110 protein-coding genes and 1 other RNA gene (2 of these 111 only partly in view) are annotated in these 112694 nt (G+C 61.6%); 35 read left to right on the top strand and 76 right to left on the bottom strand.

Features of this window, described 5'->3' with window-relative positions:
* Positions 1-778, bottom strand: partial view of a preprotein translocase subunit SecA gene (secA, locus tag ACQ4WM_RS18560; RefSeq protein ID WP_436548128.1) — the start only. 2003 nt of this gene lie to the left of the window's left edge; the window shows 778 of its 2781 coding nt (coding positions 1-778); the start codon lies at positions 776-778; the stop codon falls past the left edge of the window.
* Positions 779-1051: 273 nt separating this feature from the next.
* Here secA and ACQ4WM_RS18555 point away from each other — a divergent pair, with 273 nt between their 5' ends.
* On the top strand, positions 1052-1561 hold the full coding sequence (locus ACQ4WM_RS18555) for a DciA family protein (protein ID WP_436548127.1): 510 nt from the start codon (positions 1052-1054) through the stop codon (positions 1559-1561).
* 1 nt (position 1562) lies between these two features.
* Here the strand turns inward: ACQ4WM_RS18555 and lpxC are convergent, their stop codons facing one another.
* The 3 genes from lpxC to ACQ4WM_RS18540 form a co-directional block, all read right to left on the bottom strand.
* On the bottom strand, positions 1563-2498 hold the full coding sequence (lpxC, locus tag ACQ4WM_RS18550) for a UDP-3-O-acyl-N-acetylglucosamine deacetylase (protein ID WP_436548126.1): 936 nt from the start codon (positions 2496-2498) through the stop codon (positions 1563-1565).
* A 50-nt stretch (positions 2499-2548) separates the two neighbouring features.
* Positions 2549-3391 (bottom strand): DMT family transporter, encoded by an 843-nt coding sequence (locus tag ACQ4WM_RS18545; RefSeq protein ID WP_436548163.1) that lies wholly within the window; start codon positions 3389-3391, stop codon positions 2549-2551.
* Positions 3392-3541: 150 nt separating this feature from the next.
* Positions 3542-4321, bottom strand: a complete 780-nt coding sequence (locus ACQ4WM_RS18540) for a helix-turn-helix transcriptional regulator (protein ID WP_436548125.1) — start codon at positions 4319-4321, stop codon at positions 3542-3544.
* A 117-nt stretch (positions 4322-4438) separates the two neighbouring features.
* Here ACQ4WM_RS18540 and ACQ4WM_RS18535 point away from each other — a divergent pair, with 117 nt between their 5' ends.
* Entirely contained in the window at positions 4439-5206 is a 768-nt protein-coding gene (locus ACQ4WM_RS18535) for a class I SAM-dependent methyltransferase (RefSeq protein ID WP_436548124.1), read from the top strand.
* Positions 5207-5330: 124 nt separating this feature from the next.
* On the opposite strand, the gene ACQ4WM_RS18530 is transcribed toward ACQ4WM_RS18535, so the two are convergent.
* The 17 genes from ACQ4WM_RS18530 to rnpB all read right to left on the bottom strand — a co-directional run bounded on the left by ACQ4WM_RS18530 (position 5331) and on the right by rnpB (position 24269).
* Positions 5331-5837 (bottom strand): peroxiredoxin, encoded by a 507-nt coding sequence (locus ACQ4WM_RS18530; protein WP_436548123.1) that lies wholly within the window; start codon positions 5835-5837, stop codon positions 5331-5333.
* 166 nt (positions 5838-6003) lie between these two features.
* Positions 6004-7209 (bottom strand): cell division protein FtsZ, encoded by a 1206-nt coding sequence (ftsZ, locus tag ACQ4WM_RS18525; RefSeq protein ID WP_436548122.1) that lies wholly within the window; start codon positions 7207-7209, stop codon positions 6004-6006.
* A 150-nt stretch (positions 7210-7359) separates the two neighbouring features.
* Complete coding sequence (ftsA, locus tag ACQ4WM_RS18520) at positions 7360-8592, bottom strand: cell division protein FtsA (RefSeq protein ID WP_308923954.1); 1233 nt, start codon at positions 8590-8592, stop codon at positions 7360-7362.
* Positions 8593-8643: 51 nt separating this feature from the next.
* Positions 8644-9462, bottom strand: a complete 819-nt coding sequence (locus ACQ4WM_RS18515) for a cell division protein FtsQ/DivIB (RefSeq protein WP_436548121.1) — start codon at positions 9460-9462, stop codon at positions 8644-8646.
* 1 nt (position 9463) lies between these two features.
* Complete coding sequence (locus ACQ4WM_RS18510) at positions 9464-10432, bottom strand: D-alanine--D-alanine ligase (RefSeq protein WP_436548120.1); 969 nt, start codon at positions 10430-10432, stop codon at positions 9464-9466.
* Position 10433: 1 nt separating this feature from the next.
* Positions 10434-11837, bottom strand: coding sequence for a UDP-N-acetylmuramate--L-alanine ligase (murC, locus tag ACQ4WM_RS18505; protein WP_436548119.1), 1404 nt, complete (start codon positions 11835-11837; stop codon positions 10434-10436).
* 10 nt (positions 11838-11847) lie between these two features.
* Complete coding sequence (gene murG, locus ACQ4WM_RS18500; protein ID WP_436548118.1) at positions 11848-12939, bottom strand: undecaprenyldiphospho-muramoylpentapeptide beta-N-acetylglucosaminyltransferase; 1092 nt, start codon at positions 12937-12939, stop codon at positions 11848-11850.
* On the bottom strand, positions 12936-14147 hold the full coding sequence (ftsW, locus tag ACQ4WM_RS18495; RefSeq protein WP_436548117.1) for a putative lipid II flippase FtsW: 1212 nt from the start codon (positions 14145-14147) through the stop codon (positions 12936-12938). Before ftsW ends, murG begins: the two co-directional genes overlap by 4 nt.
* Positions 14147-15691 carry a UDP-N-acetylmuramoyl-L-alanine--D-glutamate ligase gene (murD, locus tag ACQ4WM_RS18490; RefSeq protein ID WP_436548116.1) on the bottom strand — a complete coding sequence of 515 codons (1545 nt, stop codon included), beginning with the start codon at positions 15689-15691 and terminating at the stop codon, positions 14147-14149. The genes ftsW and murD overlap by 1 nt, the downstream gene beginning before the upstream one ends.
* Entirely contained in the window at positions 15691-16866 is a 1176-nt protein-coding gene (gene mraY / locus ACQ4WM_RS18485; RefSeq protein WP_436548115.1) for a phospho-N-acetylmuramoyl-pentapeptide-transferase, read from the bottom strand. Before mraY ends, murD begins: the two co-directional genes overlap by 1 nt.
* Positions 16867-16868: 2 nt before the next feature.
* A complete protein-coding gene (locus ACQ4WM_RS18480; RefSeq protein ID WP_436548114.1) occupies positions 16869-18293 on the bottom strand; it encodes a UDP-N-acetylmuramoyl-tripeptide--D-alanyl-D-alanine ligase in 1425 nt (474 codons plus the stop codon).
* 11 nt (positions 18294-18304) lie between these two features.
* The gene (locus ACQ4WM_RS18475) at positions 18305-19828 is read right to left on the bottom strand and encodes a UDP-N-acetylmuramoyl-L-alanyl-D-glutamate--2,6-diaminopimelate ligase (protein WP_436548113.1); all 1524 of its coding nucleotides are present in this window, start codon (positions 19826-19828) and stop codon (positions 18305-18307) included.
* Positions 19829-19836: 8 nt separating this feature from the next.
* A complete protein-coding gene (locus ACQ4WM_RS18470) occupies positions 19837-21618 on the bottom strand; it encodes a peptidoglycan D,D-transpeptidase FtsI family protein (RefSeq protein WP_436548112.1) in 1782 nt (593 codons plus the stop codon).
* Complete coding sequence (gene ftsL, locus ACQ4WM_RS18465) at positions 21615-21887, bottom strand: cell division protein FtsL (RefSeq protein WP_312435731.1); 273 nt, start codon at positions 21885-21887, stop codon at positions 21615-21617. The genes ACQ4WM_RS18470 and ftsL overlap by 4 nt, the downstream gene beginning before the upstream one ends.
* Complete coding sequence (gene rsmH, locus ACQ4WM_RS18460; RefSeq protein ID WP_436548111.1) at positions 21884-22867, bottom strand: 16S rRNA (cytosine(1402)-N(4))-methyltransferase RsmH; 984 nt, start codon at positions 22865-22867, stop codon at positions 21884-21886. The genes ftsL and rsmH overlap by 4 nt, the downstream gene beginning before the upstream one ends.
* 9 nt (positions 22868-22876) lie before the next feature.
* Entirely contained in the window at positions 22877-23305 is a 429-nt protein-coding gene (gene mraZ, locus ACQ4WM_RS18455; RefSeq protein WP_436548110.1) for a division/cell wall cluster transcriptional repressor MraZ, read from the bottom strand.
* A 624-nt stretch (positions 23306-23929) separates the two neighbouring features.
* An RNA gene (rnpB, locus tag ACQ4WM_RS18450) (RNase P RNA component class A) lies at positions 23930-24269 on the bottom strand.
* Positions 24270-24443: 174 nt separating this feature from the next.
* Here rnpB and ACQ4WM_RS18445 point away from each other — a divergent pair.
* Positions 24444-26141, top strand: coding sequence for a thiamine pyrophosphate-binding protein (locus tag ACQ4WM_RS18445; protein WP_436548109.1), 1698 nt, complete (start codon positions 24444-24446; stop codon positions 26139-26141).
* A gap of 9 nt (positions 26142-26150) precedes the next feature.
* Here ACQ4WM_RS18445 and ACQ4WM_RS18440 read toward each other — a convergent pair whose 3' ends face one another.
* From ACQ4WM_RS18440 to ACQ4WM_RS18430, 3 genes are all read right to left on the bottom strand, one after another.
* Positions 26151-26711, bottom strand: a complete 561-nt coding sequence (locus ACQ4WM_RS18440) for a hypothetical protein (RefSeq protein ID WP_436548108.1) — start codon at positions 26709-26711, stop codon at positions 26151-26153.
* 155 nt (positions 26712-26866) lie between these two features.
* On the bottom strand, positions 26867-27955 hold the full coding sequence (locus ACQ4WM_RS18435) for a porin (RefSeq protein WP_436548107.1): 1089 nt from the start codon (positions 27953-27955) through the stop codon (positions 26867-26869).
* A gap of 1091 nt (positions 27956-29046) precedes the next feature.
* Positions 29047-29610, bottom strand: a complete 564-nt coding sequence (locus ACQ4WM_RS18430) for a chalcone isomerase family protein (RefSeq protein WP_436548106.1) — start codon at positions 29608-29610, stop codon at positions 29047-29049.
* Between the two features lie 311 nt (positions 29611-29921).
* Between ACQ4WM_RS18430 and ftsY the strand changes: the two genes are divergently transcribed.
* The 4 genes from ftsY to rpoH all read left to right on the top strand — a co-directional run bounded on the left by ftsY (position 29922) and on the right by rpoH (position 34037).
* Positions 29922-30980 (top strand): signal recognition particle-docking protein FtsY, encoded by a 1059-nt coding sequence (gene ftsY, locus ACQ4WM_RS18425; protein WP_436548105.1) that lies wholly within the window; start codon positions 29922-29924, stop codon positions 30978-30980.
* 13 nt (positions 30981-30993) lie between these two features.
* Positions 30994-31749 carry a cell division ATP-binding protein FtsE gene (locus ACQ4WM_RS18420; protein ID WP_436548104.1) on the top strand — a complete coding sequence of 252 codons (756 nt, stop codon included), beginning with the start codon at positions 30994-30996 and terminating at the stop codon, positions 31747-31749.
* Positions 31746-32666, top strand: coding sequence for a permease-like cell division protein FtsX (gene ftsX / locus ACQ4WM_RS18415; protein ID WP_436548103.1), 921 nt, complete (start codon positions 31746-31748; stop codon positions 32664-32666). The genes ACQ4WM_RS18420 and ftsX overlap by 4 nt, the downstream gene beginning before the upstream one ends.
* A 480-nt stretch (positions 32667-33146) precedes the next feature.
* Positions 33147-34037 (top strand): RNA polymerase sigma factor RpoH, encoded by an 891-nt coding sequence (gene rpoH / locus ACQ4WM_RS18410; RefSeq protein WP_436548102.1) that lies wholly within the window; start codon positions 33147-33149, stop codon positions 34035-34037.
* Positions 34038-34082: 45 nt separating this feature from the next.
* Here rpoH and ACQ4WM_RS18405 read toward each other — a convergent pair whose 3' ends face one another.
* Positions 34083-34346: a hypothetical protein gene (locus ACQ4WM_RS18405; RefSeq protein ID WP_436548101.1), complete on the bottom strand. Its 264-nt coding sequence runs from the start codon at positions 34344-34346 to the stop codon at positions 34083-34085.
* A gap of 138 nt (positions 34347-34484) precedes the next feature.
* Here ACQ4WM_RS18405 and ACQ4WM_RS18400 point away from each other — a divergent pair, with 138 nt between their 5' ends.
* Positions 34485-34931 carry a hypothetical protein gene (locus ACQ4WM_RS18400; RefSeq protein WP_436548100.1) on the top strand — a complete coding sequence of 149 codons (447 nt, stop codon included), beginning with the start codon at positions 34485-34487 and terminating at the stop codon, positions 34929-34931.
* Here the strand turns inward: ACQ4WM_RS18400 and ACQ4WM_RS18395 are convergent.
* Together ACQ4WM_RS18395 and ACQ4WM_RS18390 are read right to left on the bottom strand one after the other, a co-directional pair.
* Positions 34921-35274 carry an antibiotic biosynthesis monooxygenase family protein gene (locus ACQ4WM_RS18395; RefSeq protein ID WP_436548099.1) on the bottom strand — a complete coding sequence of 118 codons (354 nt, stop codon included), beginning with the start codon at positions 35272-35274 and terminating at the stop codon, positions 34921-34923. The two genes, ACQ4WM_RS18400 and ACQ4WM_RS18395, sit on opposite strands and share 11 nt — an antisense overlap.
* Entirely contained in the window at positions 35271-36242 is a 972-nt protein-coding gene (locus ACQ4WM_RS18390; RefSeq protein ID WP_436548098.1) for a cytochrome P450 family protein, read from the bottom strand. Before ACQ4WM_RS18390 ends, ACQ4WM_RS18395 begins: the two co-directional genes overlap by 4 nt.
* Before the next feature lie 76 nt (positions 36243-36318).
* On the opposite strand from ACQ4WM_RS18390, the gene ACQ4WM_RS18385 reads away from it, so the two are divergent.
* Genes ACQ4WM_RS18385 through ACQ4WM_RS18375 form a run of 3 tightly spaced genes read left to right on the top strand, consistent with a single transcriptional unit; the run spans position 36319 to position 40118 of the window.
* Entirely contained in the window at positions 36319-37011 is a 693-nt protein-coding gene (locus tag ACQ4WM_RS18385; protein WP_436548097.1) for an ArsR/SmtB family transcription factor, read from the top strand.
* Between the two features lie 45 nt (positions 37012-37056).
* Positions 37057-37800 carry an ABC transporter ATP-binding protein gene (locus ACQ4WM_RS18380; protein ID WP_436548096.1) on the top strand — a complete coding sequence of 248 codons (744 nt, stop codon included), beginning with the start codon at positions 37057-37059 and terminating at the stop codon, positions 37798-37800.
* On the top strand, positions 37797-40118 hold the full coding sequence (locus ACQ4WM_RS18375; protein WP_436548095.1) for a CPBP family glutamic-type intramembrane protease: 2322 nt from the start codon (positions 37797-37799) through the stop codon (positions 40116-40118). Before ACQ4WM_RS18380 ends, ACQ4WM_RS18375 begins: the two co-directional genes overlap by 4 nt.
* A 61-nt stretch (positions 40119-40179) precedes the next feature.
* On the opposite strand, the gene ACQ4WM_RS18370 is transcribed toward ACQ4WM_RS18375, so the two are convergent.
* From ACQ4WM_RS18370 to ACQ4WM_RS18355, 4 genes are all read right to left on the bottom strand, one after another.
* Positions 40180-40401, bottom strand: coding sequence for a YqaE/Pmp3 family membrane protein (locus ACQ4WM_RS18370; protein ID WP_436548094.1), 222 nt, complete (start codon positions 40399-40401; stop codon positions 40180-40182).
* A gap of 76 nt (positions 40402-40477) precedes the next feature.
* Positions 40478-41059: a TerD family protein gene (locus ACQ4WM_RS18365; protein WP_436548093.1), complete on the bottom strand. Its 582-nt coding sequence runs from the start codon at positions 41057-41059 to the stop codon at positions 40478-40480.
* Between the two features lie 84 nt (positions 41060-41143).
* Positions 41144-41719, bottom strand: coding sequence for a TerD family protein (locus tag ACQ4WM_RS18360; protein ID WP_308923926.1), 576 nt, complete (start codon positions 41717-41719; stop codon positions 41144-41146).
* Positions 41720-41875: 156 nt separating this feature from the next.
* Positions 41876-42946, bottom strand: a complete 1071-nt coding sequence (locus ACQ4WM_RS18355) for a DUF475 domain-containing protein (RefSeq protein WP_436548092.1) — start codon at positions 42944-42946, stop codon at positions 41876-41878.
* A gap of 111 nt (positions 42947-43057) precedes the next feature.
* Here ACQ4WM_RS18355 and nhaR point away from each other — a divergent pair, with 111 nt between their 5' ends.
* Entirely contained in the window at positions 43058-43963 is a 906-nt protein-coding gene (gene nhaR / locus ACQ4WM_RS18350) for a transcriptional activator NhaR (protein ID WP_436548091.1), read from the top strand.
* Positions 43964-43966: 3 nt separating this feature from the next.
* On the opposite strand, the gene ACQ4WM_RS18345 is transcribed toward nhaR, so the two are convergent.
* Positions 43967-44782 carry a serine hydrolase domain-containing protein gene (locus tag ACQ4WM_RS18345; protein WP_436548090.1) on the bottom strand — a complete coding sequence of 272 codons (816 nt, stop codon included), beginning with the start codon at positions 44780-44782 and terminating at the stop codon, positions 43967-43969.
* Positions 44783-44877: 95 nt separating this feature from the next.
* Between ACQ4WM_RS18345 and ACQ4WM_RS18340 the strand changes: the two genes are divergently transcribed.
* The 3 genes from ACQ4WM_RS18340 to ACQ4WM_RS18330 all read left to right on the top strand — a co-directional run bounded on the left by ACQ4WM_RS18340 (position 44878) and on the right by ACQ4WM_RS18330 (position 47938).
* Positions 44878-45036 carry a hypothetical protein gene (locus tag ACQ4WM_RS18340; RefSeq protein ID WP_436548089.1) on the top strand — a complete coding sequence of 53 codons (159 nt, stop codon included), beginning with the start codon at positions 44878-44880 and terminating at the stop codon, positions 45034-45036.
* A 124-nt stretch (positions 45037-45160) separates the two neighbouring features.
* Entirely contained in the window at positions 45161-46501 is a 1341-nt protein-coding gene (locus ACQ4WM_RS18335) for an MFS transporter (protein ID WP_436548088.1), read from the top strand.
* A gap of 96 nt (positions 46502-46597) precedes the next feature.
* A complete protein-coding gene (locus ACQ4WM_RS18330; protein ID WP_436548087.1) occupies positions 46598-47938 on the top strand; it encodes a hemolysin family protein in 1341 nt (446 codons plus the stop codon).
* On the opposite strand, the gene ACQ4WM_RS18325 is transcribed toward ACQ4WM_RS18330, so the two are convergent.
* From ACQ4WM_RS18325 to ACQ4WM_RS18300, 6 genes are read right to left on the bottom strand one after another with little or no spacing between them, the layout of a single operon-like run.
* Positions 47935-49014 carry an AI-2E family transporter gene (locus ACQ4WM_RS18325; protein ID WP_436548086.1) on the bottom strand — a complete coding sequence of 360 codons (1080 nt, stop codon included), beginning with the start codon at positions 49012-49014 and terminating at the stop codon, positions 47935-47937. The two genes, ACQ4WM_RS18330 and ACQ4WM_RS18325, sit on opposite strands and share 4 nt — an antisense overlap.
* 44 nt (positions 49015-49058) lie before the next feature.
* A complete protein-coding gene (locus ACQ4WM_RS18320; RefSeq protein WP_436548085.1) occupies positions 49059-49655 on the bottom strand; it encodes an SCO family protein in 597 nt (198 codons plus the stop codon).
* Entirely contained in the window at positions 49652-50551 is a 900-nt protein-coding gene (cyoE, locus tag ACQ4WM_RS18315; RefSeq protein ID WP_436548084.1) for a heme o synthase, read from the bottom strand. Before cyoE ends, ACQ4WM_RS18320 begins: the two co-directional genes overlap by 4 nt.
* Positions 50548-51726: a COX15/CtaA family protein gene (locus ACQ4WM_RS18310; RefSeq protein ID WP_436548162.1), complete on the bottom strand. Its 1179-nt coding sequence runs from the start codon at positions 51724-51726 to the stop codon at positions 50548-50550. The genes cyoE and ACQ4WM_RS18310 overlap by 4 nt, the downstream gene beginning before the upstream one ends.
* An 18-nt stretch (positions 51727-51744) precedes the next feature.
* Entirely contained in the window at positions 51745-52362 is a 618-nt protein-coding gene (locus tag ACQ4WM_RS18305) for an SCO family protein (protein ID WP_436548083.1), read from the bottom strand.
* Positions 52343-53032, bottom strand: coding sequence for an SURF1 family protein (locus ACQ4WM_RS18300; protein WP_436548082.1), 690 nt, complete (start codon positions 53030-53032; stop codon positions 52343-52345). Before ACQ4WM_RS18300 ends, ACQ4WM_RS18305 begins: the two co-directional genes overlap by 20 nt.
* A gap of 90 nt (positions 53033-53122) precedes the next feature.
* Here ACQ4WM_RS18300 and ACQ4WM_RS18295 point away from each other — a divergent pair, with 90 nt between their 5' ends.
* Complete coding sequence (locus tag ACQ4WM_RS18295) at positions 53123-53323, top strand: twin transmembrane helix small protein (protein WP_436548081.1); 201 nt, start codon at positions 53123-53125, stop codon at positions 53321-53323.
* A 208-nt stretch (positions 53324-53531) separates the two neighbouring features.
* Here the strand turns inward: ACQ4WM_RS18295 and ACQ4WM_RS18290 are convergent, their stop codons facing one another.
* The 7 genes from ACQ4WM_RS18290 to ACQ4WM_RS18260 all read right to left on the bottom strand — a co-directional run bounded on the left by ACQ4WM_RS18290 (position 53532) and on the right by ACQ4WM_RS18260 (position 59535).
* Positions 53532-54401: a cytochrome c oxidase subunit 3 gene (locus ACQ4WM_RS18290; protein WP_436548080.1), complete on the bottom strand. Its 870-nt coding sequence runs from the start codon at positions 54399-54401 to the stop codon at positions 53532-53534.
* A 22-nt stretch (positions 54402-54423) separates the two neighbouring features.
* A complete protein-coding gene (locus tag ACQ4WM_RS18285) occupies positions 54424-54627 on the bottom strand; it encodes a DUF2970 domain-containing protein (protein WP_436548079.1) in 204 nt (67 codons plus the stop codon).
* A 2-nt stretch (positions 54628-54629) separates the two neighbouring features.
* The gene (locus tag ACQ4WM_RS18280; protein ID WP_436548078.1) at positions 54630-55202 is read right to left on the bottom strand and encodes a cytochrome c oxidase assembly protein; all 573 of its coding nucleotides are present in this window, start codon (positions 55200-55202) and stop codon (positions 54630-54632) included.
* A 1-nt stretch (position 55203) separates the two neighbouring features.
* On the bottom strand, positions 55204-55320 hold the full coding sequence (locus tag ACQ4WM_RS18275; RefSeq protein WP_436548077.1) for a cytochrome oxidase small assembly protein: 117 nt from the start codon (positions 55318-55320) through the stop codon (positions 55204-55206).
* 6 nt (positions 55321-55326) lie between these two features.
* Entirely contained in the window at positions 55327-56940 is a 1614-nt protein-coding gene (ctaD, locus tag ACQ4WM_RS18270) for a cytochrome c oxidase subunit I (protein WP_436548161.1), read from the bottom strand.
* Between the two features lie 19 nt (positions 56941-56959).
* Positions 56960-58168: a cytochrome c oxidase subunit II gene (coxB, locus tag ACQ4WM_RS18265; RefSeq protein WP_436548076.1), complete on the bottom strand. Its 1209-nt coding sequence runs from the start codon at positions 58166-58168 to the stop codon at positions 56960-56962.
* 449 nt (positions 58169-58617) lie between these two features.
* Positions 58618-59535 carry a methyltransferase domain-containing protein gene (locus ACQ4WM_RS18260; protein WP_436548075.1) on the bottom strand — a complete coding sequence of 306 codons (918 nt, stop codon included), beginning with the start codon at positions 59533-59535 and terminating at the stop codon, positions 58618-58620.
* Between the two features lie 51 nt (positions 59536-59586).
* Between ACQ4WM_RS18260 and ACQ4WM_RS18255 the strand changes: the two genes are divergently transcribed.
* Positions 59587-60309 (top strand): ComF family protein, encoded by a 723-nt coding sequence (locus tag ACQ4WM_RS18255; protein WP_436548074.1) that lies wholly within the window; start codon positions 59587-59589, stop codon positions 60307-60309.
* Positions 60310-60334: 25 nt separating this feature from the next.
* A complete protein-coding gene (trmL, locus tag ACQ4WM_RS18250) occupies positions 60335-60805 on the top strand; it encodes a tRNA (uridine(34)/cytosine(34)/5-carboxymethylaminomethyluridine(34)-2'-O)-methyltransferase TrmL (RefSeq protein ID WP_436548073.1) in 471 nt (156 codons plus the stop codon).
* 78 nt (positions 60806-60883) lie between these two features.
* Here the strand turns inward: trmL and ACQ4WM_RS18245 are convergent, their stop codons facing one another.
* The 7 genes from ACQ4WM_RS18245 to rfaE2 all read right to left on the bottom strand — a co-directional run bounded on the left by ACQ4WM_RS18245 (position 60884) and on the right by rfaE2 (position 70832).
* On the bottom strand, positions 60884-61636 hold the full coding sequence (locus ACQ4WM_RS18245; RefSeq protein ID WP_436548072.1) for a hypothetical protein: 753 nt from the start codon (positions 61634-61636) through the stop codon (positions 60884-60886).
* 18 nt (positions 61637-61654) lie between these two features.
* A complete protein-coding gene (locus ACQ4WM_RS18240; RefSeq protein ID WP_436548071.1) occupies positions 61655-62881 on the bottom strand; it encodes a hypothetical protein in 1227 nt (408 codons plus the stop codon).
* 13 nt (positions 62882-62894) lie between these two features.
* Complete coding sequence (locus ACQ4WM_RS18235) at positions 62895-66596, bottom strand: tubulin-like doman-containing protein (RefSeq protein WP_436548070.1); 3702 nt, start codon at positions 66594-66596, stop codon at positions 62895-62897.
* Between the two features lie 39 nt (positions 66597-66635).
* A complete protein-coding gene (locus ACQ4WM_RS18230) occupies positions 66636-67076 on the bottom strand; it encodes a hypothetical protein (RefSeq protein WP_436548069.1) in 441 nt (146 codons plus the stop codon).
* 66 nt (positions 67077-67142) lie between these two features.
* Complete coding sequence (locus ACQ4WM_RS18225) at positions 67143-68615, bottom strand: hypothetical protein (RefSeq protein WP_436548068.1); 1473 nt, start codon at positions 68613-68615, stop codon at positions 67143-67145.
* Positions 68612-70102 (bottom strand): hypothetical protein, encoded by a 1491-nt coding sequence (locus ACQ4WM_RS18220; RefSeq protein ID WP_436548067.1) that lies wholly within the window; start codon positions 70100-70102, stop codon positions 68612-68614. The genes ACQ4WM_RS18225 and ACQ4WM_RS18220 overlap by 4 nt, the downstream gene beginning before the upstream one ends.
* Positions 70103-70355: 253 nt before the next feature.
* Positions 70356-70832, bottom strand: a complete 477-nt coding sequence (rfaE2, locus tag ACQ4WM_RS18215) for a D-glycero-beta-D-manno-heptose 1-phosphate adenylyltransferase (protein ID WP_436548066.1) — start codon at positions 70830-70832, stop codon at positions 70356-70358.
* Between the two features lie 149 nt (positions 70833-70981).
* Here rfaE2 and ACQ4WM_RS18210 point away from each other — a divergent pair, with 149 nt between their 5' ends.
* The 8 genes from ACQ4WM_RS18210 (at position 70982) to ACQ4WM_RS18175 (ending at position 76096) form a co-directional block, all read left to right on the top strand.
* Positions 70982-71932, top strand: a complete 951-nt coding sequence (locus tag ACQ4WM_RS18210; protein WP_436548065.1) for a hydrogen peroxide-inducible genes activator — start codon at positions 70982-70984, stop codon at positions 71930-71932.
* Between the two features lie 58 nt (positions 71933-71990).
* Positions 71991-72845, top strand: coding sequence for a 4-hydroxybenzoate octaprenyltransferase (gene ubiA, locus ACQ4WM_RS18205; protein ID WP_436548064.1), 855 nt, complete (start codon positions 71991-71993; stop codon positions 72843-72845).
* Positions 72846-72950: 105 nt separating this feature from the next.
* Positions 72951-73307 carry an ElaB/YgaM/YqjD family protein gene (locus ACQ4WM_RS18200; RefSeq protein WP_436548063.1) on the top strand — a complete coding sequence of 119 codons (357 nt, stop codon included), beginning with the start codon at positions 72951-72953 and terminating at the stop codon, positions 73305-73307.
* Positions 73308-73366: 59 nt separating this feature from the next.
* Complete coding sequence (locus tag ACQ4WM_RS18195; RefSeq protein WP_436548062.1) at positions 73367-73753, top strand: phage holin family protein; 387 nt, start codon at positions 73367-73369, stop codon at positions 73751-73753.
* Entirely contained in the window at positions 73750-74091 is a 342-nt protein-coding gene (locus ACQ4WM_RS18190) for a hypothetical protein (RefSeq protein WP_436548061.1), read from the top strand. The genes ACQ4WM_RS18195 and ACQ4WM_RS18190 overlap by 4 nt, the downstream gene beginning before the upstream one ends.
* 88 nt (positions 74092-74179) lie before the next feature.
* On the top strand, positions 74180-74731 hold the full coding sequence (locus tag ACQ4WM_RS18185; RefSeq protein WP_436548060.1) for a DUF3455 domain-containing protein: 552 nt from the start codon (positions 74180-74182) through the stop codon (positions 74729-74731).
* A gap of 85 nt (positions 74732-74816) precedes the next feature.
* On the top strand, positions 74817-75374 hold the full coding sequence (locus tag ACQ4WM_RS18180; protein ID WP_436548059.1) for a sigma-70 family RNA polymerase sigma factor: 558 nt from the start codon (positions 74817-74819) through the stop codon (positions 75372-75374).
* Positions 75371-76096, top strand: coding sequence for an anti-sigma factor (locus tag ACQ4WM_RS18175; RefSeq protein WP_436548058.1), 726 nt, complete (start codon positions 75371-75373; stop codon positions 76094-76096). The genes ACQ4WM_RS18180 and ACQ4WM_RS18175 overlap by 4 nt, the downstream gene beginning before the upstream one ends.
* A 72-nt stretch (positions 76097-76168) precedes the next feature.
* On the opposite strand, the gene ACQ4WM_RS18170 is transcribed toward ACQ4WM_RS18175, so the two are convergent.
* The 6 genes from ACQ4WM_RS18170 to ACQ4WM_RS18145 all read right to left on the bottom strand — a co-directional run bounded on the left by ACQ4WM_RS18170 (position 76169) and on the right by ACQ4WM_RS18145 (position 80043).
* On the bottom strand, positions 76169-76675 hold the full coding sequence (locus tag ACQ4WM_RS18170; protein WP_436548057.1) for a MafI2 family immunity protein: 507 nt from the start codon (positions 76673-76675) through the stop codon (positions 76169-76171).
* A gap of 459 nt (positions 76676-77134) precedes the next feature.
* Positions 77135-77398, bottom strand: coding sequence for a hypothetical protein (locus ACQ4WM_RS18165; RefSeq protein WP_099411750.1), 264 nt, complete (start codon positions 77396-77398; stop codon positions 77135-77137).
* 428 nt (positions 77399-77826) lie between these two features.
* Entirely contained in the window at positions 77827-78186 is a 360-nt protein-coding gene (locus ACQ4WM_RS18160) for a hypothetical protein (RefSeq protein WP_436548056.1), read from the bottom strand.
* A gap of 59 nt (positions 78187-78245) precedes the next feature.
* Positions 78246-78779 carry a hypothetical protein gene (locus ACQ4WM_RS18155; RefSeq protein WP_436548055.1) on the bottom strand — a complete coding sequence of 178 codons (534 nt, stop codon included), beginning with the start codon at positions 78777-78779 and terminating at the stop codon, positions 78246-78248.
* A 523-nt stretch (positions 78780-79302) separates the two neighbouring features.
* Positions 79303-79686: a hypothetical protein gene (locus ACQ4WM_RS18150; protein WP_436548054.1), complete on the bottom strand. Its 384-nt coding sequence runs from the start codon at positions 79684-79686 to the stop codon at positions 79303-79305.
* Between the two features lie 45 nt (positions 79687-79731).
* The gene (locus tag ACQ4WM_RS18145) at positions 79732-80043 is read right to left on the bottom strand and encodes a hypothetical protein (RefSeq protein ID WP_436548053.1); all 312 of its coding nucleotides are present in this window, start codon (positions 80041-80043) and stop codon (positions 79732-79734) included.
* A gap of 204 nt (positions 80044-80247) precedes the next feature.
* On the opposite strand from ACQ4WM_RS18145, the gene ACQ4WM_RS18140 reads away from it, so the two are divergent.
* Complete coding sequence (locus tag ACQ4WM_RS18140) at positions 80248-80700, top strand: VOC family protein (protein ID WP_436548052.1); 453 nt, start codon at positions 80248-80250, stop codon at positions 80698-80700.
* A gap of 260 nt (positions 80701-80960) precedes the next feature.
* Here the strand turns inward: ACQ4WM_RS18140 and proC are convergent, their stop codons facing one another.
* Both proC and ACQ4WM_RS18130 read right to left on the bottom strand, forming a co-directional pair.
* The gene (proC, locus tag ACQ4WM_RS18135) at positions 80961-81791 is read right to left on the bottom strand and encodes a pyrroline-5-carboxylate reductase (RefSeq protein WP_436548051.1); all 831 of its coding nucleotides are present in this window, start codon (positions 81789-81791) and stop codon (positions 80961-80963) included.
* Between the two features lie 21 nt (positions 81792-81812).
* A complete protein-coding gene (locus ACQ4WM_RS18130; RefSeq protein ID WP_436548050.1) occupies positions 81813-82514 on the bottom strand; it encodes a YggS family pyridoxal phosphate-dependent enzyme in 702 nt (233 codons plus the stop codon).
* 39 nt (positions 82515-82553) lie between these two features.
* On the opposite strand from ACQ4WM_RS18130, the gene ACQ4WM_RS18125 reads away from it, so the two are divergent.
* The 3 genes from ACQ4WM_RS18125 to ACQ4WM_RS18115 all read left to right on the top strand — a co-directional run bounded on the left by ACQ4WM_RS18125 (position 82554) and on the right by ACQ4WM_RS18115 (position 87025).
* Positions 82554-83597, top strand: a complete 1044-nt coding sequence (locus tag ACQ4WM_RS18125; RefSeq protein ID WP_436548049.1) for a type IV pilus twitching motility protein PilT — start codon at positions 82554-82556, stop codon at positions 83595-83597.
* Positions 83598-83600: 3 nt separating this feature from the next.
* Positions 83601-84737, top strand: coding sequence for a PilT/PilU family type 4a pilus ATPase (locus ACQ4WM_RS18120; RefSeq protein WP_436548048.1), 1137 nt, complete (start codon positions 83601-83603; stop codon positions 84735-84737).
* Between the two features lie 194 nt (positions 84738-84931).
* A complete protein-coding gene (locus ACQ4WM_RS18115) occupies positions 84932-87025 on the top strand; it encodes a putative bifunctional diguanylate cyclase/phosphodiesterase (protein ID WP_436548047.1) in 2094 nt (697 codons plus the stop codon).
* Here ACQ4WM_RS18115 and glcF read toward each other — a convergent pair.
* Genes glcF through ACQ4WM_RS18100 form a run of 3 tightly spaced genes read right to left on the bottom strand, consistent with a single transcriptional unit; the run spans position 87022 to position 90828 of the window.
* A complete protein-coding gene (gene glcF / locus ACQ4WM_RS18110; protein WP_436548046.1) occupies positions 87022-88242 on the bottom strand; it encodes a glycolate oxidase subunit GlcF in 1221 nt (406 codons plus the stop codon). The genes ACQ4WM_RS18115 and glcF overlap by 4 nt on opposite strands.
* 7 nt (positions 88243-88249) lie before the next feature.
* Entirely contained in the window at positions 88250-89320 is a 1071-nt protein-coding gene (gene glcE, locus ACQ4WM_RS18105) for a glycolate oxidase subunit GlcE (protein WP_436548045.1), read from the bottom strand.
* A 17-nt stretch (positions 89321-89337) separates the two neighbouring features.
* Positions 89338-90828 carry an FAD-linked oxidase C-terminal domain-containing protein gene (locus tag ACQ4WM_RS18100; RefSeq protein WP_436548044.1) on the bottom strand — a complete coding sequence of 497 codons (1491 nt, stop codon included), beginning with the start codon at positions 90826-90828 and terminating at the stop codon, positions 89338-89340.
* Positions 90829-90977: 149 nt separating this feature from the next.
* Here ACQ4WM_RS18100 and ACQ4WM_RS18095 point away from each other — a divergent pair, with 149 nt between their 5' ends.
* Entirely contained in the window at positions 90978-91532 is a 555-nt protein-coding gene (locus ACQ4WM_RS18095) for a cob(I)yrinic acid a,c-diamide adenosyltransferase (protein ID WP_436548043.1), read from the top strand.
* A 42-nt stretch (positions 91533-91574) separates the two neighbouring features.
* On the opposite strand, the gene ACQ4WM_RS18090 is transcribed toward ACQ4WM_RS18095, so the two are convergent.
* The 7 genes from ACQ4WM_RS18090 to ACQ4WM_RS18060 form a co-directional block, all read right to left on the bottom strand.
* The gene (locus ACQ4WM_RS18090) at positions 91575-92429 is read right to left on the bottom strand and encodes a pirin family protein (RefSeq protein ID WP_436548160.1); all 855 of its coding nucleotides are present in this window, start codon (positions 92427-92429) and stop codon (positions 91575-91577) included.
* 51 nt (positions 92430-92480) lie between these two features.
* Positions 92481-94589 (bottom strand): FUSC family protein, encoded by a 2109-nt coding sequence (locus ACQ4WM_RS18085; protein WP_436548042.1) that lies wholly within the window; start codon positions 94587-94589, stop codon positions 92481-92483.
* A gap of 87 nt (positions 94590-94676) precedes the next feature.
* Positions 94677-95528, bottom strand: coding sequence for a carbohydrate ABC transporter permease (locus tag ACQ4WM_RS18080; RefSeq protein ID WP_436548041.1), 852 nt, complete (start codon positions 95526-95528; stop codon positions 94677-94679).
* A gap of 9 nt (positions 95529-95537) precedes the next feature.
* Complete coding sequence (locus ACQ4WM_RS18075) at positions 95538-96470, bottom strand: carbohydrate ABC transporter permease (protein WP_436548040.1); 933 nt, start codon at positions 96468-96470, stop codon at positions 95538-95540.
* A gap of 21 nt (positions 96471-96491) precedes the next feature.
* Positions 96492-97736 (bottom strand): ABC transporter substrate-binding protein, encoded by a 1245-nt coding sequence (locus tag ACQ4WM_RS18070; RefSeq protein WP_436548039.1) that lies wholly within the window; start codon positions 97734-97736, stop codon positions 96492-96494.
* Positions 97737-97794: 58 nt separating this feature from the next.
* Positions 97795-99750: a beta-galactosidase gene (locus ACQ4WM_RS18065; RefSeq protein ID WP_436548038.1), complete on the bottom strand. Its 1956-nt coding sequence runs from the start codon at positions 99748-99750 to the stop codon at positions 97795-97797.
* A gap of 4 nt (positions 99751-99754) precedes the next feature.
* A complete protein-coding gene (locus ACQ4WM_RS18060) occupies positions 99755-100900 on the bottom strand; it encodes an ABC transporter ATP-binding protein (protein WP_436548037.1) in 1146 nt (381 codons plus the stop codon).
* A 255-nt stretch (positions 100901-101155) separates the two neighbouring features.
* Between ACQ4WM_RS18060 and ACQ4WM_RS18055 the strand changes: the two genes are divergently transcribed.
* A complete protein-coding gene (locus ACQ4WM_RS18055; protein WP_436548036.1) occupies positions 101156-102178 on the top strand; it encodes a LacI family DNA-binding transcriptional regulator in 1023 nt (340 codons plus the stop codon).
* On the opposite strand, the gene dxs is transcribed toward ACQ4WM_RS18055, so the two are convergent.
* From dxs to ACQ4WM_RS18040, 3 genes are read right to left on the bottom strand one after another with little or no spacing between them, the layout of a single operon-like run.
* Positions 102171-104039, bottom strand: a complete 1869-nt coding sequence (dxs, locus tag ACQ4WM_RS18050) for a 1-deoxy-D-xylulose-5-phosphate synthase (RefSeq protein ID WP_436548035.1) — start codon at positions 104037-104039, stop codon at positions 102171-102173. The two genes, ACQ4WM_RS18055 and dxs, sit on opposite strands and share 8 nt — an antisense overlap.
* The gene (locus tag ACQ4WM_RS18045) at positions 104040-104948 is read right to left on the bottom strand and encodes a polyprenyl synthetase family protein (RefSeq protein WP_436548034.1); all 909 of its coding nucleotides are present in this window, start codon (positions 104946-104948) and stop codon (positions 104040-104042) included.
* Complete coding sequence (locus ACQ4WM_RS18040) at positions 104945-105193, bottom strand: exodeoxyribonuclease VII small subunit (RefSeq protein ID WP_436548033.1); 249 nt, start codon at positions 105191-105193, stop codon at positions 104945-104947. The genes ACQ4WM_RS18045 and ACQ4WM_RS18040 overlap by 4 nt, the downstream gene beginning before the upstream one ends.
* A gap of 415 nt (positions 105194-105608) precedes the next feature.
* Between ACQ4WM_RS18040 and ACQ4WM_RS18035 the strand changes: the two genes are divergently transcribed.
* From ACQ4WM_RS18035 to ACQ4WM_RS18025, 3 genes are read left to right on the top strand one after another with little or no spacing between them, the layout of a single operon-like run.
* Positions 105609-106709 (top strand): aromatic ring-hydroxylating oxygenase subunit alpha, encoded by a 1101-nt coding sequence (locus ACQ4WM_RS18035; protein ID WP_436548032.1) that lies wholly within the window; start codon positions 105609-105611, stop codon positions 106707-106709.
* A 52-nt stretch (positions 106710-106761) separates the two neighbouring features.
* Entirely contained in the window at positions 106762-107685 is a 924-nt protein-coding gene (locus tag ACQ4WM_RS18030; RefSeq protein ID WP_436548031.1) for a DMT family transporter, read from the top strand.
* Positions 107686-107696: 11 nt separating this feature from the next.
* Positions 107697-108551, top strand: a complete 855-nt coding sequence (locus ACQ4WM_RS18025; protein ID WP_436548030.1) for a sulfurtransferase — start codon at positions 107697-107699, stop codon at positions 108549-108551.
* A gap of 10 nt (positions 108552-108561) precedes the next feature.
* On the opposite strand, the gene ACQ4WM_RS18020 is transcribed toward ACQ4WM_RS18025, so the two are convergent.
* The 3 genes from ACQ4WM_RS18020 to polA form a co-directional block, all read right to left on the bottom strand.
* The gene (locus ACQ4WM_RS18020; RefSeq protein WP_436548029.1) at positions 108562-109320 is read right to left on the bottom strand and encodes a ZIP family metal transporter; all 759 of its coding nucleotides are present in this window, start codon (positions 109318-109320) and stop codon (positions 108562-108564) included.
* 233 nt (positions 109321-109553) lie between these two features.
* Positions 109554-110438, bottom strand: coding sequence for a dienelactone hydrolase family protein (locus ACQ4WM_RS18015; RefSeq protein ID WP_436548028.1), 885 nt, complete (start codon positions 110436-110438; stop codon positions 109554-109556).
* Between the two features lie 43 nt (positions 110439-110481).
* Positions 110482-112694, bottom strand: the 3' portion of a protein-coding gene (polA, locus tag ACQ4WM_RS18010; protein ID WP_436548027.1) for a DNA polymerase I. The gene runs 544 nt beyond the window's last position; only the last 2213 of its 2757 coding nucleotides appear in the window; its start codon lies off the right edge, out of view; it ends in the stop codon at positions 110482-110484.

The following is a 112694-nucleotide window of genomic DNA, read 5'->3' as shown; positions in this document are numbered from 1 at the left end:
CCACTTTACCTTTGCCGTCCGGCGTTTCTTCGCCGATCTGCAAGGTCAGCAAGCCTGGCACTTCATTGATCTTGTGGTACAGGTCGGTATGGCTCTCGGCCTGGCCGGAAATGATCAAAGGGGTACGCGCTTCATCGATCAGGATCGAGTCGACTTCATCGACGATGCCGAAGTTCAGCGTGCGCTGCACGCGGTCGCGCGCTTCGTACACCATATTGTCGCGCAGGAAGTCAAAACCGAATTCGTTGTTGGTGCCGTAGGTGATGTCGGAGTTGTAGGCCTGCTGCTTGGCGCTGTGCTCCATCTGCGACATGTTCACACCGGTCGTCAAACCCAGCCACGCGTACAGGCGGCCCATGGTTTCGGCGTCGCGCTGTGCCAGGTAATCATTGACGGTGACGATATGCACGCCCTTGCCCGACAAGGCGTTCAGGTAGGCTGGCAGGGTTGCCATCAGGGTCTTGCCCTCGCCCGTGCCCATCTCGGCGATCTTGCCATAGTGCAGGACCATCCCGCCTATCATCTGCACGTCGAAGTGGCGCATGCGCAGCACGCGCTTGGACGCTTCGCGGCAGACAGCAAACGCTTCCGGCAACAAGGCGTCCAGCGATTCGCCACCGGCGATCCGTTCCTTGAAGGCAGGCGTCTTCGCTTGCAGCTCGGCATCCGACAGCTTTTCGATGACCGGCTCGAGCGCGTTGATCTCGCGTACCGTTTTTTGGTATTGCTTGAGCAGCCGCTGGTTGCGGCTACCGAAAATCTGGGTCAGTAATGACATGCTTGAATTCTTGAAAAAACGCCGTTAAAAAAAGCTCGGTAGCTGGCAGCGAGGTAACAATCGCATGACCGCACGGAGTTCGACTATGGCAAAAGACGATGATTTTATCATGCGTCCCCCGAAGGTTGGGATCATGCACTATATAACAATAGCTTTAAGGCAAACAATCACGGGAAATGATGGACATTTTGCACCCGGCATGGCGCCTGGATGACGCCATCTGCAGCCACTGCCGCCCTCGCCATGCGCGGGCGAGTGTGCTATGTTTCGGCCATGCGAAATCCCACATACTCGCCGGCACCGCGCCGCAGCTATGGCTTTGCCCGCTCGGGTCCGCCCGTCACGGGCGCCACTGACTTCTTGCGCGGCAACGCGACGATGGCGTCCCTGATGCCTACCGTCAAGCGCCTGGCCGCCCTGCAAAAAGATTGCGCCCAGGCCCTGCCGGCCATGTTCGAGCACTGCGATATCCTGCAATTCGAGGCCGGGGTGCTGGTGCTGGCTGTGCCGAACGCGGCGCTGGCAGCCAAGCTCAAGCAGCAACTGCCAAAACTGCAAGGGGAACTGGAAAGAAAAGGCTGGCAGATTGCCGGCATCAAGCTCAAGGTGCAAGTCATCAAGAGCATCGCACCCATCGTTCATACGCGCTCGCTGGTGCTACCGGAAAAAGCCATGTCGGCACTGGAAGAACTTAGCACCGCGCTGCCGGCCTCGAAACAGAACGATCAGCTGATCGCGGCGCTGCGCAATTTAGTCAGGCATCACCGCGAACCGAGGGACTGACTCAGGTAAGCGACCACTCGCGCTCCATCTGGCGCAGGTAGGATTGTGGCGCCGCTTCATTGGTGGCAAACGAGACGATCTCGTACGATTCAGGCTGCTCCAGCAGCGCCAGCAGCAGCTGGTTGTTCAGTGCATGGCCCGATTTGTGCGCCGTGTAATAGGCCAGCAGCGGATGACCGACCAAATACAAATCGCCAATCGCGTCGAGGATCTTGTGGCGCACGAATTCGTCTTCATAGCGCAGGCCGTCGGCGTTAAGGATACGGTATTCGTCCATCACGATGGCGTTTTCCAGCGAGCCGCCACGGGCCAGGCCCATGCCGCGCAGGCTTTCCACGTCCTGCATGAAGCCGAATGTGCGCGCGCGCGCCACATCGTGGATATACGACACGTCGCCAAAGTCGACCGAGGCGCGCTGCATGGTACCGTCGACGGCCGGGTGGTTAAATTCGATAAAAAAGTCGAGCTTGAAGCCGTCATAGGGCGACAAGCGCGCCCATTTTTCGGCTGCTCCCGTGCCGTGGCGCACTTCCACCGGCTTGATGACCTTGATGAATTTCTTGGCTGACGCCTGCTCTTCCACGCCAGCCTGTTGCAGCAGGAAGACAAACGACGAGGCCGAACCATCCATGATGGGAATTTCTTCCGCATTGACATCGATATACATATTGTCGATGCCAAGGCCGGCTGCAGCCGACATCAGGTGTTCCACGGTCGAGACGCGCGCGCCGTCCTTGATCAGCACGGACGCCATGCGCGTGTCGCCCACCGCCATGGCGCTGGCGGGAAACTCCACTACCGGTACCAGGTCGATGCGGCGAAACACGATGCCCGTGTCGATGGCGGCCGGGCTCAGGATCAGCTCGACCTTGGTGCCGGAGTGCAGGCCGACACCGATGGTGCGGACAGATTGTTTGATGGTGCGTTGTTTTAACATGGCACGATTATATCCAGTTGCGGCGTGGAATGCTGGGCAGCAAAGAAATGCTACGGGTGCTCGCTTTCCACATGTACCGCCTCCCTGCGCACCAGGTAAATGCCGCTGGCAATGATAATCGCTGCGCCTGTCATGGTGTACTCGTCGGGCAAGGTACGCCATAGCAGCCAGTCCAGGCCCATGCCCCAGGCCAGGGCCGAATATTCGAACGGCGCCACGCTGGAGGCCTTGCCGCTGCGAAACGCTTCCGTGATGGCCAACTGGCCCAGGAAACCACTGACCGACAAGCCCGCCAGCAGCAGCCAGTCTTCGCGCCGGATCGCTACCCATTCATGGTACGACAGCGCCACGCCGCCGGTCGCCATCATGACCATCAGCCAGAACACCATGCTTTCGCTGGCGTCGCTACGGCTGAGGATGCGGCCAGTGATGGCCGACACGGCATAGCAGGCGGCTGCGCCCAGCACGGCCAGGCCGGCCAGCGACAGGAATTGCCCGCCTTCCGGGCGCAGCACCACCAGCACGCCGCCCAGGCCGACGGCAATCGCGCACCAGCGTGCCAGGTCGACCCGCTCTTTCAGGATAAATACCGACAGCGCCGTAATCAATAGCGGCGCGATAAAGAACAGAGAATATGCCTCGGCCAGCGACAAGCGTTTCAGGCCATAAGCAAACAGGGTGATCATGGCAACGCCCAGCGCACCGCGCAAAAAGTGCAGCGGCCAGCGTACCTTCAGCAGGTTCCTGAAGGCGCCACGATACAGCAGATACAGGCACACCAGCGGCAAGGACGACAGGGCGCGCAAGGCCGTCACCTGCATCGCCGGATAGGTTTCGGACAGCAGCTTCATCGCTGTATCCATCAGCGAAAACAGACCGGCGGCGGCCAGCATCGCGTAGATGCTGCGCAAATTGGGATTAGGGGAAGGCAAGGCAACTCCTGGCAGGAGAGAAACCGTCATCATGGCGACGGCCGGAGCCAGGACCGGCACGTGGCGATCGGCGCGCGGTCGCCCGAATTATAGCAAGCGCGGCAGCTACTGTTACAACACCGGCAACAGCATCACCAGCTTCACCTCATGCTGGCGCGCCAGATGCAAGGTCACCTGGTTAAAGCTCAGCAGCCCTTGCACGGGATGCTGGAAGCGGCGCAATCCACCGTCGCGGCCCAGCACCTGCTGCGCGCTCCACCACTGGCGAAACTCCATGCTGGCGCCAGACAATTGCGCGATCAGGCCGGCCAGCGGCGCCTGGTCGGCATGGCGGCCCGCATCGGCGCGGAACTCGGCCACCAGGCGCTGCGCGCGCTCGGGCCAGCCGGCGATCAGCTGGCGTGCCTGCGGCGACAAAAACATGAAGCGTAGCTGGTTCGGAGCAACCTCATCGGGCAAGGCATCGAGCCAGCCGGCAAACAGACCTGCCGCCTGCGCATTCCAGGCCACCGCATTCCACTGCCGGTCCAGCATATAGGCCGGTGCATCGATGGCTGCCACAATCGCCGCCAGCTCGTTGGCCGCCGCGCCGCCACCCGTGGCCTCGCCATGCTCGGGGTCGGCCTTGTCGGCCACCTCGAACAGATAGCTGCGCTCGGCCGCGCTCAGTTGCAGCACCTGCGCCAGGCGCGCCAGCATCCTGCTTGATGCCGACACCGGCCGGCCCTGCTCCAGCCAGGTCAGCCAGGTAGGACTGACGTCAACCAGCTGCGCCAGCTCTTCACGGCGCAAGCCCGGCGTGCGGCGCCGTCCGCCACCGGGCAGGCCCGCCATGGCGGGGGTGAGCGCTTCGCGCCGGACACGGATGAATTCGGCAAGCTTGTGCGACATGGCGTTCTTTCGTGGTAGTAGCGCATGGTAGTAAATATACCAGTATAAGTTCTTGTCTTGTTACAGGATAAAACTCGCTCTATTCTGCCTGTACACCAACACTTACGGGAGCAAACCATGCAACAGCACGATGTCATTACCGAACAGTTCGGCAAGACCGCCAACGCATACCTCTGCAGCGCCATCCACGCCCAGGGCGCCGACCTGGTGCTGATGCAGGAAGCGGCGCGCCGCCATGGCCGCCCCGTAGTGCTGGACCTCGGTTGCGGCGCCGGCCACGCCAGCTTTGCCGTGGCGCCAGTGGCCGAGTCCGTTGTCGCCTATGACCTGGCGCACCCCATGCTGGACGTGGTCGAGCAGGCCAAAGTGCAGCGTGGCCTGGACAATATCAGCACGCGCCAGGGCGACGTGGCCAGGCTGCCGTTCGCCGACGCCAGTTTCGACATGGTCGTCACACGCTTTTCGGCCCACCACTGGAGCGACGTGGCCGGCGCGCTGGCCGAAGCCTGGCGCGTGCTGCGCCCGAACGGCAGCTTGCTGGTGGTCGATATCGTGGCGCCGAAAACTGCGTTGTACGACACCACCTTGCAGGCGGTGGAACTGCTGCGCGACGGCTCGCACGTGCGCGACTACCGCAGCTGCGAATGGGGAGCCAAGTTCGACAACGCCGGTTTCACGCACAGCCTGCGCAGCGTGTGGAAGCTGACCATGCAGTTTGACGAGTGGGTGGCGCGCATGCGCACGCCAGCCGGGCGCATCGCCGCCATCCGCAATCTGTTCGACGCCGCGCCCGACGAAGCGCGCCAGTATTTTGCGCTGCAGGGCGATTACTCGTTCGATATCGACGCGGCCATGTTCGAGGCGACGAAACCGGTGGTGCAATAAAAATGGGGTCAGACCCGACGGGTCTGACCCCAGCTTTTCAGCAGCATACCGGTAAAAGTCACTTTCAACCCAAAACCTTGACAGCTGGGGTCAGACCCAACGGGTCTGACCCCGATCAACCATATTATTTCAGCTGGCCCAGCAGGGTTTCGGCATTCGATACTTCAAACTTGCCGCCCTGCTCGATGTTCAGTTGCGTCACCACGCCGTTGTCGGCCAGCAGCGAGTAGCGCTGCGAGCGCGTGCCCATGCCGTGCTTGGAGAAATCGGCGTCCAGGCCCAGGGCACGGCTGTAGGCGGCATTGCCGTCGCCCATCATGCGCACGATGCCGGTGGCCTTCTGGTCACGGCCCCAGGCGCCCATCACAAAAGCGTCGTTGACGGAGATGCACCAGATTTCGTCGACACCAGCTGCTTTCAGCGCTTCGGCGTGCTGCACATAACCGGGCACGTGCTGTGCCGAGCAGGTTGGCGTGAACGCGCCTGGCAGGCCAAAAATGGCGATCTTCTTGCCCTTGACCAGGTCTTGCACATTGAACGTGTTCGGTCCCAGCGCGCAGCCTTCGGTTTCGGTTTCGATGAATTCAGCCAGGGTGCCTTCCGGCAGGGTATCGCCGATCTTGATCGTCATGGTGACTCCTTTTTACTATTTTGGGAAAAGCCGGCTTGCCGCCGACACCGCGCAACAGTATGCCTGACTTGGCATATTTGTGCAGAAATCCCCCCTGAAAGCCAGGGTTGAAATCAAAAACGGCGGCCCGAAGGCCGCCGCTTGCATCAGTACTTGAGCGTGCTGATTAATCGGCCTGCTTGCGCAAAAACGCCGGGATATCGTAGGTCTCCATGCCGTTCTTTTCCATCGCGCGCACCTGCTCGGAAGCCGATTCGCGGCGCCATACTGCTGGCGCCTTGCCGCTGTCAAAGCCGGCTGGCGTGGCCACGCCCACGGTGCTCGCCACGGTCTGCGCGCCGCCCATCGAAGCCGACGGGGTCAGCGGACCGTTGTGGGTGCCGGTGCGCAGCACTTGCTGCGGTACCAGCTGGATGTTTTTCTTGGCGCGGCCCAGGCCGGTAGCCACCACGGTGACACGGATATCGTCGCCCATCGAGTCGTCGTACGCGATACCTTGCGCAATCGAAGCGTCCGGTGCAGCAAAGGCGCGTACGGCTGCCATGACTTCCTTGATTTCTTTACCCTTCAGGCCACGGCTGGCCGTGACGTTGACCAGCACGCCGCGTGCGCCGGACAGGTCAATGCCGTCGAGCAGTGGCGAGGCAACCGCCTGCTCTGCCGCGATGCGTGCACGATCCACGCCGGAAGCGGTAGCGGTGCCCATCATCGCCTTGCCCTGCTCGCCCATGATGGTTTTCACGTCATTGAAGTCGACGTTGATATGGCCCGGCACGTTGATGATCTCGGCAATGCCGGCCACCGCGTTGTTGAGCACATCATCGGCGTGCTGCATCCATTCGAGCATGCTTTCGTCTTCGTAGATCTCTTCCAGTTTTTCGTTCAGGATGATGATCAGCGAGTCGACGTGCAAGGACAGCTGCTCCAGGCCTTCGTCGGCGATGTCCATGCACTTCTGGCCTTCGTACGAGAACGGCTTGGAAACCACGGCCACCGTCAGCGCGCCCAGTTCCTTGGCCACTTCGGCCACGATAGGCGCCGCACCCGTGCCGGTACCGCCGCCCATGCCGGCGGCGATGAACACCATGTGCGCGCCGCGCAGCGAATCGGCGATGCGCGCACGCGATTCCTCGGCCAGCTGGCGGCCGACGGCAGGCTTCATGCCGGCGCCCAGGCCGGTGTCGCCGATCTGGATGATGTTGTGCGCCTTGGATGTCGACAACGCTTGCGCGTCGGTGTTGGCGGCAATGAACTCCACGCCCGACATGCCTTTGTTGATCATGTGTTGAACTGCATTGCCACCCGCACCGCCGACGCCGACTACCTTGATGACGGTACCTATAGCTGTGTTATCGACCATATCGAACTCCATGATGTACTCCTATCAGAATGCGGTTTCCAAGCGCCAGTCCTCATATCGGTAGGAGAGCTGGAGATTGAAAACTGCAGTTAAATTTAAATGAATGTGTATGTAGCTGTGCTGCTGCCAAAAAAACTGTCATGCCGGGCAAACTGCAGGCCCTTAAAAATTCCCTAAAAACCATTCCTTCATGCGCTGCCAGACTGCCTTCACCGAACCATCCTGGCGCGTCACGATATGCCCGCGCAGGTATTGCTTTTTCGCTTCCAGCAGTAGTCCCAGCACAGTCGCGTAGCGCGGACTGCGCACCACGTCGGCCAGCTGGCCACGATACTCCGGCGTGCCGAGGCGCGCCGGTTTCAAAAAGATGTCTTCGGCCATCTCCACCATGCCGGGCATGATGGCCGTGCCGCCCGTCAGCACGATGCCGGACGACAGCACGCCTTCGTAGCCCGATTCGCGCACCACCTGGTGCACCATCGCGAACAGTTCTTCCACCCGTGGCTCGATGACGGCAGCGAGCGCCTGGCGCGACAGGTTGCGCGGGCCACGGTCGCCCAGGCCCGGCACTTCCAGCGACTCGCCCGGATCGGCCAGCACCTGCTTGGCCACGCCGTAGCGGATCTTGATCTCTTCCGCTTCTGCGGTCGGGGTGCGCAAGGCCATCGCGATATCGTTGGTAATCTGGTCGCCGGCGATTGGGATCACTGCCGTATGGCGGATCGCACCATCGGAAAACACCGCCACGTCGGTGGTGCCGCCGCCGATGTCGATCAGAACCACGCCCAGTTCTTTTTCATCCGGCGTCAGCACGGCGTCGGCCGAGGCCATCGGCTGCAAAATCAGGTCGGATACTTCCAGGCCGCAGCGGCGCACGCACTTGACGATGTTCTGCACGGCCGACACGGCGCCGGTGACGATATGCACCTTGACCTCCAGGCGGATGCCGCTCATGCCGATCGGCTCGCGCACATCTTCCTGGCTGTCGACGATGAATTCCTGCGGCACCGTATGCAGCAATTGCTGGTCGGTCGGAATGTTAACCGCTTTGGCTGTCTCGATGACGCGCGCCACATCGGTGGCCGTCACTTCCTTGTCCTTGATGGCCACCATACCGCTCGAATTGAAGCTGCGGATATGGCTGCCAGCAATGCCGGCGTACACATTGCGTATCTTGCAGTCGGCCATCAGCTCGGCTTCTTCGAGCGCGCGCTGGATCGACTCCACCGTGGCCTCGATATTGACCACCACGCCTTTTTTCAGGCCCTTCGATTCGTGCTGGCCCAGCCCGATCACTTCGTGGCGTCCATCGGACATCACTTCGGCTACCACCGCCACCACTTTCGAGGTGCCGATGTCGAGGCCGACGATCAGGTTCTTCGCGTCTTTTGTCATTTCTGTCGCCTAGTTTTTTGGGCTATTGGTTTAATTGCTTTGATTATTCGGTCAAGCCGGTTTTTTGGTCGCACTGCTGGTTTTTTTCTTGATGGCCGGCGCCGGCCTGCCATCCTTGCCCTCGGCCGGTATCACCAGGCCTGCCGAACTCAGGGCCAGGCCATTCTGGTAACGCATGTCGATGGTATCGATATTGTCCAGGCGGCTGGCCAGTTGCGGATAGATGCCAACCAGCCGGTCGACCCTGGCCTTCAAGGTCGTGTGATTCTGTTCGCGCCCCAGCGCCACGCTCATGCCGTTGTTCAGCTTGACGGTCCACGCATAGCGGCTCGACAAGGACAGCGATTCAGGCGCCATCTTCAGCGGCGCGAACCATTTGGCCAGGTTTACATAGGTCGCCAGCACATCCTTCTCGCTGCCGTCCGGCCCCGAAAACGCCGGCAATTCATGGTCATCCTCGGCTTCGGCCACGTTGGCGGTAAATACGTCGCCCTTGACCGACAGCAGGCGGCCATCCTCGCCCCAGGTACCGAGCGCTTCATGCTCTTCCAGCGCCACGATCAGCTGGTTCGGCCACTCGCGGCGCACGCTGGCGCGGCGTACCCAGGGTACCGATTCAAACACGCTGCGCACGCTTTCCAGGTTGCTGGTGAAAAAATTGCCCTTGATGCGGCCTTGCGTGCCGGCGCGCAGGGTCAGGTAATTCACGTGCCGCAGTCCCTTCGCATCGACGCTTTCCACCGTGATGGTGCGCAGGTCGAACATCGGACGTTGCGACACCCACCACACGCCGGCGGCCACGCACACGACCAGCACAAAGGCCATCAGGCCGTTGGCGGTCGTATTGAGGCTTTTAGCGTCGTGCCACATGTCAGTGCTGTCCCTTGCTGATCTTCAAACGTGCCGAGGCAACGATTTCCAGGCACAGGTCTTCATAGCTGATGCCCACCGCGCGCGCCGCCATCGGCACCAGCGAATGGCTGGTCATGCCGGGCGAGGTATTCACCTCCAGCAGGAACAGCGCGCTGTCGGCACTGCGCATCAGCACATCGACCCGTCCCCAGCCTTCGCAGCCCACGGCGCGGTAGGCGCCCAGCGCGATGCGCTCCATCTCGGCCAGGATCGCCGGGTCCAGCTGCGGCGGGCAGAAATACTGGGTCACGTCCGTGAAATACTTGTTCTGGTAATCGTAATTGCCTTGCGGGGCGACGATTTCGACCGGCGGCAGTGCGCGCGCGGTGGCGCCCTGGCCCAGGATCGCCACCGTGAATTCGCGGCCCTTGATGAACTGCTCGGCCAGCACCGTATCATCGAGAGCGGCGGCGGTGTCGTACGCAGCCTGGAAGGCCGACGCTTCATGCACGGTGGTGATGCCGATGGTGGAACCTTCATGCGGCGGCTTGACGATCAGCGGCAAGCCCAGTTCTGCGGCCACTTGCGCCAGGTTGGCGTCGTCTGCCAGCACCGCGTATTGCGGCGTCGGCAGCTTGTGCATCAGCCAGATCATCTTGGTATAGACCTTGTCCATGCCGACCGCGCAGGCCATCACGCCGCTGCCGGTGTACGGGATGCCCAATTGTTCCAGCGCGCCCTGCAAGCTGCCGTCTTCGCCGTAGCGGCCGTGCAGCGCGATAAAGACGCGGTCAAATTTTTCGGCCGCCAGCTCGGCCAGCGAACGCTCGCCCGTGTCGAAGCCATGCGCGTCGACGCCACGGCTTTGCAAGGCGGCCAGCACGCCGGCGCCGGACATCAGCGACACTTCGCGCTCGGCCGAACGGCCGCCGAACAGGACGCCGACCTTGCCCAATTGTTTCACATCGATAGCTGAAGCTGCGTTCACGTCAGGCCTTTGCAGTGTTGGTTGAATAGGTAGTCAGTTGTTGCGGGATGCCGCTGATCGAGCCCGCGCCCATGGTCAGCACGACGTCGCCGTCGTGCGCCACGCTCATGATGGTGTCGGCCATATCTTGCATGGACTCGACGAAGATCGGTTCGATCTTGCCGCGCGCGCGCAGCGCATGCGCCAGCGAACGGCCGTCGGCGGCGACGATAGGCGCTTCACCGGCCGCATATACTTCAGACAGCAGCAGCACGTCGGGCGCGCCCAGCACCTTCACAAAATCTTCGAACAGGTCGCGCGTGCGGCTGTAGCGGTGCGGCTGGAAAGCCAGCACCAGGCGGCGGCCAGGGTAGGCGGCGCGCGCGGCGGCCAGCGTAACTTCCGTCTCTACCGGGTGGTGGCCGAAATCGTCGACCAGGGCGAAGCTGCCACCGGCCGGCAGCGCCACCTCGCCATAGCGCGTGAAACGCCGGCCAACGCCGGAAAATTCGGCCAGGCCCTGCTGGGTGGCGCTGTCGGCGATGCCGATCTCGCGCGCAATCGCAATCGCCGAACAGGCATTCTGCACATTGTGCATGCCGGGCTGGTTCAGCACCACGTCCAGGGCCGGGTAGCCCTCCTGCAGCACCGTGAAATGCATTTCCAGGCCGACCGCGCGCGCGTTGACGGCGCGCACCTCGGCGTCCTCGGAAAAACCGTAGGTGGTCACCGGCTTGGTGACGAACGGGATGATGGCGCGCACGTGCGGATCGTCGACGCACAGCATGGCGCGGCCATAGAACGGCAGGCGGTGCGTGAACTGCACGAAGGCCTGCTTGAGTTTTTCAAAATCGTGCTCGTAGGTATCCATATGATCGGCATCGATATTCGTGATGACTTCGATCATCGGCGTCAGGTTCAGAAACGAGGCGTCCGATTCATCCGCTTCGGCCACCAGATAGTCGCCAGAGCCCAGCTTGGCATTGGCGCCGGCGCTCGTCAGCCGACCACCGATCACAAAAGTAGGATCGAGACCGCCCTGCGCCAGCACGGAGGCAACCAGGCTGGTGGTGGTGGTCTTGCCATGCGTGCCGGCGATCGCGATGCCGCGTTTCAGGCGCATCAATTCGCCGAGCATCACGGCGCGCGGCACCAGCGGGATCTTGCGCGCGCGCGCAGCTGCCACTTCGGGATTATCTTGCGGCACTGCGCCCGAGGTCACCACCGCATCGGCGTCGCCGATGTTTTCTGCCGCGTGGCCGAGCATGACGGTCGCGCCCAGGCTCGCCAGGCGCTGCGTTGCCGCATTGCTGCCCAGGTCCGAACCCGACACCTTGTAGCCGAGGTTGACCAGCACTTCGGCGATACCGCTCATGCCGCTGCCACCGATGCCGACAAAGTGGATATTGTTTACTTTATGCTTCACAGAGCTAACCTCATGCCAATTGTTCCAATACGTGTGCGATCGCCTGATTGGCGTCGCGCTTGCCTGCCGTCAGCGCCGCTTGCGCCATCTGCTGGCAACTGTCGCGCGTCAAAGACGCCAGCATCGCCGCCAGCGACGCTGGATTCATTTCCGTTTGCGGCAAATGAATTGCCGCGCCCTGCTGCGCCATCCACTGCGCGTTATTGCGCTGGTGGCTGGTGGTCGAAGCCACCAGCGGCACCAGTACGCTGGCCACGCCGGCCGCCGTCAGTTCCGACAGGGTGATGGCGCCGGCACGGCAGATCACCAGATCGGCCGCCGCATACGCCTCGGCCATATCGTCGATAAAGTCGACCACGTTGGCCGTCACGCCCGCTGCCGCATACGAGGCGCGCAAGGCGTCGATATTCTTCTTGCCGGACTGGTGCGTCACCAACGGCCGTTCGCCTTCCGGCATCAGCGCCAGTGCGGCAGGCAGGTTGTCGTTCAGCGCTTTCGCGCCCAGGCTACCGCCCACCACCAGGATGCGCAAGGGGCCGGTGCGCTGCTCGAAACGCGCCGCCGGTGGCGCCATCGCCAGGATCTCGGCCCGCACCGGGTTGCCGGTGACGACAGCCTTGCTGGCAGCGGCGCCAAATTCGGCAGGGAAACCGAAGCATACCTGCTGAGCCAGCGGAAGCAGTGTCTTGTTCGACAACAGTAATGCAGCATCGGCATTGACCAGCACCAGCGGCACGCCGCTCAAACGCGCCACCAGGCCGCCCGGCACCGTCACGTAGCCGCCCATGCCCATCACCACGTCGGGCTTGCGGCGCGACATGAAGCCACGAATCGCAAACAGGCTGGCGATCATCTTGAAGCCGCCCTTGACCGTGTGTGCCAGCCCTTTGCCGCGCATGCCGGAAAATGCGATGGCGTCCATGGGGATGCCGCTTTTCGGCACCAGTTCCTGCTCCATGCCGTGGGTGGTGCCAAGCCAGCTCACTTCCCAGCCGCGCGCGCGCATGGTCTGCGCGATCGCCAGGCCAGGGAAAATATGGCCGCCGGTACCGGCCGCCATGATCATCAGTTTTTTCGTTTTCAAGTTTTCTACAGTGCTCATAGCCGCCCCCCGCGCATCAGGATCCGGTTTTCATAATCGATGCGCAGCAGGATCGCCAGGCCGATGCAATTGATCAGCACGCCCGTGCCGCCATAGCTCATCAAGGGAAGCGTCAGCCCCTTGGTCGGCAGCAGACCCAGGTTCACGCCCATATTGATGAAGGTCTGCACGCCGATCCAGATGGCGATGCCCTTGGCCGTCAGGCCGGCAAAGGTCTGATCGATGGCGATCGCCTGGCGGCCGATATCGAAGGCGCGCTTGATAATCCAGTAGAACATGCCGATCACGATCAGCACGCCCACCAGGCCCAGTTCCTCGCCGATCACGGCCAGCAAAAAGTCGGTATGTGCTTCGGGCAGGTAATGCAGTTTTTCCACGCTGCCGCCCAGGCCCACGCCAAACAGTTCGCCACGGCCGAAAGCAATCAGCGAGTGCGTCAGCTGGTAGGCCTTGTTCAGCGAATTGTCTTCCTGCCATGGATCGAGATAGGCAAAGAAACGCTCGCGGCGGAATTTCGACAGCGCGATAATGGCGACGAAAATCGCTGTCAGCATGGCGCCGATGCCACCGAACCAGATGGCGTTGACGCCACCGAGGAACAGAATGCCCATGGCGATGCAGACGATCACGCCAAAGGCGCCCAGATCCGGCTCCATCAGCAGCAACAGGCCCACGAAACTGACTGCCAGCGCCATCGGCATGAAGCCCTTGGTCAGCTTGTGCATGTATTCCTGCTTGCGCACCGTATAGTCGGCCGCGTACAGCACCATCACCACCTTCATCAGCTCGGACGGCTGCGGGCGCAGGCCCGGCAGGTTCAGCCAGCGGCGACCGCCGTTCACCGACACGCCCAGGCCCGGTATCAGCACCATCACCAGCAGCACCAGGGTGCCGATAAACAGCCACGGTGCCATTTTTTGCCAGGTGGCAACGCGCACGCGAAACACCAGCGCGCCGGCGATCATCGAAATGCCGATGAACAGCGCCTGGCGCACCACGAAATAATTGTTGGTATAGGCGGCGAACTTGCGCGCGTCCGACAGCGAAATCGAGGCCGAATACACCATCACCATGCCCAGCAGCATCAACAGCAGCACCACCCAGATCAGTGGCTGGTCGTAGTCCATCATCTTCGACTGCCGCGCGCGGCCGTCCAGCGGCTTGGCAGCCGAGCCGGAACCGAAACCGAAAGGCAGCTGGAAGGCCATCAGAGATCCTGTCCGTTATCGAGGGCGATGTCGCGCACGGCGTCGACAAACACCTGCGCGCGGTGCGCATAGTTCTTGAACATGTCCAGGCTGGCGCAGGCCGGCGACAGCAGTACCGCGTCGCCCGGCAGCGCCAGGGTGGCCGCCTGTTTCACCGCTTCGGTCAAGGTGGCGCAGTCATGCAAGGCCACGCCCGATGGTTCCAGTGCCGCACGCAGCGCCGGCGCATCGCGGCCGATCAGCAGCACCGCGCGCACGTGGCGCGACGCCGGTTCGGCCAGCGGCGAAAAATCCTGGCCCTTGCCGTCGCCGCCGGCGATCAGCACCAGGCGCTGCTCAAGCCCGCCAAACGCCTTGCCCAGGCCATTAATGGCCGCCACCGTGGCACCCACATTGGTACCCTTGCTGTCGTCGTAGTATTCGACTTCATTGACGGCCGTGACCAGTTCCACCCGATGCGGCTCGCCCTGGTATTCGCGCAAGCCATGCAGCAGCGGCGCGAACGGCAGGCCGATGGCGCGGCACAGGGCCAGCGCCGCCAGTGCATTCGAGGCGTTGTGCTGTCCGCGAATTTTCAAGGCGTCGGCCGGCATCAGTTTTTTCGCCATGGTCGGCACGGGTTCGGGCGCCGGATCGTTCTTCCTGCGTTTTTTCTCGATCACTTCTTCGCTCGGCACGGCTTGCGCCAGCCAGAACACGCCGCGCTCGTTGACCAGGCCGAAGCTGTCGACGGCCAAAGGTTCGCCGGTGCCGAACGTCACGCTGTCGACCATCGCATCCTGCATGCGCATCACCGCCGCGTCGTCACGATTGAGCACGCGCACCGTGTGCTGGCCAAAGATGCGCGCCTTGTCGGCAGCATAAGCGGCCATGTCGCCATGCCAGTCCAGATGATCCTGCGACAAATTCAATACCGTGGCCGCATCGGCCTGCAGGCTGAAGGTGGTGTGCAGCTGGAAGCTCGACAATTCAAGTATCCATGCCTGCGGCAGCGTGCTGGCGACGGGCTCGGCACCCTCGGCTTCGACTGGCGCCGGCTCGGCATCGAGCACCTCGCGCAGCACGTCCAGCGCGGCCGGGCTGATATTGCCGGCCACGCGCGTGGCCAGGCCGGCCCGTTCGCACAACAAACCCACCAGGCTGGTGACGGTGGTCTTGCCGTTGGTGCCGGTAATCGCGATCACTTTCGGCGCATAGCCGCGCTGTGTTTTCAGTGCGGCCAGCGCCTGGGCGAACAGTTCGATCTCGCCCCATACGGGGATATTGCTTTCCGCTGCGGCCGGCGCGATGGCGGCCAGTTCGCGCTGCGGCGCCAGGCCCGGGCTGACGGCGACAAAATCGACGCCCTCCAGCAGCCCGGCCGCAAAAGGGCCGGCGATGAATTGCGCGCCAGGCACGCCAGCGTGCAAGGCGGCCAGGCGTTCCGGCGCTTCGCGCGTGTCGGCCACGCGCACCGATGCGCCACAGCGGGCCAGCCACAGGGCCATCGCCAGGCCGGACTCGCCGAGTCCCAGTACCAGTGCGGTTTGATTGGCGTACATCATCAGCGCAGCTTCAAGGTGGTCAAGCCGAGCAGCACCAGCATCATGGTGATGATCCAGAAACGCACGACAACCTGCGTCTCTTTCCAGCCTTTTTGTTCAAAATGGTGATGCAGCGGTGCCATCAGGAAGACGCGGCGGCCAACGCCATAGCGCTTCTTGGTGTATTTGAACCACCCTACCTGGATAATCACCGACAGGGTTTCGACGACAAAGATGCCGCCCATGATGAACAGCACGATTTCCTGTCGCACGATGACGGCGATGGTACCCAGGGCGCCACCCAGGGCCAGCGCACCGACGTCGCCCATGAACACTTTGGCGGGGTGGGTGTTATACCAGAGGAAGGCCAGGCCGGAGCCGGCCAGCGCGCCGCAAAAGATCACCAGCTCGCCGGCGCCCGGAATATGCGGGATAAACAGGTAGCGCGCATACGTGACGTTACCAGTCAGGTAGGCGAACAGGCCCAGGGCCGTGCCCACCATCACGGTCGGCATGATGGCCAGGCCATCGAGACCATCGGTGAAATTGACGGCATTGCTGGTGCCGACGATCACGCAATAAGTCAGCGCGATAAAGCCCCACACACCGAGCGGATAGCTGATGGTCTTGAAGAACGGCACGATCAAGTCTGCCTTGGGTGGCAAGTCCATCGCAAAGCCGGACTGCACCCAGGCGTAGATCAGATTCCATACCTGGCCGGCGTTCGGTTCAGAGATCGATACAGAGAAGGCCAGGTAAAACGCGGCCAGCAGGCCGATCAGCGACTGCCAGAAGTATTTTTCACGCGAGCGCATGCCTTCCGGGTCCTGGTACACCACCTTGCGGTAGTCGTCGGCCCAGCCGATGGCGCCAAAGCCCAGGGTGACGATCAGTACCGGCCAGATGAAGCGGTTCGACAGGTCGCACCACAGCAGGGTGGAAATGCCGATGGCGATCAGGATCAGCACGCCGCCCATGGTTGGCGTGCCGTGTTTTTTCAGATGCGTTTGCGGGCCGTCGGTACGCACGGCCTGGCCAACCTTCAGGCGCGTCAGCATGCGGATCACAGCAGGGCCGGCGAACAAGCCAATCAGGATGGCGGTCAGGGTGGCGAAAACGGCGCGAAAGGTGATGAAGTTAAAGACCCGCAGTGGGCCAATGTCGTCCTGGAAATAATGAGCGAGCCAGAGCAGCATGATTAGTGAGCTTCCTTGTTATTGTTTGAACCAATCAAATGCTGCACGGCCCGTTCCATTTTCATGAAGCGGGAGCCCTTGATCAATACTGTTGCATCCGATTGGGTCGCCAGCAGCGCATCGAGCGCCGCCAGCAAACCGTCGAACTGTTCGAAATACTCCACCACCGTGCCTGTCCCCTCGGCCGAGGCGACCATGTGGCGCGCCAGGCCACCCGTCGCCAGCACGTGTTCGATGCCTTTGGCGGCGGCATAAGCGCCGATCTCTTCGTGGAACTGCTGCCCTTGCGTACCCACTTCGCCCATCTCGCCCAGCACCAGGATGCGCGGCGCACCGGCTTGCGCCAGCACGTCGATGGCGGCGCGCGCCGAGTCGGGATTGGCGTTATAGGTATCGTCGATGACGGTCGCGCCGTTCAACGCGCGCTTTTGCTGCAATCGCCCGGCCACCGGCGCGAACGCTTCCAGGCCCTGCCGGATGGCGTCAAGCCGGATGCCGGCGCCGACTGCGCAGGCGACGGCGGCCAGCGCATTTTTCACGTTGTGTTCGCCGGCCGCCTGCAGGGCGACAAAGAACTGCTGCACGCTGCCATCAAGCTCGCGCACGGTGACGAACAGCTCGCTGCCAAAGCCCTCGGCCGCGCGGTGGGTGCAGCTCACTTCGGCGTCTTTCGACAGGCCGAAGCGGATCACGCGGCGGCTGCCAGCCAGTTCCTGCCACAGCGGCGTGAACTCGTCGCCATGCGGGAACACGGCCACGCCGTCTTGCGGCAAAGCGGACAGCACGGCGCCGTTTTCGCGCGCCACCGCTTCCACGGTATGCATGAATTCCTGGTGTTCGCGCTGGGCGTTGTTGACCATCGCCACGGTCGGCTCGGCGATTGCCGCCAGGCGCGCAATCTCGCCCGGATGGTTCATGCCCATCTCGATCACGGCCGCATCGTGGTGGGCGGCCAGGCGAAACAGCGTCAGCGGCACGCCGATTTCATTATTCAGGTTGCCTCGCGTGGCCAGCCGGTCCTGCTCGCCGAAGGCGGCGGCCAGGATGGACGACAGCATTTCCTTGACGGTGGTCTTGCCGTTGCTGCCGGTCACGCCGATCACGGGCAGGTCGAACTGGCGGCGCCAGAAGTTGGCGATGCAGCCCAGCGCCACCAGGGTATCGGGCACCACGATGGCGGCAACCTGCTTGTCATCCCAGCCTTCGGGCAGGGCTTCGACGATCACCGCCGCCACGCCCTGGCGCGCCACGTCAGGCAGGAAATCGTGGGCATCAAAACGTTCGCCGCGCAGGGCGACGAACAGCGCACCGACGCCGGCCTGGCGGCTGTCGGTGGTCACGCCCACGAACGGCGTATCGAGACGGCCTGCCAGGCGCGCGCCGGCCGGTGCCAGGACAGGCAGCACTTGTGCGAGTGTGGCGTGCACGGTCTGCTCCATCAGTTGGTCCTCATCATGGTCAGGCGCGCCGACAACGCCAGCTGCGCGTGTTCGGCGTCGGAAAACGGCAGTTTCTTGCCCTTGATTTCCTGGTACGGTTCATGGCCCTTGCCGGCCAGCAGGATCACGTCCGGCTTGGCGGCCTGCTTGATGGCCAGCAAAATGGCAGCGGCGCGGTCTTCGATCGCCTGCGGCTGCGGGCCGTCGGCGCGCATGCCGGCCACGATCTGTTCGATGATGGCGTGCGGAACTTCGCTGCGCGGATTGTCGCTGGTGACCAGCACATGGTCGGCCTGCTGGGCGATGGCACCCATTTGCGGACGCTTGCCCGGATCGCGGTCGCCGCCGCAGCCGAACACGCACCACAGCTGGCCGCCGCGATCCTGCGCCACCTGACGCAGGGCGAGCAGGGTTTTCTCCAGGGCGTCAGGCGTATGCGCGTAATCGATGACGATCATCGGCGCATCCTGGCCGCCCACCTGCTGCATGCGGCCCGGCGCCGGCTGCAAGGTTTCGATGGCGTCGAGCGCCGCGCGCAAAGCGACGCCATGCGCCAGCAAGGCGCCCAGCACGGCCAGCGCATTGCTGATATTGAAGTGGCCCACCAGCCGGGTTTTTACCGGCGCGGTGCCCAGGCTGCATTCAAGCTGGAAGTCGGTGCCGGCGTTACGGCTGCGGAACTGGCTGGCGCGCAGCATCAATACCCCGGGCAGGTCCGGCACGCTGGAGGCATCCTGCAAGGTGTAGCCGATAACGGGAATATCACCTTGTGGCTTGCCTGCCACGTGCGCAGCCAGGCGCAGGCCCATCGCGTCGTCGAGGTTGATGACGGCGGTTTTCAGGCCGGGCCAGTCGAACAGTTTCACTTTCGCCGCCTCGTAGGCCGCCATGTCGCCATGGTAGTCGAGGTGGTCGCGCGTCAGGTTGGTGAACATGGCGACGTCAAAATGCATGCCGGCCGCGCGGTCCTGGTCCAGGCCGATCGACGACACTTCGATCGCCACCGCTTGCGCGCCAGCGTCGCGCAGTGCGGCCAGCTTGCGCGCCAGCAGCACGGCATCGGGCGTGGTGTAGCCGGTGACGTCGAAATCGATCTCGCCACGCGCCTTGCACAAGCCCACGCCCAAAGTCCCTATCACCGACGAGGTCTCGCCCAGGCGCGCCAGTGCTTGCGCCAGCCACAATGCGCACGAGGTCTTGCCATTTGTGCCGGTCACGCCGGCGCTGAACATGGCGCTGTCGGGCATGCCGTAATAGGCGTGCGCGATCGGGCCGGCCTGGCGTTTCAGATCGGGCACGGCCAGCAAAGGCACGGCCAGGTGCGGTACATCGAGGGCCAACTCGCCTTCGGCGTCGTCATGCACAATGGCAGCGGCACCGAGTTCAATGGCGGCGTCGATAAAGCGGCGCGCGCCGGCATAGGCAAAAAATACATCGCCACGCTGCACGCGGCGGGAATCGGATGTCAGCTGCGCGCCCGGGGCGGCAGTCTTGATCCACGAAATAATGTCTTGTATGGTCATGAGCAGCTTCACATGGCCTCCGGGCCGGCATTGGCCGGGACCACGATTTCGGTAACGGAGGAATCGGGCGGTACGTTCATCGCGCGCAGCGCGTTGGTGGCAATCGCCGCGAAAGCGGGAGCGGCGACCTGGCCACCGTAGTGATACAGGCCGGTCGGTTCATCGATCATCACGGCAATGATGAAGCGCGGCGCCGACATCGGCACCATGCCGACGAAAGAGCCGATATATTTGCGCGGCATGGCATAGCGTCCGTTTTCCACCTTGTAGGCGGTACCGGTTTTGCCACCTACGCGATAACCGGCGACCTGGGCCCGCTTGGCCGAGCCGTGCGGACCCGACACCACCAGTTCGAGCATGGCGCGCATCTCGGCCGCCGTCTTCGGCTTGATCACCTGCTGGCCGACTGGCAGCTCGGTGACCTTCTGGAACGACAGCGGTATCGTGTCGCCGTCGCGTGCGAACATCATGTAGGCGCGCGCCAGCTGGATCAGCGAGACGGAAATGCCGTTACCGTAGCTCATGGTCGCCTGTTCCACCGGACGCCATGATTTGTACGGACGCACGCGGCCGGCGACTGCGCCGGGAAAACCCCATTTCGGCTGCTGGCCGAAGCCCACCTTGGTAAACATCTCCCACATTTCCTGCGCCGGCATGCCCAGCGCGATTTTTGAAGAGCCGATATTGGACGACATTTCGATCACTTGCGCCACGCTGATCACGCCATGCGCGCTGGTGTCGGTGATGGTGCGGTCGGCAATCGTGTAACGGCCAGCGCCCGTGTCGATCAGGGTGGTCGGCTTGACCCGGCCGGTGTCGAGCGCCAGCGAAACCGTGATCGGTTTGAGCGTGGAACCTGGCTCGAAGGTATCGGTCATGACGCGGTTGCGCAGCTGCTGGCCGGTCAGCTTGCGACGGTCGTTCGGGTCGTAGCTCGGGTAGTTGGCCAGGGCCAGCACTTCGCCCGTATGCACGTCGAGCACCACCGCGCCGCCGGCCTTGGCATTGTATTTTTCGACCGCTTCCTTCAACTGGGTAAACGCAATGTACTGGATCTTGCTGTCGACCGACAGCGTCAGGTCCTTGCCGTCGTGCGGTTCATGGATGAAGCCGATATCTTCGACGATATGGCCCAGGCGGTCCTTGATCACGCGGCGGCTGCCGGTGGTGCCGACCAGCGTTTTTTGCTGCGCCAGCTCCATGCTTTCCTGGCCCACGTCTTCAACGTTGGTAAAGCCGACCACGTGCGTCACCACCTCGCCCTGCGGGTAGAAGCGTTTGTATTCCTTGCGCTCGTCGATGCCGTCGATTCCCAGCTTGTTGATCTTGTCGGCCACGTCCATCTCGACCTGGCGTTTCAGGTAGACAAAGCTGCGGTCCGAGTCGAGCTTCTTGCGCAGTTCGGTGACATTCATTTCAAGCAGGTTGGCCAGCGCATTGATTTTTTCAGGCGGCGCCTGCAGCACGTCGTCGGGAATCGCCCAGATGGCTTTCACCGGCACGGACGAGGCCAGCACCTGGCCGTTGCGGTCGGTGATCTTGCCGCGCGTGGCCGGCAGTTCCAGCGTGCGCTCATAGCGCGCCTTGCCCTGCTTTTGCAAAAACTGTGTTGATACGCCCTGCAGCCACATGGCGCGCACGCCCAGGCCGGCAAAGGCGAAAAACAGCACGAACAGCACCACGCGCGAGCGCCAAACGGGCAGGCGCACGGCCAGTACCGGGTTTTTCGAGAACGGTACGCCTTTCGAGGCCGCCACGCGAGCGCCGCTGCCGTTGCTGCCCAGCTTCATGGCCCGCCCTCCGTCAGGTATTGCGTACGCGCTGCCGTCAGCGGCGTCATGCTCAGGTCGCGCCGCGCAATCGATTCAATCCGTTCATGCTTGCCCAGGGTCGACTGGTCCAGCTGCAGCTGCGCCCAGTCGATGTCGAGCTGGCGCGACAGGGCCTGCGCCCGCTCGAGGTCGATCAGCAGATGGCGCGCCTGGTACTGCGCGTTGACCAGCGACAGGCCGCAGGCGACCAGCAGCGCCGACAGCACGATACTGAGCTTGCCGGTCATCGCACGCCACCCGTGGCAGAAGCAGAGACAGGCAGCGGCAAGCGCTGCGCCACGCGCATCACGGCCGAACGCGAGCGCGGATTGCCTTCGATCTCGGCGTCCGATGGCTTCATTTTCAAAATCAGCTTCATTTCCGGCTGCGGCAGGTCGACCGCGCGGATCGGCAGGCGGCGGTCTGGTTGTTCAACATTCGCCTTCGAAGCGAAGAAGCGCTTGACCATGCGGTCTTCCAGCGAATGAAAGCTGATCACGGCCATGCGCGCGCCGGGCGCCAGGCAGGCATAAGCCTGGTTCAGGCCAGTCTCGAGATCTTCGAGTTCCTTGTTAATGAAAATACGGATTGCCTGAAAGGTGCGGGTAGCGGGGTCCTTACCCTTCTCGCGGGTCTTGACTGCCCCTGCCACGATGCCGGCAAGCTGTCGTGTGCTTGAAATTGGCTGGACTGCCCGGCCAGCAACAATCGCCTTTGCAATCTGAAAAGCAAACCGTTCTTCCCCATAATCGCGTATCACTTTCTCTAAATTCTGCTCGGTTTCCACCGCCAGCCAGTCGGCTGCGGAGATGCCGCGCGTGGTATCCATGCGCATGTCCAGCGGTCCGTCATTGCGGAAGCTGAAACCGCGCGCCGCATCGTCAACCTGGGGCGACGAAATACCTAGGTCGAGCAGGATGCCGTCTACCTGATGCACGCCACGCGCGGCCAGGCTGGCCGTCATGGTGGCAAAGCTGTCATGGACGATGTCAAAACGGGGGTCGTCTATCTGTTCGGCGGTGGCAATCGCCTGCAGATCCTTGTCGAAGCCGATCAGGCGCGCATCCGGTGCCAGGCGCGACAGGATCAGGCGGCTGTGACCGCCACGGCCAAACGTGCCGTCGACGTAAATGCCGTGCGCACGCGCGCCCGTGAGGTCAAGCGCATCGACCGCCTCATCAAGCAGCACCGTGCGATGCTGAAATTCCGGCACCGTGAGTAGTGTCATTACGGAGCCTTAGAAAGAAAAATTGGAGAGTACATCGGGAGTGCCGCCAGCAATGGCTTGCTGCTCCTGTTCGGCCAGGGTAGCGGCGTTCCATATTTCAAAGTGGCTGCCCATCCCCATCAGCATCACTTCACGCGACAGGCCGGCGGCGCTGCGCAATTCGGGCGAGATCAGTACGCGACCAGCCGAATCGAGTTCGACGTCGACGGCGTTGCCGAGAAAGATGCGCTGCCAGGCACGCGCCGACATGGGCCAGCTGGCGATTTGCTGGCGGTGGCTTTCCCACACCGAGCGCGGGAAAAACAGCAGGCAGCCATCGGGGTGGCGGGTCAGGGTCATGCGGCCTTCGCATTGGATGGCGAGCGCGTCACGGTGCTTGGCAGGGATAGACATCCTGCCCTTGGCATCGAGACTGATAGCGGACGCGCCTTGGAACACGTAAGACCTTTTTGAGCTTGAGCTGTGACGCCTTGGACGTCACCCTGATCGGGGGAAATTTCCCACAAAAACACACTTTTTCACACAGTTGACCACTTTAGAGTAAGCACCGAGGGTGGTCAAGCAGTTTCCGATTGCGAAAACTTGAATTTTATTAATGAAATTAAGGACTTAGCGCAGTTCGTTGAAGCAGTCTCAAAATAAAATATATCGATAAATTAGATACTTATGACAGATAGTGAATGTGCTACCTCATCTATAACAAGCGTTTTGCTACCGTAAACACAGGAAATGTCGAAAGTGGAAAATTGGAATGTTTGCAGGTAGTTGACATACAACAATAGTTTCGCGGAAAAAGCACCGCCAGCAGCGCCGATGGCGATTCTCTTGTTTCAGAGCAAAATTTATTCTCTTTTCGTCTGGAAGCAAGGCTTTTCAAGGCCGAATTTCAGCTGGCGTCCGATGTTTTTCATTGCAGCAACTTATTGATAATCAGAAATTTTAAATAAAAACACCTTTACTTGCATATACAACTTTATTGTATCGCTTGTCTGCAGAGCACAAAAAAAGCCCCCTTGCGGGGGCTTTCAGGGCGCTTCCTGGCAGGCCAGGAAGCGGAAATTCAAGTGAAGCAGGCCGATAGGCCGGATTTTGTTACGGCGCCTTGCCTTGCGGGTCGGCGCTATGACAGTCATTCCTCTAGGCGCCGGATTACTCCGGCGCTCAAGCTTTCTACCCGCACGCTCCGCGAGCAGCATCATCGCGTGCCTATTTGAAATTGCACCAGGTGGAGGTTACCGCGTTTCACCGTAACTTAATACGCTCGTCTCTGTGGCCCTGTTCCTCGCCTTATGCTTTGCAGCTTTCAGCGGACGGCCGTTAACCGTCACCCCGCTCTATGGAGTCCGGACCTTCCTCCCGCCGGTACATTGCTGCACCAGCCAGCGACTGTCTGGCCTGCTTCACCCGCCATTGTACCGCGCCGCTGCATGATTGCGCAAAAAGCCGTGGGCAACGTCGGGCGATTGTGAAATTCGGTGTCGCCATTTCAAAAGCCTGCTGAAAACGGCTCACCTAAAATGGCGCAAGCTGCACGCTTGCCCGCTTTTTTCACCCTACTTGCCATAAAGAGCCGAACATGACGCAATCCTCCCGTACCGGCGGCCAGATCCTGGTCGACGCCCTGCATATCCACGGTGTCGACACCGCCTTTGGCGTGCCTGGCGAAAGCTATCTCGATGTGCTCGACGCACTGCACGAGTCCAGCATCCGCTTCATCATCAACCGCCAGGAAGGCGGCGCCGCCTTTATGGCCGAAGCCTACGGCAAGCTGACCGGCAAGCCCGGCATCTGCTTCGTCACGCGCGGCCCGGGCGCCACCAATGCATCGATCGGCGTGCATACGGCCTACCAGGATTCGACCCCGCTGATTTTGTTCATCGGCCAGGTCGGCAATGATTTCGTCGACCGCGAAGCGTTCCAGGAAATCGACTACCGCCGCATGTACGGCCAGATGGCCAAGTGGGTGGCGCAGATCGACCGCGCCGAGCGCATTCCCGAATACCTGGCGCGCGCCTTCCAGGTCGCCACCAGCGGCCGCCCCGGTCCGGTGGTGCTGGCGTTGCCGGAAGACATGCTGGTCTCGCTGGCAAGCGTGGCCGACACGCGCGCCTACCAGCCGGTGCAGGCAGCGCCCTCTGCCAGCCAGCTGGCGCAGCTGCGCAGCATGCTGTCCGAGGCAAAACGTCCGCTGCTGCTGCTCGGTGGCGGCACCTGGACGCCGCAAGCCTGCGCCGATCTGCAGCGCTTTGCCGAGGCCAATCACCTGCCCGTTGCCTGCGCCTTCCGCTTCCAGGACCTGCTCGACAATGCCCATCCCAACTATATAGGTGACGTCGGCATCGGCATCAACCCGAAGCTGGCCGCGCGCGTGAAGCAAGCCGACCTGGTGCTTGCGCTGGGGCCGCGCCTGGGCGAGATGACCACCGGCGGCTACACCCTGTTCGCCTCCCCGGTGCCGCGCCAGCGCCTGGTGCATGTGCATGCTGACGCCGAAGAGCTGGGCAGCGTCTACCAGGCCGAGCTGATGATCAACAGCGGCATGGCGCAAGCCTGCGCGATGCTGGCCGCGATGGAGCCAGTCGACGCCTCGGCCTGGCGGCACACACCGGCCGAAGCGAAGGCCGAGCTGGCCGCTTACCAGCAGCGTCCGCCAATTTTCCAGGATGGCCAGGCGCCGCTGGACCTGTGGCAAGTCACGCAAGACATCATGGCGCAAGCGCCGCGCGACACCATCATCACGAATGGCGCCGGCAACTATGCTTCATGGGCGCACCGTTTCTACCGCTACGGCGGCATGCGCACCCAGCTGGCGCCGACCAATGGCGCCATGGGCTATGGCGTGCCGGCCGGGATTGCCGCCAAGATCGTGCACCCTGAACGCACCGTGATCACCTTTGCCGGCGACGGCGAATACCTGATGAATGGCCAGGAACTGGCGACCGCCGTGCAATACGGGGCCGGCGTGGTGATCATCGTCTTCAACAACCAGATGTTCGGCACCATACGCATGCACCAGGAACGCGACTATCCGGGCCGCGTTTCGGGCACCACCTTGCACAACCCCGATTTTGCGGCGCTGGCGCAAGCGTATGGCGCGCATGGCGAAGTGGTCAATGCCACGGAGGAATTCGCCGCTGCCCTGCGCCGCGCCCTGGCGCATGCAAGCGAGAAACGGCTGCCGGCCCTGATCGAGCTGCGCTATGACGGCAACCTGATCACGCCGAACGCCACCCTGGACACCATCCGCGCCCAGGCTGAACAAGCGAAGCAGTAAAGATCGGGGTCAGGCCACCGGCATTTCCGCGCTGGCCTTGGGTGCAGGTGGCTCAGCGGGCGGCGCCGGCTCTTCCGGCGCCGGTTTCACTGCAGGGCACGGCGTGCAATACTTCAGCGGACGACCAAAGTCGGTAATGCGCGACAGCTTCATCGGCATGCGCACATTGCCGCCGCAGTAATCACCTTCCAGGGTCAAGGTCTTGCCGTCCCTGGAAAACTTGCCGGAGATGGTACGTTCTTCATTATCGGCGCTGGCGATGGTGAAATCAAACGCACCCGTGGCGGCGTCGAGGTTGACATCACTGGCGACGATAGGCCAGCTCAGCGAGCCGGCAGTGAATTCATAGATGACCGTGTCGGCCTCGGCAAAGCGGTGCAGGGTAACGCGCTGTCCGCCGATTTCGCCGCTGTCTTTTTGCAGGCACAGATCGGAATACACGGCCACGCCGTAGCGGGCCAGCCCGGCAGCCTGCTTGCCCTTGGCGGCAGCAAGCGCGGCGCCGGCGGCACTCATCGTCAGCAAGGCCAGCAGCAAGGCGCCCAGGCGCGGCGAATTTCTTTGATACATGACTGTTCCCCTACTTTATTAACTGCAATATTGTAACTGATGTCGCCAATGCAAAAACGCGCCGCCAGACCAAAGTCTGACAGCGCGTTTTTTCACATCAGGCCATCCGCTGGCGGCGGCCTGGTGTCATGAACTACGCTTGCGCGTAGCTCTGCTTAGAACGAGTGACGAACACCAACGTTGACGGCTTTATCACCCGAACCGACGTTGCTGTTGTTGCCAACGGTGTAGCCAGCATCGTTTTTGTTCGAGATCTTGGCGATCGAAGCGTAGGTGCTGGTACGTTTCGACAGAGCGTACGAGTAGCCCAGTGCGAACTGGTTGGCATCGGCGTTGGCAACGCCTTTGTCGTTCACGTGGATGTACGAAGCCATGAAGGTACCGGCTTCGCCCAAAGGTACGGTGGTGCCGATCAGCGCGGTGGTGCTGTCGGTGCTGAAACCAGCCGAAGGGTTGCTGTAAGCGCTGACGGTGCCGTTGTTACGAACTGCACTGTTGAGGCCTTTGTTCACGCCGTAAGCGACGTAAGCTTTAGCAACTGCGAAGTCGTAGTTGGCTGCAGCCAGCCAGTTGCGGCCGCTGCCTTGTTCTGCAACAACATTACCGTTACGAACATCGTTCGAGGTGGTGTTGTAAGCAACACGTGCATTCAAAGGACCGTTCGAGTAACCAGCCGACGCGCCGATTTTGCGGCCGATTTTGCTCGACAGTGCATCTTCGGTGCCATTGGCAGCGGCGCTGTAGGCGATATCGCCGTCAAAGCCGTTGTAGCTAGGCGATGCGTACATCACGGTGTTGCTGGTGCGGGTGTTCGCCGGGAACAGGTTTTTTGCGGAACCAGCGTAGCCAACTGCGAATGGATCAGCAACTTTCGACAAGGTGTTGTACCAAGGCGTGTATTGACGACCCAGGGTCAGGGTACCGGTGGTTTTGCTGCTCAGGCCAACGTAGGCTTGACGATTGAACAGGGTACCTGATACGTCTTGCTGACCGTTGTCAACGCTGAAGCCCGATTCCAACAGGAAAATAGCCGACAGGCCATTGCCCAGATCTTCGGTGCCTTTGAAGCCCAGACGCGAGGCCGAACCCATGCCGCTGTCCACTTTGTTCACGGTGCCGTCTTTGCCACCGTGCTCGCTGACGAAACCAGCGTCAACAGTACCGTAGATAACAACGCTCGATTGAGCTTGGGCTACGCCGGTGGCTGCTGCCAGGACTGCCAGGGTGATCAGAGTTTTTTTCATTGCGTGTTTCCTTTAATTTTTTGAAGCAAAAAGTAATACAGCCTATGCATCTCGAGCTGCGCTCTAGCAGAGCGCTTTTTATGAGTGAGGGCAAGGTCTCCACCTGCCACTGCTGTCCCAGTCGGGGAACAGTCATATTGGTCTCGGCACGCTATTGCACCGATTAGCTTGAAGGATGCATAAGACCGCAATTCGTGCACCAGTTCGGGTGCTCAAACGGCACCGGAAGCGGCACTATAACGATCGTTGCGCATTCCATCAAGTTCCAACATGTTACTTCCGGTACCAAGTCTGGGGCGTTTTGCGACCCCCAACACCATCGCCAACCGTACTACGCGACAGAGTCACTGCCCCTTGCCAATCAATGCATTGGCCTGATTGACCATTTCATCATAGCGTATGCCTTTCACGAAGCCGTTGTATTAGCGCAACAGTATCAGACGCATGATTAAAAAATCAACATACTCCAGCCATCATTTACGCTTACCTATTTACGCGACAATGCGCACAATTTGTAAGCTGATAATGGATGAACGGGACGAAGCATACACCCCCTCGCCAAACTTTGCAGGCGAGGCCCCAAAAACGCACCAAAAGGCACGCCAATTTGGTGCAACGACGCATGTTTGAGGGGCGTAGCAAGAAATGGCAGGCTCGCCTGGCCAGGACGCAAAGAAGACCGGATGAACAAAAAATTACTGACTCTTCGGTAATTTAAATGAACTGACCAGCAACATTTTCGCCCTCCATTTCCGGCCGGAGCAACCGAACATGACAGCGACTTTTGCTTGCAACGTTGAACACTTTTGAAACAATTTCTTACAATGATAATTATTGAAAATTTTGTCGTTTTTGTTGCTCAAAAACGACAATTTGATGTAGCTCAACTGATTTATTGTTCCGGTCAGTAATATTTTCTTTTTCTTTTTTGAAATTTGTCGAAAGATTACGCCCCGTTCTCGCGTTCAGCAGCGTCTACCGCGCTCGAGCAGGCGCATGAAACCGACTGGCTACCGGAAGTTTTTCATACCGTTCCCATGCCGCGTGTTGCAGCAGTACGAGGCTGGCCGCTCTCAGCCGTTCAGCCCTGGTCATGGCAGTGGCGCAGCATCTCGCAGCAAGGCGCTGCGCAGCTTGGGCGCGGTGGACGACGGCGACAGCCAGATGGCAAAAAAGGCGCGCGCAAAATCGCCGTCCGGCACATCGGCCAGCACCTTGCCATCGAGATAAAAACGCACGCCGGGCGCGATACCGGCGCGCCAGGCCGCCGCGAGGCGCTGGCCTTCCTTGACGTCCGGGAAGACGCGCCGCATGGTGGCCAGCCAGGCCTGGCGCTGCTGCGGTGTGCCGGCGCCTATCTTCTGCATCTGTTCCACGCTGGCATCAGCGATCTTGCCGCCATCGAGGGCACGCGCATAGCGCAGTTCCAGCACGAAGGGAGCCGTTTCCGGCATTGCGTCCTGGTAGCCGAGCGGCCCCACCCACAGCTGGGCCTGGTAGATGCGCATGCCGAACCAGGTAAATTCACCTTCGCCGGCCAGGCGCGCGTCGGGCACGTCGACGCTGACAAAGGCGGGCGGGGTGGCGGGTGCGGCAGTGGCAGCCATGGCGGTCAGGCTGAGCGAGAACATCAACAGGGCAAACAGGCGGCGCATGGACTATCCTTTTTCACGGCAACTACAAAGGCTGCCTGGCTGTCGACAGCCCTGGCAGAACTTCCAGATCAGCAGGACTGCTGCTGAGTTCGCAATTTTATACGCAAGCAATATCCAATGGGATACAGGCATGGTGCCGGCATCAGCATCAGCGATGTCGGGCGCGATAGCGGGCACACTGAATCGGGCTGCGCCAAAGGCACGCGCAATGTTGCCTATACGTGAACTGGTGGGCACGCTCTGGTAGAATAGGCCGATCCATAGCGTCCGGCGCCGCCGGGCCAAGCGCAAGCACCCGCCACCACATACCCATGTTTAGTTTCTTCAAGAAAAAAACCACTGCTCCCGAGGCCGCGCCTGTCACCGTCGAACCTGTCATTGCCGCCACTCCGGTGGCGCCGCCGCCCCAGCCTGGCTTTCTTTCCGGCGCACCGGCCGAACTGGTGCCCGTGATCATGGCTGCCGAGCCGGAAAAGAAATCATGGATGACGCGCCTGAAGGCCGGCCTGTCGAAAACCTCGAATACCCTGTCGGTACTGTTCATCGGCGCCAAGATTGACGACGCCCTGTATGAAGAGCTGGAAGCGGCGCTGCTGATGTCCGACGCCGGCATCGACGCCACCGATTACCTGCTGACGGCCCTGAAGAAAAAGGTCAAGGAAGACAAGCTGCTCGACGCTGCCGCCGTCAAGGCCGCCTTGAAAGAGTTGCTGATCGATCTGTTGAGCCCGTTGGAAAAACGTTTCGAACTGGGCCGTCACAAGCCGCTGGTGATGATGATCTCGGGCGTCAACGGTGCCGGCAAGACCACCACCATCGGCAAGCTGGCCAAGCACATGCAGTCGAACCAGCAGTCCGTACTGCTGGCCGCCGGCGACACCTTCCGAGCCGCCGCGCGCGAGCAGTTGATGGTATGGGGTGAGCGCAACAACGTTACCGTGATCTCGCAGGAGTCGGGCGACCCGGCCGCCGTGGCGTACGACTCGGTGCAGTCGGCCAAGGCGCGTGGCATCGATGTGGTGATGGTCGACACGGCTGGCCGCCTGCCGACCCAGTTGCACCTGATGGAAGAGCTGAAAAAGATCAAGCGCGTGATCGGCAAGGGCATGGAAGGCGCGCCGCATGAAACCTTGCTGGTGATTGACGGCAATACGGGCCAGAATGCGCTGATGCAAGTGAAAGCGTTCGACGACGCCCTGCAACTGAGCGGCCTGGTGATCACCAAGCTCGACGGTACTGCCAAGGGCGGCGTGCTGGCGGCGATCGCCCGCGTGCGCCCGGTGCCCGTGTATTTCATCGGCATCGGTGAAAAAATTGAAGACTTGCAGCCTTTCGTGGCTGCCGAATTTGTCGAAGCCCTGCTCGGATAAACCTGCCCATCACATGATTGAATTTCAGCACGTCTCCAAACAATATACTTCCGATGCGGTTGCCCTCAGCGACATTTCACTGAGCATTGCCAAGGGCGAACTGGTGTTCCTGGCGGGACCGTCCGGCGCCGGCAAGTCCACCCTGCTGAAAATGATCGCCGCCATGGAGCGCCCCACCTCGGGCAAGCTGATCGTCAACGGCCAGGACATGGCCAAGCTGAAACCGGCCGGCGTACCGTTCCTGCGCCGCAATATGGGCCTGATCTTCCAGCAGCAAAAACTGTTGAACGACCGCTCGATCCTGGCCAATGTCATGCTGCCGCTGCTGGTAGTGGGCGCGCACAAGGCGGCCGCCGAGCAACGCGCACGCCGCGCGCTCGACAAGGTCGGCCTGCTCGACCGCGCGCTGGCGCGACCGCTGTCGCTGTCCGGTGGCGAGCAGCAGCGCGTGTCGATTGCGCGCGCCATCGTCAACCGCCCGCAAATCATCCTGGCCGACGAGCCGACCGCCAACCTGGACCGCGACAGCGCCAACAAGGTGCTCGAAGCCCTGAAAGCGTTTCACTCGGTCGGCGTGACCTGCCTTATTTCCAGCCACGATGAACAGATGCTCGACGCCGCCGCCCGCGTGATCCACCTGAAAAACGGCCAGCTGGTGGCCATCGACAAGGCCACCGAAGCGCCCGTGTTCGCAGCGCCCGACCCCGATTTTGCACCCAAGTCCGAGGCCGATACCGGCATGGACGATGCCCACGGAGAAGACGCATGAGAGGCTGGTTCCGCCAACACCGCTTTGCGCTCGGCTCGGCGCTGATTCATTTGCGCAAGTCGCCGAGCGGCTTTCTGCTCAACGTGCTGGTGGTGGCGATCGCCCTGTCGCTGCCGTTTGCCGGCCTGACCATGCTCGACAATGTGCGCCCGATGTCGGAACAGATGTCGGTCGACCCGGAAATCAGTGTGTTCATGAAAATCGATACGCCACGCGAGCAGGCCAGCGGCCTGGCCGGCGAGATGCGCAAGATCGTGCACGACCCGAAAGCGAAAATCGTCTTTATTCCGCGCGAAGACGCGCTCGATTCGCTGAAAAGCAAGAGCGGCCTGGCTGACGTGCTCAATACCTTGGGCGACAACCCGCTGCCCGACAGTTATGTGCTGAAACTGAACGCCTTCAATACCGCCACCGAAGCGCAGGATGTCGATGCGGTGGCCGAACTGCTGCGCCAGTTGCCCGGCGTGGAATCGGCGCAAGTCGATTCGGCCTGGGTCAAGCGCCTGGCCGCGCTGCTGGGCGTGCTGCGCCTGGTGCTGCTGCTGCTGGCCATTACCCTCGGCGTGGCCGTGATCGCAGTGGTCTTCAACACCATCCGCCTGCAGGTAATGACGCAGCGCGACGAGATCAGCATCTCGAAACTGATCGGCGCCACCGACACCTTTATCCACCGCCCCTTCTATTACACGGGCGCCCTGCTGGGCCTGTGCGCCGGCGCGCTGGCCCTGGGCGCCGTGGCGCTGGCGCTGCGGCCGCTCAATACCGCGATTGCCGAATTTGCGCGCCTGTACTCGTCCGAATTCCAGATGGCGCCGCTGGCGCCGCTGCCGATGGCAGGCCTGCTGGCCGTCAGCGCCGGCCTGGGCCTGGTCGGCGCCTTCCTGTGCGTGCAGCGCCACCTGGCACGAGTCAACTGAAGCCATACGGGACGACGCCACCGGCGCCGTCCCGTGCTCCCTCCCGCCGCAATACCCTTGATTTTTGACAAGTATTCTTAAGGCTCACTTCAGTTAGCCTGCGTAATATCACGACATTGGCATAGAGAATAATGTTCAGTTCAGCCATGGTTGCCATGGGCTACTGTGCGGCGCTTTCAAGTGAGCCAGAATCGGCGCACACTGGTGCTATTCCCCATGCAAGAGAGCATTACACAGTCGCCATCGTCCTTTCGAACGTCATAGTATTTTGGCTATCGGAGTGATTGGATGAGCTGATTGGCACTCTCCGACAGAGAGTGCTAATATATGTCATACCCGTGAGCAGCGATGCCAGTACCGCCAGATAAAGATAGCGTCGCGCGCTGCAAACCGCAAGACCGGATACAGTAAAAAAAAATGAAACTGGTCCCTGCCGCGTGGCAGGGCCGTATGGAACAAGCAAGACTACGAGGAGTAAACATGACTACGATGTCCGCATTGGTTCCTGCCAAAAATAATGCGCTGAACCTTGGATTCACCGGCAACCTGGGCAATATCGACGCCTATATTTCGGCCGTGAACCGTCTGCCCATGTTGACCCACGATGAAGAAATCTCGCTGGCGACGCGCTTGCGCGAAAAAAATGACCTCGCTGCCGCACAGGAGCTGGTGCTGTCGCACTTGCGCCTGGTGGTGTCGATCGCCCGTGGCTATCTGGGCTATGGCCTGCCGCATGCCGACCTGATCCAGGAAGGCAATATCGGCCTGATGAAAGCCGTCAAACGTTTCGATCCGAACCAGGGCGTGCGCCTGGTGTCGTACGCCATGCACTGGGTGAAAGCCGAGATGCATGAGTACATCCTGAAAAACTGGCGCCTGGTCAAAGTGGCGACGACGAAGGCACAGCGCAAGCTGTTCTTCAATCTGCGCAGCCACAAGACCGGCCTGGACGCGATGACGCCGAAACAGATCGATGCACTGGCCAAGCTGCTGGACGTGAAACGCGAAGAAGTGATCGAAATGGAAACGCGCCTGAGCGGCCGCGACATCGCGCTGGAGTCGCCGACCGACGATGAAGATGACAAGTTTTCGCCGATCGCCTACCTGTCGTCAGATCTCAGCGAGCCGACCAAGGTACTGGAAGCGGAACAAGTGACACGCTTGCAATCGGAAGGCCTGGAAACGGCGCTGGGCAAGCTTGACGCCCGTTCGCGCCGCATCGTCGAAGCGCGCTGGCTGGCCAACGATGACGGCTCCGGCGCCACGCTGCATGCGCTGGCTGAAGAGTTCGGCGTATCGGCCGAACGCATCCGCCAGATCGAAGTGGCGGCGTTGAAAAAAATGAAGGGCGCGCTGGCCGCCTACGTATAAAACGGTCAACACGCAGTGAAAAGGCGCCTTGCGGCGCCTTTTGCATTATGCTGCCAGGCCCTTGGCCAGCAGTTCGGCCACGACTTCGTTCAAGTCCGCGTCACGCTCCTTGGCCAGGGTTTGCAACTGCAACACCAGGTCGCTGTTGAGTTTGACGGCGAACGGCACCAGGCCCAGGGCATGGTCGCGCTTGCGCTGCTCGCGGCGGTCAACGACCACCGCTTCCTTGCCGAAGGCACCGGCGCCGGGAACATTCATCTTCCCCATCAACTTCTTGGCATCGCTTTTCGCCAGGGCGGTTTTTTTCATGGTTGTTTCCTGATTTTCAAAACAGCCATTTTACGCCATTGCCGCACGCCAGACGTGCGCCGCAATAATATCATTTTGTTATGATCCACAATCTCATCCGCGAATATCCCGCATAGGACGCTATCTGGAAGGAACAGCATGCATTACCCGAGTCATTTTTTACGAACTTTATTCTGGCCTTTATTGCTGTGTCTGGCGTTGGCTGGCTGCGGCGCCGCCACCAGCACCGGCGACGCGCGCAATACGCCGCGCAGCGTGACCCATGTGCTGTCGCCTGGCGAGCAGGTCGCCATCACCGCCACCGACACCTTGAAACTCGACCGCGTCAACGACAGCCGCTGCCGCGCCGGCGCCGTGTGCGTCTGGAAGGGTTACGTCAGCTACAGCTTTACCCTGCTGCACAGCGCCGGCGCCACCGACCTGGTATTGTCCGATTCGATGCCCAACGGCGCCAGTTCCATCACCATCAATCACCTGACCTTTACCCTGCTCGACGTCGACCCGGCCTCGCCGCCGCCCATCGATGCGCCCCTGCCGGTCTACCGCGTCAAGGTCAAGATCACCCAAGGCACGCTCAAGCACTAGGATGGTGGCGGCAACGGCTGTCGGCCGGCGCCTGCGCCCGCTCGTGCATGCCATAGTCGCGCACCACGCCGGCGATGCGCAGCCGGTAATCATCGAACACGCCCTGCCGGCCTTCGGCCTGCGCCGCGCGGTGCGCTTCGAGCCGCCGCCACTGCGCCAGCGCCGCCTCATCGCGGAAAAAAGACAGCGACAGCAATTTGCCAGGATCGCTGAGACTGCTGAAGCGCTCGATGGAAATAAAACCGTCGACCTGGTCCAGCAGCGGCCGCAGCGCCGCCGCCAGTTCCAGGTAATGCGCGCGCCCTTCCACGCTGGGCCAGACTTCGAAGATCACGGCGATCATGCGGCACCAGCATCGGTAAATACCGGGATGCGGGCATTCGGCGAAGGCCGATAATGCCAGTCCAGCGCCAGTGACCGCAACGCTTCGGACCAGGCCGACAAGATGGCCGCGACCATGGTCTGCGCCACCGCCTGCCCCGGGCACAGGTGGGCGCCATGACCAAAGGCCAGCCCCTCGCCGGCCAGCAGCACCAGCACCATTTGGCCCTGGCGTATCGTCACGTTTTCAAGCCGCACGTCGCAGGCGGCAAAGCGGCGCGTATTGTGGATCGCCAGCGTGGGCGCTTGGGTACGCAGCGCCAGCACGCTGTTGCCCAGTAACCCCGCCGTCGCTTCGCAGGTCTGCGTCAGCAAACCAATCAGGTTGGCCCTGGCATTGTCGTCAGCATCGGGCCGCAACGAGGCGAAGGCGGCCTGCAAACCGCTGGCCGCCAGCTCGGCGCGCGCGATCGTGGCGCGGTCGGCCGTCACCGGCAAGGCGGCGACAAAATCCTGCGTCCATTGGGCAATCCGTGGCCCATCGGCAGGCGCAATGCCCAGCAACAGGGCCACGGCCAGCAGGGGGACGTCAAAGACCAGGGCATTCAATTGCTGCGCGCTGCCCGGCAGATAATCGCGCGCCAGGCGAGCGGTATCGGTATACAAACCGGCCAGGTCTACGCCTGCCAATTGTTCCATCAACTTGCGCTTCGCTCCGGCATGGCGCGCGCCGTCATTCATGCGCGCCAGTTCGGCAAAGATCGCGCCGCACGCCGTAGCGATGAGGTGCAAGGGCACCGGTTGCCCGGCTGGCCGCACGCGCAAGTCAGGGTGGTCCAGCACAGCCGGTACGCCGCTGCCGGTTGCCAGCCAGCAGTCCAGCGCGGCGGCGAAGCGCAAGGGCGGCCCTTCGGCCAGGCGGCGGTAGTAATCAAAGGGCGCGGCGTGCGTGGCGGCGGCCAGCAGATGGTCAGGGTCGTGCGGGAACATGGTAACTCCATTGCGGTGATGAATGAAGGTAAGTATGCTGGCCCTTTCACTTCAACACTTCGCCCTGGGACGAATCATGGATGTCAATATCAACACTGCCGACGCCGGCCTGGCGCAACTTGCCGGCGCGATTGCCGAACCGGCCCGTGCGCGCATGCTGTGCAGCCTGCTTGACGGCCATGCGCGCACGGCCACGGAACTATCCGTGCTGGCCGAGGTCGTCGCCTCGACCGCCAGCGCTCACCTGACGCGCTTGTGCAAGGACGGCTTGCTGTCGGTGGTGGCGCAGGGCAAGCACCGTTATTACCGCCTGGCCAGCTTTGAGGTGGCGCAGGCACTCGAAGCGCTGCTGGTCGTGGCGGGCATTTCTCGTCCCGTGTTTACGCCTTCCACGCCGGAGCGCCTGCGCCATGCGCGCACCTGCTACGACCATATGGCCGGCACAGTGGCCGTTGCACTGCACGACCAGTTGCTGGCGCAGGACTGGCTGCGCGGCGACGACGGCAACTATCGCCTGAGCGAAACGGGTGCGAGCGGCATGGCGGCGCTCGGCATCGCCGTGGCCCCGCTGGCTGGCCAGCGGCGGCGCTTTGCCTGCGCCTGCCTGGACTGGAGCGAGCGGCGTTTTCATCTCGGTGGCGCACTCGGTGCGGCCGTGCTGCAACTGGCGTTGCGCCAGGGCTGGGCTGAACGCCAACTCGACAGCCGCGCGCTGAAGGTCGGCGCCGCCGGCCAGCAGCGTTTGCTGGCCGCATTTGGCGCCAGCTGACTGCGGCGTTATTATCGTGCATTGATTTGATTGGCAAGGAGCAACATGATCGAGTTCCAGGCACTCTCCAAACGTTATGGCAGTTTCGAGGCCGTCAAGCCATTGACCCTGCCAGTCGGGCGTGGCGAAGTCTTCGGTTTCCTGGGGCCGAATGGCGCCGGCAAGACCACCACCATCCGCATGCTGATGGGCATTCTGGTGCCGAGCGGCGGGCGTGTGCTGATCGACGGCCTCGATTGCCACCGCGATGGCGCCGCCGTCAAGCGCAAGGTGGGGTATTTGCCCGACAACCCGATCTTCTACGACTACTTGCGCGGACGAGAAATATTGCAATTCGTCGCCGAAATGCATGGCTTTTCGCGTGCGGAAGCTGCAGCGCGCGCTGCACGATTACTGACGGAATTCGGCCTCGACGAAGCGAGCGAAGACTTTGCCGTCAACTATTCGCTGGGCATGAAGAAAAAACTGGGCCTGGCCTGTGCGCTGATCCATGAACCAGCAGTGCTGGTGCTGGACGAACCGATCAACGGTCTCGATCCGCGCGCCTCGCGCGACGTGCAGGAGCGCTTGCTGCGCATTGCCGCCGCCGGCACCACCATCTTTGTTTCCACTCACTTGCTCGATATGGCGCAAAAGCTGTGCAACCGCGTGGCCATTATCCACCGTGGCGCGCTGGCGGCCACCGGCAGCCTGGACGATATCCGCCAGCAACTGGCCAGCGCGGGCAGCCTGGAAGATATTTTCCTGCAACTGACCGATGAAGCGGGCGCTACGGGTAGCGCAGCATGATGGCCCCGCCGTCAAGCCAGCAGGCGATCTGGCTGCTGATACGCCTGCGCCTGCAGCGCCTGCGCAACCTCAGCGGTTCGGCCCTGCTGTTCAAGCGGGGCCAAAACGGCAAAAGTCGCGCGGCCACGCCGGGCAAACGGCGCGGCCGCTGGCTGATTGGTGTGTTGCTGATGGCGCCGATGTTGTTTTCGTTCGGGCACATGGCCCAAAAGAGCGTGCTCAACCTGCATTGCCAGCTCGACGCCGTGGCCGCTTGCGGCCTGCAGCAAGCCATGCCGGCGGTGATCGCACACCTGACCACCACACCGTTCAGCGCGGCGCTGCTGGCCGGCCTGAGCTTCCAGTTGACCTTGCTGTGGCTGGTCAGCGTACTGGTGCCGCTGGGTACTGGCGAACTGGCGCGTCCCGACTGGGACCTGGAATGGCTGGTCACCTTGCCGACCCCGATGACTACCCTGCTGTGGGCGCGCGTGTTCGAACGCAGCGTGGTCAATCCGGCCGGCATGCTGGCCGTGCTGCCCACCACCACCATGGTCGCCTGGTACTCCGGCCATGGCTGGCTCTCGCCGGTGCTGGCGCTGGCCGTCAGCCTGGTGTTGTTATTGCTCGCTGCCATGTTGCGTACCCTGGTCGATACGGGACTGCGCCTGTCGCTGGCGCCATCAAAACTGGGCAATTTGCAGGCGATGATTTCCATTCTATCGCTGCTTCCCATGTATGCAGGCATGTCCTTCGGCATGGGACAGAGCGGGTTCATGTTTGGCTGGGTTGCCACACTGCCGGCCTGGATCAGCTGGACCCCGCCCGGCCAGATCGTGGCGATGCTCAATGCGCGGGAAGCCAGCACCGCCCTGCTGGCCGCTGGCGCCTTGCTGGCGCAATCGATGGCCTTGCTGGCGCTGGGCATGGCGATCCTGCGCCGCCAGTTGCGCCACGGCGTGGTCGGTTCAGGCCAGCGCGCCAACGTGCGCAAGGCGGCAATCTCTGCGCCGGTCGCGCCCGGCCGCTGGCAGATCGGCAGCGTGATCCAGCGGCGCGAGCTGACCTTGCTCAAACGCGACCGCAATTTCCTCGTGCAAACCATGTTCCTGCCCCTGCTGATACTGGGCAGCCAGGTGGTCTTCACGGGCCGTCTGCACGATGTGCACGAACTGCTCGACAGCCCGGCCCTTGTGGCGTCGACCGGCTTCTTCCTCGGCACCTATACCTTGATGATGTCGGCGTTCCAGAACCTGAACAAGGAAGGCGGCGCGCTGTGGCTGCTGTACACCTTCCCCGTCGGCGTGGAACAGGCGCTGCGCGAAAAAGCCCAGCTGTGGGCCATGCTGGCAATGATCTACCCCGTGATCATGTTCGGCGCGGCGCTGGCATGGATGCCGGCCTGGCGCTGGGACATGGCGGGCCTGATGCTGCTGGCGCTGGCCGGCATCCCCCTGTATGCGGTGATCGGCGTGGCGCTGGGTGTGTTTGCCAGCGATCCGCAGGCCACCGAAGCAGCAGCGAAAATGCGCCCGAGCTATATGTACCTGTATCTGTTGCTGACCAGCTTGTATATCGCAGCGCTGGCGGCCGGCAGCGTGGTGCAGCAACTGGTGTTCGTGGTGCTGACAGCCGCACTGGCCGTGGCCTTGTGGCAAAAAGCGCGCGACGAAGTGCCTTACCTGCTGGACCCGGCCGCTTCGCCGCCGGCGCGCGTATCGTTCGCCGACGGCCTGATGGCGGCCATGCTGTTTTTCGTGCTGCAAGTGCTGGCCATGCTGCTGCTCAAAGGCAAAGGTGAGACGAACTTGCAGCAGATCGCGCTGGCGTTCGGCATCGCCGGCGCCACGACCTATGCTGCGATGCGCCTGCTCTATTGGCGCAGCAAGGCCACTGGCGTGCCGCGCATCCAACAAGGCCGCCCGGCCTGGCCGCTGGTGCTGGCAGGCACCGCGCTGACCGCCTTGTTCGGCGTCGGCTACACCATGCTGCTGCATGCATACGGCCTGGCGCCACCGGCCTCGCTCCTGCTCGCCGGCCAGTGGAGCTGGCTGTGGCTGGGCGCACTGGCGGTGCTGGCTGCCCCCCTGTGCGAGGAATTCATTTTCCGTGGCCTGCTGCAAGGTGGTTTGCGCCGCTCGCTGCCGGCCTGGCAGGCCATTATCATCGGCGCGGCGATTTTTGCCATTGTCCATCCGCCGGCATCCATGCTGCCTGTGTTCGTGCTGGGCCTGTGTACGGGCTGGGCTTACGAGAAGAGTGGCGCGCTGCTGGCGCCGATGCTGGTGCATGGAAGTTATAACGCAGTGGTGCTGGCCTGCCAGTTTGTCCTGCTCTAAAAGAAAATGGCCCGCACGATTGCTCGTGGGGCCATAGTCCAGGATGACGGCACTTCCGGGATCAGATTACCCGGCTGCGCCTGCGTAAGTAGCTGCGGCTTAATGCGCCTTCCAGTTCGCGCTCGGTTTTATGCTGGTTGACCGTGTACAGGGCCCACAGGGCCGCTGGCACCCAGCCGATCACAGTGCACTGCATGATCAGGGTGACGGTACCGGCCAGTGGCCGGCGCAACATGAAAAACGTGAGACACGGAACCAGCAAGGCTATCAGCAGTCGCGTCACGACATACTCTCCTCAATCAAGAGCAGCGGGCAGGACCCGGTATCCGGTCCGTCCCCCACCCGCTGCGTACTGCTCCTTATAAATGCACGGTGATCTGCGGCATGAGGTCGTCAAAGGTACGGCCATTGCCGTTTTCGCCGATCGCGTGCATTTTCCATTCGCCGTTATGGCGGTACAGCTTGGCCATGATCTGCGCCGTATGGGCGCCCTGGACCGACAGGTTGAAACGCGCGATTTCCTGGTTATTGCTGGCATTCAAAATGCGGCAATAGGCGTTTTCCACCTGCGAGAAGTTCTGGCCCGTAAAGCTGTTGACGGTAAACACCAGGCTTTTCACGCCGGCCGGCACATTGGCCAGGTCGACATTGATCTGCTCGTCGTCGCCGTCGCCAGCACCGGTGCGGTTATCCCCGGTGTGAACGATGCTGCCGTCCTTGCTTTTCAGCTGGCGGAACCAGACGATATCGGACACCTTGTTGCTGTCATCAAACAGCACGCACGAGGCGTCCAGGTCAACCGCTTCCGTTTTCGAACCGAAACCCATAAAACCCTTGGTCTTGACCGAATCCCAGCCCAGGCCCATGGTGATGCGGGACAGGCTGGTGCCAGCTTCCTTGTCCAGAGAAATCTTCTGGCCCTTGCTCAAATTGACAGACATACGCATTGCTCCTGTTTGTTTGCTTGCTTATTTACTTTACCGTCAGGCAGGCTTGTTCTGGTTCCGGACAAGACGGGATCAAACTTAAACGCCAACGCCGAACGATGCTGCCAGAGGACCCAGGCCGCCCTTGTAGCCCTGGCCGATGGCCTTGAATTTCCAATCGGCGCCATTGCGGTAGATTTCACCGAACACCATCGCTGTTTCGGCCGAGCCGTCTTCGGACAGGTCGAAGCGGGCGATTTCCGTGTTGCCATTGGCGTTGATGCAGCGCACATAGGCTTTCGAGACCATGCCAAAGTTCTGCTTGCGCGCTTCGGCATCGTGGATCGTCACGCAGACGGCAATCTTGTCGATCTCGGCAGGTACTGTCGACAGGTCGACGGTGACGGTTTCGTCATCGCCATCGCCGGCGCCGGTGGTGTTGTCGCCCGAGTGGGTGACGGAGCCATCGCTCGACTTCAGGTTGTTGTAGAAAATCATGTCGACGTCGGCGCGTACCTTGCCGTCCGCTTTCAGCAGGAAAACCGAACCGTCGATATCGAACGCGGCGCCATCGGTGGCGCGCGCATCCCAGCCCAGGCCGATGGTCATCTTGGTGATGCCGGGAGCTTCTTTGCTCAGGTTGACGTTGCCGCCTTTTTGCAGACTGATTGCCATGATGTATTTCTCCTATGTTGAAATAAAGGTACAGCTTATCCATTTAACAAAACACCTGGCGCCCTCCACCGGCCTGACTCCCCAGGCCGGCGGCGACGCTTGCTGCTGCTGGCGGGCAAACCGGTGTAGTCGTATGCCCTGCATTCTTCAGGCTTGCTATGCCTGGGCTGATTCCAGCGCTTCGGTCTTGCCTTCTTCCAGCGCCATCCTGCGTTTGTAGCGGATGGACGACCACAGCGAAGCAAGAATAAAGGCCACGCCGATCAGGCCGGTAAATATCTCGGGCACATGGAACTTCATGCTGACCAGCATGATTACCGCCAGGATGCCGATCGCGTAGTGCGCACCGTGCTCCAGGTAGACGAACTCATCCAATGTACCCTTGCGTACCAGGAACACCGTCATCGAACGCACGAACATCGCACCGATTGCCAGGCCCAGCATGATGATGACCACATCCTTGGTGATGGCAAACGCGCCTATCACGCCGTCAAAGCTGAACGATGCATCAAGCACTTCCAGGTACAGGAAACCGCCGATACCGCCGCGCTTGACGATGTCGCCCATATTGCCGTCACCGTTGTCGCCTTCGAGCAGGCCGCTGATCACGTCGACGCCGACGTAGGTCAAAATACCCCACAGGCCCGCTGTCAGCACCACCAGTTTTTGTCCATCTTCGATCATGCCGAGGCTGGCCATCAGGGTACCTAGCGCGATCATCACGGAAATCGAGGAAACCTTGCCCAGCGCGCCGATTTTTTCTTCGAAGCGGCCCAGCCAGTGGGTTTCTTTTTCATGGTCCAGCAGGAAGTTCAGGAATACCAGCAGCAGGAAAATTCCGCCGAACGCCGCCACTTCCGCATGGTGATTCGTCAGGTGCATCGAATACTGTTCCGGATCGCTGAGGGCCAGGTTCCACACTTCCAGCAAACCGAGGTCAGCTGCTTGTGCCACGATCACCAGCGGGAACAGCAAGCGCATGCCGAACACGGCGATGATGATGCCGACGCCCAGGAACAGGCCTTGCCAGAATTTGTCCCAGTTTTTCAAAACAGAAGCATTGACCACCGCATTGTCGAATGACAGCGACACTTCCATGATGCCCAGGATCACGGCAATACCCAGGGCCGACAGCATGGCGGACACACCGCCGTGCGTATAGCCCCACCAGGCCGAGATGCCCAGGCAGATAAATGTCACTAAAAATGACACTCTGAAATGCTTCATCAATTCTCCTATCAGTTTGCAAACACTGACGGAGTATAGGTGCGCACGATTGATTTAAAAATGGAAGATAATGGAAGCATTACTTCGTAAAAACAGAAGATAGGACTGTGCATGAAAACTACCGGCTTCAATTACCGCCATTTGTACTTTTTCTGGGTCGTCGCCAAGGAAGGCGGCGTAACGCGCGCGGCCGAGCGCCTGGGCCTGGCCGTGCAGACCATCAGCACCCAGCTGGCGCTGCTGGAAAAGGAACTGGGCAAGTCGCTGCTGCAGCCGCAGGGCCGGCGCCTGGTGCCGACCGAAGCGGGCCGCCTGGCGCTGGGCTACGCCGACCAGATATTCCTGTTGGGCGAACAGATGCAGGAGGCATTGGCCGACACCGATGCGGAAAAAATGCGGCTGACGGTGGGCATTTCGGATTCATTGCCGAAACTGATGGCGTATCGCATGTTGGAGGCCGCGCGCAGCCTGGGCCAGCCGGTCAAGCTGGTATGCCTGGAAGACGAGTTCGAGTCGCTGCTGGCCGACCTGGCGCTGCACAAGCTGGATCTGGTGCTGACCGATCGCGCGGTGCCGGCCGGCGCCAGCCTGCGCGTGGCGAGCCACCTGTGGGGGGAGAGCGCCATGAAGCTGTTCGGCGTGCCGGCGCTGGCCGAAAGCTACCGCAGCAACTTTCCGCACAGCCTGAATGGCGCGCCGTTTTTGCTACCGACACGCAATAACGCCCTGCGCGGGCGCATCGACGAATGGATGGTGCAGCAAGGCGTGCGGCCCGACGTGGTGGGCGAATTCGAAGACAACGCCATGCTCAATGCGTTTGGCCGCAAAGGCCTGGGCCTGTTTTTCGCACCCGCCTCGCTGGCCGATGAAATCGCCGCCCAGTTCGGCGCCGTACTGGTGGGCGAGGCCTCGTCGTTGCGCGAACAGTTCTATGTGATCTCGAACGAACGCAAGATCATGCACCCGGCACTGGGCGTGATTCTGGCGGCCGTGCAAAAGCCGCCGGCCACCCACTGAGCATCAGCCGTCCAGGTCAGCCGTGATCGCCACCAGCAGGGCCGCCTGATCCGGCGCGGCCGTATCGACATTGGCCAGATGCACCACCGACAAGCCGGCCTGCGGCAGGCGCAGCATCAAGGTATGAAACCCCCACAAGCCGCCGCCGTGGAACACCACCTCGCGCCCCGCGTGTTCGACCACTTCCAGGCCGAAGCGGTAGGGCCAGTGGTGGCCGTCTGGCGCACTCGACGGTTGCAGCATGGAACGCAGCAGGCTTGCCGGGTCAACGTACTGGCGGTGCCATGCGCGCTCCCACAGGGCCAGGTCATGCAGCGAGGCATACACGCCGCCATCGCCGACGGTATTCGCGTTTCCCAGGTGCTGGCGATAGCCGCCCGGCAACGCCGCGTCTGGCGTGTAGCTGCGTACGCGCTGCGGCATCACCGCTTGGCGCTCGACGTCAAACAGGGTGGCGTGCATGCCGAGCGGCGCGAACACGGTGCTGCGCGCATGTTGCGCCAACGACTGTCCAGCCAGCACTTCAACCAGTTTGGCCAGCAAGATGTAATTGCAATTGCTGTAAGCATGAGCGCTGCCGGGGGCAAACACCAGTTCATCCATTTTCTCGATAATACGCAGCAAATACGCATTATTGAAATAATCGCTCTCGTGCCGGCCCAACTGGCACTGTAGAAAAGCAAAATAATCGGGAATGCCGCTGGTGTGGTTAAGCAACTGGCGCACGCTGATTGCCTGACCGAACTGCCGCACTTCCGGCAGGTGGGGCGACACATCGTCATCAAGGCCGATCAGTCCCTGACGCACAAGGTCCAGCATGCAGGCAGCCGTAAACTGTTTCGATTCGGACGCCAGGTAAGGTAATAACGTGACCGCCCCGTCAGCGGTACGCCAAGTTCAAGGCAGGCCATGCCATGGTGCAGTTCGAACACCTGCTGGCCGTGACGCAGTACCAGAGCGCTGAAGCCGGGGCCGTCGCCAGGCAAGCGAGCCATCAGCGACTCGAAGTGGAGAGCAAGATTTTTCATGGCGATAAGATTAACATGAGGACATATATTCAGTGGAAAAACTGATAAATCCATTCGAAAATAACGTTTGAATAATCAATCAAAAGCGATTGTAATCAAGGCTCAGAAAGGCGCCTGCTGCAATCACACGGACAGGCGCCACCGATAAAAAATCCCAGGAGCGGCAAGCATGTCCACGGCAGGCACAACGATCGATATTCCCGATCTCATCAACCACAACAAGATAGGTTCCTTCCAGATCGGCATGCTGATCCTGTGCGGACTGTGCGTCATCATGGATGGCTTCGACGTGCAGGCGATGGGGTATGTGGCGCCCGCCATCATTGCCGACTGGCATGTGAGCAAGGCCAACCTGGGTCCGGTGTTCGGCGCGGGACTGCTGGGCATGCTGGTCGGCTCGCTGGTGTTCAGCATTACGGCCGACAAATTCGGCCGCCGCCCCGTGTTGATCGGCTCGACCATCTTTTTTTCCCTGTGCATGCTGGTCACGCCGCTGGCGACCACCATCGAGCAATTGCAGCTGATCCGCTTTATCACCGGCCTGGGCCTGGGCGCGGTGATGCCGAACGCCATGGCGCTGGCCGGCGAATACAGTCCGCTGCGCAAGAAAGTCACCTTGATGATGCTGGTGTCCTGCGGTTTTACCCTGGGCGCCGTGCTTGGTGGCTTGCTGTCGGCCGCCCTGATTCCCGCATTTGGCTGGCAATCGGTGTTTTATGTAGGCGGCGTGGTACCGCTGGCGATCGGCGTACTGATGTTTTTCCTGTTGCCTGAATCGATGCAGTTCCTGGTGCTGAAGAACAAGAATTTGCACAAGGTGGCGCAGTGGCTCACGCGCATCGACCCGAGCGTCAAGATCACGGCCGACACCAGGTATGTAGTGCATGAGAAAGAAACCGGCGGCGCACCGGTGCTGGCGCTGTTTCGTGAAGGCCGCGCCAAAATGACGGTGTTGCTGTGGGTGATCAACTTCATGAACTTGCTGAACCTGTATTTCCTGTCGAACTGGCTGCCAACGATAGCGAAAGAAGCGGGCCTGTCGACCGCCAACGCAGTGCTGGCCGGCACGGCCCTGCAAGTGGGCGGCACCATCGGCACCCTGGTCATGGGCCAGCTGATCGACCGCTCCAGTTTCCGCCGCATTCTGCTGCCCTGCTTCCTGGTGGCGGCGGTGGCGATTGCCCTGATCGGCCGCCCGGATGTGTCGCTGGCGTTCCTGTTCATCACGATTTTCATCGCCGGTTTCTGCATCGTCGGCGGCCAGCCGGCCGTCAATGCACTGGCGGCCAGCTACTACCCCACCACCCTGCGTTCGACCGGCATCGGCTGGAGCCTGGGCGTGGGCCGCATCGGCTCGATTATCGGCCCCGTGCTGGGCGGCGAGCTGATCCGTTTGAACTGGCCCAACAGCACGATTTTCCTGGTGGTGGCGATTCCGGCCATCGTATCGGCCGTGATGGTGTTTTCCATGCGTGCTGGCAGCACCGGCACCAGCACTGCCAAGGCCTGAAACGGACTGAAACTGCGGCGCGCACGGCTTATATTAGGCTATGGTGGCCTTCGTCGTTTAAGATGACGTTTTAACAGCCCATCTTTTTGCGTCCCCATGCACAATGTTTTTCTAGTCCTGCTCGCCTTTTTCCTGGTCGCGCTCAATGGATTTTTTGTTGCCGCCGAATTTGGCATCGTCACCTTGCGGCGCACGCGCATCCGCGCCATTGCCAAGACGCAGGGACTGAGGGGCCGCATCCTGGCCAAGGTACATGGCCAGCTGGACGCTTACCTGTCCGCCTGCCAGCTGGGCATCACGCTGGCCTCGCTGGGCCTGGGCTGGGTTGGCGAGCCGGCCTTTTCCGGTCTGCTCGAGCCGCTGTTCGGCGCCATCGGCGTCAGCTCGCAGGAACTGATCCACGGTATTTCGTTCGTGCTGGCCTTCAGCGTGATTTCGTTTTTGCATATCGTGGTCGGCGAACTGGCGCCCAAGTCGATGGCGATCCGCAACCCGGAAGCAGTTGGCCTGTGGAGCGCGATTCCGCTATACGGCTTTTACTGGGCCATGTACCCGGCCATCTTCCTGCTCAACGCCAGCGCCAACTGGGTGCTGCGCATGGCGGGCCTGTCCGGCAAGGGCGGCCACGATGCGCACTACTCTTCCGAAGAACTGAAGCTGATCCTGCGCACCAGCCAGCCCGGCGAAAAATTCACGCGCGACGAACGCAATATCCTGGCCCAGTCGCTCGATTTCGAACAGATGACGGTGTCCGACCTGATGCGCCCGCTCAATGAAGTGGTGGCCCTGTATGCCTCGGAAAACCTGGAGCAGAACCTGGAAACGGTACTGCGCAACCGTTTCAGCCGCTACCCGTATTTCGATACCAATGAAGACGACGTACTGGGCGTGATTCATTTGAAAGACCTGTTTTTCGCCCAGCAGGCCGGCAAGACCATCAGCTCGCTGATTCCCTTCCTGCGGCCCGTCGACATTATTTCGGCACGCACCCCGGCGCTGGAACTGTTCCGCCGCTTTCGCGACGGCGCACCGCACTTCGCGCTGATCGGCGAAAAGGGCAAGCGCCCGGTCGGCTTCATTACTCTGGATAACTTGCTGGGCGCCATGGTGGGGGAAATCCGCGACGAATTCCGCCTCAATGAAAACGACTGGCTCAAGCAGAACGACGGCACCCTGATCGGCAAAGCCAGCCTGCCGATCTTCTCGCTCGAGCGCATCCTGGGCATTGATATCGAGAACGAAGAACTGGGCCTGGACGATGTGGAATCGGTGGGCGGCCTGATCATGGTCAAGCTGGGCGATATCCCGAAACAGGGCCAGCGCATTTCTTTTGTCGACTTCGATATCGTCGTGAAGAAAATGAACGGCCCGCGCATCGTGCTGATCAAGGTGATCCCGAAACTGGAACGCGACCTCGACGCCGACCTGCGCGACTAAGTTTTCTCTTCGGTCAGTCTGTCCTTGCCCTGCGGCACGGTGGTCACGCCCAGGGTCCAGGTTTGCAGCAGGCTGTACAGCACCGCCAGCAGGGTCGGGCCGATAAAGATGCCGACAAAGCCGAAGGCCAGCACGCCCCCAAGCACGCCAAGCAGTACCAGCAAAAATGGCAGGCTGCTGCCGCGGCTGATCAGGAAAGGCTTGACCACATTGTCGACACCGCTGATCAGCAGGCCACCCCACACCAGCATGAAGATGGCCCAGCCCGTCTGGCCGCTGTTGAACAGCCAGATGGCCGCGCCGCCCCACACCAGCGGCGGGCCGACCGGCACCAGCGACAAGATAAACGTGGCAATGCCCAGCAAGGCCACGGCCGGCACGCCGGCAATCAGGAAGCCCACCACCGCCACCAGCGCCTGCGCCAGGGCAGTGCCGAGCAGGCCGTACATCACGCCGCGTATGGTGCGGCTGATGGTCAGGGCCACACCGGGCGCGCTGTCGCCGATAATCCTCGCGCTGCCATTGAGCAAGGCCGTGCGCAGCAATTGCCCATCGCGGTACAGGAAAAAACTGACAAACACGGCCAGGCTGGTCTGCGCCACGCCGCTGCCCAGCACGATGCCGCCCGAGGTCAGGAAATGGCGGGCCGGCTCCAGCATGTTCTTGCCCAGGCTCAGCAGCTCTTCGCGGTCGCCGATAATGCGGCGGATATAGCCGTCGATGGTGTCGCCGATCAGCGGAATATTGGCCAGCCAGGCCGGTGGATGCAGCCCGCCTTCGTCCAGCGCCAGGCGCAGCTGCTCATAGATGCGCGCCACATTGTCAGCCAGGTTGTAGGTGACCAGCACCAGCGGCAGCACGATCACCAGCACCAGCGAAACCGTCATGATGGCAGCGGCCAGGTTGCGCCGTCCTTTGACCTTGCTCAGCAGCAGCAGATAAAGGGGCCAGCTGGAAATGCTCACGCAAATGGCGAACAGCACCGCCGGCAAAAAGGGGCGCAAGACGAAAAAACAGCCGATCAACAGAAAGATGACGGCTGCCAGGCGGGCGTGAGGCTCGAAACGTTTGTCCATGTACTGCGTGCATCCTGAAATGGCGCCCCGGTGGCGCCGCTGCCTCAGGATAGCAGAAGTTTAAGATCATGCGCGATGGCGGCAGGCTTCTCGCCGTGGCGCACGAACAGACGTATCTTGCCCTGGCGATCAAACACATAGGTGCCGGCCGTATGGTCGACCGTGTAGCTGCTGTCGGTTTCGCCTTCGACCTTGGCGTAATACACCTTGAATTCCTTGGCCACTTTGGCGGTGGCGGCAGCATCGCCATACAGGCCGACAAAGCGCTTGTCAAAGGCAGGCACGTATTCGGCCAGCAGCGCCTGCGTGTCGCGTTCGGGGTCGACCGTGACGAACAGCACCTGCACCTGGTCGGCCTGCGGCCCCATGTCCTTCATCACCTGCGCCATGTCGGCCATGGTGGTCGGGCATACATCCGGGCATTGCGTATAGCCGAAGAACATCAGCACGACCTTGCCCTTGTAGTCGGCCAGGGTGCGCGGCTTGCCGGTATGGTCTGTCAATGCAAATTCGCGCGCATAACCGAGGCCCGTCACGTCGGTGTTCTGGAACGCGGGCTTGGGCGCCTCCGGTTTGCCGCAGCCGGCCAGCAGCAGAGTGGACAATAAAGTCGTCAACAACAGGCAGAAGAGTTTTTTCATAAGCCGAGAGGAAGGTAATGGTCGACCAGCAGCGCCACGAACAGCAGCGACAGGTAGATGATGGAATAAGTAAAGGCCTTGCGCGCGATCAGGTCCGTGTAATTGCGGTACATCTGCCACGAGTAATACAGGAAGCCCGCATTGAGCACCACGGCCGAGGCCAGGTAGATCAGCCCGCTCATGCGCACGGCATACGGCATCAGGGTGGTGGCGGCCAGCGCGATCGAATACAGCCACACATGAAACTGCGTGAATGCCAGGCCATGCGTGACGGGCAGCATCGGCAGGCCGGAACGGGCATAGTCATCGCGGCGGTACATCGCCAGCGCCCAGAAATGCGGCGGCGTCCAGACAAAAATGATCAGCACCAGCAGCCAGGCCTGCATCGGCACGTCGTTGGCCACCGCCGCCCAGCCCAGCGCCGGCGGCATGGCACCCGACAGGCCACCGATCACGATGTTCTGCGGCGTGGCAGGTTTGAGCACCATGGTGTAGATCAGCGCATAGCCGACAAAGGTAACAAAGGTCAGCCACATGGTCAGCGGATTGACCAGGTAATACAGGATGCCCATGCCCAGGCCGCCGATCACCAGCGCGAACACCACCGTCTGCCTGACGGTGATATCGCCCATCGCCATCGGGCGCCGTGCCGTGCGGGCCATGCGCGCATCGATCTCGCGTTCGGCCAGGCAGTTGACGGCGAACGCCGCGCCGGCCAGCAGCCAGATGCCGATGGTGCCGAACACCACCGGCTGCCAGTCGGGCAAGGTCTCGCTGGCCAGAAACATGCCGATCACGGCGCAAAATACGGCCAGCTGCGTCACGCGCGGCTTGGTCAGCGCCCAATACTGGGCGATGCGGGGGGACGGTTTACGGCTGATGGTCTGAGTAGTCATTTCTGGGAGAGTGCGGAAGGTGCTGCCGCGCGCTGGTCGCGGTGGATGCAGTGTTGAATATTCCGATTCTGTGCGGCATCGAGCTGGAATTTAGCCTTGTAGTTTAACATGGTCAGCAACAACACGAGCAGCGCCGCCCCGCCGTTATGCATGACGGCAATCGCCAGCGGCCAGTTCAGGTAGATGGTCGCCAGGCCGGTAGCCGCCTGCAAAACCAGCACCAGCGCAATCAGGCGCGCCGTGCCGCGCAGCGACGGCAGCTTCCACGCGCGAAACACGGTATAGCCGATGCCGGCCAGCACGACAAAGGCGAAATTGCGGTGCACCCAGTGGATCGCCGTCAGGGCCGAGAACGGCAGATAGTGGCCGGCGGCCGTCTTGCCCAGTTCGCGCCACAAGTGAAAGCCGTGCTGGAAATCCATGTCCGGGATCACCTTGCCACCGCAAAGCGGAAAATCGGTACAGGCCAGCGTTGCATAATTGGTGCTGACCCAGCCGCCCAGGGCGATCTGCAGCGCCAGCAACACGGCCGAAAAAATCGCCAACGCACGCACCTTGCGCAGCACGGCCGCATCGGCATCGGCGCGCAGCACCGGCGACACCGCATGATCCTGGCGCCCGCCGAGCCACACCAGCAAGGACAACAGCCCCATGCCCAGCAGCAGATGGATGGTGACGATTACCGGCTGCAGTTTCAGGGTGACGGTCCAGGCGCCAAACGCGCCTTGCAGGCAGACAAAGAAAAACAGCGCCGTCGGCAAGGCCGGCGCGAATTCCTGGCGGCGGTTCTTGCGCCACTGGCGCCAGGCCTGCACCATCATCGCCACGATCAAGACGCCAATGGCCATCGCCAGGTAGCGGTGTATCATTTCGATCCACGCCTTGACGACCGTCACGGGACCGGTCGGCATCAGGGTTTCGGCAGCAACAATATGCTCGTGCGCCAGGAAAGGATTGGCCGAGCCATAGCAGCCTGGCCAGTCCGGGCAGCCGAGGCCCGAGTCGGACAAGCGCGTAAAGCCGCCAAACATGATCAGGTCGACCGTCAGGAACACGGCGATCCATACCAGCTTGCGGTATTTGTTGGCGTCGGATGACACCCATACCATCGTCAACGGCAGCAGCGCCACCAGCAGGCCGGTCAGTCCCAGCTGGGCCAGTGCGGAAAGATGCATTTCAGGCATAAGGACTCCTTAACCGATCGCCGAAGCTTTGAGCAGCCTGGCGATATCTTTTTTTACTTTGGTCGGGTCCGCATCTTTCGGGAAGCGCATCATCAGGTTGCCCAGCGGATCGATCAGATACAGATGATCCTCCAGCTTGCCGCCCGGCTCCACCGGCAGCCAGGCCTTGAGCGCAGCATCATTGACGCGCAGCATATTGGTGCCGTCGTATTCGCGCATGACGATGGTGTCGATCGGCTGCGGGTCGGTAATCAGCCAGACCCGTTCGATGCGTTCCCTTTCCTTGCCCTGCGTCAGGCGCAACTGCTGCATCGCAAACAGCTGTTTCTTGCATGCTTCCTGGCAGTCGGACGGGCCGGCCTGCAGCATCACCCACTTGCCCTTGAATTGTGCGAGCGGCGACGGCTTGCCATCGAGTTCCGTCACCTGCAATTTCGCTTCCGGTATCGGATACTGGCGCGGGTCGATCAGCGCGCCATAGTTGTTGCGCCCGCTGGGTTTGATAATGTAATACGTCACATACGAGGCGATGATGGGAAAGGCGCACACGGCCACCACGGCCAGCAGCTTCCAGCGGCCGGTGGCTTGCGATTTTTTATCAAGCGCGTCAGGGAGATTTGTTTGCACGTCGAAATCCTGTAAAGACAAAAAATAAGAAGGCCATCAGTGCCAGTGCAGTCCACTGGAAGGCGTAGCCGCGATGCTTGTCGGCGCCCAGGTCCGGCGCCGGCCAGTCACGCACCGGCAACTTTGCGGACTGCGGCGCAGTCTGCTCGATCAGCAGTGGCTGGAACGCCAGGCCGCTGGCCTGCGCCAGTTGCGCGATATCAGCATTTTGCACGATGGCTTGCGGCAGCAAAGGAGCGGCCGTGCCCAGCTGCATCACATGGCCGGCATTCAGGCGCACCACGCCCTGCACGGTCACGGTGCCGGTGGGCGTGCTGTAATCGGCAATGCGCGTGCGATCGGCATTATTGCGCGGCAGCCAGCCCTGCGCCACCAGCACATGCATGGCCGAGCCGTTGATCTGAAACGGCGTCAGTACATGAAAACCGGCCTGGCCGCGATACGGCCGGTTGTCCAGGTAGATCGTCCAGGCGGGCACGAAGTGGCCGCTCACCTTCACGCGACGGTATTCGATGGCTTGCGCGTCCTGCGGCAACATGGGCGCGGCGCTCAAGGCCAGCGGCGCGGCCAGGTTGCCTGCCTTTAGCCTCGCGGCGCGCACGATTTTCTCGTCCGCGCGGCGTTGCTGCCACTGCGCCAGCGACAGGCCCAGCGCAACGAGCAGCAGCATCACGACAAATGGTATCCATCGGAATTGAAAGCGGAATGTGAAGCTTGTTGGCATTACAATGGAACCTCCTCAAAGCCGGCCTTGTCATCCATGAAAATCGTCGTCGCCATCGCTTTTATCCTGATCCTGGGCAGCCTGGGCTCGGCCCTGTTTTTCCTGATGCGCGACAGGGGCAAGAGCAACCGCACCGTGCAGGCACTGGCCGTGCGCGTGGGGTTTTCAATTGCCCTGTTCCTGTTGATACTGCTGGCGCACAAGCTGGGCTATATACAGCCGACGGGGATTCATTAAACCCAACGGCAAATGCTGGGGTCAGCCCCCCCCCCGGATGCGTTGGCAATGACCTTTGCGTTGGCGGTGTTGAGGGTCTGACCCCGGTACTGCCGACGTTGCTTAAACAATAAATTTTCAAAACCAAGAAAAAAGCCGTACACGGAGCGTCCGGTACGGCTTTTTTCCTGCTGCTGCACACGGCTTGCGCCATGCACAGTGCTGCACATTATAACCAATACACGACCACGTACAGGCCCAGCCAGACGACGTCGACGAAGTGCCAGTACCAGGCCGCGCCTTCGAAGCCGAAGTGATGATCGGGCGTGAAGTGTCCCTTCAATACGCGGTAAAGGATGACCGACAGCATAATGGCGCCCAGGGTCACATGGAAGCCGTGGAAACCAGTCAGCATAAAGAAGGTGGCGCCGTAGATGCCGGACGTCATCTTCAGGTTCAGCTCGCTGTAGGCATGCATGTACTCATACACCTGGAAGCCCATGAAGACGGCGCCCAGCAAGATGGTGGCAGCCAGGAACACGGCCGTCACGCCACGGTGGCCGGCGCGCAGTGCATGGTGCGAAATCGTCAGGGTCACGCCCGAGGTCAGCAGCAAGGCCGTGTTGATCGTCGGAATCCAGAACGGCGTCATGGTGGTAAATTCCTGCACCGTGCCGGCCGGCCCTACCGAGCCCCAGTGAGCAGCGAAATCGGGCCAGATCAGCTTGTTGTCGAGGTCGCCCAGCCACGGCATGGAAATGCTGCGCGCATAAAACAGGGCGCCAAAGAAGGCGGCAAAGAACATCACTTCCGAGAAGATGAACCAGCCCATGCTCCAGCGGAAAGAGTAATCGATGCGCTCGCTGTACAGGCCTTTTTCCGATTCGCTGATGGCGTCGCCGAACCAGAAGAACAGCACCAGCAAAATGCTGGCCAGGCCCAGGTAGTTCACATACGGCCCCCACGCCACGTCATTGACCCAGGCCGAGGCGCCTATCATGGTCAGCAGCAGGCTGGCGCCGCCGAGCATCGGCCACTTCGATGGCCCGGGTACGAAATAATAGGGTGCAGAGGACGCGGTTGCGTGGTTGGAACTCATTCTCATCTCCTCGTTCATATTGTTATGGGACGACCAGGCTCACGATGCCAATCAGGATGCCAACCAGGCAGGCCACCGCCAGCAGGCCGGCAATCACGATATGTACCGGGTTCAGCCTGGCAGAATCGGTATCGAAATCGCTCTTTCGCCGCAAGCCGGTAAACGACCAGATCACGGCCTTCAATGAATACAGGAACGACGCTTGGGGCTTGCGCGGTTCGTTCATGGTTATTGCACCACCGGCGTCTGAGCCTGGCTCAGTCCGGCAATTTCAAAAAACGTGTACGACAGGGTGATGGTTTTCACTTCTTTCGGCAGTGCCGGATCGAGGAAGAACACCACCGGCATCTGCCGCGCTTCATGCGCTTTCAAGGTCTGCTGCTGGAAGCAGAAGCACTCGACCTTCTTGAAATGCGGCGTGGCGCTTTGCGGCGCGTAGCTGGGAATTGCCTGCGCATTGACAGTGCGCCCCTGCGTGTTGACCACTTCATACAGCACCGTCACCAGTTCGCCCGGATGCACCTGCATGCTCGACACGACAGGACGAAACCGCCATGGCCCCTGGGCGTTGCCGTCGAACTCCACCGTGATGCTGCGGGTGGTATCGACCTGGGTGTTCTTGTCCCAAGCGACCGTGCCATCCTTTTGCGTCAGCACATTGATGCCCATCACTTCGCAAATCTGCTTGTACACGGGAATCAGGGCATAGCCGAAACCGAACATCACGCAGGCAATCACCACCAGCTTGCCCAGCATCTGGCGGTTCAGGCCGCGTGTTTCAGGCGTTACCGGCGTTGTCATGTCACAGCCACAGCCGCTTGGCAAACACGGAGAGGAAGAAAAAGGCCGCCAGCGCAGCGAGGATCAGTCCGGTGCGCAGGTTATTCGGCTTCTTGCGTTCACTATTACGCTCGCTCATGGCAGCTTACTTCACGGTCGGTGGCGTTTCAAAGGTATGGAACGGCGCCGGGCTAGGCACGGTCCATTCCAGCCCCTCGGCGCCTTCCCATGGTTTCGCCGGCGCTGCCTTGCCGCCACGAATCGTCGGGATGACGACGAAGACCAGGAAATACACCTGCATCAGGCCGAAGCCGAAGCCACCGATCGAGGCGATCATGTTGAAGTCGGTGAACTGCGCCGGATAATCGGCGTAGCGGCGCGGCATGCCGGCCAAGCCCAGGAAGTGCATCGGGAAGAAGGTGATGTTGAAGGTGATCAAAGAGAGCCAGAAGTGGATCTTGCCGCGCGTCTCGTTGTACATATGGCCAGTCCATTTCGGCGACCAGTAATAGAAGCCGGCGAACAGGGCGAACAGCGAGCCGGCCACCAGCACGTAATGGAAGTGGGCCACCACGTAATAGGTGTCCTGCAGCTGGATGTCGATCGGCGTGACAGCCAGGATCAGCCCGGTAAAGCCGCCCATGGTGAACACGAAAATAAAGCCGACCGAGAACAGCATCGGCGTCTCGAACGTCATCGAGCCCTTCCACATGGTGGCGATCCAGTTGAACACTTTGACGCCGGTCGGCACGGCGATCAGCATGGTGGCGTACATGAAGAACAGCTGGCTGGTGACCGGCATGCCGGTGGTAAACATGTGGTGGGCCCAGACGATAAACGACAGAATCGCGATCGAGGCCGTGGCGTACACCATCGAAGCGTAGCCGAACAAGGGTTTACGGGCAAACGCCGGCAGGATCTGCGAGACGATGCCGAAGGCCGGCAAGATCATGATGTAGACCTCGGGGTGGCCGAAGAACCAGAAGATATGCTGGTACATGACGGGGTCGCCGCCGCCGGCCGCATTGAAGAACGAGGTGCCGAAATGGCGGTCGGTCAGGGTCATGGTGATCGCCCCGGCCAGCACCGGCATCACGGCGATCAGCAGGTAGGCCGTGATCAGCCAGGTCCAGCAGAACATCGGCATTTTCATCAAGGTCATGCCAGGCGCGCGCATGTTCAGGATGGTGACGATGATATTGATCGAGCCCATGATGGACGAAGCGCCCATCAGGTGCATGGCGAAAATCGCCATGTCCATGCCGGGGCCCATCTGCGTCGACAGCGGCGCGTACAGGGTCCAGCCGGCAGCGGTGGCGCCACCGGGCACCAAAAAGGAGGTGGCCAGCAGAAGCGCCGCTGGTGGCAGCAGCCAGAACGAAAAGTTGTTCATGCGCGCAAACGCCATGTCGGAAGCGCCTACCTGCAGCGGGATCATCCAGTTGGCGTAGCCGACAAAGGCCGGCATGATGGCGCCGAACACCATTACAAGGCCATGCATGGTGGTGAGCTGGTTGAAAAATTCCGGGTGGAAGAACTGCAGACCAGGATGGAACAGCTCGGTGCGTATCATCAGGGCCAGCACGCCGCCCGACAGCAGCATGACGAACGAGAACCACAGGTAGAGGGTACCGATATCCTTGTGGTTGGTGGCAAACAGCCAGCGGCGGTAGCCGGTGGGATGGTCGTGGGCGTGATCGTGATCGTGGCCGGGTGCGTGAAGCTCGTGACCGGCGCGGTCCAGGGTGCTGGTACTCATACTCATCTGCGGCTCCTGATTACTTGCGTGCAGCCACGACTTCGGCTGGTTGAACGATATTTTCTTCGGCCTTGTTGGACCAGCTATTGCGCGTGTAAGTGATCACTGCCGCGATATCGGTGTCGGATAGTTGTTTCCAGGCTGGCATTTCCGCCGGATACTTGCCGCTCTTTTGCCCGTTCAGCAAGACATGGATCTGCGCCGCCTTTGGACCATTCACCACAGGCGAGCCATCCAATGGTGCAAACGCACCCGGTACGCCCTTGCCGGTTGCCTGATGGCAGACCACGCAGTTGGCCGCATAGACTTTTTCGCCCTTGACCTTCAGCTCGTCGATGGTCCAGGTCTTGTTCGGATCATCGGCCAGCGCCGCCATTTCTTTCTGTTTGACGTCGACCCAGGCCTTGTAGTCGTCGCTGGACACGACTTTGACGACGATCGGCATAAAGGCGTGTTCCTTGCCGCACAGTTCGGCGCAATTGCCGCGGAAGGTGCCGATATGGTCGGCCTTGAACCAGGTGTCGCGCACGAAGCCGGGAATCGCATCCTGCTTCACGCCAAACGCGGGCACCGACCAGGCATGGATCACATCGTTCGCCGTCAGCACCATGCGGATCTTTTTATTGACCGGCACCACCACTTCATTGTCGACTTCGATCAGATAGTTTTCGCCGCGTTTTTCCGTCGGCGGCGTGCCCGGCGCACCCACTTGGGCGCGCGGCGTGGACAGGTTGGACAGGAAGGAAATGCCTTCGCCCTCGCCTTTCAGGTAGTCATAGCCCCATTTCCACTGCATGCCGGTGGCCTTGATGGTGATGTCGGCATTCGACGTGTCTTTCATGCCGACCACGGTGCGCGTGGCGGGCAGCGCCATGCCGATCACGATCAGGAAAGGCACGACGGTCCAGGCGATCTCGACGGTGGTGCTTTCGTGGAAGGTGGCCGGTTTGTGGCCCAGCGACTTGCGGTGCTTGAAGATGGAGTAAAACATGACGCCGAACACGGCCACGAAGATCACCAGGCAGATGACCATCATCCAGGTGTGCAAATCGTAGATTTCATGAGCGATCTGGGTCGCCGGCGGTTGCAGATTCATCTCGAGCGGTACCGGACCGCCCGTGCCTGGATAGGTGGAGGCGGCAGGCGCCGCCATGGCCCACTGTCCGCTGCCAGCCGCCAGCAGCAAGAGTCCCGGCATCGACGATAGCAGTCGCTTTGCATAAGTCATGTTTTCCCCAACCACCTAAAAAATAACGATATTTTAAACGGCTGCGGTAACCTCTGTACTCCCCCGCTGCCGCTCCTCCATGAAAGCACAACGGCCCGACTGCCGCCGCAGGCCTGTCGCACCAACAGATTCCATGCTGGCGATCCGTACAAAAACGTTGTCGGACCATCATGCTGCAACCCTTTTTTCCCATCCATCCGCACCTCACCCTGCATGCAAGATGGTTACTATACTAATGCAGTAACTTCGAGTGTGGCTTGCTTTGCATTTTTATTTTTTGCAACGCCCTTGTTTTTTAGCTTAACAAGCTGACAAAACAGTCAACGATTATAAGCAAGAAAAGTTCAATCCATCAAGAAATATGCGATGTGTGCAGACCGGCGCCAGCAATGGCGGCGCGGTTTGCAACGGTTATGGAAGATACGCTTGAAATGGCCACCAAGTCTCGCTTATTTTCTGGGCAAATCAAAACGAATAATCGCTTCGCCGTTACGTGTAACTCTGGGTGCTGGGCGGAAAGCATGGCCATACAGCACTTCAAAAGTAAGCCCCAGCTTGCCATCTGGCCGGCGCATTTTGTCCAGCGCAGCGAGCATGCGCTGCCAGGCCGCCTTGCCCATCAGGCCACGTCGGCGCGTGGTCAGGGGATTGCCGCCAAAAGCACGCACGTCGGCCAGCAGTTTTTCAGGCGTATCATAGGTGACGGTAATGATTTCCATATCCAGCACCGGCGTGGAAAAACCCGCTTCAACCAGCATGTCGCCAAAATCGTGCATGTCGACAAAAGGCAGGGCGTGCGGCGCCAGGTCGGCTTCGGCAAAAGCGTCGCGCAGTTCGCGGAAGGTGTCGGGGCCGAAACAGGAAAACATCAGCAAGCCGTCCAGGCGCAGCACGCGGCGCCATTCGGCAAACACGCGGTCGGGCTGGGCATGCCAGTGCAGCGCCAGGTTGGACCAGACCAGGTCGACACTGTTCGGCGCCAGCGGCAGGTCGCCCAGGTCGCCACACAGCAAGTCCACGCCAGTCTTCGCAGGCAGCAGCTTGCTGAGAAACTGGTTCAGGCCAGACAGTTTGCTCGCTGGCGCGCGCGCCGCCTGCACCATCGCTTGCGCGGCGTCCAGGCCGAGTATCTGCGCGGCCGGATAATCCTTGTGCAGCTGCGCCAGGTCTGCGCCAGGGCCGCAGCCCGCGTCCAGCACGCGCAAGGGGGCGATCTTCACCAGCTCGAGGCGCTCGTGCATGCGACTTGATACTTCACGGCGCAAGAAATCGGACGGCGCCACGCGCGCCGGGCGAGAAAAGAAATCACGGACGTGCACCGCATCGATGGGCGCACTCATTTTGGGCGGAGTAGTGGGAACTGACATGTCGAATCGGGTGAGATGAGATAATGTCGGCAGTGTACATGGAAGCCGGCCATGGCGATCAACAGCCTCTTTTGCCTCGATGTGCTCGGCAGCTTGCTGCCGGCCCAGTGCGCGCTGTGCGCCGGCAGTTGCCATGGCGTCGTGTGCTCGCCTTGCCGGCAACAATACCTGGAACAAACGCGGCGCCGTTGCCGCCAGTGCGCCAATCCGCTGGCCGACGTGGCCGTCTTGTGCGGACGCTGCTTGCGCCGCCCACCCGCCTATGACGCCACCTGGACGGTGGCGGACTACGCGGCGCCGGTCGACCAGCTGTTGCTGCAATTGAAATTTGGCGCACGCCTGGCGCTGGCGCCGCTGTTTGCGCAGCTGCTGGCGGCAGCTGCGCAGCGCGACAGTGGCTGGGATGCGCCGCAAGTGCTGTGCCCGGTACCGCTGGGCCCTGCCCGCCTGGTCGAGCGTGGCTACAACCAGGCGCTGGAAATTGCGCGCCCGCTGGCGCGCAGCCTCGATATTGCTTTGCTGGCGCAGCTGGCGATCCGCGTGCGCGAAACCAGGGCGCAAAGCGGCGTGGCGCCACGCGAACGGCGGGCCAACCTGGCGCATGCCTTTATGGTGGCGCCGCAATATGCCGGGGAAATGGCCAATTGCCATGTCGGCATCGTCGACGACGTGATGAGCAGCGGCCATACCGTCCATGCGCTGGCGGCCGCATTGAAACGCGCAGGCGCGCGCAAGGTGACCGTGCTGGTGGCGGCGCGCACGCCGCCGCGCTGATTGAATTTTATCCAAGGAGAGTATTTTGTTTCATGTAGTGCTGGTCAATCCTGAAATTCCGCCCAATACGGGCAATATCATTCGCCTGTGCGCCAATACAGGCGTGCAGCTGCACCTGATCGAACCGCTGGGCTTTCCGCTCGACGATACAAAAATGAAACGTGCCGGCCTCGATTACCACGACTACGCCAGCATGAAGGTGCACAAGAACTGGGACGCCTTTATCGCCGACACGCAGCCGGACCCGGCGCGCATGTTCGCCATGACCACGCACGGCTCGCGCCCGTTCGCCGAGCTGGCCTTTTTGCCCGGCGACGTGTTCGTGTTCGGCTCGGAAACCCGTGGCCTGGACCCCGAGCTGCGCAACAGTTTTCCCGGCGAACAGCGCATCCGCCTACCGATGCGCCCCGATAACCGCAGCCTGAATTTATCGAATACGGTGGCGGTCGTGGTGTATGAAGCGTGGCGCCAGCATGGCTACGCCGGCGGCGCGTAGGTCGGATTAGGCCCCAAAAGGGCCGTAATCCGACAACATTGTTGGCGTCAGTGGTGCTGTCGGATTACGCATACGCAATCAGCGCAACGCCAACTGCGCGTTGGCGCCCGTGTCCACGTCCATAATCACCAACTGCGTGCGCAAATCGCGCGTGGCAGCCAGCTTGCCGTTGACGTACAGATTGGTCTTGACGCCATACACGCCTTGCGACACGCCGGGCGGCAAGGTCAGCTCGAACGAGTTTTCAAAGCGCCCGCCGGTCTTGTTGTTGCTGGCCAGCGACTTCGAGCCGGACTTGAAGGGCTGGCCCTGCGGGTCGAGCACCACCAGTTCTTCGCGCACGTCGTTGACGTTCTGCGCGCTGCCATTGACCAGCTCCACCACCGAATTGACCTTGAACGGCTGGCCGCGCTTGACGGTGGGCGAGCTGACCTGTGGCGTGTACGACACCACTTGCGGGTCGCGTGGCAGCGCGCCACGTGCGCGGATATAGTCGCGGTCGGCCTGCGCCGCCGTCTTCGTCTGGCGCGAGTTCACATTGATCGCCAGGCAACCGGCTGCAGCCAGACCGCCGCCGATGGCAGCACCCTTCAGCAAGCCTTTTTTACCGCTGATCAGCCCACCCAGCAGCGCACCGACGGCCGCGCCGGCGGCGGCGGTCGCGCCCACGCTGCATGGATCATCGTCGGTGGCCGCCTGCGGATTCTGGCTGCCTTGCGGATATTGCGTGTCCTGGCGTATGCCGTTCGGATTGCCGGGCGCCGTGGCGCAGCCGGCCAGCATGGCGGTCAGGGTCAGGGCGGCGGCGGCGCGCAAGGTGGTGTTGTTCATGAGAGGCTCCAAAGTAACTTATTTGATCGTGGTTTCTGTCTGCAGCACCTGGCGTTCGCGCTCGCGGATGCGGCGCGACAGGCTGTCGATGCGCGGGTTGTTCGGGTCGACGCGGCGCGCACTGTCCAGATAGGTCTTGGCGGCATCGAAACGGTCATCGGCCATGGCCCGTTCGGCATCGCGCAGGAACGATTGCGCCATCTCGTTGCGCATTGCCGCGCCATTGTCGACGGCAGGTGCAGCACGTTCGACCACGCGCGGCGCAGCAGGTTCGGTCTGGATCGGGCGCGTTGGCGCTGGATCAACGGGCGCGGGCGTTGGCACTGGCGCCGGTGCAGGTGTCGGCGCCGGTGCAGGTGTATTCAATGCCTGCAGCTCGGCTTTCAGCTGCTTGAGTTCCGGATATTCGCGGTCAATCGCTTCGAGCTTGGCGATGCCGTTTTGCGCCGCCGATGCATCCTTGTTGTCGAGTGCCTGGCGCACGCCCACCTGTACCGAGGCGGCGGCCGCCTGCTGGCGCGCCAGCTGCTTGCGCAACGAGTCCACGGTGGCAGCGCCGGCGCAATCGGCATCGAGCTTGGCGATGGCCTCGCCGGCACTTTGCAGGCGCTTGCCGTCGAGCGCATTTTCTATCGCCTTGACGCTGCGCTGGCAGCCGCCAGTGGCGGCACCGGCCTTGGCGATGGCCGCCTGCAAGTCTTCGGCCTTGGCGCTGGACTTGCCCGTGCAGACGTTTTTCGCCGTCGCCAGCTTCTGGCGCGCGCCGTCCAGGCTGCCATCGGCGACCAGCTTCAGGCCGCTGTCGATGGCGTTATTGCACGCCGACTCGCTTTTGCCGCCGGGCTTGCCGTTCATATACACGATCACCAGCGCCAGCACGCCGATGCCGGCCAGCCAGCGCGGCCATTTTTTGGGTGCTGCGGGCGGCATGGCCGGGGTATCGACTTTGGGAGCAGGCTTGGGCGCCGGTGCGGGCTGCTGAATCGGCTGTACCACAGGCTTCTGCACGGGCTGCGGCGCCGGCTTGGGTTCCACCCTGGGCTCAACATTGGTCTCGATCTTGGGTTCGACCCTGGGTTCCGGCTTCGGCTCAACCTTGACCGACACAGGTGCCGGCGGCACCACAACGGCCACCGGTTTCGGCAACGGCGGCGGCGCGGCAGCACCGGCCACGCCCTGGCCGCAAAACGGACAGAACGGCACGCCGCCAACCAGCACCGCTTGACACTTGACACACTTGTTCACAACACGTCCTTCATTAAAGCTGCGGCATCGACGGCGGTGGCGTCAGGGATGGCATCGAGCTGAACAGTGCCGAGGCCAGCTCGGGCAATTGCGTCAGTTCGACCCAGGCCGGCATGCCTTCGCGCCAGACTTTGGTGGCGGCCGGCACAATCTGGCCGGCGCGCACGAATTGCGCAATCTGCTGCGCCGTGTACGGCCCTTGTGGCTTGTTGTCGATGCCCAGCATATATTGGTGCTCGACTGGCGCCATCGGCGGCATCGACGATGGTGGCAGTGCCGCCGTGGCAAACGCCGTGGCCACCGGCGCTGCTGCCGGGACCGGCGCAAACAGCGCCTGCAGCGCGCCCGCTTCCAGCATTTCCGGCTTGATGGAAAACTTGAGCCGTGGCATGCCACTTTCTCCCGGTGGCTGCACCTCCCACTCGTGCGCATCGGCGTCCGACTCCGGTATCACATTGGCCCAGCGTTTCAGGTTGTCATACAGCTTTTGCTCCAGCTTGTTGACCTCTGCCTCGGTCATGCCCTTGCGGCGCGCGCTCTCGCGCAGGTCGGCGGCAATTTCCTTGGCGATGGCATTGCCGAAACCCTTGTTGTCGAGCTCCACGCCACCGTTGATCGATACCACGCGCGGCGTATAGACGTCGGTGGCGTAGTAGCTGGCCAGCGCGGCCAGCGCTACCGTCTGTACCGCATCGAATTCGGCCAGGCGCTCGGCCACGCGCGACTCAATCAGGCCATGGAATACATTATGCAAGCCATTCTGGCGGATCAGGCGCTCGTTGCCGATGCGGCGCAAGTCGCCACGTCCCATGGCAAACAGATACTGCCCCAGTGGCACCACTCTTCCGCTGTGGCGCGTCAGAATACCCAGCATGACGGCTTTCAGGAACAGGCCGAAGTGTTCGGCCATCATGCGGATCTCGTCGGTACTCGGCGCGATCGGATGGTTGAACTGGGTGGTGTCGATATGGGTATGGATAGGCGCTTTTTCCTCGTCGCTCTCCTTGCGATAGCTGGTACGCCAGCCTTCCAGCCCGCGCAGCACCGTCAGCGGCACGCCGGCCAGCTCGCAATAGCAAACGGCGCGTCCGACGATGCCCGTTTCCACGATCTCGACCTGGCTGCTGGTAATGCCGGCCTGGGTCTGCACGCAGGCATTGATTTCCGCGCCAAACTTGGCCTTGAAGGCCACCGCGCCGGCCACGCCGATCACGCATTTGTACTGGTCGGCCTTGACCGTGAACTCGCCCACCATGTTGGCGTCTATCCATGGCATGGCACAGGCCAGCAGCTTGCGGAAATAATCCTGGCGCCGCGCCGGGTCCATCTGGTCGAGCGCCACGTACAGCGGATCAGCCTTGGCTTCCTGCTGGTCGTTGACACCCATGCTGGCCAGGCGGTTTTCCGCCATGCGCTTGACCTTGTTCAGTATCTCGCCGCGCTGGGCCACGTCGCCCAGCATCGGGAACAGGGTCTTCGAGCCGCCGATGTCCTTGAAAGCCTCATCGGCCCAGTCGCGCAAGGTAGCTGCGCTCGGCATGGCGATATCGGCCAGCGTGACGGGCACGACAATGGCGGTCGCATGGTCTTTCTGCAGGTCTTTCTGCACGATGACATTGGCCGTCTGCAATTGGTTCAGCATGTCGAGCACGGCAGCGCGGCCAAGCTGAAGCTCGCCGACCAGGCCATTCCACACGGCCCGGCCTTCGGCGTCGACGCCGGTGCGGTTGCCCAGCCAGCGAGAAATGTCACGCAGCAGCAATACCGCCTCGTCGGCGGCGCGTGCGCGCAGGTGGAACTTGAGCGCATTCGCGATCTCGGTGCGCAGATGGTCCATCACCACACCGGCCTGTTTTTCACCGCTGCCGAAGAAGCCGCCACGGGTCTGTTCCAGGTTGTTCAGCAGGCGCTCGTATTCGCGCGTGCGCACGGCTTCCTTGATTTCGCGATAGCGCTCGGCATTCGCGTCGATCTGCGCGATCAGGCCGCTGCCGGGCGCTTCGATGCGGTCTTTCATCTGTTCAACCAGCGACAGCACATACTCCAGCCCGCCGAACTGCTTGTTGTCCAGGTAGCCATACAACTGGTCGCGCACCACCTGCTTGATCTGGCCGAACAATTCCGCGCGCCGCTTGGCGATGCGGTCTTCGGTGGTATCGGCGGTGGAGTCCTGGTCGCGCACGGCGTCGCGTTCAAGCTGGCGCACGGCGTCGCGCAACTGGGCCGGCCATTCCTTGCGGTCATAGCCGGTGCGGATCTCGTCGACACGGCGGTTGACGCGCTCTTCCACGCCGCTGAGCAAATTGCCCTGGCGCTCGGCCAGCAGGTCGTCGACCACCTGGAAATCCTCGAACGCGCCATTTGAACGCTTGAGCTCGATGCTCTTGTCGGAAAATACGGGGAAATCGTCGAACGGCACGGCGCGCAGGCCCATGTGCGCGGCCAGGAATTCGTTGCGCTGGCTGTCATTGGCGCGGTTGGCGCCGGCATCGACGCCGCCCACGCCAAAAAACGCTTTCAGCATGGCGCCGGCCCAGCGATGGGCGCGTTCATCGCGCGCCGCTTCCTGGCGCGTATCGAGCACCGCCATGCCGAACGAGGAATAGCGCTGCGAAAAATACAAACGCATGTCGCCAAAACGGTTTTGCGGCACCGGTGCCTTGTACATCGAATTCTTGTGCTGCGCCTGGTTGACGGCGATCGAGCGCTTGGCGCGCGCAAAATCGGCCGAGGCGAAATCCTCGAACAGGGAATCGGCCACCATATGGTAGATGTCGTCGACGCTGTCGGTATGCTGCTGGGCCAGGTTGCCCGAGTCGACCAGGAACACTTCGCTGTACGGCGCACGCGCCAGCTTGGGACGGTCATAACTGTCCCAGCGGCTCAGATAGCCCTGGTTGCCCATCATCGCCGATTCCAGTTCCATCAGCGCCGCATAGCCATTGCCCTCGGTGCGGTCCTTGTTGTTCTTCGTAAAGCCGCTGGGCAGGAACAGCATCAGTTCCACGTCCGCATGCTCGACCTCGGTCTCGGCGATCCAGCGCGCCAGGTAGCCCATGTCGAGGAAGGAACCGGAACCGGTGCCGCCGGCTACCGAGCCGACCACCACGATACGGAAACGGCCCGGCTCCATGCGCAGGCCCAGCTCGCTCAACTGGCGCTCGTGCGACAGGCCCGCCTTCAAATTCTTCAGCTTCAGGCGGATCTTGTCGCGCACCTTGCTGTACTTGTCGAAGAAATACAGGCGCGACACGGCGCGCACCTGGCCGGCGCCAGCCTGCATGTCGAAGTTCAGGTCGCGGATTTTTTGCGGCGTCAGCGGCAGCCATTCCTTGATATGCGGATAGCGTTCCAGCGAATCGTCGTCGCGGCCGTACTTGTCGGCGTCAAACGAGCCGACGATCTTTTCATCATCGGTAAATTTCAGCAGGTCGAATTGCAGGTCCTGCGCCTGCGATTCGCCGCTTTCCACCACTGCACCACTGTCCAGATCGAAATGAATGAACTGCGCCACCGGGAACTCATCGAGCTTGTCGACCCGCTGCCGCTGGCCGGGATTGCCCCACAAGGTATTGAGAATGCGCCGGCGCACGCGCATCAGCACCTGCATGCCGGTGCCGCCCACGCCGATGAACAAGGTGGGGCGCAAATCGATGATCTTGTCCTGCTTGCGCTCGCCCGGCGCGGCGGTGGTCTGGTTCAGTGTGTCTGACATGGTGTTTCCTTAACGGGAGTTCGGTGCCGGTGCGGCCAATCAGTTTTTGCTGGAAGTAAATGTCAGCACCAGCGCCACCAGGCCGACCAGCAGCAGCGGCCCCATGAACAGGGGCGCCAGGAATTTATGCGAGTTCACGGCCGCCAGCACCACGGCGGTGGCCAGGCTGGAGAGGAAAATGAACAACCACCAGCCCGAGGCATTGGCCTTGTTCGGCGACACGCGCTTGCCCACCAGGCCGTTGGCGTAGGCATTCTTGGCAAAGAAAAAAGCCACGAACAGTACCAGCAGCACGGCGCCGCCGATCAGGGTGTCGCGCGACGAAGTGTCGGTGGCGCCAGCCTGGTCCAGCGTTGGCGCAGTCTCGACGCTGGCGCTGGTGGCCGGTGCGGCGGTGGCGGGCGTAGCCGCAGTTGCCGGCTCGGCCGCCGGTGGCGGCAAGGTAAAGCCTGCATTGTCTTTGGGAGTATCTTGTGCCATCGTCTGCCTCGAAAAAGTAAGGAAAAATACAAAAAAAGAGCGTTCTGGCCCGGTGTCAGCCCAAGATCAGCTCAATACCAGCGTATGGCCGTCGGCCACGCGCACGATGGACGGCTTGCCCAGGCCACGCTTGAGTTCACCGATATCGCGCCCGCCGTCATCCTTGATGATCACGCTTTTGAACGGTTTGAGCATGACTTGGCGCGCCACGCCGTCGACCACCACGCGGTAGCGCTTGCTGCGCGTACCCAGCAGGCCAAACAGCACAAACCCCAGTACCAGCAGCAGGATGGCGCCGATAATCAGCAGCACCGGCAGCAGCGGATACTGGATGCGCACCAGCAGCGGCACCGTGGCCTGCGAGGCGCGCACGCTGTCGGGCGGCGTAAATACTTCCGAAATCGGGTCGCCGGGAAACAGTTCCTGCAGTTCGGTGGCAAAGCCTGGTGACAGCGCCAGGCGCTGGCCAGCCAGACCGACCGTCGCCGTCATCGGCAGCAGCACCTGCTTGCCCATCGCCGACAGGGCCTGCGCCGACCACGGCGAAGGAATCTGTGCCATCGGCAAATCAAACTGCACTTCGACCGACTGGCTGGCGCCCGGCTGCAAGCCCTTGATGGTATCGGGCGTCACCTGCAGCGGCGCCGACTGGCCGGCCAGCGCTGCCTGCACCGTGGCGTTTTCGATCACATACGGGAAAAACATGTTTTGCAGCGAGGCCTGCAGCACCACCTTCGGCACCAGGCTGGCCGCCTCCACGTCGAGCACGATGGTGCGGCCATCGCGGCCCAGGCTGGCGTGCACATTGGGGCTGTTCTTGACCGACTGCGGCACGATGCGCACGGCATCCTGGTCGACCGGTTTCAAGCGTGCCGGCGCGCGCGTCAGCACTTTGGACAGCCGCCCTTCGGCCTGGATGCGGCTCAAGGCGTCGGCGGCCGGCTGGCCATACGCCAGCGCATACACCATCAGGCCCTTGGCGCTGTACAGCTTGCCCTGCACCGGCATGCGCAAAGGAAACACCAGCGTCTTGGTGATTGACGGCTCCAGATGCAAGAGGCGGTAGAAATCGCGGTTGCGCTCGGCCGTCTGGCTGTCGTTGTTCGGGCTGTTCTTGTTATTGGTAAAAATCCACACGATGCCGGAGGCCGAACGGAACGGTCCGGTAATCGTCTTCGTCACGGCTTCCTGGAAATCCGTATCGGCCAGGGCACCGCCATTGCCCTTGCGTGCCAGCCCCAGCGGCGCCAGCTGGGCCTTGATGGCAGCCGCGCCACGCCCTTGCCCGAGCAGCGCGGGCGAGACATTGCTGCCGCTGCTCTGGCTGAAGGCCAGCAAAAACAGCTGGTCTTCGGGAGTGCTGGCGGCCTGCGCCACGGCGCCGACCAGCGCTTTCAGCTGCGATTGCTGGTCGGTATAAAACGGCTCCATCCAGCCCGAGTTCTGTACCAGGAAAGCTTGCTGGATGCCGGCCGCCTGCAGCGGCAGGCTGGCGGCCAGAAAGGCAACTGCGGCGACGATGCGCGGAATCAGTTTCATGCCTGCAGCTTCCAGCCATCGATACGGGTCAGCAGCGGGTGATACGCCCACAGCGTGCCCTGGTGGGTGAACAGGCGCATGCGCCACGGTTCGGCCACCGAAAATGCGTGGAACGGCATTTCACGCACGCCGTCATCCTGCAGCAGTTGCGCATACATGCGCTCTTCCGAGCGCAGCACGCTGTCGAGGCTGCTGCGGGTTTCAAAGCGCACACCCAATACCGTCTCGCCCGCTTCCAGCAGCGGCATCACCGACTTGCTGCTGCCGCCGTCATTGCCGCGCTCGAGCTCCAGCCACGGCGCGGTTTTCAGCTTGGTCGAAAAACGGTAATTGAAACTGCCCGAGCAAAGGCGCGGCTCCATCGCCTCTACCGTTTCGCTTTGCGTGCCCAGTTTCAGGTACAGGTAGCGGTCGGCGGCTACGTCAAAGCACAGCTGCCACAAGTCGCCGTCGCGCGACAAATAAGGGCAGCCGAAATCAAATTGCGGCTGCAGGCCGGCCGGCCACGGCGTCCAGCTGGCCGCCATGCCACCGTCCTGGCGCTGCTGCAGGCGCAGCTGGCCCTGTTCGCACGGCCAGATCACGCTGCGGCCATACGCCACCGGTGCGCTGACACGACCCAACGACACCGCGCCGTCGAGCAGCACCTCGGTGCCCAGTGCATGCTGGCCATCGAGATTCAGGAAGCGGATCACGCCGTCAGCCCCTTGCAGCGGCGCCCACAGGCGGCCCTGGAACCAGACGGGCGCGCCGGCCGACGGTGCATCGCCGAAATGCTCGACCTGGTAAGTGAGCGAAGGAAGATCGGGCGTGATGCAGGCCATGCCATGGCCGCTGGGCACGTACAGGCGGCTGTTCCAGCCGGTGGCCAGTTCGGCGCGCCAGGCCGTCTCGCCCAGCAGGCATTCGGACAGCAGGCCGCCTTGCGAGGACTCGAGCGCCAGCCAGTGCTGCGAACCGGGCAGCCAGCCGTACAGGGAACCCTTGCGCGCATCGAGCGCCAGCAGGGCCGCGCCGGTGGTACCAAAGCGGGCCGAGAAAAATGCGTGCTCGCCGGGGGGCGGCGTGGGCATGGTGGCGTCAGGGTCGGCATTGGCCAGTGCGTCGGCGGGCTCGTCGCGCGCCGGGCTGCGCGCCAGCTTCACCGGCACGGCCGTCTGGCGCAGGCCGGTGGCGCCGGGCATGGCGCTGCTATTGAGCGGGCGCGTACCAAACGGCGGCACCCAGGCGCTGGCCTGGCCGGCGGTCGGCGGCGCCTGCAGGGTGGCGCCCGTAAATGGGCTGAAATGGAATTCGGGCGGAAACTGCACCGTGGCGTCGCCGGGCAGGCGCGGCGTGCGCATCAGTTGGCCGATATCGTCGCTGCTCAGGCGCGACGACACAGTCTTGCCTGCAGCACTACGTTCAAATTGCATTCCCGACTGGGCTGCATCGGCAATCCAGACGCCGGACTGCAGCAGCCATTCTCCCGTGGTTTTATGATCCATTGATTTCTTCTGTCGCAAACGATGACCGCCATGGGATGTGGCGTAACAGGAAAGGCGGCACTACGCGCTGCGGCTGATTGATGGGCAGCCTTGGCATGTTGATCATATTACCGCTTTTTTATCCATGAGGAAACATTGGCAATTGCCAAGTTCACGCGCGGCGCTACATCATGCGCCAGCACGATAGTATAAACGCAACAAGCGTTCGTACAAGTGGCTGTGTGCGCAATCTGGCGCGGCAATTGCTTGATACTTATTGCTGGCGCACCTTGCTGAGCAGTTTGGTGGTCGAGCGGTCGTGTTCGAAGTCGATTGCCACGGCCTGGCCGCCATAGGCCAGCACGGCCTTGCCTTCGGGTATTGCCGTCATGTCGTAGTCGCCACCCTTGACATAGATGCCGGGCTGGATTTCCTGCACTACTTCAAGAGCGCTGTCTTCCGAAAACGGCACCACCAGGCTCACCGATTCAAGCGCGGCCAGTACGGCCATGCGGTCTTCGCAGCTGTTGAGCGGGCGGTCGTCGCCCTTGCCCAGGCGCTTGACGGAGGCGTCGGTGTTGATCGCCACCACTAACGAAGCGCCCAGGGCGCGCGCCTGCGCCAGATAGGTCACGTGACCGCGGTGCAGGATATCGAATACGCCATTGGTAACGACTACCGGTGTCGGCAAGGCCGCGGCGCGCGCCTGCAGGTCCTCGCGGCTGCATAGTTTGGTTTCAAAGTCAGGCATGGGGTTCCGTTGTTCAGTACAGTAGGGTAAGGAGCTGCTGCCTCTATTATAGGGGGCGATCCGCTACAATACGCGATCGCCGCGCCAGTTTGCCGCGCGCGTCTCTTTCATTCATTGCAAGCTGGCACTTCCTGTGTTTCAATCACTTTATGACACTGACTGAACTGAAATATATCGTGGCGGTCGCGCGCGCCAGGCACTTCGGCCATGCGGCGGAAGCCTGCTTTGTTGCCCAGCCGACCCTGTCAGTGGCCATCAAGAAGCTCGAAGACGAGCTGGGTGTGGTGCTGTTCGAACGCGGTGGCGCCGAAATCTCGGTCACGCCGCTCGGTGCGCAAATCATCGCCCAGGCCGAGCGCGTGCTGGAACAGACGGCCGCCATCAAGGAGCTGGCCAAGCAGAACAAGGACCCGCTGGCCGGGCCCCTTCGTCTGGGCGTGATCTATACCATCGGCCCTTACCTGCTGCCGCCGCTGGTAAAAGCGATGATAGACCAGGTGCCGCAGATGCCCCTGATTCTGCAGGAAAATTTCACCGTGCGCCTGCTTGAACTGCTGCGCCAGGGCGAACTGGACGTGGCCATCATGGCGCTACCCCTGCCCGAACATGGCATGGCCATGCAGGAACTGTACGACGAACCGTTCGTGGTCGCCATGCCACGCCACCATGCGTGGACGGCACGCAGCAGCATTGCAGCGCAAGACCTGAAATCGGAAACCATGCTGTTGCTGGGCAACGGCCATTGCTTCCGCGACCAGGTGCTGGAAGTGTGTCCGGAAATGGCGCGCTTTTCCTCGCCGGGCAACGGCATGCAGCGTACCTTTGAAGGCTCGTCGCTGGAAACCATCCGCCATATGGTGGCCAGCGGCATCGGCCTGACCGTGCTGCCGCGCGCTTCGGTGCCGGACATGCACGCCGCCGACGGCATGCTGGCCTACCGCGAATTCGACGAGCCGGCGCCCTCGCGCCGGGTGGTAATGCTGTGGCGCAAAAGTTTTACGCGCAAAGCCGCCATCGACGCCCTGTGCGCGGCGATTGCCGGCTGTAAGTTGCCCGGCGTCGAGATGCTGCTGACGCAAGAAGCCCCTGCACAACAATAGTACATTCCGATACTATTTGCGATAATCGGCGTTTCTCTTCAACAAGATCGAGATTTCCATGAACAAGCTGGCGCTGTATTTCCGCCTGATCCGGCTCGACAAGCCGATCGGTACCGTATTGCTGCTATGGCCTACCCTGTGCGCCTTGTGGCTGGCGCAGCAAGGCGTACCCAGCTGGCGGCTGCTGCTGATCTTCATCGTCGGTACCTTTCTGATGCGCTCGGCCGGCTGCGCCATCAACGACTACGCCGACCAGGATATCGACAAATTCGTCAAGCGCACGGCCGAGCGGCCGATTACCAGCGGGCGCATCAACGGCAAGGAAGCCTTGGGCGTGGCCGGCGTGCTGACAGTGGCCGCCTTCTGCCTGATCCTGCCGCTGAACGCGCTGACCAAACAATTGTCGGTGGCGGCCGTGATCATCGCTGCCACTTATCCCTACTTCAAGCGCTTCTTCGCGATTCCGCAAGCCTACCTGGGCATTGCGTTCGGCTTCGGCATTCCGATGGGCTTTGCCGCCATCACCGACGCAGTGCCGGCCGTCGCCTGGCTGCTGCTGCTGGGAAATGTATTCTGGGCCGTGGCCTACGATACGGAATACGCCATGGTCGACCGCGACGACGACCTCAAAATCGGCATCAAGACCTCGGCCATCACCTTCGGACGTTACGACGTCGCCATCATCATGCTGTGCTATGCGCTTTTCCTGCTGCTGTGGCTTGCCTGTGGCTGGTACCTGGGCCTGCGCTACTGGTACGTGGCGGGCCTGCTGGTGGCGGCCGGCTGCGCCGTTTATCACTACACCCTGATACGCGCACGCGAGCGTATGCCGTGTTTTGCCGCATTCCGGCATAATAACTGGCTAGGAGCAGCGGTATTTGCGGGAGTCGTGCTCGATTTTGCGTTCCGATAGGCACAACAATGCGCCTCGGACCTTGTTGATGCTTCAAAATACCGCCTTGCCGCTGCTGTCTACACTGGTATTTCACTGTGCTTTCACCCACCCAAGAGGTAATACATGAGCTCGATACAAACAGGCAAATCCAGCAGCGACAAGATCATCGACGAGGCCGGCCAGGCACGCGATAAAGTCATCGGCGACATCAAGGGTGTCATCAACGAAGCCGAAGGCTGGCTCGACAACGCAGGTGGCCAGACCGGCGAAAACATCCGCGCTGTCAAAGAGAAATTCCTTGCCACGCTCGATACGGCAAAGAAAGATCTGATCCGTCTGGAAGAAGACGTGGTCGACCGCACCAAGAAAGCCGCCAGGGTCACCGACGAATACGTGCAGGACAATCCATGGAAGGCGGTCGGTGCCGGTGCCGTCGTCGGCGTGCTGTTCGGCCTGCTGCTGGCCTCGTCGCGCCGCTAGTTTCTTCCCGCATCACCCGGGCGGCATGGCCGCCTGCATTTCGACACGAAAGACAGTTCATGGCTATCGTTCAACATGCTGCCCGCGTCGCGGCGACCCTGGCCGCCATTATCCAGACCCGCCTGAAACTGGCGGCGGTGGAGATGGAAGAAGAGTCGCTGCGCTACCTGACCTACCTGGGCCTGGCCATGCTGGCCCTGCTGCTGCTGTTTGTCGGCCTGGTGCTGCTGGTGTTCCTCGTCATCGTCATCTTCTGGGACACGCATCGCATCGGCGCCATCGCCATTTCCTCGACCGTCTTTATCGTTGCCGCCATCGCCACCCTGGTCGGCGTGCGTGTGAGCTTTCGCAACAAGCCCAAGCTGCTGTCGTTCACCATGGATGAGCTGAGCAAGGACCTCGACGCCTTGCAGCATCTGGCGCACCGCGAATCGGAGCAGCCATGAGCCAGTCTCCTTTGAAGAACAAGCCGAGTGTCAGGCAGCGGCGCGACGCGCTGCTGGCCGAATGCACACTGCAACGCGCGGCGCTGGGCGTGCAGACGCAGTTGCTGCTGCAACCTCTGACCGGCGGCAATCTGCGCCAGACTATCATGGCGCGCGTGAAAAAACCGCTGCTGGTGGGCGCCGCCGTGCTGGGCCTGATGTTGCTGCGCCCGCGCCGCAGCTTGCCAATGCTGCTCAGGGCATCGAAGCTGCTGCGGCACGCAACAGTGGCCCTGCCCGTGATCCGCAGCGTGTTGCAGCGGATGGACCGGCAGCGCGAGCACCACACTGCAAAATAATTTTTCCCTGACTGCATCCAAACGGCATTGCCGTGGGTAGTACTGGTATCAGCCAACCGGTTGAACCTCTACTTTCCAGGAGCCTGCCATGCATATCACCACCATTTCACGTACCCTTTCGCTGTCTCTGCCCCTGTCGGCCCTGCTGCTGACGGCCTGCGCCCCGATGGCCGCACGCTACTCGCAAGACGCCCTGCCTGCCACCGTGCAAGTACCGGCCGGCCACCAGGTGGCCATGCAAACCGTCGGCGTCGGCAAGATTGCCTATGAATGCAAGGCAAAAAAAGACATGAGCGGCCACGAATGGGTATTCGGCGGGCCGGACGCGGTCCTGAATGACCGCGGCGGCATGCAGGTCGGCACCTATGTCGGCCCGCCGGCAACCTGGGCCAGCCGCGATGGTTCGGCCGTGACGGCAACCCAGGTGGCGGTAGCGCCTGCCGGCGCCGGCAATATTCCGTATCAACTGGTAAAGGCCAATCCGGCCACCGGCAGCGGCGCCATGCAGGGTGTCAGCTATATCCAGCGGGTGGCCACCAAGGGTGGCGTCGCGCCGACGTCCGCTTGCAGCGCCAGCAATCTCGGCGCAAAGCAATGGGTGCCTTACCAGGCCGATTATATTTTCTGGAAAGCCGTCTGAAGTCCGCTTCAAACATGACGGTTGGCAAGCTATTTTCTGGCCTATAATCGATTGAAAACTTGCCAACCCACCGATTGCCGCCACCTTGCCTACGCCAGCCGCTACCTACGACTACGATGCCGCCCTGCGCGCCTGCGCGCGCGGCGAGCAGCAAGCCCTGCAGGCCTTGTACCAGCAGGAAAGCCGTTATCTGCTGGGCGTGGCGCTGCGCATCGTGCGCCAGAAGGCGCTGGCCGAAGACGTGCTGCACGACGCCTTCCTGAACATCTGGCGCCGCGCCGGCAGCTTCGACGCCACGCGCGGCAGCGGCAAGGGCTGGATCTATGTAGTGGTGCGGCACCAGGCTTTGAGCGTGGCGCGTGCGCGCGCCCATGAAATATCGGCCGACGAGGATACCGTGGAACACCTGCTGCATGAACGCCAGGGCGAGGACACCGGCGATGCCTACGCCCTGCAAGCGAATATGGGCAAGCTGCACGATTGCCTGGGCCACCTTGACGAGGCCAAGCGCAACTGCATCCTGTACGCCTATGTCGACGGCTGCTCGCACAGCGAAATCGCCAAGCGGGTAGCGTCGCCGCTGGGCACCGTGAAAGCGTGGGTCAAGCGCGGCCTGGCCAGCTTGCGGGAGTGCATGGGATGAATACGCCGAATTTGCCGATAGATGATGACGAACTGCAGCGCCTGGCCAGCGAATATGTGCTGGGCACGTTGGAAGCGCCTGAACGCAGCGCGGTAGAACAGCGCTTGCCACGCGACGCCGCCCTGCGCGACGCCGTCGACGCATGGGAGCAGCGCTTGCTGCCTTTGACTGCCCTGGTACCGCCTGAAGACCCGTCGCCACAGTTATGGCCGCGTATCGCGTCAACCCTGTTTACGCCCGAGGCCATCAAGCAGGCTGGTGGCTGGCAAGCCTGGTGGAACAGCCTGGCTTTCTGGAGAATACTGGCCGGTGGCGGCATGGCGGCAGCCGCCGCGCTGGCCGTGACGGTGAGCATGCAGCAGCAGGCGCCAGCCGGCCCCGGCTATCTGGTGGTGCTGGTCGCGCCGCAGGACAAGGCACCGGGCTGGATCGTTCAAGCCAGCAATAAAAATAGCAGCGACCTCAGTTTGATACCGCTGGGACCGACCACCGTGCCGCAGCAAAAGTCCTTGCAGTTCTGGACCAAGGGCAAGAACTGGGGCGCCCCCGTTTCACTGGGTCTGGTACAACCTGGCCAGACGCTCAAGCTGAAACTCGACAAGCTGCCGCCGATGCAGGCCGAGCAGCTGTTTGAAATCACGCTGGAGCCGCAAGCGGGCTCGCCGACGGGACGGCCGACCGGGCCGATACTCTACATCGGGCGTGCTGTGAAGGTGATGTAGAAAACAGCTGAACAAACCTACAGTCTCTCGGGCTATGCGAGTGGCGGCTTTCGCCCCATAGCGGTCGTTCGGCTATTTGCTTCCATAGCTGGAGGTCCAGCTATTCCATGCATCTTCGTTTCGCGCGTAGACAGGAATGGGCAGGAAATTGCGTCGTTGCGGGAAAGGATTAGACACGAAATCTTCCGAGAACGAAACAGTGGGGCTGAGCGCCGCAAGGATATTTGTCATAACAACGCTCGCACATTCCCGTTCCTCTTCCGTCGGATCGCCATCGAACTCGAACCGCCCGCGCAGCTGCCCACCGTCATCGATATCGAACGACACGGATCTCAGGCGTGGCGGAATTTCATCCAGCAAGGCACGCTGCGCCGCGAGACGAACTTCAGATTCCGCTGAAAAAGCTGTTGTTTGCATGACTGATGGCTCGAATAGGTGGTGATGTCCGCTTCTGGCCGAACCCGGCCGTTCGGACAAGCATAGCAGGTTGTCAGATGGGAAATCCAGCGCGACCCACGACAGGCCGGATACGCCACGAGCGATATCGCAGCAAGCAGCAAGAAAGCACTGTACATTCATTTCTCCAAATTTCCAAAGAACACATTATTGCTCAAAGTTTGCCGTGTTCAGAGGCGGCTCATAGCCGAAGCCAGTTAATGCACCAATTACGTTGCCCCCACTCACTTACAGCGAAGAGCCTCAGCCGTAACCGCTGCCCCGTCAAGTCCGCTGGTTCCTGTCGATAGAACAAAAACCGCGTTGCCACCGCGATGAGCCACCTCATTTACCACTTTATTCATAGCATTGGATGCCTTGTTTAGCCCTAGTTGCTGGTCATTGCTAATGATACCTAGCGATTCACAAGACTCCTTTTGAGCCGCCGTAACAAGGCGCACCTTCTCCGCACCAATATCGAGTTGTGTCGCGCATCCAGAGACAAGAAATGTTAAGACCAAGGAAGGGAAAAATAGAATATTCTGCATTTTAGTTATTGGAAATTGCGTTAGAAAAAGGTCCGCTCGTGGCCGAACTCGGACGTTATTCCTCACATTCGTCGAGCAAAAGCAAGCGCTGCACTTCTTCATCACTCGGCTGCCAGTCAGCACCACGTTCCTCGTAAATCTTTACAAGCCCTAGTAGAGTCAATGGGTCATCAGCGACAAAAATACAAGTGTCATCTTCCGCTTGATATTGTTGTTCAGCCGTCTTGTCTCGAGTTACCGCATAGCCAAGTTTGTGCAAGACTCCCAACGCAGGAGCAAGCGTGTTTCCAGCGGCTGCAATTCGAATTTTATGTTGCATTTCAATGATTCCATCATCAGTACAGATGCATTTCGTGCCAAGGGCCGTCCGCTCTTGGCCGATAGAAGTCTTGAAGGTGGCCACCTACTCAGAAATAACTTTTCCTGTGCCGACAACCTGCGCGCCCTCCAATACTTCAAATACTACCCCACAGATGAGGGGTGAATAGTCTACATTGGACTGAAACATCAAGACCGCGTCAGCGCACGCAGAAGCGCCAGGCATAACAAAGTCTCGGGGACCATTGAACATCGCGACTCCCAAATATTCGCCCTGCCCGACACGAAGATGCGGACGATAAATGCCTGAACAAAGGTCAGTCGCAGTTGCACGGCCGCCCTCTCGATGAGCCTTGAAATCAATTTGGACTCGAACGCTGTGCTTTTCCATTGTGTTATTCCCGATTGAGCACCGTCTGCTTCTGGCCGCTAGCTGAAGTCCAAGGGATGCAAATCCGACATTGCTTTACGCAGCAAAGGACGAGTATATACATCTTCATTGCTACCGATTGCTTGCCCTGGATGCAAATACTCTCCTTCATCAAAGGCTTGGAATACCGCCCAAGAGTAGGAAGGAAAATCTTCAAGTGGCGTCCAAGCGGACAGTGCATTCATCGCACAATCAGCAATGTCGAAGTCAATCGAACCCGCCAGATATCTCTCCGCAATTTCTTTCGAAAAACTGTCAGAGAATTCACTTCTTGACGCGCCATGAACAGTGAATGCGGCATTAAGCTCTGCGATGACCTGGGAGTGTCCCTCGTGAATGCGGCGAAGAATATTTTCCATGTTTTTCTCGATTAATTTAACGGCCGCTTTTGGCCGTATCCGGCAATAGCTGTACGTTACTACTTCCCCAGGATTGGGCTAAAACGAATCTCTCGAATTGATTGCTCAAGAAAAGACAGGTCTAAATCTGTACGCTCTGATTGTTCTTGGGAACTCAAGATCGAGTAACTGAAACTTGCGATACGCACATGCTCAGGTTCCATAGCATTGGCCACGGACCACCAATAGATCGTGATGGGGTTGCCACGATCAACTTCTCGCGAGACACGTTTAGCTATCGCTGCCCCAGCTGGCAATGTCTCTACATGCGAATTGCCAATTTTCAAAAGCACCGAGCGGCTATCAGCGGAGGTCACGGGATTCGGAGATTTTGCAGTGATAACATCAAGCCGTAGCGTACCTGTATCGGCACCGGGAGCATAAAACAATCCGCCCCCCTCCGGCTCATACTCCTCAATCCAGGTGCCCGGCAAGGCGAACACTACCAGTCCTCCACGGTAATTAATCTGCTTTGGCAGTGGCTGCAATTCCTGACCCGCCATCGTGCTCTTAATGCTTAACAATGTCGCAATGCCAACTATGAGCTTCCGCATGAAGTACCCTATATACTTATTTTGAGAGATCGCTTGTGGCCGAACCCGGCCGTTTTTCTCAGCATATCACCGTGTCAGGTTGGAAAAATAACAGACGATCGCGACAGACCGGAATCGCCCCAAAGCGGACGGTCGCGCCTCAGGTCCGCTACCAAAGCTGAACGGCTAAAAGTCAGACCTTCACTTGTCGTGGCGAAGCAGAGACCATATAGTTGCGCCAAGTAAGATGAGAAGAAATGGAAGACGGAAAACGCAGAACATGAGTAATTGAAACTGCCATTCTGTCTCATAGCCGACTAAGTCAGGAATATCGAGACGGCTCTTCACGTAATAGTACGCGTAGCCCCCCGACACAGCCATCCAGACTAGCAATGCAAATGCTAGCGATTTTTTGAGTGATATTCGCGTGGTCATTTATGGTCATTACTACTCGATATACAGGACACTACTCTGCAGCGTCTCACCAAATTCTGGCGCTCAGCGAAGGACGGGTTTTGGCCGATATGAGACAACTGAAAATCTGCTATTTTGACTTAATAGGCCAAAGGATAGCAATTGCCCCCAAGACAAACCCAAGGAATAGCGATTGGGCCTGAAGCGGTGCGAAGCTTTGAAAAACTTTCAAAACATAGCCTGCATAAGAGTTGATAACCACGTCTGCAAACATAATTGCCACTGTGAGTTGCAATCCAGCCTTTCGGCTCTTCCAAAGAAGAAAGACAGCGACGAAATCAAGTAGCGCCAATGACGTCCAGAAAGCATTCAGCGGAAGGGGAACTCCACGGTAAGGAAGGAACCCTTCTAAGACGATATCGATAACATGCGTGCTGCCGCCCACCGCAAGGCAAATTGACAGCACGGCAAGAATGATGCGTTCAGAAGACGTCATGGTTTTTAGTTTTCCCATTTTTCCAAGGTCCGGATTTGGCCGTATTCACCCGCTCGGTCACAATCACATCTGCCAACCTAACAAAACAAAACCAACAAAAAAATAAACCGACCACGCAGAGGTGGGAGCAAGAACGGCAACTGCAATCGTTTGCGAATGTACCTTCAGCTTCGCTGTGGATGCTCGGCCAGTCAGCGATAGATAGACCATTGCCGAGAGTAAGCAAGGAAGCCAAACACTCATGACATGGCCCAATGCCTGCGGTGCGTGGAGCAGTCCCAACAACGGAAATATCAAGCAAATGTAGCCTAATGCTACCAGCGCCGCCAGCAAAAACGCAGGCAACGGTTTAGTTTTTATCGATTGGTACTTCATACTGTCCTTGCAACTCCGTCTGCTCTTGGCCGAACCCGGCCGTTCGGACAAGCATAACAGGTTGTCAGATGGAAAATCCAACGCGACCCACGACAGGCTGGATTCGCCCCATAACGGTCATCTGTTAAAGTAATGGGGGAAATCCAGACTGGATTCTTAACTCTCGCATAAATCTGCGGCCTCGACTGTTAACAGGATGCACCTATGAACGACCAAACCTCTACCGTATTGCGCACCGAGCACACTGGGCTGACTGTCGCGTCGATCAATGGCGTACTTGATTTCTGGACTGAGGTCCTCGGCTTTCAACTCGTGTACCGCAAAGAGCTTGGCGGTGGGCACGCGATGGAACAAGTGGTCGGGGTGTCGGGGGCTTATTTAAGAAACGCTCTCCTAGAGGGTCCCGATGGATATAGAGTTGAGCTGATTGAGTACGATTCGCCGGACGACCGCGTGGTTTTGAAACAACGTCCATGCGACGTCGGTTCGGCTCATTTGACGTTTGCCGTGACCGATCTTCGCGCAATGCTAAATCGCATGGCCCCTTATGGATGGACGGCAACCGGCGAACCGCAAACTGCGCCTAGCGGAACAATCATGGTCTACACCCGAGGACCTGACGGCCACACCATAGAACTTATGCAACATCCGGAGTGAACTGCCTGTCAGTGAATACTTTATCTTGGTTGCTATCTGGTAGACGTAAGACGGAGAATAACTTCGGCATCAGCTGGGCGGTGCATCATCGGTGTGAGGTTTTAATGGGTGATTACTTGAGCGACCGGTTGAATCCAAGGCCGATAGCGGCCATTCCAAATAGCATCGCCACCAGCCCCCGTCCTTTTATCAGACTTGACTAGCTTGTATCCAGCTTTATCGTTTTATGCTGCCGCTGGCTACGTTTTTGTCAGGCGTTCTTATTTCCCCAACTCTTCGCCAAGTTCGCGTCCGCGCGCGGCAGCAGCCTTGATGCCCTTGATAATGGCTGCCTTGACGCCACTGTCTTGCATGCTGGTAAGAGCCGCGTAAGTGGTGCCGCCTTTCGAGGTCACGCGCTCGCGCAGCAGCGACACCGGTTCGCTCGAATTGGCCGCCAGCTGGGCTGCGCCCGTAAAGGTGGCGATCGCCAGTTGCGCGCCCTGTTCGGCCGTCAGGCCAAGCTCGCGCGCCGCTTCCTGCATCGCTTCGATAAAGTAGAACACATAGGCCGGGCCGCTGCCGGAAATCGCTGTAACGGGGTCGATCTGCGCCTCGTCGGCCAGCCAGACGGTGGTGCCGACAGCGCCGAGGATGGCGTCGGCCTGTGCACGCTGTTGGGCATTGACACCGCTGCTGGCCACCAGGCCGGTAATGCCCATGCCGATCAGTGCCGGCGTGTTCGGCATGGCGCGCACGATGGCCGGATAGTCGCCGAGCCAGCGTGACAGGTCGACTGCGCGGATGCCAGCCGCAATCGATAGCACCAGTGGCGCGCGGGCTGCATCGAGGAAGGGCAGCAACTGCGCCGCCACTTCACGCATGCTTTGCGGCTTGACGGCCAGTACGATCACGTCAGCATGACGCAACTGTTCATCAGCAGCAGAAGCCGTGCTGACACCGAACTGCGCCTGCAGTTTTTCCAGCGCTGGCGCATGCGGGTCGATCACATGGATATTGCTGCCTGCCGTGATTTTCCCGGCCAGCCCGGCGATCAGGGCCGCTGCCATATTGCCGCCGCCGACAAATGCTATCTTCAGTTCTGCCATCATGGATGCTCTTTAAAAGGTGATTCAGGAATAATCGCGGGCGCCAAAGATCGCGCTGCCTACGCGCACGATGGTCGCGCCTTCCAGCACGGCCGCCTGCATGTCGGCCGACATGCCCATCGACAGGGTGTCGAGCGGCAGGCCGTCGGCGCGCAACTGTTCATACAACACGCGCAACTGCGCAAAGGCGGCGCGCTGCAAGGCCGGATCGGTCTGCGGCTCGGGGATGGCCATCAGGCCGCGCAGGCGCAGCTTCGGCAGTTTGGCCACGGCGTGCGCCAGGGCCGGCAAGTCGGCGGGCGTCACGCCGCTCTTGCTCGCTTCGCCGCTGATATTGACCTGCAGGCAGATATTCAGGTCCGCCATGCCGTCGGGGCGCTGCTCGGACAGGCGGGCGGCGATTTTTTCGCGCTCGACCGTATGCACCCAGTCGAAATGTTCGGCAATCGGCCGCGTCTTGTTGCTCTGGATCGGGCCGATAAAATGCCATTCGATGGCTGACTGCGGCAGCGCCAGCTTGACGGCGGCGATCTTGTCGAGCGCTTCCTGCAGATAGTTTTCGCCAAACGCCGTCTGGCCAGCGGCATTCGCTGCCAGCACGGCGTCAAAGCCAAAGGTTTTGGAGACGGCCAGCAGCGTGACGCTGTCGGGCGCGCGCTGTGCTTCGCTGGCCGCTTGGGCAATCGTGCGCCGCACGGCTTGCAGTTTCTCTTCGATTGTGGACATAATCATTTTCTAATGGATACGCAGGCACAGGGATTATAAATGGACATTTCCGAACTACTCGCTTTCTCCGTCAATAACAAGGCTTCCGACTTGCACCTGTCCGCCGGCCTGCCGCCGATGATACGGGTCAATGGCGACGTACGCCGCCTGAACGTGGCGGCGCTCGAGCACAAGGAAGTGCACGCCATGATCTATGACATCATGAACGACGGCCAGCGCAAGGTCTATGAAGAAGCGCTCGAATGCGATTTTTCGTTTGAAATTCCGGGCCTGTCGCGCTTCCGGGTCAATGCCTACAACCAGGAACGCGGTGCCTCGGCCGTGCTGCGCACGATTCCGTCGAAAGTGCTGTCGCTGGAAGAACTCAATGCGCCGCGCATCTTCGGCGAACTGGCCATGCGCCCACGCGGCCTGGTGCTGGTAACGGGGCCGACCGGTTCAGGCAAGTCGACCACGCTGGCGGCGATGGTCAATCATGTCAATGAACGGCTGAACCACCACATCCTCACCATCGAAGACCCGATCGAATTCGTGCACGAACCCAAGAAATGCCTGATCAACCAGCGCGAAGTGGGCCAGCACACGCATTCGTTCAGCAATGCGCTGCGCTCGGCCTTGCGCGAAGACCCGGACGTGATTCTGGTCGGCGAATTGCGCGACCTGGAAACCATCCGCCTGGCACTGACGGCCGCCGAGACGGGTCACCTGGTGTTCGGCACCCTGCACACCTCGTCGGCGGCGAAAACCATCGACCGCATCATCGATGTATTCCCGGCCGAGGAAAAGGAAATGGTGCGCACCATGCTGTCCGAATCGCTGCAGGCGGTGATCGCACAGAACCTGCTGAAAACCAAGGATGGCAGTTCGCGCGTGGCGGCCCATGAAATCATGCTGACCACGCCGGCGATCCGCAACCTGATCCGCGAAGCGAAAGTGGCGCAGATGTATTCGGCGATCCAGACCGGCAGCAACGTCGGCATGCAGACGCTGGACCAGTGCCTGACGGACCTGCTGCGGCGTGGCGCGATTTCGGCCGAGACGGCGCGTTCGGCTGCCAAGTCGCCTGAAAACTTTCCGGGATAAGCCATGACCACCAGCGACAATACCGGCGCCATCAACGCGCTGCTGGCGCAGATGCGCGAACGCGGCGGCTCGGACCTGTTCATCACGGCCGGCTTTCCGCCCGCCATCAAGCTCGACGGCAAGCTCACGCCGCTGTCATCGACGCCGCTCGACGCGATGCAAGCGGCCGGCTACGTGCGCGCGCTGATGAACGACAAGCAGGTGCAGAGTTTTGAAGCGAGCAACGAAGCGAACTTCGCCATCAGCCCCGAGGGCCTGGGGCGCTTTCGCGTCTCGGCCTTCGTGCAGCTGGGCCAGGCGGGCATGGTGCTGCGCACGATCAACACCGCGATTCCCGAGCTGGGCAAGCTGGGCCTGCCCGCCATTTTGCAGGACGTGGTGATGAGCAAGCGCGGCCTGGTGATCATGGTGGGCGCCACCGGCTGCGGCAAGTCGACCACGCTGGCGGCCATGCTTGGCCACCGCAACGCCAACAGTCACGGCCATATCATTACCATCGAAGATCCGGTGGAATTCATCCATCCGCACGGCAACTGCATCGTCACCCAGCGCGAAGTGGGGGTCGATACGGAAGACTGGGGCACGGCCCTGAAAAATACCTTGCGCCAGGCACCCGACGTGATACAGATCGGCGAAATCCGCGACCGCGAAACCATGGACCATGCGATCGCGTTTGCCGAAACCGGCCATCTGTGCCTGGCCACCCTGCATGCCAACAACGCCAACCAGGCACTGGACCGCATCATCAATTTCTTCCCCGAAGAGCGGCGAGCGCAACTGCTGATGGATTTGTCGCTGAACCTGAAGGGCCTGATATCGCAGCGGCTGGTGCCGAGCAAGGATGGTAGTGGGCGCAAGGTGGCGATGGAGATCCTGCTCAATTCGCCGCTGATGAGCGACCTGATCTTCAAGGGCCAGGTGCATGAGATCAAGGAACTGATGAAGAAGTCGCGCGAGCTGGGCATGCAGACCTTCGACCAGGCCCTGTTCGACCTGCACGAAGCGGACCAGATCAGCTATGAAGACGCGTTGCGCAATGCCGATTCCGTCAATGACTTGCGGCTGTCCATCAAGCTCAACGGCAAGGCAGCCCATACCGGTGGCGGCAGCACGGGCGGCAGCTCGCTGGGACTGCTGTAGCAGACATGGGCGATAAAATTTAGATTTACTTTAGACAACAAACATGAAAATTTCTCACAGTTAATTTTTTTCAACCTGGCGTCCGATATCTGTTCCTGACAACACTATTCGGTGATAATGTTTGCTAAATTATTCACGGATATCGATACGGAACGATGCCAGTCTTCGGGAACATTTTATCGTCATGGTCGCGGATGGGGACGTATTCCCGCTGGTTTCTGTCCGTTTTATTGCTGATACTGGGCGTCTGCGCCGTGCGTTACCATACCTTGCTGACGGCGGAAACGGCGCAAGCAGACGCGCGCTACCGCAGCGAGGCACGCCAGCTCGATCTCTACCTGGCCAACACCGTGCTGCCCTTGTCCGTACACACCGATGGCGCCAGCATGCGGCAGGTGCTGCGCACCGCCCTGCCGCTGAACCGCAACCTGGCAGCCATCGCCTGGCATGGCGGAGGCACGCGCATAGACGTGCTGGCCGACGCGGCGCCAGGCGAGCAGGTGCCAGCGTGGTTTGCCCGGCTGGCCGGCATGAAACCCATCCATCACCGCCTGCAAGTGTCGCTGCCCGGCGGCAACGATGGCGTACTGGAACTGCAGTACACGCCCGAACTGCCACTGCTGCAAGTGTGGCAAGCCGTGCGCCAGCAAGCGCTGCTGAGCGCCTTCAATATCACCCTGATTTTCGTATTGCTGGGCTTGTTGCTGGCGTCCCACCGCAAGCTGCTGGCGCGGCTGGCGCAAGCCATCGAGTTGCTGCGCGGCGGCGACTTCACTGTGCGCATGGCGCCCGGCGCCACGCCGGAGGCGCAAAGCCTGTCGCGCGCCTTCAATGGCATGGTGGGCGACGTGGGCGCGATGCTCGACTCGCTGCAAACAAGCCAGCAGCAACTGGGCGCACAACTGACGGAAACAATACACATGCAGCAGGTGCTGCAAAAAATGTCCTGGCAAAACTACCATGACGTGCTGACCGGCTTGCCGAACCGTACTGCGCTGGCGGCCCGCTTCGAACAGGAACTGTTCCTGGCGCGCGAGCGCCAGCGCCTGATGGCCGTGTGCCTGTTCGATCTCGACCATTTCCAGGCCATCAATGACCGCTACGGCGCCGAAGCGGGCGATGACCTGCTCAAGCAGGTGGCCGGTCGCCTGCACGAGTTCACCGGCAAGTCGCACTATGCGGCGCGCCTGGGCGGCGACGAATTCGTGCTGTTGCTGTGCGGCCAGGCCAGCCTGGACAGCATCGAGCAACAGCTGCAACTGCTGATGCACGAGCTGAGCCTGCCCTACCAGTGCGACCAGCAAGCGGTGCAACTGACGGCCAGCGCCGGCATTGCCGTCTATGCAGGCAAGGACATGAACGCGGAAAGCCTGCTGCGCCACGCCGACCATGCCGTCTACCAGGCCAAGCTGACGGGACGCAACCAGTATCACTTCTTCGACAGCCACCTCGACGAGGAAGTGCGCACCCACCACAACCAGCGCACCGAAGTGCGCCGCGCGCTGGTCAACGGTGAACTGCGCCTGCACTACCAGCCCAAGGTCAACATGCGTACCGGCGCCGTGGTGGGCATGGAAGCGCTGCTGCGCTGGCAGCATGCGCAGCGCGGACTGCTGTCGCCGGCGCAGTTCCTGTCGCTGGTGGAACAAACCGACCTGATTATCGACATCGGCGAATGGGCGCTGCGCCAGGCACTGTGGCAACTGCAGCGCTGGAGCGCGGCCGGCCAGCAATGGGTGGTCAGCGTGAATATCGCGGCGCGCCACTTCCAGCAGCCCGATTTCGTGCTGCGCCTGAAAACCATCCTCGGCGAATTTCCCGGCGTGCGCGCCAGCATGCTGGAAATAGAAATTCTTGAATCATCGGCCCTGCACGATGTCGAACACGTGCGCCGTATCATCCGCGCCTGCCAGGCGCTGGGCATCACGTTTGCGCTCGATGATTTCGGCACCGGCTATTCCTCGATGTCCTACCTGAAGCGCTTGCCGGCCGACATCATCAAGATCGACCAGAGTTTTGTCCACAATATGCTCAACGACAGCGACGACCTGCACCTGGTGCGCGCCGTGATCGGCCTGGCCCGCTCGTTCCGGCTGGCGGTGATCGCCGAAGGGGTGGAAAGCATCGCCCACGGCGAACGCCTGATCGAGCTGGGCTGCGACCTGGCGCAAGGCCACGGCGTCGCCCGTCCGATGCCGGCCGACGCCGTACTGGACTGGGCCAACAGCTATATCGCGCCGCCGCAATGGCGCGCTGCCAAGTACACGGAAGACCAGATCCAGGACTAGCTCAGGGCCGCATCGATCAGCTCGATCCAGTGCCGCACCGGCACGTCGGTACCGGACTGCAAATGGCTGAGGCAACCGATATTGGCCGACACGATCACGTCCGGCGCACACGCTTCCAGTTCGGCCACCTTGTTGTCGCGCATTTGCTGCGACAGCGCCGGCTGCAAGATCGAATAGGTGCCGGCCGAGCCGCAGCACAGATGGCTGTCGGCGCACAGGCGCACATCGACGCCCACCGCGCGCAGCACCTGCTCTACCCTGCCCCGTATCTGCTGACCATGCTGCAAGGTGCACGGCGGGTGGTACACCACGCGCCCGGTGATACGCCCGCGCACCAGGGCCGCCAGTTGCGTCTCGAATTGCGGCAGGATCTCGCACAGGTCGCGCGCCATTTCGGCGATGCGCTTTGCCTTTTCGGCATAGCGCGCATCATGCGCCAGCAGGTGGCCGTATTCCTTGACGGTGGCGCCGCAGCCCGAGGCCGTCATGACGATCGCTTCAATCGTTTCCACATACGGCCACCAGGCATCGATATTGCGGCGCATGTCGTCCAGCGCCGCCTCCTGCTCGTTCAGATGATGACGCAGCGCGCCGCAACAGCCGGCTTTCGCCACATTGATCAGCTGCACGCCGAGGCTGTCGAGCACACGCGCCGTGGCGGCATTGATATTGGGTGACATGGCCGGCTGCACGCAGCCATCGAGCACCAGCATCGTGCGCGCGTGGCTGCGTGCGGGCCACCGGCCAGGTTTGGCAGCAGGACGCAGTTTGTCCTGCAGGCCTTTTGACAGCAGCGGGCGCAGCGCCTGGCCCGCCTTGTAGACCGGTGTAAACAACCAGCGGCGTGGCAAGGCTTCCTTCAGCGCAAAACGCAGCGCGCGCTCGCGCAAAGGGCGCTGCACGCGCTGCTCGACCACGTTGCGGCCAATATCGACCAGGCGCCCGTATTGCACCCCGGAGGGGCAGGTCGATTCGCAATTGCGGCAGGTCAGGCAGCGGTCCAGGTGCGTCTGCGTCTTGGCGGTCACGGGCGCCCCTTCGAGCACCTGCTTGATCAGGTAGATGCGGCCACGCGGGCCATCGAGTTCGTCACCCAGCAGCTGGTAGGTGGGGCAGGTGGCAGTGCAAAAGCCGCAGTGCACGCAGGCGCGCAAAATGGCTTCGGCCTCGTCGCCGGCCGGCGTATTCTTGATAAAGTCGGCAAGATTGGTTTGCATTGGAGGCTCAGTACATTCTGTGCGGATTGAAAATGCCGGCTGGGTCGAAACTGCGCGCCAGGCGCTCATGAATGGCCGCCACTGCCGGGGCCAGGGGGTGGAATACACCCACCGACTTGTCGCCGCCGCGAAACAGGGTGGCGTGGCCACCGGCCGCCGCCACGCTCTGGCGGATGCGCTGCGCGCTGGCGGCATCCGCATCGCCCTCGAGTTTCAGCCAGCGCTGCGCGCCGCCCCATTCGATCAATTGCCGGCCTTTCAAGATCACGGCGCTGGCGTGCGCCGGCAGGGACAGGCGCCACAAGCTGCCGGGGCCTGCAAAAAAGTCGTGGGTCTGCTCGCGCAGCGCGCTCCAGAAAGCCGCCGCGTTTTCCGGCGCGATGGCGTCGCCTTGCAAGCGGCGCTGCGCCGCCGTGACGGCCGCCTCGGCGCCCGACAGGCGCACCGTCAGCACGCCGTCATGCCAGCAACTGGCGGAAATCGGCAGGGGCTGGCCGCCCCACTGATTGAGCATGCGCAGCGCGGCGATTTCCTCGCAGTCAAAACGCAAGCTTGCCTCGCGCAGCGGCAAAGGCAGCACTTTCAGTGACACTTCCAGGATCAGCCCAAGGGTGCCCAGGGACCCCGCCAGCAGGCGCGAGACATCGAAGCCCGCGACGTTTTTCATCACCTGGCCACCAAAGGCGAGGCGTTCACCACGGCCATCCATCAGCACGGCGCCCAGCACGAAATCACGCACGGCGCCCGCGCTGGCGCGGCGCGGCCCTGACAGCGCGCAGGCCAGCGTGCCGCCGACGGTGGCGCTTGGGCCGAAATGCGGCGGCTCGAACGCCAGCATCTGGTTGCGCGCAGCCAGCGCCGCTTCGATCTCCAGCAAAGGCGTGCCGCAGCGCGCGGTGATCACAAGCTCGGTCGGCTCGTAGTCGATGATGCCGGCGTATTGGCGCGTATCGAGCAGCTGGCCGGCCAGTTGCTGGCCGTACCAGTCCTTGCTGCCGCCGCCGCGCAGGCGCAAGGGCGTGCCGGCGGCGCTGGCGGCCACGATGGCCTGTTTGAATTGTTCCGCTATGGCTTGCAAAAGGGGCTCCGGTGTGACTAAAAACGCGGCAGGTTGGCAAATGGCAGGCGCCCGGCCGTCACATGCATCTTGCCAAATTCGGCGCAACGGTTCAGGGTGGGAATCGCCTTGTCGGGGTTGAGCAGGCGGTGCGGATCGAAAGCCCGCTTGACGGCAAAAAAGGCATCGAGCTCGGCGCGTGTAAATTGCACGCACATGGAGTTGATCTTTTCCATGCCCACGCCATGTTCGCCAGTGATGGTGCCGCCGACGGCCACGCACAGGGCCAGGATATCGGCGCCGAATGCTTCGGCGCGCTCGAACTCGCCGGGCTGGTTGGCATCGAACAGTATCAGCGGGTGCAGATTGCCGTCGCCGGCATGGAACACATTGGCGCAGCGCAATCCATGGGTCGCTTCCATGGCGGCGATGCCGGTCAGCACCTCGGCCAATTTCTTGCGCGGAATGGTGCCGTCCATGCAGTAATAATCGGGCGAGATGCGCCCGGCGGCCGGAAACGCGTTCTTGCGCCCCGACCAGAATTTCATGCGCTCGGCCTCGGTGGTTGACACGGCAATCGCGCTGGCGCCCGCCCCTTCCAGCACCGCCGTCATGCGCGCGATTTCCTCTTCCACTTCTTCGTGCGTGCCATCGGCTTCGCACAGCAGGATGGCAGCCGCGTCGATGTCGTAGCCGGCTTTGACGAACGGCTCGACCATGCGCGACGAGGTCTGGTCCATCATTTCCAGGCCGGCCGGAATGATGCCGGCGGCGATTACATTCGCCACCGCATTGCCGCCCGTAACCACATCTCCGAAAGAAGCCATGATGACACGCGCGGTGGCCGGTTTCGGGATCAGCTTCACGGTCACTTCGGTGACGATGCCCAGCATGCCTTCGGAGCCGATAAACACGGCCAGCAAATCCAGGCCCGGCGAATCGAGCGCTTCGCCGCCCAGCTCGATGATCTCGCCGTCGATGGTGGCCACGCGCACGCGCAGCACGTTGTGCACCGTCAGGCCATATTTCAGGCAATGCACGCCGCCCGAGTTTTCCGCCACGTTGCCGCCGATGCTGCAGGCGATCTGCGAGGAGGGATCGGGGGCGTAGTACAGCGCATATGGCGCCGCCGCTTCGGAAATGGCCAGGTTGCGCACACCCGGCTGCACCACGGCAATACGCGCATGGTCATCGACGCGCACGATGCGGTTCAGACGCGCCGTCGACAGCACCACGCCATCGGCAATCGGCAAGGCGCCACCCGACAATCCCGTGCCGGCGCCGCGCGGCACGATAGGCACTTGCAGCGCTCGGCACACGCGCAGGATGGCCAGCACTTGCGCCTCGGTATCAGGCAGGGTGACGATCATCGGCAACTGGCGGTAGGCGGCCAGGCCGTCGCATTCGTAGGGGCGGGTATCTTCCGTTTCCGACAACACGGAGCGCTCTGGCAACACGGCGCGCAGCGCGGCAGCTACCGTCTGCTGGCGCGCGAGGGTAAAGCCGGGTGTGGTGGTGGCACTGTGCATGTGACGGTTCCGGGAAGCATGGCGTTGCCACGATTGTAAGCAGAAATTGGCCGGCGCCCCCGTTTTTCGTCGGATCGCGCGCCAATTTTCCGGCAGGAAGGTGCGCAGTGTCGTATGCTGCCCCCTTCTTCACACGACAGGATACCAACATGGGCAAACGACTTTCGAAAATCGCCACGCGTACGGGCGACAATGGCAGCACGGGCCTGGGCGATGGCAGCCGCACCAGCAAGGACAGCGCGCGCGTGCACGCCATGGGCGACGTCGATGAGCTCAATTCCAACCTGGGCTTGTTGCTGTGCGAAGCCATGCCGGATGCCTTGCGCGAGGAACTGGTGGCCATCCAGCACGACCTGTTCGACCTCGGTGGCGAACTATGCATTCCCGGCTACCAGCTGATCAAGGAAGAACATGTGCTGCGGCTCGACGACCTGCTGGCCAAATACAATGCGGAACTGCCGACGCTGGCCGAATTCATTTTGCCGGCCGGCTCGCGCGCCGCCTCGCTGGCCCATGTATGCCGCACCGTATGCCGGCGCGCCGAGCGCAGCATCGTGGCACTGGCCAGCAGCGAGACCATCCATGAACATCCGCGCCAGTATGTGAACCGGCTGTCCGATTTGCTGTTCGTGCTGTCGCGCGTGCTGAACCGCTTTGCCGGTGGCGGCGATGTGTTGTGGCGGCACGACCGCGCGCGCAGCTGACCATTTCGCACCTGGGCCGGCTTGCCGGGGTTTTGAAGACGACTAAGCTCTATTCGGCTCGAACTTGCCGGCGTGGTAGTCGCGGATCGCCTGGTTGATTTCCTCGCGCGTGTTCATCACGAAGGGGCCGTGCGCCACCACCGGTTCGCCGAGCGGTTCGGCATGGCCGAACAGCACCACCGCGCCTTCGGGCGCCGCGAAGTCCACGCCATCACCGTCGACATCGAGCTCGACCAGCGTAAATGCTGGAGCACTGCGGCTGTCCAGCGCCAGCGTGCCTGTCACGACATACAAAAATACATTGCGGCCACGCAAGCCATCGAGCGCAAAGCGCGCGCCAGGGCGCATCACCAGCCATGACATGAAGACTCCGGTCAGCGACTCGACCGGCCCCTGCTGCCCGCCGTACTGGCCCGACACCAGATGCAGGGTGCCCAAGCCGTCAGGCGTGCCGACCTTGACGATGGCCTCGTCCTGCACGCCCTGGTAGCGTGGCGCCGTCATCTTCAGGCGTGAGGGCAGGTTCAGCCAGAGCTGCAAGATTTCCAGCGGCCCGCCGTCGCGCTTGAAGCCGGGTGGCGACAGTTCTGCATGCACCAGGCCGCTGCCGGCCGTCATCCACTGCACGCCACCGGCACGAATGATGCTGTCGTGGCCGGCGCTGTCGCTATGCATCAATTCGCCTTCGAGAATGAAGGTCACGGTTTCAAAGCCGCGGTGCGGATGGGGGCCGAACGGCAAGCCGCGGTTGCGCGGCGCATAGGTCTGCGGGCCGTGGTGATTCAAAAACAGGAAAGGATCGACCTGCTCCAGCTGCGGCCCGGGCACGGGACGGCGCGTGGTCAGGTCGGCGATATCGTCGCGGTAAGCCTGGTGCAGGCCCTTGATGGTTTTCATGTTCACGCTGCATCCTTTGTTGGTGTTGACTGAAACTGATTATCGCCCAGTTCAGTCAGCCGCGTTCTGCACGCCCAGTTGCTGGCGCAGCAAAATGCGCAGCATCAGCACCTGCGCCACGGCATCGGCCTGCAGCGCGCTCAGGTCCGTGGCCTGGCAGTCGCCGGGCGACGGCACGTCAGGATCGCCGCGCAGCAAGGCGTCGATTTCGCTGCCCACGGCGGCTATCCACTGCTGCAGCACCGGGGTGGCGGGCAGCGAGTCGGGGCTGAGGCTGATGCGCGCCGTGCTGCCGGCTACCCGGCGCAGCAGCGGCAAGGTGCGCAGGGCCGCCAGGCCGACACCGGCGCTGCGGTCCAGGCGGCGCTCGATGCGCAGGCGCTGCAGCACCTGTTCCGCATTATTGCTGGCCAGGCCAGCCTCGCGGCGCTGGAGCGCGATCGACGGGTCCCATTTGCCGCCCGCCGCCAGCACCGCCAGCAGGTATTTCAGATTGGCCGAGACGGCGCTGGCCAGCCGTGCTTCCAGATCGTCCGCTTCGCGGTCGGGCCACAGGAAAAACGTCGCCAGCAAGGCCAGCACGCAGCCCAGCACATTGTTGCCCAGGCGGCTCAGGGCATACGCCATCTCGCTGGCCGGCATGGCGTAATCGGCCACCAGCACAAAGGCCGGCGTCATGAACATCACGTGCAGGCTGTAGCTGACGCGGCGCAGCGCCATGGTGGCATAGATCAGCGGAAATACCACCAGCGAAATCGCCAGCGGCGTATGGATCACCAGGCCGATCAATACCGCCAGCATCGCCCCCACGATGCTGCCGGCTACGCGCTCCATGCCGCGCGGCCAGGTGGTCGACACTGAAGGCTGCAATATCAACAGCGTGGCCATGGTGGCCCAGTAGCCGAACGGAATCTGCAGCAGTTCGACCAGCAGGAAACCGGTGCTGGTGGCCAGCGACACGCGCGCCGCATGACGCCAGCCCAGCGACTGCAAGGTGGCGTTGCCGCGCAGGGTATGCCAACCCTGCGCCAGCGCTTGCGCCGCCGCTTGCCGCCATGGCAGGCGCGATGCACGCGGCAAGTCAAGCTGCATGAATTCCACGTTCAGGTGCAGCGGCAGCAAGGCGCCCAGCGCCGCTTCCAGCCGCCGGCCGCAGGTCGCCAGGCGGCGCTGCAGCAGCAAGGACGGTGTGGCCGGCTGGCGCTGCAAGGCCAGGCCCAGCCGGCGCAGCAGCAGCGCCATCGCCTCCAGGCTGCGCCGCGCACGCGGATCGTGGCGCAGGCGCTGGCGGTCGCGCTCGCAGGAATGGGTGACGGCGATCAGATAGGCAAAGATGCGCTCGGCGTCGCTGAGCGCCAGCAGCAGGTTGTCGAACAGCGCGCTGTTGCCGGCGCGCGTAGGCGGCACGGCGGCCAGCGCCACCCTTGCCGCCTCCAGCGCGGCGCGCGCCTGCGAACGGTAGCTGGCGCCATGCACGCCGGCACCAGCCATCTCACCGTCCTGCGCCAGGTAGCGCGCATTGTCGCGCGCGATGCCGGCCAGGCGCAAATAAGCGCTGCGGATCGCCTGCCGGCTGGGGCCGTAAGGGTGGATGCGCCAGACGGTAAAGCTGAGCAAGGTGGCAAACAGGCAGCCGGACAAATAAATCGCCAGGAAGGGCAGCGCCTGCGCCACCGAGTGCAAGGGATGGGTGACCATCACCACGCAGGCGGTGGCAGCGAGGATCGCTACCTGCGCGCTGGCGGGTCCCCAGATGCGCGCCAGCGCACCGGCCCAGGAAAACAGCAGCACGGCCAGAGTGGCGGCGGCCACGCCATGGCCAGCAGCCAGGGCGCTTGCGCCGCCGGCAACGGTCGACAGCAGGCCAAAGCCCACCATCGACACAAAGCGCATGCGGCGGGTGCCGGCCGCGTCGGCCAGGCAGGTCCAGAAGGCGCCGATGGCGGCCCAGGAAAAATCGGGGTGATCGAACAGCAGGCCCAGAGCCAGCATGGCACTGGCGGCGCTGGCGGCGCGCAAGCCTTCGGACAGATTGGTTTCGTCGACGGCCAGGGTCACCATCCACAGCGGACGGCGCTGCGCCAGCCGGTCGCCGGCAGCATGCAGGGCCGCCGCCCAGCGCCCTGCCCGGCCAGTCCACCGGCGATGAAGTTGCTTCAATCTCACTGCGCGCCCCTGCCAAAGTTCATCTCTGACAGGTATTGTAAGGGGCGCGACGTGGCGACGGCAGCGTGAAACTACGTAGTGCTATCCTTTCGTGGCGCCGAAAGTCAGTCCCGCCACAAAATGCTTCTGCATCAGGAAAAACATCAGCACCGACGGCAGGGCCGCCAGAATGGAGCCGGCCGAAACCAGGTTCCAGGCCGTGGTCCACTGCCCTTTCAGGCCCGCCACGCCGACCGTGATCGGTGCGGCCGTGTCGCCCTGCGTCAGGCACAGCGCCCAGAAGTAGTCATTCCACACAAACGTAAATACCAGGATGCCGAGCGCGGCCAGGGCCGGCCGGATCAGCGGCAAAATGACCCTGGTGAAAATCGTCCATTCGCCGGCGCCTTCGATGCGCGCCGCCTCGATCAGCTCGAACGGCAGCTGCTTGATGAAGTTACGCAGGAACAAGGTGCAAAAGCCGGTCTGGAACGCCACGTGGAACAGCACCAGACCCTGCACCGTGTTGAACACGCCAAAGTCGAGCGACATATTGCGCACCGGAATCATCAAAATTTGCACAGGCACGAAGTTACAGGCCACAAAGGTGGCGAACAAAAAGGTGTTGCCCTTGAACTTGTAGGTCGACAGCGCAAAACCGGCCATCGCCGCCAGCGCGATCGAGCCGATCACCGAGGGCACGGTGATCAGCACGCTGTTCCAGAAATAATGCAGCATCGGCGAGGCCGTCAGCGCCTCGTGGTAATTGGCCCACAGCGACAGGTCGCGCGGCCAGCCCCAGTAATTGCCTTCCATCAGTTCTTCGGTGGAACGCAGCGACGTCACCAGCACGGCGATCATCGGCAGCAGCCAGATCACCAGCGCCAGCGGCAGCGACATTTTGTACAGGCGCCGGTTCCACGGCTTCCATTTATCGACAGGCATCGGATACATGGCGGCCCTTTACTGTTCAGTGCGCAGCATGCGCTTGAGGTGATAGACGATATACACCAGCATCATTGCAAACAGCACCACCGCGACGGCAGCCGAATAGCCCTGGCGGTAGTACTTGATGGCCTGGTCGTACGAGTAATAGGCCAGCACGGTCGAGCTTTCAAACGGCCCGCCGCCGCTCATCACGGAAATCAGGTCGAAGCTGCGCAGCGCGCCGATAATGGTCACCACCACGGCCATGAAGGTACTCGGGCGCAGTTGCGGCAGGATCACGTGGATCAGCATCTTCCAGCCCTTGGCACCTTCCATGCGCGCCGCCTCCACTTGTTCGGAATTGATCGAGGTCAGGCCCGTCAGGAACAAAATCATGCAATACGCCGTCTGCGGCCACAGTGCGGCAAAGATGATGCCGTAAGTCACATAGCGCGGATCGCCGAGCACCGGCACGCCATGGCCGAGTATCAGCGCCAGCAGGCCAAAAGTAGGGTCGTAAAACCAGCTGAAGATCAGGCCCACCACCACGCCCGACAAGACGAACGGCGCGAAAAACAGCGACTTGACCAGGCGGATGCCGCGCACCTGCTGGTTCAGGTACAGCGCCACCGCCAGGCCGGCAGGCGGCGCCAGCAGGAACAGCACCAGCCACAGGAAATTGTTTTTCAGGGCCGTGAAAAACGTGTCCGTATGAAACAGTTCCTTGTAGTTTGCCAGGCCGACGAAAGTCTTCTGCGCCAGGCCATCCCACTCGAAAAAGCTCAGGTAGATGGTGTACAGGATCGGATAGACCACGTACAGCGCAACCAGCAGGCAGGCCGGCGCCAGGAACAGCGCGGCGGCGCGATGCCGCTTGAACGCGGGCGCAGCCCACCAGCGCACGGGCCGGCGTGGCGCGTGCGCGGTTTTGCCACCGGCGCCACCGGCGCCGAGAGTAGAAGTATGCATGTCGTCAGCCTGGCGTGGTCATCACGATTTTTTGTAGATGCGCTTGCGCGTGCGTTCCAGCTGCGCCAGGATCTCGTCCAGCGCGTTCGGATCGTTGATGAATTTCTGCATGCCCTTCATGCCTTCATCGGCCATTTCCTTGGTCATGTCGCGGTCGTAGAACTGCGCGATACCGCCCTTGGTATTGGACAAAATATCGAAGCCGATACGCGAGATCGGTTCTTCCGGTGGCGCCGACTTGCTGTTGGCCGGCAATGAACCCAGGCCGTCGGCCAGCTTGGCGCTGATGGCCGGCGTGCCGACAAACGCCAGGAAGCGGCGTGCGTCGACCTTGTTCTTGGCGCGGCTTGGAATATGCAGCGACTCGATCGGGCCTTCCTCGGCACCGGCAATCGCCGGGTCGATGGTCGGGAACTGGAAGTAGCCCATCACTTCCTTCTGTTTCGGCGGGAAGCCCTTGGCGATAAAGGTACCCATCAGCATCATCGCAGCCTTGCCCTGGAACACGAACGGTTGCGCCGCATCGAGGTCGTAGGACAGCGGATTGTCGATGAAATATTTATTGTCGAGCAGAGTCTTCCAGGTGGTGTAGACCTTTTTCACGCGCGGGTCGGTGTAGGCAATCTCGCCGTTCATCAGCTGCTGGTGGAAGGCATAGCCGTTGATGCGCAGGTCCAGATAATCAAACCAGCCAGCCAGGGTCCAGGCGTCGCGGCCACCGACGGCGATCGGGCTGATGCCGGCCGCCTTGAGCTTCTTGTTCGCTTCCATGAACTCGGCCCAGGTCTTCGGCTCGGCAGCAATGCCGGCCTTCTGGAACAGGTCCTTGCGATAGAACATGCCCCACGAGTAGTACACGGTCGGCATGGCGTACTGCTTGCCCTTGTAAGACGATGCTTCCTTGCTCGATGCGTAGGTGTCGTTCCAGTTGTTCTTGGCCCAGTCAGCGCTCAAATCCTCGAACAGGCCGCGGCTGGCGTAGTAGGCCATGCGCTCGCCGTTGTGCCAGGTAACGATGTCGGGCGCCTGGCTCGACAGCCAGTTCGGCAGCTGGATCTTGTACGCTTCTTCATCGACGAAAGCGACCTTCAGCTCCACGTCCGGATTGGCTTTCTTGAATTCGTCGAGCGTGGACTGCCAGACGGTGCGCTGGCTGGCGCCCTTGAAGGCGATATTGACGGCCAGGGTGCCGGCTTGTACCGAGACGCTGGCGGTGGCGGCCAGCATGGCGGCCGATAACAGTCCTGCTTGCATAATGCGTTTCATTTTGTCTCCTGGATGTTGATCACGGAATAATTTCACGGTGCGAATCTGCGTTCGCTATTCAAACTGGTCCAACCTGAAATACCGACACGCCTTGCGGTGGCACTTGCGCCGCGCCTATCACAAACTTCGCTTGCGGCGGATGCGGCGCGTCGAGCGGCGCATCGCCATAATTGAACACATACGTCAGGTCGCCGCGGCGGCTGATGCGCGTGCCATCGGCCAGGCGCGTGACCGGCAAGCCTGCCTCTTTTGCCACCGTCGCCAGGTAGTCGCGCAGCAGTGGCTCGTCAAAAATGGCCGCCAGGTAATGCAGGCGGTCATGGCGTACGATGGCCGGATGGCCGTCGTCAAACGTCGCCACCACTTCGGTGCCGTCAGCCACCTCGATCAGGTCACGCCAGATACGCGCCTGGCCCTGGTGGCGGCCCCACTGCACCGGCACCAGCGTGGTCGGGCGCATGGCGTCGACACGCCACACGCGCATCGGCAACTGCTGCGCCAGCGGGCCAGGCCCCAGGTTGTCCGGTATGCGCAGGTCCACCGTCTTCGAGCCAGTGCGCGGCCCGAACACGACATGGGCGCCGCTGTCCTGCAAGCGCTGCGGCAAGTCGGCTGGCAGCACCGGCAGCGGCGGCACGACGATCAGGCTGTAGCCGTCGAAGCTGGCCGATGCAGGTAGTACGTCGACGTCGAAACCGAGCGCGCGCAGGGCTGAATAATATTCGAATACCAGCGGACCGTACTGGAAGTCCTGGGCTTGCGGATGCACTTCGAACAGCCACTTGGCTTCATAGTCGAAGATCAGCGCGACCTTGGTCGACACTTTGGCATCCTGATTGGCAATCAGCTGCAATTCCTGCGACACCTGCGTCGCTTCGGCGCCGCCGATATCGAGCAAATTGTCTGGCGTGTTCAGGCCCGCGTGCAGTTGCTCCTGGCCGAACGGGCACTGGCGCCAGCGGAAATACGAGACACAACCGGCGCCGTGGGCGAACGCTTCCCAGCTCCACAGGCGCACCATGCCCGGCAACGGCGCCGGGTTCCACTTGGCCCAGTTGACGGGGCCAGGCTGCTGCTCCATCACCCAGAAGGCTTGCTTCGACATGCCACGGTACAGGTCGTGATTGAACGAGGCAAAGTCGGGGTGGCCGGTGCGCAGCCAGCGTGCTTTCAGTTCGGGCGAGAACCAGAATTCTTCCAGCGCGCCCAGCGGATAGCTGTCCCAGGTGGCCGCGTCGAGGTCGGCGGCGACAGGATAATGATCGAACTCGAAGAAGTTCTGCATGAAGTTATGCACCATCACGCGCCCTGGTGCGTGGCGGCGCAAGATGTCGACCTGCATGCGGTTGTAGCGCGCCACTTCGCTCGAAGCAAAGCGGCGGTAATCCATGCGGTGCGACGGATGGGCTTCGGTGACGGTGCCGACCGGCGCGTCGATCTGCTCGAAGCTGGTGTATTCCATGCTCCAGAATACCGTGCCCCAGGCCGTGTTCAGCGCATCGATGGTGGTGTAGCGTGCGCGCAGCCAGTCGCGAAAGCGCGCCACGGCGTCGGGCGAATAGCTGACCACCGTCTGGTGGCAGCCATATTCATTGTCGGTCTGCCAGGCAGTCACGGCCGGGTGATTGCCATAGCGCTCGGCCAGCAGGGTAACGATGCGCTGCGAGGCTTCAAAATACGCGTTCGAGGAAAAATCGTAATGGCGGCGCGAACCAAAAGCGCGCGCGCGGCCATCGGCACCGACCGGCACAATATCGGGATGCAGGTCGATCAGCCACTTCGGCGGCGTAGCGGTCGGCGTCGACATCACCACTTCCAGGCCGGCCGCGCCCAGCACATCAATTGCGCGGTCGAGCCAGTCCCACTGCAGCTTGCCCGCTTCCGGTTCGATGCGGCTCCAGGCGAATTCGCCGATGCGTACCTGGGCGATACCCATCGCCTTCATGCGGCGCGCATCATCTTCCCACATCGATTCGGGCCAATGTTCCGGGTAGTAACAGACTCCTAAACGCATGACTTCACTCCTGTGCAAGATGTTGCGAGTTGAACGGTGCGGCGACGGCATTGCCATCGTCGGTAAACAAATGGCAGTGGCGCGCCAGCATGCCCAGGGTCAGCTCGGCGCCGGCCTCGGTGGCGACGTTGCCGGGCGCCTTGGCCAGCAGCGGATCGCCGCCGGCCTGCTCGAAATGCAGATACGTCTGTTCACCCAGGCGCTCGACCAGCATCACGCGGCGCACGATGCGGTTGTCTTCCTGTGGCGCCAGCAGCAGGTGCTCCGGGCGCACGCCGACGCAGACGGTTTGCCCGGCGCGCAGTGTGCTGCCGTCGGCCTCGATGGCGATGGTCTCGCCGGTATGGTCGAGCGTCACGCGCACGGCATGGGCGTCGCCCGAGACGACTTTGGCAGGCAGGAAATTCATTTGCGGCGAACCGATAAACCCGGCCACGAAGCGGCTGTTCGGGCGATGGTACAGTTCCAGGGGCGAGCCGATCTGGGCGATACTGCCCAGGCGCTCCACGTCGGGGCCGGCGCGCAGCAGCACGATCTTGTCGGCCAGGGTCATCGCTTCGACCTGGTCGTGCGTCACATACACCACGCTGGCGTCGACGAATTGCTTGTGCAGGCGGGCGATTTCAATACGGGTCTGGCCGCGCAAGGTGGCGTCGAGGTTGGACAAGGGTTCGTCGAACAGGAACACGCCGGGGCGGCGGACGATGGCGCGGCCGATCGCCACGCGCTGGCGCTGGCCGCCCGACAATTGCTTGGGCTTGCGCTCGAGCAGTTCTTCGAGCTGCAGCACGCGGGCCGCTTCGCGCACGCGTTTGTCGAGCTCGTCTTTTGGCGTCTTGGCCAGTTTCAGGCCAAATCCGATATTGTCGTACACCGACATATGGGGAAACAGCGCGTAGCTCTGGAACACCATGGCCACGCCGCGCTCGGCCGGCGGCACATCGTTCATCAGTTCGCCGGAAATACGCAGCTCGCCGCCGGACAAGTCTTCCAGGCCGGCAATCATGCGCAAAAGGGTCGACTTGCCGCAGCCCGAAGGACCCAGAAAAACGCAGAATTCGTGTTCGCCGATGTCGAGGTCAACGTTGCGGATGACTGCCGCGCCGTTGCCATACGACTTCTGCACTGCAGTGAGTGTGATGCTTGCCATGCCTGGTCTCCAGTAGGTTAAGCGCTTAACCAAATCACCTTAAAAAAAGTGCCCGGTGATACAGGCACGCTTTCTTGCGTGTTTTTTATTATTATGGTTTCGGATATGCTCGTTTGACCTGAATATACCAAAGGATTTTTTTTCAGGCAATCGAATCCTGTGACGCATTGCAGCAATTCATGCACTGGGCCAGCCGGTCATTGACAGCGGCCGGCTAACCCTGTTGAATGCAGGCATGCCAACGATGCCCCAACCATGACCACCCTGTCCCAAGTTGCCCAGCGCGCCGGTGTGACCTCCGCCACCGTCTCGAACGTGCTGCGCCAGCGCGGCAAGGTCGGCGCCGAAACGCGCGCACGCGTGCTGGCCGCCGTCGAAGCGCTCGGCTACCGGCCGCACCTGACGGCGCGCGCGCTGGCCGAAGGCCGCGCGCCCACCCTGGCGCTGATGGTATCGAGCATTGCCAATCCATTTTATCCCGAATACGCGCTGGCAGCGGAACAGGCGGCGCGCCAGCATGGCCGCTTCCTGATTGTCTGCAATACCAACGACGATCACGATATTGGCCGCGCCTACCTGGACCAGATTGCCGGCACCCTGGCCGACGGCGTGCTGGTGATGAATGCCGATCCTTCGCTCGATGACCTGAGGGCAACCGAGCGGCGCGGCGCCACGGTGGTGCTGGGCATGTGGGAAAAGCCGCACCAGCCTCCGGGCCTGCCTTGCGTGGCGGTCGATTTTCATTTGGCCGGTGCGCTGGCCGCGCGCCATCTGATCGCGCTGGGTCACCGCAAAATCGGCGTGATGGTCGGTGGCGGCGTCTGCGGCGTGCACGCCGAGCGTGAACGAGGTTTCAACGATGCGCTGCTTGAGCTGGGCCATGGCGACGCCGTGGTGCACAGAATGATGGTGCACGATTCGGTCGAAGGAGGACTGCAGGCGGGCGCAGCGATGCTGAGCGCCACGCCGTCCATCACGGCCGTGTTCGCCACCAATGACTTGCCGGCGCTGGGCCTGCTGCATGCGGCGGCCGACCTCGGCATCAAGGTGCCGCAGCAGTTATCGGTGATCGGGCTGACCGACATCCAGAGCGCACGCCAGTCCCGCCCCGCGTTGACCACGGTGGCGCTGCCGACTGCGCAGGCGGCCGCGATGTCGGTGGCGCTGCTGCTCGAGCTGATTGCCGAGCCGCAGGCGCAGCCACCGATGCGCATTGCACCGCCGCCCGAACTGGTGGTGCGGGCCTCGACGGCGCCGCCAGCGGCTGCTGCTAGCTGACCACCGTCAGGCGCGGTTGCGCACCACTGAAGCGCTGCCCGATGGACGCGGCGATGCCCGCTGCGTCCAGTCCCACGCTTTTGAGCAACTGCACCGGATCGCCATGGTCGATGAACTGGTCGGGCAAGCCCAGCATCAGGACAGGCTTGACGATGCCTTCCGCTGCCAGCGCCTCGGCCACGGCCGAACCGGCGCCGCCCATGATGCAACCTTCTTCCACCGTCACCAGGTAGTCGTGCTCGGCGGCCAGTTGTTTTACCAGGGCCACGTCGAGCGGTTTCACGAAGCGCATATTGGCGACCGTCGCGTCGAGCTCGTTACCGGCGCCGACCGACGGCGCCACCATGGAACCGAAGGCCAGAATGGCGATCTTCTTGCCCTGGCGTTTGATTTCGCCCTTGCCGATCTCGATGCTGGCCAGTTCCGGCACGATGGCCGCGCCGGCACCGGCGCCGCGCGGATAGCGGATCGCCGCTGGGCCAGGGTAGTAGTAGCCGGTGGTGAGCATTTGCCGGCATTCGTTTTCGTCCGAGGCGGCCATGATGACCATGTTCGGGATGCAGCGCAAAAACGCCATGTCGTAATTGCCGGCGTGCGTGGCGCCATCGGCGCCGACCAGGCCGGCGCGGTCCAGCGCGAACGTGACGTCCAGGTTTTGCAGCGCCACGTCGTGGATCAGCTGGTCATAGGCGCGCTGCAGGAAGGTGGAATATATCGCCACCACCGGCTTGAGGCCTTCGCAGGCCAGGCCAGCGCCAAACGTCACCGCGTGCTGCTCGGCGATGCCAACGTCGAAATAACGGTTCGGATACTGCTGTTCGAACCTGACCATGCCCGAGCCTTCGCGCATGGCTGGCGTAATGCCCACCAGGCGCTTGTCGTGCGCGGCCATGTCGCACAGCCAGTTGCCGAACACTTCCGTGTAGGTCATCTTGCCTGGCGCCGTGGCCGGCTTGATGCCCACGGCAGGATTGAACTTGCCGGTGCCGTGGTAAAGAATCGGCTCGTTTTCTGCCAGCTTGTAGCCCTGGCCCTTCTTGGTCACCACGTGCAGAAATTGCGGGCCTTTCAGCTGCTTGATGTTCTGCAAGGTCGGGATCAGCGAATCGAGGTCGTGGCCATCGATAGGGCCGATGTAATTGAAGCCGAATTCCTCGAACATGGTGGCGGGCACCACCATGCCCTTGGCGTGTTCCTCGAAACGCTTCGCCAGTTCCAGCACCGGGCCGGGCAAGACGGATTTGCCGACGTTTTTCGCGGCCGCATAGAACTGGCCCGACATCAACCGCGCCAGGTGGCGGTTCAGCGCGCCCACCGGCGGCGAGATCGACATATCGTTGTCGTTCAGGATTACCAGCAGGTTGATGTCTTCCTGCACGCCGGCATTGTTCATCGCCTCGAACGCCATGCCGGCCGTCATCGAGCCGTCGCCGATCACGGCGATCGCATGCAGCGGGTCGCCCTTGATCTTGGCCGCCTGCGCCATGCCCAGCGCGGCCGAAATCGACGTCGACGAGTGGGCCGTGCCGAAGGTGTCGTATTCGCTTTCTTCGCGTTTCGGGAAACCTGAAATGCCGTCCTTCTGGCGCAGCGTATGCATGCGCTCGCGCCGGCCGGTAAGGATTTTATGGGAATAGGTCTGGTGGCCGACGTCCCACACGATACGGTCGTGCGGCGTGTTGAATACATAATGCAGGGCGACAGTCAGCTCGACCGTGCCCAGGTTGGACGACAGATGGCCACCCGTTTTCGACACCGAGTCGAGCAGGAAGCTGCGCAGTTCCTGTGCCAGCGGCACCAGTTGCGAACGGGCCAGCTGGCGCACTTGCGCCGGTTCATTGATGGTTTCTAACAGTTTCATTTAAGCCTTCCGCTGCACGACCAGGTCTGCCAGCTCGCGCAGGCGGCGTGCCTTGTCCCCGAATGGCGCCAGCGCCGCATGGGCGTCGCACCGCAATTGTTCTGCCAGGGCCTTTGATGGCTCCAGGCCCAGTATCGATACATAAGTCGGCTTGTTGGCCGCCGCATCCTTGCCTGCTGTCTTGCCCAGCGTAGCCGAATCGGCCGTGGCGTCGAGCACATCGTCGACCACCTGGAAGGCCAGCCCTACCGCCTTCGCATAGGCGTCCAGCGCCGTCATGTCGTTTGGCTCCAGTTCCTTGCCGGCCAAGGCGCCCAGTACCACCGCCGCGCGCAGCAACGCCCCCGTTTTCAACTGATGCATCTGTTCCAGCTGCTGCAGGCTCAGGGACAAACCCACGCTGTCGAGGTCGATCGCCTGGCCGCCGCACATGCCGCCTGAGCCTGAAGCCTGCGCCAGCAACCGTATCATCGCCATCTGCCGCCCAGGGGCAATCGCCGCGCCATCGGCCAGGATGGTGAACGCCTGCGACTGCAGCGCGTCGCCGACCAGCAAGGCGGTCGCCTCATCGTAAGCCACATGCACGGTAGGCTTGCCACGGCGCAATGCGTCGTCGTCCATGCAGGGCATGTCGTCATGCACCAGTGAATACACATGTATCATTTCCAGCGCGCAAGCGGCGCGCGCCAGTGTGTCGACGTCCGCATCGAACAGTTCGCCGGCCGCCATCACCAGCAGCGGGCGCACGCGTTTGCCGCCACCGAGCAGCGCATAACGCATGGCCGCGTGCAGCTTGTGCGGCACTGCGCCAGCGGCAGGCAGGAACTGGTCGAGCGCGCTTTCCACGCCAGTCTGGGTGGTTTGCATCCAGTCGCCAAAAGTCATGCCGGCAGTTGTTACCGCGCTCATTGCAGCACCTCGCCATCGGCAAACGGTTTCAGCATGTCGCCTTCGAGTACCTTGACTTGCGCTTCGACACTGTCGAGCTGGCCGGCGCAGTACTTGACCAGTTCGGAGCCGCGCTGATAGGCCGCGACCGACGCTTCCAGTGGCAGCTGGCCAGCTTCCATTTGTGTGACCAGTTGGGCAAGCTCGGCCATGGCCTCTTCAAACGAAGCCGGAACGGCGGCAGCGGCAGTTAATTTCTTGGACATAAACTCTGATCTTTTCGTGGCACGAGGGGCTTGCCGGAAGCGGCAGGCAATACCCGGCAGCATAGTAGCGGTATTTTAGAACAAACCTCTGTATTAAGTGAAAACTAAAGCGCGCGCGGCGTGCTCGAAACTGCACAAGGTGCCAGCTTGATGCTGGTTTTGGCCGCAATCGCCCCCATCTGCATGAAAACAGGATCGAAAGCGTCGCCTTCTTGCAAAACCATTCAAATAGTCGCTTTTTCGGCAGGGACTTTGGCATGGCAGGCACCGATTCACGCTATAATCGCCGGTTCTGTCCGAAATACCGTTTCAACCAATTTGAATTCAGGTCTTTGCGGATTCTTTCTCTCTGCAGCGGCTGCCCTGGAAATCACCACGGAGCCTGCTGAACGTTGCACATATTATGGGGGGTGGGATGTCCGATCTGGCTACTTACGCCAAGCTGGCGCGCTCAAACGCGCAACTTCCGGTCCACGTCTATTTTGACGAAACGCTGTTACAGCGTGAAATGCAGCAATTATTCCAGTCCGGCCCGCGCTATATCGGGCATGAGCTGATGGTGCCCGAAACGGGCGATTTCGCCACCCTGGCGTCCGAAAAAGAAGGACGCATGCTGGTGCGCAACGCCCATGGCATCGAAGTACTGTCCAACGTCTGCCGTCACCGGCAGGCGCTGATGTTCAACGGCCGTGGCAATGCAAACAATATCGTCTGCCCGCTGCACCGCTGGACCTACGACCTCAAAGGTGAACTGATCGGCGCGCCGCACTTCCCGGAAACGCCGTGCACCAATCTGTCGAAAACGCCGCTGCAAAGCTGGAACGGCTTGCTGTTCGAACAGAATGGCTACAACGTGATGGAAAAGTTGAAAGACTTGTCCGTTTCGAAAGACCTCGATTTTTCCGGCTATATGTTCGACCACGTGGAAATCCACGAGTGCGACTATAACTGGAAGACCTTTATCGAAGTCTACCTTGAAGACTATCACGTCGAACCGTTCCACCCTGGCCTGGGCAGCTTTGTCAGCTGCGACGACCTGCGCTGGGAATTTGGCAAGGACTACAGCGTGCAGACAGTGGGCGTGCACCACGGCCTGCAGAAATCAGGGTCGGCTGCCTATAAAAAATGGCAGGAACAGGTGCTGCAATTCCGTGGTGGCGAACCGCCGCCGTATGGCGCCATCTGGCTGACGCTGTATCCGAACATTATGGTCGAATGGTATCCGCACGTGCTGGTGGTCTCTACCCTGTGGCCCGATGGTCCGCAGAAAACGCGCAACGTGGTCGAGTTTTATTACCCGGAAGAAATTGTGCTCTTCGAGCGCGAGTTTATCGAGGCCGAGCGCGCCGCCTACATGGAGACCTGCATCGAGGACGATGAAATCGCCCAGCGCATGGACGCCGGGCGCAAGGTACTGATGACGCGTGGCGTCAACGAAACCGGCCCCTACCAGTCGCCGATGGAAGACGGCATGCAGCACTTCCACGAATGGTACCGCGACAATATCGCACTGTAGTGCCAGGGCCGCCGCGTGCGGCCTTTTTTTATCCGCGTTTTACAGGAATCAGATGCAATCACTTTGGATGCTGTTTGCCAGCTTTATGTTCGCCATCATGGGCGTGTGCGTGAAGATCGCCTCGGACATGTACTCGACTTCCGAGATCGTCATGTACCGCGGCATTATCGGCATCACCGTGATGACCTGCACCATACTGTATCAGGGCGGCACCTTCAGGACCGCCATGTGGGGCCAGCATCTGTGGCGCGGCGTGGTCGGCGTGATCGCCTTGTGGCTGTGGTTTTACGCGATCGCCATCCTGCCGTTGGCTACCGCCATGACGCTGAACTACATGGCGCCGATCTGGATCGCCGTGATCCTGCTGGCCGGCGGCTGGTGGAAAGCCTCCAATCAGGTCGAGTGGCCGCTGGTGGCAGCGATCGCCATGAGCTTTGTCGGCGTGACCCTGCTGCTGCAACCGGTGTTTGAAACCGACCAGGCGGCCGGCGCCATCACGGCCCTGATCTCGGGCATGCTGTCGGCGCTGGCCTACTTGCAGGTAAGGAAACTTGGACTGCTGGGCGAACCTGAATACCGTGTCGTATTCTATTTTTCCGTCGTCAATTTCGTCGCCGGCGTGATCGGCCATGTGGCCAGCGCCGGCGGCGGGCCGGTGGTCTGGCATGCGCATACCAGCGCCTATGGAGTAGGCCTGCTGGCGGCCATCGGCCTGTGCGCGACCATGGCGCAGATGGCGATGACGCGCGCCTACCGGCTGGGCAAAACCCTGGTGGTGGCCAATCTGCAATATACGGGCATCGTGTTTTCCAGCTTCTGGGGCGTGGTGATCTTTGGCGACCTGTTCGACTGGCATGGCTGGACCGGCATCGGCATCATTCTTGCCTCCGGCCTGGCGGCCACCTATTACAATACCCGCAACACCGCCCGTGGCGCGGCCATCGCGCGCACGGATCCGATTGCCAGCGAAGTGTAAAGGAGCGATGCTTGAACTACACCACCTTGATCAGTGCCAGCGAGCTGGCCAGCCACCTGAACGACAGCAACTGGGCCATTTTTGACTGCCGCCACGACCTGCTGCAGCCCACGGCCGGCAGCGACGCCTTTGCGGCCGGCCATATCCAGAATGCGCAGTTCGCCAATATCGATACCGACCTGTCCGGCGCGAAAGCTCCCGCTGGCGCCGCATTTACAGGCCGCCACCCGCTGCCCGACCGCAATGCCTTGCTCGCCACCCTGCGCAGCTGGGGCATCAATGACGATACGCAAGTAGTGGCCTACGATGGCCAGGGCGGCATGTTTGCCGCGCGTTTGTGGTGGCTGCTGCGCTGGATCGGCCATGCAAATGTCGCCGTGCTCGACGGCGGCCTGGCCGCCTGGCAGGTGCAAGGCTTGCCGCTGGTGACGCCCGTGGCGCCCCGCCCCGCCGGCAATATCACGGAACAAGCCAGCCTGACGCGCACCGTCAGCGTGCAAGAGGTAGTGGCCAACCTGGCCACGCAGCAATTGCAGGTGCTCGACGCGCGCGCGCCCGACCGCTTCCGCGGCGAAAACGAAACCATCGACCCGGTCGGCGGCCATATCCCCGGCGCCAGAAGCCGCTTCTTCAGGGACAATCTGCAGAGCGACGGCCGCTTCAAAAGTGCGGATGAGCTGGAGCGGGAATTTGCCGGCCTGATCGACAAACCCGAGACCAGCATCATGCAATGCGGCTCGGGCGTGACGGCCTGCCACAACCTGCTGGCACTGGAGGTGGCTGACTTGCCAGGCGCCGCGCTGTATCCGGGTTCGTGGAGCGAATGGTGCGCCGATCCGGCACGGCCGGTGGCGACTGGCGCCTGAAATACAGCTGTCAGCCGGCGTGCCGGTGCTGCGTCAAAAACAGCACAATGCCTACCCCCAGCGCGATCAAGAGCACTTGCGGAATCGTTTCGCGCAGAGTCGAGCGGCGCTGCATCTGCGGCATCAGGTCGCTCAGGGCGATATAGATAAAGCCGGACGAGGCGAACACCAGCACATACGGAATCAGGTTGCTGGCGCGGTCCAGCGTGAAGTAGCCCAGCAGGCCACCGGCCACCGCCATCAGGCTGCACAGCAGGTTGAAAATATAGGCGCGCAGGCGCGAGAAACCGGCGTTCAGCAGCACGATGAAGTCGCCGATTTCCTGCGGGATTTCATGCGCGATAATCGCCAGGCCCGTCACCAGGCCAAGCTTCGGGTCGGCCAGGAAGGCCGCGGCGATCAAAATGCCGTCCGTGAAATTGTGCATGCCGTCACCGACCAGTATCATCCAGCCGGCCTTGCCCGCCTCGTGCTTGTCGTGGCCGTGCGCATGGTGGTGGCCGTCGCCTTCATGGTGGTGCGAGTGGCGCAGGATGGCAAATTTTTCCAGCATGAAAAACGCCAGCAAGCCAGCCAGCAGGGTCGCAAACAGGCTGCGCGGATCGGCTTGCGACTCGAACGCTTCGGGCAAGGCGTGCAGCAAGGACGTCGACAGCATGATGCCGACCGACAGGCTGACCATGCGTTCGACCACCTTGGACAAGAATGCAAACGAGAAAATCGCCGCCGCAGTAATGCTGAACAGGCCCGCGATCGTTGTCGCGAGCAAAATGGATATCAGGACGGGATCGATGATTTCTTACCTCAAAATGGGCGCCAGGATACTGGCGTCCGCTGTGCTGGAGCCTGCTTGGTACGATATTGTTGCTTGTTAATTGTGCAACCCTGGCGGCGGCGTGGCGCAAACAAGATGCAATTGTACTGCATTGGGGGCAAGACCGTGAATTTACGGCCCGGCCGCCTTGAGCTGGTCAGTGAGGAAAGATGCCGCCGAGATACTGATTACACCACGCCATTGGCCTTGAACCAGGCCAGGCAGCGCGCATAACCGTCTTTGGCGTCGGCCGCCACATAGCTGGGGCGGTAGTCGGCGTTAAAGGCGTGGCCAGAATCGGGGTAGATCACAAATTCGGATTTGCTCGTGCCCTTGGCCAGCGCCGCTTTCATCTTCTCGATCGATTCGAGCGGAATGCCCGTATCCTTGCCGCCATACAGCCCCAGCACCGGCACGGTGAGCATCGGCGCGATATCGACCGGGTGCTTGGGCGTGAACGGCGTCGATTCGCCCACCAGGCGGCCATACCAGGCCACACCCGCCTTGACGGCAGGATTGTGCGCTGCATACAGCCAGGTAACACGGCCGCCCCAGCAGAAACCAGTAATGCCCAGGCGTGAGGTATCGCCGCCATTCTGCTTTGCCCAGGCGACGATGGCGTCGAGGTCGCTCATTACCTGTGCATCAGGTGTCTTGCCGACGATGTTTTTCATCAGCTCGGGCATGCTGGGCGCCTTGGTGGCGTCGCCCTGGCGCACGAACAGGTCGGGCGCCAGCGCCAGGTAACCCTGCTTGGCAAAGCGGCGCGCCATGTCGGCGATATGCTCGTGCACGCCAAAGATCTCGGAAATCACCAGCACCACCGGCAAGCCGATCTTGCCTTCGGGCTGAGATGCGTAGACGGGCACGTCCTGGCCGTCGATCTTGACCATCACGGTGCCGGAAATAAGGCCCGCGCCATCGGTCTTGATGACGTTTTGCGCCACCACCGGCAGCGCGGCCACGGCAAAGCCCGTGCCCAGCGCCACTTTCAGGAAACCGCGGCGGCCATCCGGCCCGGACAGGCTGCTCTGGCCCAACAGACTTTCAACATCGGTGATCATGTCTTTCATGCGTTTCTCCTGAAGTGTTGCGTTTAAAACGTCGTTTGACAGCTTAATGCGCTTCATCCCAATTCTTGCCGACGCCCACTTCTGCCGTCAGCGGTACTTTCAGCTGGGCCACGCCAGCCATCAGCTCGGGCAGCCTGCGCTTGACCAGTTCCAGTTCGGCGTCAGGCACTTCCAGCACCAGCTCATCGTGCACCTGCATGATCATCTTCGTTTGCAGGTTGTCCTGCTCCAGCCAGTCCTGCACCGCGATCATGGCCAGCTTGATCAGGTCGGCTGCCGTGCCTTGCATTGGGGCATTGATCGCCGCCCGTTCGGCGCCCTGGCGGCGCGGGCCGTTCGGCGAATTGATTTCCGGCAGCCACAGGCGGCGGCCAAACACGGTTTCCACATAGCCGCGCGCCTTGGCTTGCTGGCGCGTGTGTTCCATATACTGTTTCACGCCTGAAAAACGCGCGAAATAGCGGTCGATATAACTTTGCGCGGCCGCGCGGTCGACGCCCAAATTGCCCGCCAGGCCAAACGCGCTCATGCCATAGATCAGGCCAAAATTGATCACCTTGGCATAGCGACGCTGCTCGCTTTGCACTTCGCCAGCCGCCACGCCGAAGATTTCGGCCGCCGTGGCGCGGTGAATGTCGATGCCGTCGGCAAAGGCGCGCAGCATCGCTTCGTCGCCCGAAATATGCGCCATGATGCGCAATTCAATCTGCGAATAGTCGGCCGAAACGATGCTGCTGCCCGGCGGCGCAATAAACGCTTCGCGGATGCGGCGCCCCTCGGCGCTGCGGATAGGAATATTCTGCAAGTTCGGATCGTTCGACGCCAGGCGCCCGGTGACGGCCACCGCCTGCGCATAATTGGTATGCACGCGGCCGGTAGTGGCGTTGATCATCTTCGGCAATTTGTCGGTATAGGTCGATTTCAGCTTGGCCATGCCGCGGTATTCCAGCAGCACTTTCGGCAACGGATAATCTTCGGCCAGCTTTTGCAATACTTCCTCGTCGGTGGACGGCGCGCCGGTCGGGGTTTTCTTGATGACGGGCAGTTTCAGTTTTTCAAAAAAGATCTCGCCGATCTGCTTGGGCGAACCGAGGTTGAACGGCTGCTCGGCGAGTTCATAGGCCTTCTTTTCCAGTTCCAGGATTTTCACGGCCAGCTCGGCCGACTGCACATTGAGCAGCGCGTCATCGATCAACACGCCGTTGCGCTCGATCTTTTGCAGCACCTGCGCCGTCGGCAGCTCGATCTTTTCGTAGATAAAGGTCAGCTTTTCATCGTTGGCCACATTGCCCCAGATAGCGTTATGCAGGCGCAAGGTGATATCGGCATCCTCGGCCGCGTAGCGGGCTGCCTGCCCCACTTCCACCTGGTTGAAGGTGATCTGTTTGGCGCCCTTGCCGCACACGTCTTCGAACGGTATCGTCGTGTAGTTCAGGTGGCGCAGGGCCATGCCATCCATGTCATGTTTCTTGTGCGACTCGAACACATACGATTCGAGCAGGGTGTCGTGCACGATGCCGCGCAACATCACGCCGTGATTGGCAAAGATATGGCTGTCGTATTTGAGGTTCTGGCCCAGCTTGGGTTTGCTGGCGTCTTCCAGCCAAGGCCGCAGTTTATCGAGCACATGCTCACGCGACAATTGGTCCGGCGCGCCCGCATAATCGTGCGCCAGCGGAATATAGCAGGCCGCGTGCTCGGCCACGGACAAGGAAATGCCGACCATCTGCGCCGTCATCGGTTCGAGCGAGGTGGTTTCCGTATCGACGGCCGTCAGCGGCGCGGCATCGATCAGCGCAATCCATTTGTCCAGCTGCGCATCGGTCAGCACGGTTTCATACACGGCCTCGGGTGCTGGTACAGCGTCGGCAAACATGTCACCGGTGGTATTGGCCAGGGCAGCGGCGGCAGGTGCGCCCACCGGCGACATCGGCGGCGGCGCGCCACCGAGTTCGCGCAGCAGCGCCTTGAAACCGTAGCGGTTGAAGAAGGCCAGCAGCGCCTCGCGGTCTTCATGTTTTGCCACCAGCGATTCGGCGATCGTCGTCATGTGTGCGGACAGATCGCAGTCGGTCTTGACCGTGATCAGGGCGCGCGCCTGCGGCAGCCACGGCAGCGCCGTACGCAGGTTTTCGCCAACGGCGCCGCCAATATTGGCCGCGTTTTCCATCACGCCTTCCAGGCTGTCGTACAGGGTCAGCCATTTGACGGCCGTCTTCGGTCCGCACTTCGATACGCCCGGCACGTTGTCGACGG

The sequence above is a fragment of the Janthinobacterium longum genome (genome assembly GCF_051380735.1).
Taxonomy (GTDB): Bacteria; Pseudomonadota; Gammaproteobacteria; order Burkholderiales; family Burkholderiaceae_D; genus Janthinobacterium.
The sequence above is the reverse complement of the archived record's forward strand: the minus strand, read 5'-3'. Positions and strand labels throughout refer to the sequence as shown.

Coding starts and splice junctions, on each gene's coding strand:
- murD (WP_436548116.1), bottom strand. CDS start 15,691: ATGATGTACGCCAATCAAACCGCACTGGTACTGGGACTCGGCGAGTCC.
- ACQ4WM_RS18405 (WP_436548101.1), bottom strand. CDS start 34,346: ATGAAAAAAACCGCCCTGGCGAAAAGCGATGCCAAGAAGTTGATGGGG.
- ACQ4WM_RS18120 (WP_436548048.1), top strand. CDS start 83,601: ATGACCACCAGCGACAATACCGGCGCCATCAACGCGCTGCTGGCGCAG.
- ACQ4WM_RS18435 (WP_436548107.1), bottom strand. CDS start 27,955: ATGAAAAAAACTCTGATCACCCTGGCAGTCCTGGCAGCAGCCACCGGC.
- ACQ4WM_RS18555 (WP_436548127.1), top strand. CDS start 1,052: ATGCGAAATCCCACATACTCGCCGGCACCGCGCCGCAGCTATGGCTTT.
- ACQ4WM_RS18340 (WP_436548089.1), top strand. CDS start 44,878: ATGGTGCAGTTCGAACACCTGCTGGCCGTGACGCAGTACCAGAGCGCT.
- ACQ4WM_RS18030 (WP_436548031.1), top strand. CDS start 106,762: ATGCAATCACTTTGGATGCTGTTTGCCAGCTTTATGTTCGCCATCATG.
- ACQ4WM_RS18515 (WP_436548121.1), bottom strand. CDS start 9,462: ATGTGGCACGACGCTAAAAGCCTCAATACGACCGCCAACGGCCTGATG.
- ftsW (WP_436548117.1), bottom strand. CDS start 14,147: ATGGCCTTCCAGCTGCCTTTCGGTTTCGGTTCCGGCTCGGCTGCCAAG.
- nhaR (WP_436548091.1), top strand. CDS start 43,058: ATGAAAACTACCGGCTTCAATTACCGCCATTTGTACTTTTTCTGGGTC.
- ACQ4WM_RS18070 (WP_436548039.1), bottom strand. CDS start 97,736: ATGAAACGCATTATGCAAGCAGGACTGTTATCGGCCGCCATGCTGGCC.
- ACQ4WM_RS18345 (WP_436548090.1), bottom strand. CDS start 44,782: ATGCTGGACCTTGTGCGTCAGGGACTGATCGGCCTTGATGACGATGTG.
- ACQ4WM_RS18230 (WP_436548069.1), bottom strand. CDS start 67,076: ATGGCACAAGATACTCCCAAAGACAATGCAGGCTTTACCTTGCCGCCA.
- ACQ4WM_RS18290 (WP_436548080.1), bottom strand. CDS start 54,401: ATGAGTTCCAACCACGCAACCGCGTCCTCTGCACCCTATTATTTCGTA.
- ftsX (WP_436548103.1), top strand. CDS start 31,746: ATGAGAGGCTGGTTCCGCCAACACCGCTTTGCGCTCGGCTCGGCGCTG.
- ACQ4WM_RS18300 (WP_436548082.1), bottom strand. CDS start 53,032: ATGCTGCTGCTCGTTGCGCTGGGCCTGTCGCTGGCGCAGTGGCAGCAA.
- ACQ4WM_RS18530 (WP_436548123.1), bottom strand. CDS start 5,837: ATGACGATCAAGATCGGCGATACCCTGCCGGAAGGCACCCTGGCTGAA.
- ACQ4WM_RS18295 (WP_436548081.1), top strand. CDS start 53,123: ATGAAAATCGTCGTCGCCATCGCTTTTATCCTGATCCTGGGCAGCCTG.
- ACQ4WM_RS18055 (WP_436548036.1), top strand. CDS start 101,156: ATGACCACCCTGTCCCAAGTTGCCCAGCGCGCCGGTGTGACCTCCGCC.
- dxs (WP_436548035.1), bottom strand. CDS start 104,039: ATGAAACTGTTAGAAACCATCAATGAACCGGCGCAAGTGCGCCAGCTG.
- ACQ4WM_RS18440 (WP_436548108.1), bottom strand. CDS start 26,711: ATGTATCAAAGAAATTCGCCGCGCCTGGGCGCCTTGCTGCTGGCCTTG.
- ACQ4WM_RS18210 (WP_436548065.1), top strand. CDS start 70,982: ATGACACTGACTGAACTGAAATATATCGTGGCGGTCGCGCGCGCCAGG.
- ACQ4WM_RS18170 (WP_436548057.1), bottom strand. CDS start 76,675: ATGAATGTACAGTGCTTTCTTGCTGCTTGCTGCGATATCGCTCGTGGC.
- ACQ4WM_RS18400 (WP_436548100.1), top strand. CDS start 34,485: ATGCATTACCCGAGTCATTTTTTACGAACTTTATTCTGGCCTTTATTG.
- ACQ4WM_RS18330 (WP_436548087.1), top strand. CDS start 46,598: ATGCACAATGTTTTTCTAGTCCTGCTCGCCTTTTTCCTGGTCGCGCTC.
- ACQ4WM_RS18285 (WP_436548079.1), bottom strand. CDS start 54,627: ATGAACGAACCGCGCAAGCCCCAAGCGTCGTTCCTGTATTCATTGAAG.
- ACQ4WM_RS18395 (WP_436548099.1), bottom strand. CDS start 35,274: ATGATCGCCGTGATCTTCGAAGTCTGGCCCAGCGTGGAAGGGCGCGCG.
- ACQ4WM_RS18235 (WP_436548070.1), bottom strand. CDS start 66,596: ATGTCAGACACACTGAACCAGACCACCGCCGCGCCGGGCGAGCGCAAG.
- ubiA (WP_436548064.1), top strand. CDS start 71,991: ATGAACAAGCTGGCGCTGTATTTCCGCCTGATCCGGCTCGACAAGCCG.
- ACQ4WM_RS18475 (WP_436548113.1), bottom strand. CDS start 19,828: ATGACCATACAAGACATTATTTCGTGGATCAAGACTGCCGCCCCGGGC.
- ftsA (WP_308923954.1), bottom strand. CDS start 8,592: ATGACAAAAGACGCGAAGAACCTGATCGTCGGCCTCGACATCGGCACC.
- mraY (WP_436548115.1), bottom strand. CDS start 16,866: ATGCTGCTCTGGCTCGCTCATTATTTCCAGGACGACATTGGCCCACTG.
- ctaD (WP_436548161.1), bottom strand. CDS start 56,940: ATGAGTACCAGCACCCTGGACCGCGCCGGTCACGAGCTTCACGCACCC.
- ACQ4WM_RS18275 (WP_436548077.1), bottom strand. CDS start 55,320: ATGAGCGAGCGTAATAGTGAACGCAAGAAGCCGAATAACCTGCGCACC.
- ACQ4WM_RS18360 (WP_308923926.1), bottom strand. CDS start 41,719: ATGGCAATCAGTCTGCAAAAAGGCGGCAACGTCAACCTGAGCAAAGAA.
- ACQ4WM_RS18145 (WP_436548053.1), bottom strand. CDS start 80,043: ATGAAGTACCAATCGATAAAAACTAAACCGTTGCCTGCGTTTTTGCTG.
- ACQ4WM_RS18080 (WP_436548041.1), bottom strand. CDS start 95,528: ATGTATCCGATGCCTGTCGATAAATGGAAGCCGTGGAACCGGCGCCTG.
- ftsY (WP_436548105.1), top strand. CDS start 29,922: ATGTTTAGTTTCTTCAAGAAAAAAACCACTGCTCCCGAGGCCGCGCCT.
- ACQ4WM_RS18045 (WP_436548034.1), bottom strand. CDS start 104,948: ATGAGCGCGGTAACAACTGCCGGCATGACTTTTGGCGACTGGATGCAA.
- ACQ4WM_RS18310 (WP_436548162.1), bottom strand. CDS start 51,726: ATGCATCTTTCCGCACTGGCCCAGCTGGGACTGACCGGCCTGCTGGTG.
- lpxC (WP_436548126.1), bottom strand. CDS start 2,498: ATGTTAAAACAACGCACCATCAAACAATCTGTCCGCACCATCGGTGTC.
- ACQ4WM_RS18325 (WP_436548086.1), bottom strand. CDS start 49,014: ATGGACAAACGTTTCGAGCCTCACGCCCGCCTGGCAGCCGTCATCTTT.
- ACQ4WM_RS18545 (WP_436548163.1), bottom strand. CDS start 3,391: ATGCTGGCCGCCGCCGGTCTGTTTTCGCTGATGGATACAGCGATGAAG.
- ACQ4WM_RS18195 (WP_436548062.1), top strand. CDS start 73,367: ATGGCTATCGTTCAACATGCTGCCCGCGTCGCGGCGACCCTGGCCGCC.
- coxB (WP_436548076.1), bottom strand. CDS start 58,168: ATGACTTATGCAAAGCGACTGCTATCGTCGATGCCGGGACTCTTGCTG.
- ACQ4WM_RS18365 (WP_436548093.1), bottom strand. CDS start 41,059: ATGTCTGTCAATTTGAGCAAGGGCCAGAAGATTTCTCTGGACAAGGAA.
- ACQ4WM_RS18335 (WP_436548088.1), top strand. CDS start 45,161: ATGTCCACGGCAGGCACAACGATCGATATTCCCGATCTCATCAACCAC.
- ACQ4WM_RS18245 (WP_436548072.1), bottom strand. CDS start 61,636: ATGAACAACACCACCTTGCGCGCCGCCGCCGCCCTGACCCTGACCGCC.
- ACQ4WM_RS18125 (WP_436548049.1), top strand. CDS start 82,554: ATGGACATTTCCGAACTACTCGCTTTCTCCGTCAATAACAAGGCTTCC.
- ACQ4WM_RS18220 (WP_436548067.1), bottom strand. CDS start 70,102: ATGGATCATAAAACCACGGGAGAATGGCTGCTGCAGTCCGGCGTCTGG.
- ACQ4WM_RS18140 (WP_436548052.1), top strand. CDS start 80,248: ATGAACGACCAAACCTCTACCGTATTGCGCACCGAGCACACTGGGCTG.
- ACQ4WM_RS18260 (WP_436548075.1), bottom strand. CDS start 59,535: ATGTCAGTTCCCACTACTCCGCCCAAAATGAGTGCGCCCATCGATGCG.
- ACQ4WM_RS18160 (WP_436548056.1), bottom strand. CDS start 78,186: ATGGAAAATATTCTTCGCCGCATTCACGAGGGACACTCCCAGGTCATC.
- ACQ4WM_RS18420 (WP_436548104.1), top strand. CDS start 30,994: ATGATTGAATTTCAGCACGTCTCCAAACAATATACTTCCGATGCGGTT.
- ftsZ (WP_436548122.1), bottom strand. CDS start 7,209: ATGGAGTTCGATATGGTCGATAACACAGCTATAGGTACCGTCATCAAG.
- ACQ4WM_RS18445 (WP_436548109.1), top strand. CDS start 24,444: ATGACGCAATCCTCCCGTACCGGCGGCCAGATCCTGGTCGACGCCCTG.
- ACQ4WM_RS18255 (WP_436548074.1), top strand. CDS start 59,587: ATGGCGATCAACAGCCTCTTTTGCCTCGATGTGCTCGGCAGCTTGCTG.
- ACQ4WM_RS18200 (WP_436548063.1), top strand. CDS start 72,951: ATGAGCTCGATACAAACAGGCAAATCCAGCAGCGACAAGATCATCGAC.
- ACQ4WM_RS18035 (WP_436548032.1), top strand. CDS start 105,609: ATGTCCGATCTGGCTACTTACGCCAAGCTGGCGCGCTCAAACGCGCAA.
- ACQ4WM_RS18065 (WP_436548038.1), bottom strand. CDS start 99,750: ATGCGTTTAGGAGTCTGTTACTACCCGGAACATTGGCCCGAATCGATG.
- ACQ4WM_RS18095 (WP_436548043.1), top strand. CDS start 90,978: ATGGGCAAACGACTTTCGAAAATCGCCACGCGTACGGGCGACAATGGC.
- rpoH (WP_436548102.1), top strand. CDS start 33,147: ATGACTACGATGTCCGCATTGGTTCCTGCCAAAAATAATGCGCTGAAC.
- ACQ4WM_RS18040 (WP_436548033.1), bottom strand. CDS start 105,193: ATGTCCAAGAAATTAACTGCCGCTGCCGCCGTTCCGGCTTCGTTTGAA.
- ACQ4WM_RS18430 (WP_436548106.1), bottom strand. CDS start 29,610: ATGCGCCGCCTGTTTGCCCTGTTGATGTTCTCGCTCAGCCTGACCGCC.
- ACQ4WM_RS18470 (WP_436548112.1), bottom strand. CDS start 21,618: ATGAAGCTGGGCAGCAACGGCAGCGGCGCTCGCGTGGCGGCCTCGAAA.
- ACQ4WM_RS18130 (WP_436548050.1), bottom strand. CDS start 82,514: ATGTCCACAATCGAAGAGAAACTGCAAGCCGTGCGGCGCACGATTGCC.
- ACQ4WM_RS18280 (WP_436548078.1), bottom strand. CDS start 55,202: ATGACAACGCCGGTAACGCCTGAAACACGCGGCCTGAACCGCCAGATG.
- ACQ4WM_RS18355 (WP_436548092.1), bottom strand. CDS start 42,946: ATGAAGCATTTCAGAGTGTCATTTTTAGTGACATTTATCTGCCTGGGC.
- ACQ4WM_RS18375 (WP_436548095.1), top strand. CDS start 37,797: ATGATGGCCCCGCCGTCAAGCCAGCAGGCGATCTGGCTGCTGATACGC.
- ACQ4WM_RS18060 (WP_436548037.1), bottom strand. CDS start 100,900: ATGGCAAGCATCACACTCACTGCAGTGCAGAAGTCGTATGGCAACGGC.
- ACQ4WM_RS18155 (WP_436548055.1), bottom strand. CDS start 78,779: ATGCGGAAGCTCATAGTTGGCATTGCGACATTGTTAAGCATTAAGAGC.
- ACQ4WM_RS18115 (WP_436548047.1), top strand. CDS start 84,932: ATGGGGACGTATTCCCGCTGGTTTCTGTCCGTTTTATTGCTGATACTG.
- ACQ4WM_RS18015 (WP_436548028.1), bottom strand. CDS start 110,438: ATGAAAGACATGATCACCGATGTTGAAAGTCTGTTGGGCCAGAGCAGC.
- ACQ4WM_RS18175 (WP_436548058.1), top strand. CDS start 75,371: ATGAATACGCCGAATTTGCCGATAGATGATGACGAACTGCAGCGCCTG.
- ACQ4WM_RS18090 (WP_436548160.1), bottom strand. CDS start 92,429: ATGAAAACCATCAAGGGCCTGCACCAGGCTTACCGCGACGATATCGCC.
- ACQ4WM_RS18385 (WP_436548097.1), top strand. CDS start 36,319: ATGGATGTCAATATCAACACTGCCGACGCCGGCCTGGCGCAACTTGCC.
- cyoE (WP_436548084.1), bottom strand. CDS start 50,551: ATGACTACTCAGACCATCAGCCGTAAACCGTCCCCCCGCATCGCCCAG.
- ACQ4WM_RS18540 (WP_436548125.1), bottom strand. CDS start 4,321: ATGTCGCACAAGCTTGCCGAATTCATCCGTGTCCGGCGCGAAGCGCTC.
- murG (WP_436548118.1), bottom strand. CDS start 12,939: ATGAGCACTGTAGAAAACTTGAAAACGAAAAAACTGATGATCATGGCG.
- ACQ4WM_RS18535 (WP_436548124.1), top strand. CDS start 4,439: ATGCAACAGCACGATGTCATTACCGAACAGTTCGGCAAGACCGCCAAC.
- ftsL (WP_312435731.1), bottom strand. CDS start 21,887: ATGACCGGCAAGCTCAGTATCGTGCTGTCGGCGCTGCTGGTCGCCTGC.
- ACQ4WM_RS18100 (WP_436548044.1), bottom strand. CDS start 90,828: ATGCACAGTGCCACCACCACACCCGGCTTTACCCTCGCGCGCCAGCAG.
- ACQ4WM_RS18075 (WP_436548040.1), bottom strand. CDS start 96,470: ATGCATACTTCTACTCTCGGCGCCGGTGGCGCCGGTGGCAAAACCGCG.
- proC (WP_436548051.1), bottom strand. CDS start 81,791: ATGATGGCAGAACTGAAGATAGCATTTGTCGGCGGCGGCAATATGGCA.
- rsmH (WP_436548111.1), bottom strand. CDS start 22,867: ATGACACTACTCACGGTGCCGGAATTTCAGCATCGCACGGTGCTGCTT.
- rfaE2 (WP_436548066.1), bottom strand. CDS start 70,832: ATGCCTGACTTTGAAACCAAACTATGCAGCCGCGAGGACCTGCAGGCG.
- ACQ4WM_RS18390 (WP_436548098.1), bottom strand. CDS start 36,242: ATGTTCCCGCACGACCCTGACCATCTGCTGGCCGCCGCCACGCACGCC.
- ACQ4WM_RS18165 (WP_099411750.1), bottom strand. CDS start 77,398: ATGCAACATAAAATTCGAATTGCAGCCGCTGGAAACACGCTTGCTCCT.
- glcF (WP_436548046.1), bottom strand. CDS start 88,242: ATGCAAACCAATCTTGCCGACTTTATCAAGAATACGCCGGCCGGCGAC.
- ACQ4WM_RS18150 (WP_436548054.1), bottom strand. CDS start 79,686: ATGGGAAAACTAAAAACCATGACGTCTTCTGAACGCATCATTCTTGCC.
- ACQ4WM_RS18225 (WP_436548068.1), bottom strand. CDS start 68,615: ATGAAACTGATTCCGCGCATCGTCGCCGCAGTTGCCTTTCTGGCCGCC.
- ACQ4WM_RS18190 (WP_436548061.1), top strand. CDS start 73,750: ATGAGCCAGTCTCCTTTGAAGAACAAGCCGAGTGTCAGGCAGCGGCGC.
- ACQ4WM_RS18185 (WP_436548060.1), top strand. CDS start 74,180: ATGCATATCACCACCATTTCACGTACCCTTTCGCTGTCTCTGCCCCTG.
- ACQ4WM_RS18380 (WP_436548096.1), top strand. CDS start 37,057: ATGATCGAGTTCCAGGCACTCTCCAAACGTTATGGCAGTTTCGAGGCC.
- ACQ4WM_RS18320 (WP_436548085.1), bottom strand. CDS start 49,655: ATGAAAAAACTCTTCTGCCTGTTGTTGACGACTTTATTGTCCACTCTG.